At 41.8% G+C, this 115,343-nt stretch carries 86 protein-coding genes (2 of these 86 only partly in view); 48 read left to right on the forward strand and 38 right to left on the reverse strand.

Annotated features, from left to right (window positions below; genetic code table 11):
* From AAG747_RS00925 to AAG747_RS00935, 3 genes are all read right to left on the reverse strand, one after another.
* Window positions 1–360, reverse strand: the start of a protein-coding gene (locus AAG747_RS00925) for a DUF3999 family protein (RefSeq protein ID WP_346819235.1). Its footprint begins 873 nt before the window's first position; only the first 360 of its 1,233 coding nucleotides appear in the window; its start codon is at window positions 358–360; its stop codon lies beyond the left edge, outside the window.
* On the reverse strand, window positions 350–2,665 hold the full coding sequence (locus AAG747_RS00930; protein ID WP_346819236.1) for a DUF2339 domain-containing protein: 2,316 nt from the start codon (window positions 2,663–2,665) through the stop codon (window positions 350–352). Before AAG747_RS00930 ends, AAG747_RS00925 begins: the two co-directional genes overlap by 11 nt.
* 295 nt (window positions 2,666–2,960) lie before the next feature.
* Window positions 2,961–3,641, reverse strand: a complete 681-nt coding sequence (locus AAG747_RS00935; RefSeq protein WP_346819237.1) for a metal-dependent hydrolase — start codon at window positions 3,639–3,641, stop codon at window positions 2,961–2,963.
* A gap of 265 nt (window positions 3,642–3,906) precedes the next feature.
* Here AAG747_RS00935 and AAG747_RS00940 point away from each other — a divergent pair, with 265 nt between their 5' ends.
* Window positions 3,907–5,346, forward strand: a complete 1,440-nt coding sequence (locus AAG747_RS00940; RefSeq protein ID WP_346819238.1) for an MltF family protein — start codon at window positions 3,907–3,909, stop codon at window positions 5,344–5,346.
* A gap of 110 nt (window positions 5,347–5,456) precedes the next feature.
* Here the strand turns inward: AAG747_RS00940 and AAG747_RS00945 are convergent, their stop codons facing one another.
* The 4 genes from AAG747_RS00945 to fbaA form a co-directional block, all read right to left on the reverse strand.
* Window positions 5,457–6,215 carry a mechanosensitive ion channel domain-containing protein gene (locus AAG747_RS00945; protein WP_346819239.1) on the reverse strand — a complete coding sequence of 253 codons (759 nt, stop codon included), beginning with the start codon at window positions 6,213–6,215 and terminating at the stop codon, window positions 5,457–5,459.
* A 62-nt stretch (window positions 6,216–6,277) separates the two neighbouring features.
* Window positions 6,278–11,443, reverse strand: a complete 5,166-nt coding sequence (locus tag AAG747_RS00950) for an AAA family ATPase (protein WP_346819240.1) — start codon at window positions 11,441–11,443, stop codon at window positions 6,278–6,280.
* 657 nt (window positions 11,444–12,100) lie between these two features.
* A complete protein-coding gene (locus AAG747_RS00955) occupies window positions 12,101–12,751 on the reverse strand; it encodes a toxin-antitoxin system YwqK family antitoxin (protein WP_346819241.1) in 651 nt (216 codons plus the stop codon).
* 66 nt (window positions 12,752–12,817) lie between these two features.
* Entirely contained in the window at window positions 12,818–13,903 is a 1,086-nt protein-coding gene (fbaA, locus tag AAG747_RS00960) for a class II fructose-bisphosphate aldolase (RefSeq protein ID WP_346819242.1), read from the reverse strand.
* 650 nt (window positions 13,904–14,553) lie between these two features.
* On the opposite strand from fbaA, the gene accD reads away from it, so the two are divergent.
* The 4 genes from accD to AAG747_RS00980 all read left to right on the forward strand — a co-directional run bounded on the left by accD (window position 14,554) and on the right by AAG747_RS00980 (window position 20,885).
* On the forward strand, window positions 14,554–15,396 hold the full coding sequence (gene accD / locus AAG747_RS00965) for an acetyl-CoA carboxylase, carboxyltransferase subunit beta (protein WP_346819243.1): 843 nt from the start codon (window positions 14,554–14,556) through the stop codon (window positions 15,394–15,396).
* A 275-nt stretch (window positions 15,397–15,671) separates the two neighbouring features.
* Complete coding sequence (rodA, locus tag AAG747_RS00970) at window positions 15,672–16,946, forward strand: rod shape-determining protein RodA (RefSeq protein WP_346819244.1); 1,275 nt, start codon at window positions 15,672–15,674, stop codon at window positions 16,944–16,946.
* Window positions 16,947–17,424: 478 nt separating this feature from the next.
* Window positions 17,425–20,052 carry a TonB-dependent receptor gene (locus AAG747_RS00975; RefSeq protein ID WP_346819245.1) on the forward strand — a complete coding sequence of 876 codons (2,628 nt, stop codon included), beginning with the start codon at window positions 17,425–17,427 and terminating at the stop codon, window positions 20,050–20,052.
* Window positions 20,052–20,885 (forward strand): DUF4249 domain-containing protein, encoded by an 834-nt coding sequence (locus tag AAG747_RS00980; RefSeq protein WP_346819246.1) that lies wholly within the window; start codon window positions 20,052–20,054, stop codon window positions 20,883–20,885. Before AAG747_RS00975 ends, AAG747_RS00980 begins: the two co-directional genes overlap by 1 nt.
* A 116-nt stretch (window positions 20,886–21,001) precedes the next feature.
* Here AAG747_RS00980 and galK read toward each other — a convergent pair whose 3' ends face one another.
* Complete coding sequence (galK, locus tag AAG747_RS00985; RefSeq protein ID WP_346819247.1) at window positions 21,002–22,174, reverse strand: galactokinase; 1,173 nt, start codon at window positions 22,172–22,174, stop codon at window positions 21,002–21,004.
* 233 nt (window positions 22,175–22,407) lie between these two features.
* A complete protein-coding gene (locus AAG747_RS00990) occupies window positions 22,408–24,072 on the reverse strand; it encodes a sodium/sugar symporter (protein WP_346819248.1) in 1,665 nt (554 codons plus the stop codon).
* A gap of 647 nt (window positions 24,073–24,719) precedes the next feature.
* On the opposite strand from AAG747_RS00990, the gene AAG747_RS00995 reads away from it, so the two are divergent.
* Window positions 24,720–25,355, forward strand: a complete 636-nt coding sequence (locus AAG747_RS00995; protein WP_346819249.1) for an HD domain-containing protein — start codon at window positions 24,720–24,722, stop codon at window positions 25,353–25,355.
* Here the strand turns inward: AAG747_RS00995 and AAG747_RS01000 are convergent.
* The 3 genes from AAG747_RS01000 to obgE form a co-directional block, all read right to left on the reverse strand.
* Window positions 25,341–25,895, reverse strand: coding sequence for an RNA methyltransferase (locus tag AAG747_RS01000; RefSeq protein ID WP_346819250.1), 555 nt, complete (start codon window positions 25,893–25,895; stop codon window positions 25,341–25,343). The two genes, AAG747_RS00995 and AAG747_RS01000, sit on opposite strands and share 15 nt — an antisense overlap.
* A gap of 32 nt (window positions 25,896–25,927) precedes the next feature.
* Window positions 25,928–26,320 carry an ArsR/SmtB family transcription factor gene (locus AAG747_RS01005; RefSeq protein WP_346819251.1) on the reverse strand — a complete coding sequence of 131 codons (393 nt, stop codon included), beginning with the start codon at window positions 26,318–26,320 and terminating at the stop codon, window positions 25,928–25,930.
* Window positions 26,321–26,525: 205 nt separating this feature from the next.
* Window positions 26,526–27,521 (reverse strand): GTPase ObgE, encoded by a 996-nt coding sequence (gene obgE, locus AAG747_RS01010; RefSeq protein WP_346819252.1) that lies wholly within the window; start codon window positions 27,519–27,521, stop codon window positions 26,526–26,528.
* Between the two features lie 228 nt (window positions 27,522–27,749).
* Here obgE and AAG747_RS01015 point away from each other — a divergent pair, with 228 nt between their 5' ends.
* The gene (locus AAG747_RS01015) at window positions 27,750–28,520 is read left to right on the forward strand and encodes a YqjF family protein (RefSeq protein ID WP_346819253.1); all 771 of its coding nucleotides are present in this window, start codon (window positions 27,750–27,752) and stop codon (window positions 28,518–28,520) included.
* Here the strand turns inward: AAG747_RS01015 and AAG747_RS01020 are convergent.
* Window positions 28,517–28,798, reverse strand: a complete 282-nt coding sequence (locus AAG747_RS01020; protein ID WP_346819254.1) for a hypothetical protein — start codon at window positions 28,796–28,798, stop codon at window positions 28,517–28,519. The two genes, AAG747_RS01015 and AAG747_RS01020, sit on opposite strands and share 4 nt — an antisense overlap.
* A gap of 370 nt (window positions 28,799–29,168) precedes the next feature.
* Here AAG747_RS01020 and AAG747_RS01025 point away from each other — a divergent pair, with 370 nt between their 5' ends.
* Window positions 29,169–29,966: an SDR family oxidoreductase gene (locus tag AAG747_RS01025; RefSeq protein ID WP_346819255.1), complete on the forward strand. Its 798-nt coding sequence runs from the start codon at window positions 29,169–29,171 to the stop codon at window positions 29,964–29,966.
* 114 nt (window positions 29,967–30,080) lie between these two features.
* On the forward strand, window positions 30,081–30,746 hold the full coding sequence (locus AAG747_RS01030) for a hypothetical protein (protein WP_346819256.1): 666 nt from the start codon (window positions 30,081–30,083) through the stop codon (window positions 30,744–30,746).
* A 29-nt stretch (window positions 30,747–30,775) separates the two neighbouring features.
* Here the strand turns inward: AAG747_RS01030 and AAG747_RS01035 are convergent, their stop codons facing one another.
* Window positions 30,776–31,306, reverse strand: coding sequence for an adenine phosphoribosyltransferase (locus AAG747_RS01035; protein WP_346819257.1), 531 nt, complete (start codon window positions 31,304–31,306; stop codon window positions 30,776–30,778).
* 89 nt (window positions 31,307–31,395) lie between these two features.
* Window positions 31,396–34,023: a WG repeat-containing protein gene (locus AAG747_RS01040; RefSeq protein WP_346819258.1), complete on the reverse strand. Its 2,628-nt coding sequence runs from the start codon at window positions 34,021–34,023 to the stop codon at window positions 31,396–31,398.
* 346 nt (window positions 34,024–34,369) lie between these two features.
* Here AAG747_RS01040 and AAG747_RS01045 point away from each other — a divergent pair, with 346 nt between their 5' ends.
* The gene (locus AAG747_RS01045; RefSeq protein ID WP_346819259.1) at window positions 34,370–35,740 is read left to right on the forward strand and encodes an ABC transporter permease; all 1,371 of its coding nucleotides are present in this window, start codon (window positions 34,370–34,372) and stop codon (window positions 35,738–35,740) included.
* Window position 35,741: 1 nt separating this feature from the next.
* Here AAG747_RS01045 and AAG747_RS01050 read toward each other — a convergent pair whose 3' ends face one another.
* On the reverse strand, window positions 35,742–36,683 hold the full coding sequence (locus AAG747_RS01050; RefSeq protein WP_346819260.1) for a hypothetical protein: 942 nt from the start codon (window positions 36,681–36,683) through the stop codon (window positions 35,742–35,744).
* Between the two features lie 338 nt (window positions 36,684–37,021).
* Here AAG747_RS01050 and AAG747_RS01055 point away from each other — a divergent pair, with 338 nt between their 5' ends.
* Complete coding sequence (locus AAG747_RS01055; RefSeq protein ID WP_346819261.1) at window positions 37,022–37,510, forward strand: hypothetical protein; 489 nt, start codon at window positions 37,022–37,024, stop codon at window positions 37,508–37,510.
* Between the two features lie 52 nt (window positions 37,511–37,562).
* Here AAG747_RS01055 and AAG747_RS01060 read toward each other — a convergent pair whose 3' ends face one another.
* The 8 genes from AAG747_RS01060 to AAG747_RS01095 all read right to left on the reverse strand — a co-directional run bounded on the left by AAG747_RS01060 (window position 37,563) and on the right by AAG747_RS01095 (window position 49,772).
* Complete coding sequence (locus AAG747_RS01060) at window positions 37,563–38,456, reverse strand: helix-hairpin-helix domain-containing protein (protein ID WP_346819262.1); 894 nt, start codon at window positions 38,454–38,456, stop codon at window positions 37,563–37,565.
* Window positions 38,457–38,581: 125 nt separating this feature from the next.
* On the reverse strand, window positions 38,582–40,087 hold the full coding sequence (locus AAG747_RS01065) for an FMN-binding glutamate synthase family protein (RefSeq protein WP_346819263.1): 1,506 nt from the start codon (window positions 40,085–40,087) through the stop codon (window positions 38,582–38,584).
* Window positions 40,088–40,276: 189 nt separating this feature from the next.
* Window positions 40,277–41,515 (reverse strand): thioredoxin family protein, encoded by a 1,239-nt coding sequence (locus tag AAG747_RS01070; RefSeq protein ID WP_346819264.1) that lies wholly within the window; start codon window positions 41,513–41,515, stop codon window positions 40,277–40,279.
* Between the two features lie 17 nt (window positions 41,516–41,532).
* Entirely contained in the window at window positions 41,533–42,663 is a 1,131-nt protein-coding gene (locus AAG747_RS01075; protein ID WP_346819265.1) for a redoxin domain-containing protein, read from the reverse strand.
* 135 nt (window positions 42,664–42,798) lie between these two features.
* Window positions 42,799–44,160, reverse strand: a complete 1,362-nt coding sequence (locus AAG747_RS01080) for a RagB/SusD family nutrient uptake outer membrane protein (RefSeq protein WP_346819266.1) — start codon at window positions 44,158–44,160, stop codon at window positions 42,799–42,801.
* A 26-nt stretch (window positions 44,161–44,186) separates the two neighbouring features.
* A complete protein-coding gene (locus AAG747_RS01085; protein ID WP_346819267.1) occupies window positions 44,187–47,609 on the reverse strand; it encodes a SusC/RagA family TonB-linked outer membrane protein in 3,423 nt (1,140 codons plus the stop codon).
* A gap of 197 nt (window positions 47,610–47,806) precedes the next feature.
* A complete protein-coding gene (locus tag AAG747_RS01090) occupies window positions 47,807–48,865 on the reverse strand; it encodes a FecR family protein (protein WP_346819268.1) in 1,059 nt (352 codons plus the stop codon).
* A 349-nt stretch (window positions 48,866–49,214) separates the two neighbouring features.
* Window positions 49,215–49,772 (reverse strand): RNA polymerase sigma factor, encoded by a 558-nt coding sequence (locus AAG747_RS01095; protein WP_346819269.1) that lies wholly within the window; start codon window positions 49,770–49,772, stop codon window positions 49,215–49,217.
* A gap of 329 nt (window positions 49,773–50,101) precedes the next feature.
* On the opposite strand from AAG747_RS01095, the gene AAG747_RS01100 reads away from it, so the two are divergent.
* Together AAG747_RS01100 and AAG747_RS01105 are read left to right on the forward strand one after the other, a co-directional pair.
* Window positions 50,102–50,947 (forward strand): UDP-2,3-diacylglucosamine diphosphatase, encoded by an 846-nt coding sequence (locus tag AAG747_RS01100; RefSeq protein ID WP_346819270.1) that lies wholly within the window; start codon window positions 50,102–50,104, stop codon window positions 50,945–50,947.
* A 123-nt stretch (window positions 50,948–51,070) separates the two neighbouring features.
* Entirely contained in the window at window positions 51,071–52,156 is a 1,086-nt protein-coding gene (locus AAG747_RS01105) for a glycosyltransferase family protein (RefSeq protein ID WP_346819271.1), read from the forward strand.
* 125 nt (window positions 52,157–52,281) lie between these two features.
* On the opposite strand, the gene AAG747_RS01110 is transcribed toward AAG747_RS01105, so the two are convergent.
* Together AAG747_RS01110 and AAG747_RS01115 are read right to left on the reverse strand one after the other, a co-directional pair.
* A complete protein-coding gene (locus AAG747_RS01110) occupies window positions 52,282–52,881 on the reverse strand; it encodes a YceI family protein (RefSeq protein ID WP_346819272.1) in 600 nt (199 codons plus the stop codon).
* A gap of 317 nt (window positions 52,882–53,198) precedes the next feature.
* Window positions 53,199–54,746 carry a S8 family serine peptidase gene (locus AAG747_RS01115; protein ID WP_346819273.1) on the reverse strand — a complete coding sequence of 516 codons (1,548 nt, stop codon included), beginning with the start codon at window positions 54,744–54,746 and terminating at the stop codon, window positions 53,199–53,201.
* 160 nt (window positions 54,747–54,906) lie between these two features.
* On the opposite strand from AAG747_RS01115, the gene AAG747_RS01120 reads away from it, so the two are divergent.
* Window positions 54,907–56,205 carry an aminopeptidase P N-terminal domain-containing protein gene (locus AAG747_RS01120; RefSeq protein WP_346819274.1) on the forward strand — a complete coding sequence of 433 codons (1,299 nt, stop codon included), beginning with the start codon at window positions 54,907–54,909 and terminating at the stop codon, window positions 56,203–56,205.
* A gap of 75 nt (window positions 56,206–56,280) precedes the next feature.
* Here the strand turns inward: AAG747_RS01120 and AAG747_RS01125 are convergent, their stop codons facing one another.
* Window positions 56,281–58,389, reverse strand: coding sequence for a peptidylprolyl isomerase (locus AAG747_RS01125; protein WP_346819275.1), 2,109 nt, complete (start codon window positions 58,387–58,389; stop codon window positions 56,281–56,283).
* A gap of 477 nt (window positions 58,390–58,866) precedes the next feature.
* On the opposite strand from AAG747_RS01125, the gene AAG747_RS01130 reads away from it, so the two are divergent.
* The 3 genes from AAG747_RS01130 (at window position 58,867) to AAG747_RS01140 (ending at window position 64,903) form a co-directional block, all read left to right on the forward strand.
* Window positions 58,867–59,775 (forward strand): nucleotidyltransferase family protein, encoded by a 909-nt coding sequence (locus AAG747_RS01130; protein ID WP_346819276.1) that lies wholly within the window; start codon window positions 58,867–58,869, stop codon window positions 59,773–59,775.
* A gap of 778 nt (window positions 59,776–60,553) precedes the next feature.
* Window positions 60,554–63,343, forward strand: a complete 2,790-nt coding sequence (polA, locus tag AAG747_RS01135) for a DNA polymerase I (RefSeq protein WP_346819277.1) — start codon at window positions 60,554–60,556, stop codon at window positions 63,341–63,343.
* A 351-nt stretch (window positions 63,344–63,694) separates the two neighbouring features.
* The gene (locus AAG747_RS01140; protein WP_346819278.1) at window positions 63,695–64,903 is read left to right on the forward strand and encodes a hypothetical protein; all 1,209 of its coding nucleotides are present in this window, start codon (window positions 63,695–63,697) and stop codon (window positions 64,901–64,903) included.
* 84 nt (window positions 64,904–64,987) lie between these two features.
* On the opposite strand, the gene AAG747_RS01145 is transcribed toward AAG747_RS01140, so the two are convergent.
* Complete coding sequence (locus AAG747_RS01145; protein WP_346819279.1) at window positions 64,988–67,582, reverse strand: M1 family metallopeptidase; 2,595 nt, start codon at window positions 67,580–67,582, stop codon at window positions 64,988–64,990.
* A 297-nt stretch (window positions 67,583–67,879) separates the two neighbouring features.
* Here AAG747_RS01145 and AAG747_RS01150 point away from each other — a divergent pair, with 297 nt between their 5' ends.
* The 4 genes from AAG747_RS01150 (at window position 67,880) to AAG747_RS01165 (ending at window position 73,475) form a co-directional block, all read left to right on the forward strand.
* Window positions 67,880–69,178, forward strand: coding sequence for a porin family protein (locus AAG747_RS01150; protein WP_346819280.1), 1,299 nt, complete (start codon window positions 67,880–67,882; stop codon window positions 69,176–69,178).
* 177 nt (window positions 69,179–69,355) lie between these two features.
* Window positions 69,356–70,657, forward strand: a complete 1,302-nt coding sequence (locus tag AAG747_RS01155) for a porin family protein (protein ID WP_346819281.1) — start codon at window positions 69,356–69,358, stop codon at window positions 70,655–70,657.
* A gap of 164 nt (window positions 70,658–70,821) precedes the next feature.
* A complete protein-coding gene (eboE, locus tag AAG747_RS01160; protein WP_346819282.1) occupies window positions 70,822–72,045 on the forward strand; it encodes a metabolite traffic protein EboE in 1,224 nt (407 codons plus the stop codon).
* Window positions 72,046–72,098: 53 nt separating this feature from the next.
* Window positions 72,099–73,475 (forward strand): alkaline phosphatase family protein, encoded by a 1,377-nt coding sequence (locus tag AAG747_RS01165; RefSeq protein WP_346819735.1) that lies wholly within the window; start codon window positions 72,099–72,101, stop codon window positions 73,473–73,475.
* Window positions 73,476–73,537: 62 nt separating this feature from the next.
* Here the strand turns inward: AAG747_RS01165 and AAG747_RS01170 are convergent, their stop codons facing one another.
* Window positions 73,538–74,038 carry a hypothetical protein gene (locus tag AAG747_RS01170; protein ID WP_346819283.1) on the reverse strand — a complete coding sequence of 167 codons (501 nt, stop codon included), beginning with the start codon at window positions 74,036–74,038 and terminating at the stop codon, window positions 73,538–73,540.
* A gap of 259 nt (window positions 74,039–74,297) precedes the next feature.
* Here AAG747_RS01170 and AAG747_RS01175 point away from each other — a divergent pair, with 259 nt between their 5' ends.
* A complete protein-coding gene (locus AAG747_RS01175; protein WP_346819284.1) occupies window positions 74,298–75,008 on the forward strand; it encodes a TVP38/TMEM64 family protein in 711 nt (236 codons plus the stop codon).
* A gap of 32 nt (window positions 75,009–75,040) precedes the next feature.
* Here AAG747_RS01175 and AAG747_RS01180 read toward each other — a convergent pair whose 3' ends face one another.
* Window positions 75,041–75,979: a hypothetical protein gene (locus AAG747_RS01180; protein ID WP_346819285.1), complete on the reverse strand. Its 939-nt coding sequence runs from the start codon at window positions 75,977–75,979 to the stop codon at window positions 75,041–75,043.
* Window positions 75,980–75,991: 12 nt separating this feature from the next.
* Window positions 75,992–77,233 carry a CHASE2 domain-containing protein gene (locus tag AAG747_RS01185; RefSeq protein WP_346819286.1) on the reverse strand — a complete coding sequence of 414 codons (1,242 nt, stop codon included), beginning with the start codon at window positions 77,231–77,233 and terminating at the stop codon, window positions 75,992–75,994.
* Window positions 77,234–77,552: 319 nt separating this feature from the next.
* Between AAG747_RS01185 and meaB the strand changes: the two genes are divergently transcribed.
* Both meaB and AAG747_RS01195 read left to right on the forward strand, forming a co-directional pair.
* Window positions 77,553–78,554: a methylmalonyl Co-A mutase-associated GTPase MeaB gene (gene meaB, locus AAG747_RS01190; RefSeq protein ID WP_346819287.1), complete on the forward strand. Its 1,002-nt coding sequence runs from the start codon at window positions 77,553–77,555 to the stop codon at window positions 78,552–78,554.
* A gap of 36 nt (window positions 78,555–78,590) precedes the next feature.
* A complete protein-coding gene (locus tag AAG747_RS01195) occupies window positions 78,591–79,433 on the forward strand; it encodes an N-acetylmuramoyl-L-alanine amidase-like domain-containing protein (protein ID WP_346819288.1) in 843 nt (280 codons plus the stop codon).
* An 8-nt stretch (window positions 79,434–79,441) separates the two neighbouring features.
* On the opposite strand, the gene AAG747_RS01200 is transcribed toward AAG747_RS01195, so the two are convergent.
* From AAG747_RS01200 to porW, 4 genes are all read right to left on the reverse strand, one after another.
* A complete protein-coding gene (locus AAG747_RS01200) occupies window positions 79,442–80,257 on the reverse strand; it encodes a purine-nucleoside phosphorylase (protein ID WP_346819289.1) in 816 nt (271 codons plus the stop codon).
* Between the two features lie 293 nt (window positions 80,258–80,550).
* On the reverse strand, window positions 80,551–83,481 hold the full coding sequence (locus tag AAG747_RS01205) for an AsmA family protein (RefSeq protein WP_346819290.1): 2,931 nt from the start codon (window positions 83,479–83,481) through the stop codon (window positions 80,551–80,553).
* 488 nt (window positions 83,482–83,969) lie between these two features.
* Window positions 83,970–86,288: a penicillin-binding protein 1A gene (locus AAG747_RS01210; protein ID WP_346819291.1), complete on the reverse strand. Its 2,319-nt coding sequence runs from the start codon at window positions 86,286–86,288 to the stop codon at window positions 83,970–83,972.
* A 513-nt stretch (window positions 86,289–86,801) separates the two neighbouring features.
* Window positions 86,802–88,997, reverse strand: coding sequence for a type IX secretion system periplasmic lipoprotein PorW/SprE (porW, locus tag AAG747_RS01215; protein ID WP_346819292.1), 2,196 nt, complete (start codon window positions 88,995–88,997; stop codon window positions 86,802–86,804).
* A 516-nt stretch (window positions 88,998–89,513) separates the two neighbouring features.
* Between porW and AAG747_RS01220 the strand changes: the two genes are divergently transcribed.
* The 10 genes from AAG747_RS01220 (at window position 89,514) to atpG (ending at window position 96,824) form a co-directional block, all read left to right on the forward strand.
* On the forward strand, window positions 89,514–90,371 hold the full coding sequence (locus AAG747_RS01220) for a M23 family metallopeptidase (protein ID WP_346819293.1): 858 nt from the start codon (window positions 89,514–89,516) through the stop codon (window positions 90,369–90,371).
* Window positions 90,372–90,485: 114 nt separating this feature from the next.
* Entirely contained in the window at window positions 90,486–90,917 is a 432-nt protein-coding gene (locus AAG747_RS01225; protein ID WP_346819294.1) for a bactofilin family protein, read from the forward strand.
* The gene (locus AAG747_RS01230) at window positions 90,871–91,107 is read left to right on the forward strand and encodes an AtpZ/AtpI family protein (protein WP_346819295.1); all 237 of its coding nucleotides are present in this window, start codon (window positions 90,871–90,873) and stop codon (window positions 91,105–91,107) included. The genes AAG747_RS01225 and AAG747_RS01230 overlap by 47 nt, the downstream gene beginning before the upstream one ends.
* A gap of 199 nt (window positions 91,108–91,306) precedes the next feature.
* Entirely contained in the window at window positions 91,307–91,708 is a 402-nt protein-coding gene (locus tag AAG747_RS01235; protein ID WP_346819296.1) for a hypothetical protein, read from the forward strand.
* A complete protein-coding gene (atpB, locus tag AAG747_RS01240; RefSeq protein WP_346819297.1) occupies window positions 91,695–92,747 on the forward strand; it encodes a F0F1 ATP synthase subunit A in 1,053 nt (350 codons plus the stop codon). Before AAG747_RS01235 ends, atpB begins: the two co-directional genes overlap by 14 nt.
* A gap of 47 nt (window positions 92,748–92,794) precedes the next feature.
* Complete coding sequence (atpE, locus tag AAG747_RS01245; protein ID WP_346819298.1) at window positions 92,795–93,043, forward strand: ATP synthase F0 subunit C; 249 nt, start codon at window positions 92,795–92,797, stop codon at window positions 93,041–93,043.
* Between the two features lie 112 nt (window positions 93,044–93,155).
* Window positions 93,156–93,650, forward strand: a complete 495-nt coding sequence (gene atpF / locus AAG747_RS01250) for a F0F1 ATP synthase subunit B (RefSeq protein WP_346819299.1) — start codon at window positions 93,156–93,158, stop codon at window positions 93,648–93,650.
* A gap of 12 nt (window positions 93,651–93,662) precedes the next feature.
* Window positions 93,663–94,205, forward strand: coding sequence for an ATP synthase F1 subunit delta (atpH, locus tag AAG747_RS01255; RefSeq protein WP_346819300.1), 543 nt, complete (start codon window positions 93,663–93,665; stop codon window positions 94,203–94,205).
* 73 nt (window positions 94,206–94,278) lie between these two features.
* Window positions 94,279–95,859 (forward strand): F0F1 ATP synthase subunit alpha, encoded by a 1,581-nt coding sequence (atpA, locus tag AAG747_RS01260; RefSeq protein ID WP_346819301.1) that lies wholly within the window; start codon window positions 94,279–94,281, stop codon window positions 95,857–95,859.
* 71 nt (window positions 95,860–95,930) lie between these two features.
* Window positions 95,931–96,824, forward strand: coding sequence for an ATP synthase F1 subunit gamma (atpG, locus tag AAG747_RS01265; protein WP_346819302.1), 894 nt, complete (start codon window positions 95,931–95,933; stop codon window positions 96,822–96,824).
* A gap of 78 nt (window positions 96,825–96,902) precedes the next feature.
* Here the strand turns inward: atpG and AAG747_RS01270 are convergent, their stop codons facing one another.
* On the reverse strand, window positions 96,903–97,421 hold the full coding sequence (locus tag AAG747_RS01270; protein WP_346819303.1) for a hypothetical protein: 519 nt from the start codon (window positions 97,419–97,421) through the stop codon (window positions 96,903–96,905).
* Between the two features lie 75 nt (window positions 97,422–97,496).
* Between AAG747_RS01270 and bshC the strand changes: the two genes are divergently transcribed.
* The 3 genes from bshC to AAG747_RS01285 all read left to right on the forward strand — a co-directional run bounded on the left by bshC (window position 97,497) and on the right by AAG747_RS01285 (window position 101,402).
* Window positions 97,497–99,065, forward strand: a complete 1,569-nt coding sequence (gene bshC, locus AAG747_RS01275; RefSeq protein WP_346819304.1) for a bacillithiol biosynthesis cysteine-adding enzyme BshC — start codon at window positions 97,497–97,499, stop codon at window positions 99,063–99,065.
* A 195-nt stretch (window positions 99,066–99,260) separates the two neighbouring features.
* Window positions 99,261–99,860 (forward strand): sterol desaturase family protein, encoded by a 600-nt coding sequence (locus AAG747_RS01280; protein WP_346819305.1) that lies wholly within the window; start codon window positions 99,261–99,263, stop codon window positions 99,858–99,860.
* 180 nt (window positions 99,861–100,040) lie between these two features.
* Window positions 100,041–101,402 carry a dipeptidase gene (locus AAG747_RS01285; protein ID WP_346819306.1) on the forward strand — a complete coding sequence of 454 codons (1,362 nt, stop codon included), beginning with the start codon at window positions 100,041–100,043 and terminating at the stop codon, window positions 101,400–101,402.
* A gap of 70 nt (window positions 101,403–101,472) precedes the next feature.
* On the opposite strand, the gene AAG747_RS01290 is transcribed toward AAG747_RS01285, so the two are convergent.
* On the reverse strand, window positions 101,473–102,687 hold the full coding sequence (locus AAG747_RS01290; protein ID WP_346819307.1) for an NAD(P)-dependent oxidoreductase: 1,215 nt from the start codon (window positions 102,685–102,687) through the stop codon (window positions 101,473–101,475).
* Between the two features lie 470 nt (window positions 102,688–103,157).
* Between AAG747_RS01290 and AAG747_RS01295 the strand changes: the two genes are divergently transcribed.
* The 3 genes from AAG747_RS01295 (at window position 103,158) to AAG747_RS01305 (ending at window position 106,752) form a co-directional block, all read left to right on the forward strand.
* Window positions 103,158–103,577 carry a nucleoside-diphosphate kinase gene (locus AAG747_RS01295; protein ID WP_346819308.1) on the forward strand — a complete coding sequence of 140 codons (420 nt, stop codon included), beginning with the start codon at window positions 103,158–103,160 and terminating at the stop codon, window positions 103,575–103,577.
* 370 nt (window positions 103,578–103,947) lie between these two features.
* Complete coding sequence (locus AAG747_RS01300; RefSeq protein ID WP_346819309.1) at window positions 103,948–105,378, forward strand: SGNH/GDSL hydrolase family protein; 1,431 nt, start codon at window positions 103,948–103,950, stop codon at window positions 105,376–105,378.
* A gap of 108 nt (window positions 105,379–105,486) precedes the next feature.
* Window positions 105,487–106,752, forward strand: coding sequence for a GDSL-type esterase/lipase family protein (locus AAG747_RS01305; RefSeq protein WP_346819310.1), 1,266 nt, complete (start codon window positions 105,487–105,489; stop codon window positions 106,750–106,752).
* Between the two features lie 9 nt (window positions 106,753–106,761).
* On the opposite strand, the gene AAG747_RS01310 is transcribed toward AAG747_RS01305, so the two are convergent.
* Window positions 106,762–107,259, reverse strand: a complete 498-nt coding sequence (locus tag AAG747_RS01310) for a hypothetical protein (RefSeq protein WP_346819311.1) — start codon at window positions 107,257–107,259, stop codon at window positions 106,762–106,764.
* A 187-nt stretch (window positions 107,260–107,446) separates the two neighbouring features.
* On the opposite strand from AAG747_RS01310, the gene AAG747_RS01315 reads away from it, so the two are divergent.
* From AAG747_RS01315 to rplN, 8 genes are all read left to right on the forward strand, one after another.
* Complete coding sequence (locus AAG747_RS01315; RefSeq protein ID WP_346819312.1) at window positions 107,447–108,205, forward strand: alpha/beta fold hydrolase; 759 nt, start codon at window positions 107,447–107,449, stop codon at window positions 108,203–108,205.
* A gap of 186 nt (window positions 108,206–108,391) precedes the next feature.
* A complete protein-coding gene (locus AAG747_RS01320) occupies window positions 108,392–110,497 on the forward strand; it encodes a ComEC/Rec2 family competence protein (RefSeq protein WP_346819313.1) in 2,106 nt (701 codons plus the stop codon).
* A gap of 611 nt (window positions 110,498–111,108) precedes the next feature.
* On the forward strand, window positions 111,109–112,503 hold the full coding sequence (gene glmM / locus AAG747_RS01325; protein ID WP_346819314.1) for a phosphoglucosamine mutase: 1,395 nt from the start codon (window positions 111,109–111,111) through the stop codon (window positions 112,501–112,503).
* A 101-nt stretch (window positions 112,504–112,604) separates the two neighbouring features.
* The gene (locus AAG747_RS01330; protein ID WP_346819315.1) at window positions 112,605–113,741 is read left to right on the forward strand and encodes a cysteine desulfurase family protein; all 1,137 of its coding nucleotides are present in this window, start codon (window positions 112,605–112,607) and stop codon (window positions 113,739–113,741) included.
* 270 nt (window positions 113,742–114,011) lie between these two features.
* Window positions 114,012–114,431 carry a 50S ribosomal protein L16 gene (gene rplP, locus AAG747_RS01335; protein ID WP_346819316.1) on the forward strand — a complete coding sequence of 140 codons (420 nt, stop codon included), beginning with the start codon at window positions 114,012–114,014 and terminating at the stop codon, window positions 114,429–114,431.
* A gap of 5 nt (window positions 114,432–114,436) precedes the next feature.
* Window positions 114,437–114,757, forward strand: coding sequence for a 50S ribosomal protein L29 (gene rpmC, locus AAG747_RS01340; protein WP_346819317.1), 321 nt, complete (start codon window positions 114,437–114,439; stop codon window positions 114,755–114,757).
* Window positions 114,758–114,774: 17 nt separating this feature from the next.
* Window positions 114,775–115,029, forward strand: coding sequence for a 30S ribosomal protein S17 (rpsQ, locus tag AAG747_RS01345; RefSeq protein ID WP_346819318.1), 255 nt, complete (start codon window positions 114,775–114,777; stop codon window positions 115,027–115,029).
* 45 nt (window positions 115,030–115,074) lie between these two features.
* Window positions 115,075–115,343, forward strand: partial view of a 50S ribosomal protein L14 gene (gene rplN, locus AAG747_RS01350; protein ID WP_346819319.1) — the 5' portion only. The gene runs 100 nt beyond the window's last position; only the first 269 of its 369 coding nucleotides appear in the window; its start codon is at window positions 115,075–115,077; its stop codon lies off the right edge, out of view.

Here is a 115,343-nt window from a genome sequence, read left to right on the forward strand (position 1 = left end):
TTTCAGATGATTTACTGCTTTGTCTTCCGGAAGTTTAAACGTATAATAATAATCCTCCCCTTGTTTTACTTGATTGATTAAGTCAAAGGAAATTTCTTTTCGCTCTGTTTTATCAGCCAGCTCCTGTAGTAAATAAGGGACTTCCAAGGTATCATCCGTAGTGATGCCATAAATTCTGAGATCCGAAAAATCCGGCTGAATTTTTTCAAACAAATCCTCCGGCAGTTCTAATTGATGCCATGTGCTATTGACTCCCGATAAAGACCTTCTGTAAGGGGACTGCTCTATTTGAGCCAGTCCCGGTATCGAGAGTATTCCTGAAAGTAAGCACCATATGATGATACCAATTTTATTTTTCATCGAGGAGAGTGTTTTTGTATTTGTTGTATAAGAATGAAATCACCAAAAGCAAAATTCCTAAGGAAACAAAAACCATGGTTTTGGCCAGTGTATCCAAGTGAGCGATATCGTAAAAGAACAGTTTGAGTAAGGTGACGGAAAAGAGGCAAATCGCTCCAATGCGCAAATGTTTTTTGTTTTGCTTGAAACCAAGCAGAATAACCACTAGAGAAAAGACTCCCCAGAGAATACTGAGCCCTAACTTATCCGACTGAGTCGACTTCATCAAGTCCATCCATTGAACCAATTCATTGCTACAGAAAACCAATAAAGACAGGTAAAACAGCGCATCAATAGCGATTCGAAAGTTGCTGGTTTTGATGATGTGCCGGCTGTATAAGAAGCATGTATACACCACCGATCCGGCAAAACCGAAAGAAAGGTATTTGATGAGAATATTCAAGACACCCCGTTGGTAATATTCCTCGTGCAGTTGGCTCAGGTAGCTCTCCCGTAATTCTCCCAAAGCCAACAGTCCCGTAGTATAGAATAAACATAAAGTGATCACACTGAGCAGTAGTGTGACATAGGTAAGGGTATTATTTTGGAGTTTCCGGATGTTGACCCAACTTACCACAGCAATAAACAACAGGCTAAAATTGAGTAACCAAAGTGTTTTGTAGTGTATTAAATCAAAGTTGTAAAGTACAGTATCACCAAGTTGGATAATAGACGCGTCATATAATTGATCCATGCCATTGGCAATTTCCATGTACCCGGCGATATAGAGGGTAAGCAAAAACATGGCAGGAATGGCAAACATCATAATTTTGCCCAGCCAGTTGAGCGTTGTTGCTTGAACCGGATATTTTTTCTTTTGAAGATAGAGGATTCCGGCAAAAGCACCGGCCACCAACATCGCAGTAAGAAAATGTATATTGAAAACCGGCGTGATGTCTAATTGAGAAAAGCTATAAGCCTTTTCCAGGTCTTCTTGTAAACTGAAAAAGGCCAAAATCATGAGTACATAGGAAAGCCTTTCGTAAAAAGTTACTTTTTTGGCCCGGCCGATCCAGCACATCAATATTGCTTCACCAGCCCATAACAGCGTCACCCAATTGCCGTCCAGTTGCACGGGAATAGCCAGGGTAATAAAGGTTAATACCATTCCAGTGGTTAAATAGAATAAATTCCGGTCTGCCTTTTTTTGTTTGTACAAGTAGTAGCTAACCCCAAAATGTATTACTCCATTTGCCAAGGTATACAGCCCCAAGAGTTCATCTCCCAGAGCATGGCTGTTCAAACTGGAAAAACCGAACCCGTAATGTAAGAAGGCATTGAGTAACATCATGATCACATCACTGGCTACCAGGGCTTCGTTACGGATCAATTTGTACCCTAGGGTTACAGCATAAAAAATGATAAAGTATATAAAACTAAAGGAAAGGGCGATGGCTAAATGGTTTTCCGCAGAGTAATTGAAAGCCAACCAACTGGCAAAAATTATCCATGTGAACCCAAAAGCACTATAGTATAAGGACTTCCAGTATTTTTGAAAGGCCACGGCCAAAATTCCCAAATTCACCAAGGCGACATAGCTGAAGAGCACTACAACTTTCCCGGAACCTTCGCTAAGTAAAAACGGAACCGCGTAAGCGCCTACCAAACCGATATGGGCAATGATTTTTTGATTGTATTGGATTGCGGCAAAGACCGTAAAGCCCGTGAAGATAACCATGATCCCGAAGGTTAAAAGCTGGGGGATTAATGCATAAAAATCATATGCGGCAAAAGTGACAAAATACAGGATGGCCATGGCCCCGCTAAGCAACACTGCGCTGAAATTATGATATTTCTTTTTCAGCTTGGCTGCAAAGCCTAACAAACCGAATCCTGTGAGATAACCCAATACAATCCGGGTGAGCGGGTTAATCAATTCATTATCAATTGCATATTTGATCCCGATAGCAACTCCTATGATCAGAATCAAGATCCCGACTTTGTTGATCAGGTTGCCTCCGATAAACTCCTCCAAATTAGATTTTCCAACTTTTGGAAACTTGATTTTTTGCTCCGGAGAAGATGGTTTGGCTGAGACGGGGGTAACGGTTTTTGCCGAAACGGTTTCTTTTTGAGGCGTGGATTCTTGTCGAACCGGAGGTGGGCTACTGACGGTTTCTTTCTTCTGCTTAATGGTAGATGAAAGTTGTAAAGTGAGTACCTCAGCCTTTAATTGGTTGATTTCTCTTTGAAAATGCTCTTGCCGATTTTGTAGAGAATTTATTCTCGCCAGCAATTCGTTAAGCTTGTTTGGGTCTTCTGCCATTCTTTTGCCGTGTTTGGTTTGGGATCGCTTGTAATTGGATTTTTATTACGTAAAAACCGGTTGGTTGTTGTTAACAATAACAGTCAGGCTGGGGATATGATATACAAAATATAAGTGGAAGGTGAAAGATTAAACTTTTGGTAGGAGTAATCCAACTTTCCTTATCCGGAAGGGGCATCCCTGTTAAGAACTGTTTTTATATAAGAAAGAGAAGTGTATTGATATCTAAAAAACAAAAATGCTCTCACAGGAGAAGAAGTGCTTTCAGGCCAAGCCTGTGAGAGAAAATTCGATTTTAAAGACTTAAAGAAGCTCCGATTTCCAGCAAGGTTAATTCTTTGTTGGCCGCTGAAAATGTCTTTTTTGCCGCTTCATGGTCTATTTTGATAAAGCCAAAGGTATCGTAATGGACACCCAATATCCGGTTGCATTGGATAAAATCCGCAGCTACTACCGCATCTTCCACACCCATCGTAAAATTGTCCCCGATCGGAAGAATAGCCAAGTCCAGTTTGGCAAACTTCGGAATCAGCTGCATATCCATTGTCAGGGCCGTATCTCCTGCAAAATACAGATTTTTCCCCTCAATATTGAGGATAAAACCACCCGGGTTACCACCGTAAGTTCCGTCAGGTAAAACACTGGAATGCACTGCATTGACGTATTTTACTTTTCCGAAGTCAAACGCCCAACTGCCGCCAATATTCATAGGATGGCCTTTTTTGATGCCATGCCGCCCAAACCAGTTGACAATTTCAAAATTAGATACAACGGTAGCATTGGTACGTTTCGCGATACTAATGGCATCAGCTACGTGGTCTTCGTGCCCATGACTTAGCAAAATATAATCTGCCGGAATGGTGTCTGCATTGATGTCTTTTGCCAATTCATTAGGGGTGATAAACGGATCAAATAACAAATGCTTTCCTCCGGTTTCTATGGAAAAGCACGAATGTCCGTAATAGGTGATTTTCATGGTAAGTTAATTTTGTGTTGAAAAAATGATTAGAGAATAAAGTTATAGTTCTTAAGGAAGAATTGAACTTTCTTTTGATAAAAATACGTGGGATTTTGTCAAAAGGATAGGTTATAAGTGCTTTTATCTGTTCATGGGAATGTTTAAAACACGTAAAAAAAACTGCTAAGCTCATGAACTGATTGTTTTTCAGTTGGTTTTGCTTGATTGTTTCCTGTTTTTTTAATAACCTGTAAGGTGAATTGCCCATCAATGCGCCTTGGTAATGAAAGAGACAATCTTGGTTTTACTGTTATGGACATTCCTTTTAGGAGCCTGTTCGCAGGCTGTTGAAGAAAAAAAGGGAAATACTCCGGTACGCTTGATAGAAGTAGCCTTTGACCTTCCGGATATCCGGGAACGGGGCAAACTCATTGCCATCATGCAGTATAACCCTACGAGTTATTTTCTATACAGAGGGCAACCGATGGGTTTTGAATACGAGCTATTACAAAAACTCACCAAACAACTTCAGTTGGAATTGGAAATCCGGATCTCCAATGATTTTTCGGAAGCCTTCCGGATGCTTTCGGAAGGGGAAGGGGATATCATTGCTCATGGCCTTACTGTTACCAAACACCGTAAAGAAAAGTTTGCTTTTACCGAGCACTACACCACAACCCGACAAGTGTTGGTGCAGCGCAAACCGGATCAATGGCGACAAATGCATCCGGTGAAGGTGGAAAAGGCACTGATCCGGAATCAAATAGAACTGATAGGAAAAGAAGTGTATGTGCATGAAAACTCGGCCTATTATTCCCGCTTATTGAACCTCTCCGAAGAAATTGGAGGGGACATTCTGATTAAAACCCTGAGAGGAGAGTTAGAAACCAGTGAGTTGGTGCGAAAGGTGGCCAATAGAGAGATTCCCTACACCGTGGCAGATCAAAACATTGCGGAGATTAACCGTACTTTTTATACCAATTTGGACACGAAAACACCCGTGAGTTTTCCTCAACGACAGGCATGGGCCGTTCGCAAAAGTTCTCCGCAACTATTGGATACGTTGAATTCCTTGATTGTAGGCTTGCGTGGCAAACTGGAATTTAATGTGACATATAATAAGTATTTTAAAAACCGGAGAGCTTTTTCTCAAAGAATACAGAGTGAATACTTTTCAAAATCGGGTAGTAAGGTATCGCCTTATGACCCTTTGCTCAAACAATACGCCCATCAATTGGGTTGGGATTGGCGTTTGTTGGCATCTATGGTGTACCAAGAGTCGCGTTTCGATCCCAAAGCCAACTCTTGGGCCGGGGCTTCCGGGTTGATGCAGTTGATGCCGGAAACAGCCGCTCATTATGGTGTGACGGACTTGACAAACCCTGAAGAAAGTATCAAAGCCGGTGTGAATTATTTAAATGATTTGGAAACGCTTTGGCAAGAAGTTCCCGATTCCGTTGAACGGGTCAAATTTGTATTGGCCAGCTACAATGTAGGACCCGGACATATTCAGGATGCCCGTCGGTTAGCTGAAAAACACGAAAATGATCCCAATACCTGGACAAATGAGGTAGATCAGTGGGTGCGTCAGAAGTCCAAGAAAAAGTATTATCTGGACGAATCGGTGAAGTTTGGGTACTGCCGGGGAGAAGAACCTTTCCGTTATGTCAAAGAAATTTTCAACCGTTATGAGCAATACCAAAACCTGATTGCCAAAGAATAGGTTGGCAGGAACCGGTAATAGCGGTAAGATAAGGCATTTATTCACCAATAAATGAAGGAGGCATCCATTCGGATTCCTACCGAACCTCTCTTGAACCTTTCAATACTTTTTTATACAACAGTGGCATTGCTGAATTTAACCTTGGGCAAATGAGCGTGAATATATTGCTTTACTTTCTGGAAATACTCTACTTGTAAGGTATAAATGATAATTTCAAACCGGTAGAGGTCTTCAGTTTCTGCCAGAATTTTAAGCTGCGGTTCTTTTTTGAGGGAAGACCAAGGAGCACTGTTAACCAAAGTGTTGAGTAAGTCGCGTGTTTCACTGACTGGCATATCTTTAGGGAGCGACAGTTCAAAACGATGGCTTTTGACGGTTTTGCTAGGGTTGGGCTTGATACGCATTTCCCCGGAAATACGACTGTAAGGAATCGTTACGGTCTCACCGTTGTCCGTTTCTAATTCCAGCGAACGGTAGCCCAAGGATAGAATTTTACCGGTGATACCCTTTACATTGATGCGTTCGAATCGCGATAAAGAACCATCGGATTTCAGGATGATCCCGGCAATAAAGTCCCGCACACCGAACCAAGCCAGCCAGATAATCGCTACCAGGCAAATGGCTAATAAAATAATGGAGTTGAGGGTAGGATCACTGATGAGTTGTTGTGATGCATAAACGATAAACAAAAACCAAGTCAGCCCTTCTACGATGCTTAAAGTCCTTACCGTGAAGTCTTTGTATTTTCTACGGAAAGGCAAACTGGCGGCCACTTTGTTCAGCAAGAAAAACGATAGGAATATCAACAAGCCGTAAATCAAGTACTTGATAAAGGCTAAGGTATATATATCAAAATCAAGAAATTTCATATTGAGTAAAGCGATTAAAACAGAACCAAACATTTTGATAAAAGCATTGTTCAATCTTCCTTTTATAAAATATCATTTTCTACAAAAGCATTGAGCAAAAACGGCCGTATGTACGGATCGATGCTCAACACCTGATGGTCTTCCACAAGAATTCCTGAGCGCAACATCGGTACAAGTTGTGTTTCCAGGGTTTCCAAGTCGATATTAAGAATGTTTTGTAATCGGCCGGTGGTTAGGCGTTTGTGTAGGATAAACTGCACCAGCACAATGACCCATTCCGGTTTCATATTTCGCAGTACCTCTATATTCGGGTACGTAGGTGATTTGATTTCCAAAGTCTCTCCGTCAATTTTTTCAATATTGCTGACCCACGTTTGTAAAGCGATCCCGATATTTCCTCCGGAGATATCAAAAATAGAAGAAAACAAACCGGCTAATTTCCAGACAGGTAAGTCTTTTTCCAATTGTCCGTTTAAGCGGAATTTCATCCGGCTGGATTGATGCCTTAGCAAGATGATATTTTTTAAGGCTTCCGCCGGGAAAGGTTCACAGGTCACAATCTTCAAGAAACTATCTTCCAGGTTTTTCAAATGATTGATAAAACGGAAGGCATACGGATTGATCGTAAAGATCATGCAACACTTATGACCGGCTTGGTCGATTAAGTGCTTAATCATATCAATGACAGCGTATCCGTCAGGACTACGGTCCCACCAAAGTTCGATATCGTGAAATACACAGACACTGTTGTCATTCAACCGCTCAAAGGCAGTGTCAAAACCTTCATGAGACTTCAAAGCCCGGGTGACGCTGTTTTTAAACGTGCGTACACTGGCAGAACCTTTGAAAGGCGGATGGATATGAAATACCTTGCCTTTGGAGAAGTTTTGTTGAGCCGCATAGTCTGCCAGAAAGGTTTTTCCCATGCCTTGTTCTCCCACAATTAACAAGGCTCCCGAGCGGGTTTGATGGTAGCGGCCAATGGCTTTGTTGATTTCCTGAAGTTCTTTTTCCCGGCCGTACCAAAGTTCTTTGCCGGAGGTATGAGATTTCAGGAATAACTGCTTGTAGTAAAAAGGTAAATGCTGTAACACGTCTTTTTTCGGAGAAACCTTTTCTTTTAAATGAATGAGGTTCTCCAAATAACTGGTGGAAGAGTAGCCCATATTCTGGAGCTTTTTAGCGGCCAGCACCCCTTCACTTCTGCGGTAGACTAATTTGGTAATGCTATTTTGTACCCCTTCTTTTACCACATTGCTGATCGAAGTAAAGCGCTTTTTCGCTTTGGACTTACTTTTTGAAAATAAGAAGTAGTCAATATTGACTGCTGATTTTACCAAAGAGTATGGGTTGAGGCGATCGTAAAATTCTTTTTCTACCGCCTGGATTTCTTGATAAACCTGATCCTTTTGCTCTTTGATTTTTTGCTGAATGGCACTGACTCTGTCTTTTTCCTCTTCCAAAAGTTTTTTGATATCCCGTAGAGAGTTGTCTTTACCGCTCTTTTCCGAAAAAGCGGTTTCCAGACTGAAAGAGGCCATCCGTACGGCATCTTGTACCAGGTTATTTTCCTTTTCAATATCCGAATACAATTGATCAATGACCTGAACAATCGGTTCGGTGCAATGGGTTTGTAAGGTATAGTGAATCACATTTTTAGGAGAGATGCTCATGGCATCCATTTCTTCAAATACCACGATATTGTTCTCAATGGAGGTATTGTTTTCGGGTACATCCAATGATTCGGGCAAATCATCCGTCAACACATCAATGGTATTTAAGAACTCTTCGCTTAGCTCCCTGTGATACGCGTCAACACTAGGAGTGTAAGCGATTTTCACTTCTTCCATCTGCCCGTTCAGCTTATTGGAAATGCGTGTAAAGTTGGATTTCAGCTTTTTCAAATCGACCAGGATATTGCCTTCCACTGCTTGATCGATATCACTTTTGAGGCTTTTAATCCGGTTTTGGATAAAATGCTGGATATGGTACAACTTCACCTCAAACAAAGAAAAATTGAATAATAACTCCTGGTTTTTTGACCAAGCTTCCGGAAAGGCCTGAATTTCCTGTTGGGCCAGTTTGTCTTCTTTTTGAGTGCGTTTCTTTTCTTTCAAAGTACTTTGCAGAGACAGTTGGTCGCATTTTCCGGCCAAGTGCCTGATGAGAGAATCACTTTCCCGGATTAAAAACTCTCTGTAATTGGTTTTCCGTTGCCGGTTACTGGCAATAAGCAATTTGATTTCCTTCAGATGATCCTCCAGGTTATTCAATAAGTGTTGACGGATGGCCGGTTCCAGGGTTTGACCGGCACTCACATGTTGCAATTGCTCATTAATATTTTGCAAATGTTTTTGTACCTGAAACAAGTAAAATTGAGAGTCTGCGGTGAATTGCCCCATCCATTGATGTATCGCCTTTTGCCAGGTGTGATTCAGGTAAAAATCAATGACCTTTTGCAACTTGACGATATACATGAACTGATCTTTGAAAAGCGTTTTCAGTCGAAATTTACCCGGGCCTATATGTTGGCGCAGTGTATGAAAGTCATGGCGGCTTTTGAGTGCCTGTACATCCAGTTGGGCTTTAACTGTTTCCGGTGTGCGATCGAGTATTTCTTTGGAGTTTTCCAATAAAATTTCGACTCCTTGTGCCAGGGACCCTTCGATTTCTTTGAGGGATTGGTTTTGGAATTCACTTAAGAGTTGGTGTGTCGTATGCAACAATTGAGACGTGATATCCTCCTCCGTACCCTTTTGTGATGGGTTGTCGATTTGATTTTTAATGGAAAGAATTAATGCTTCAAATTGTTGTAAAAACTCATCGTAATACGTGACAATGGGCTGTATATGTTGCTGATTGAGTCGGTATACCAAATGTTCCAGGCTTCTTTGCAGGCCTTGTACCGGGCGTTTAAGCTCTTCCGGTAAGGTAAATTGCTCGACCAAATCTTCACTGCGCACACTGGCAATCTCCGAAAACTGCGGTTGGGGCTGGCTTACTTGACTTTGTGTCAGCCCGATCTCTATAGGTTCAAACTCACTGGAAGCCCGATAAAATACCAACGTCCCAATGTGCTGACAAAGCTCATCGGTTTGTCTATGGAATTCTTCCTCTTTTAAAGGTTCGATTTTGGGAAGTTCCATGAAAATCAAATCCGCCTTACCGGATTCACTCTTGACGATTTCATATAGAGGGCGGGTGTCCAAAGCACTGTTGATGGTTTTGATTTCGGCTGTTAACCTTAATTCCTCCAAAACAGAAGCCATCATTTTATAGGCTTTGGCCGAATCGACATTGGAAGTGCTGGTGTGAATCAAAATGCGTAAGGAAGCATTGATCCATTCGTCTGTAGAAATTAAAAAGCGCAACATGGTAAGAGCCAGGGTGAGGTTGTTGCCCCGGCCATCGTACCAGATATCGATTTGCGATTTTTTGCCAAATTGTACTTTGTGGTCATAATGCATGACCAACAAGTTGTAATCCTGTTCGGTAAAACTGTTGAGTAAGTGAGCAAATTTTTGTGGAGAAGCAGCATTGTGTGCCCAACCCATCAGGATGGTATTGGGCTCCAGCCCCGGAAAGCCATAGGCCTTGGAGATGGTTTCGATGCCGTCCAGAATATTTTCAACATAAAACTTCTGTGAGAATACACCTTGGTACCCGTTTTCCCACTTTTCAGCGGCCTCTACTTTGGAGAGGGTTTTGTGTTTTTGCCCGTTTACGATTAATTCGATGTTTGAGACCAGGCCTAACCTCCCGACCAGGTTGCGCCCAAAGTCGATCAGGTAAGGTCTTTTTTGTCCTCCACCGCTAAACAATAGGATGTTCGGGCGCCAGTTGCGTTTGTCCGCACCTGCTTTATGGCTGATTTTAAACAATCCCGTGCGCACGATTTCCGACCATACGCCTTGCCATATATCACTAAAACCCAAGCTGATTTGTCTTCGGGTAAGGTAAAAGAAGATACCGCCAATAATGACAAAGGACATGATCATCGCTCCGGTGCTAAGCTTGAACATCACTGCAAAAGTGGCAATGGCTCCGGCAATACTGATAAACTTCGGAATTTTAAACTGTGGGCGAAAATCGGAGCTGGCCCAACTTTCCAAGGCACAGGTCAAGTTGATAAAACCATAGGCAGCCAGATAAAACATGGACACAATAGGGGCGATCAAATCCAATTCTCCGATCAAAATCCCTATTTCGGCAATGATAAAGGTTAAAATCAAGGCATTGCGAGGTTCATTGTCTTTGCCTACCCCCTTAGCAAATTGCTTTGGTGTAATTTTATCAATGGACATGGCTTGCAAAATACGGGGGCCTCCCAGGATGCCTCCTAATGCCGAAGAAAGGGTGGCTCCCCAGATGCCGGCCATTAATAATGGAGCGCCATATGCCGCAAACAATGTGATTTTCGATAGAATATTGGTGTCATTTTGTAAGGCGGTGGGATCAATCTTCATGGTAAAGAAGAGCGCCAGTAATATATAAACGATCAAGCCCACGGTAATGGAGGCCATTGTCCCCATAGGAATTGATTTTTTGGGGTCTTTTAAATCTCCGGACATGGCTACCCCTGCCGTAAAGCCCGTTACTGCCGGGAAGAAAATTGCAAACAAATCTTCCATATTGACACCTTCTTTCGGAAACATCATAATGCCACCCGAGTAATAGGAATGATTGGTAAACAAGCCTCCTCCGAAAATGGATACTAGCGATAAGCCAATGGCGATCAGGATGTAAAACTGTGTTTTGAGGGCCAGAGAGGTGCTGATTAAGGCTAGCGTAGTGATGACCAACATGGTCACAGACCCGGTAATCCGGATGTATTGGGTTTTTTCTTCAGGCGTTTGTCCCAATTCCATAAACCCTCTTAAAAAATCGTTAAAACTCTCGCTAAAACCCACCACATACATGGAAATACTCAGGGCGGTAGCGACATATAAGGTGATTCCGATCGCTCCCCCCATGGGCAGCCCCAAGCTTCGGGAAAGCATGTAATAGAGCCCTCCGGCTTTTACTTTCTTATCGGTGGCTACCGAAGAAACCGATAGCCCTGTAGTGACGGAGATGACATGGGCAATCAATATAATTACAATAGATCCTATCAGTCCGGCATGTCCTGTTACCCAGCCGAGCCGCAAGTACATAATTACCCCCAAAATGGTGAGGACAGAGGGGACAAATACCCCCGAAAATGTACCGAATTTTTTTGCTTTTGCCATGTATAATCTTGGTTTAGTCTACTTTATTCCAGGTCGTGTGAAAGTTAGGGAAATAATTTGTAAATACTGAGGGGGATGTGTTGTACTTTTCAAGCTGCAAACATAATGATGTGAATAAATAATAGCTATATAGAATTTTATCATATACCTGAAATATTTCCCACCTAACACATGCTTTGCGTTTTCTTAGTAAAAAAAACACATAATTATAGTGTTGTTTTCCAGGTGTTTATGTATGAATTTTAAAAAAAATAAAAAAAAATGTGTCAGCCTGTAGTTTTCGCTTGTCTTGTAATTTAGATGTGGGATTTTTCATTGTAACTTATTTTTTAGCCATGATTACTTCAACACCCAATCATTTATATTTTAAATTGAAAGACAGTGTGAATTTTAAGACAAGTAAGTCTTATGTACACAAATTTGAAGCTGCAGTTAAGAATTTTGAGAGCTTTGTAAAAGAAGAAAACAAACAACACAGTATAGCAATCAAAACAAAGTTTAGCAGTTTCTGTTAAGCATTCGATTATAGACCATTAGGAGAAAAACTTTCCGGTTCATTTGTGCTGGAAAGTTTTTTGCGTTTTCCTCTCAGGAAAGAGTACTTCAGAGAGCTGTTTTCAGGTGAAGGTTTGATTGTAGGGGAGCAGTCAGGATAGCTTAATAGGTTTTATATACTTTCTTTTTTCCCTTCCGGTTAAAACGGTACCAGGTTCCTACGGGAGTACCCTTGTGGTATTGTCCTTCGTATGCCAGCCGGCCACGGTTATCATAAAATTTCCAGAGTCCGTGTTCCTTGCCTTGTTGGTAACTTCCTTTTTGGATCAAATGCTCTTTTTCATTAAAGATCTCCCAAGTTCCTTCCGGAAACCCTTGGTGATAAGCGCCTACTTGACGGAGTACTCCGTTTTCATGATAAAACTTCCATTTCCCTTCATAGGCACCTTGCTTGTATTCCCCTTCTTTTTTGACTTGTCCATTGGGATAAAATTCTTTTGCCGGCCCTTCTAATAGATCTTGTTGCCAGTGTTCGATGGCAATCACCCGTCCATCGAAGTCAAACAGCCGGGCTTCTCCGTGTAACAGACCCTTTCGAAAATGTTGTACAGCACTGACTTGTCCGTTGGGGTAATAAAATTTCCATTGGCCTTCTTTGTCTTGCTCTATTAGCCGGCCTTGGGCCTTTAGCTGGCCATCGTCATAAAATTCCTGATGCTCTTGCGCTAAACTTTGTGTGGTACAGGCAAAAAACAGGGCAAACCCATAGGCTAAAGCCAAGAGGTATACAAGAGGTTGGCGATCATTTCTCATAGTGGAAAGATAAAAAAAATCGCACAAAATGAGCTTTGTGCGATTTGTAATTCGATGTTGACTGTTTTATGCCAAGGTATCGACATTGTTCAGGTCTTCAAAGGCTTGTTTCAATCGAAGGTTAAAAGCTTGTTCTGCTTTTCTTAACCACACTCTAGGGTCGTAATGTTTTTTGTTAGGAACATCATCGCCATCAGGGTTACCGATTTGCGTTTGCAGATACCCCTCAAACTCTTTGTAGTAATCTCTGATACCCGTCCAGAACGCCCATTGTTGGTCGGTATCGATGTTCATTTTAATTACTCCGTAAGAGATCGCTTCCCGGATTTCCTCCAAGGTTGAGCCAGAGCCTCCGTGGAAAACAAAGTCTACCGGTTTCTCTCCCAATGCGTATTTTTCCTGGATATAATCTTGTGAGTTTTTCAGGATGACAGGTGTCAATTTCACATTACCAGGCTTGTATACACCATGCACATTACCAAAAGCCGCAGCAACGGTAAAACGAGGACTTACTTTGCTTAGCTCTTCGTAAGCATAAGCTACTTCTTCCGGTTGGGTATATAATTTTGAAGAGTCTATATCCGTATTGTCCACACCGTCTTCTTCACCACCGGTTACACCCAATTCAATCTCCAAGGTCATGTCCATCTTGCTCATGCGTTCTAAGTAACGCTTGCAGGTCTCGATATTCTCTTCCAACGATTCTTCTGAAAGGTCGATCATATGAGAACTGAACAACGGTTTTCCATGTACTTTGTAAAACTCTTCACCAGCATCCAACATGCCATCAATCCAAGGGAGTAATTTTTTGGCGGCATGGTCCGTGTGCAAAATTACCGTTGCACCGTATTTTTCGGCCATGAGGTGTACGTGACGAGCGCCTGATACAGCACCGGCAATGGCTGCTTGTTGATTTTCGTTAGACAGGCCTTTTCCCGCAAAAAACTGAGCGCCACCGTTCGAAAACTGAACAATTACCGGTGCATGTAAATCCCTTGCGGTTTCAATGACACCATTAATTGAGTTGGTTCCGATTACATTGACAGCGGGCAGCGCAAAAAGATTTTTCTTTGCATACGCAAATAATTCCTGTACTTTCTCTCCAGTGATTACACCTGATTCAAAGCTGACCTTGTTTTCAATTGAGTTCATTCCTAATAAGTTTTTCGTTCAATGATCTTTACAAAGATAAAATTCTCTGGCGCTTTCAAGAAAGGAAGGTGTTTTTTTGTGAACTTTGTTATTTTTTATGGTCCAGATGCTCTTTTTTGTCAAGATTTACTTTCTCCGGGTCTTAAAAACAGTGGCAAGTTCAATATCGTGTTGCCTTGTAGATACGTGAAAGGAAGCACGTGTATGGGAAGGCATCAAAATCCTTATATGGAATGCCGGGCAGTAGCCATCAAAAGTGTGCTTTTTTTTGGAAAAGCTCTAAAGTTCTATAGGGCTTCTTCATTCCATTTGTGGGGGTTGCAACGGGAGTTTGTGCGGTATTGAACAGAACGTTTCCGCTTGCAATGCTTGTCCCTCATTCCTGTGGGAATTAGGATGAAAATTGAAAATAAAAGATATCTTTGCTATTTGATTGAAAAATGCAAATCTGATAGGGTTTGCGTTGATGAACAAGGTCTGTCCGGAGAAACCCTTGAGATGGAAGGAGGCAATTGTTGATGGAAGTGCCGTGAGCGTGAAGGAAGCGCGTTTTTTGAAAAAAATACTTTTAAAATAGTAGAGTATCGCAGGTAATTCATCAAATTTGCAAGGAGAGGATAGATTTATTTTTGAACAAATGCATTTATCAAATGGCTTGGTTTAAAAGAAAAGAAAAAGGTATAACAACCCCAACAGAAGAGAAAAAAGATTCTCCCAACGGACTGTGGCACAAAACCCCCAGCGGGAAAATTATTCATGTGAAAGAGCTCCAGGAGAATGCCTATGTTTGCCCGGATGATAATTTTCATGAGCGAATAGGTTCTACAGAGTATTTTGAAATTCTCTTCGATCGTAATGAATATACGGAGTTAGATGCAAATATGTCGTTTGCGGATCCCTTGGAGTTTGTCGATTCAAAACCCTATCCTGAACGCATCAAAGCCAGTCAGAAAAAGACGGGTTTGAAAGATGCTGCCCGTTCGGCTTATGGAAAAATAAATGGAAAAGACCTTTGCGTTTGCTGTATGGATTTTAATTTCATCGGTGGCTCTATGGGATCTGTAGTAGGGGAGAAAATTGCCCGGGCAATTGATTACAGTTTAAAAACGAAAACACCTTTCTTAATGATTTCCAAGTCCGGTGGTGCCCGGATGATGGAAGCGGGGTTTTCGTTAATGCAAATGGCAAAGACCTCTGCAAAATTGGCCTTGTTAGAAGAAGCAAAAGTCCCTTATATCTCGTTAATGACGGATCCGACTACCGGGGGGGTAACGGCTTCTTTTGCTATGTTAGGGGATTTTAATATCGCCGAACCCGGTGCCTTGATTGGTTTTGCCGGACCCCGGGTAATTCGTGAAACCATAGGGAAAGATTTACCCAAAGGCTTTCAAAGTGCTGAGTTCTTGTTAGAGCATGGGTTTTTGGATTTTATCGTCAACCGGAGAAAATTAAAAGATACTTTGACCACTCTTTTGAGATTGTTGGAAAATTAAGGTTCTCCACATGTCCCATTCCACCAAAGCAAACAATTAGCCCCAGGGTGAGTTGTTAACATACTGTAGCCTGTTTGTTTGCTTTGGTGTTATATCTTATCTTTAATAAGTGGAGTGGGAGTGTATGACAAAAGCCCTTCAAGGATCTCTTCATTGGGAAAGAGATATCAACCTGCCACCTTACAAGGTGATTTTTCGGAGATCATAAAGAGAAGTTTGTTTGCCTCTATTTTTTTATTCCAAATTCATTACAACTAATTCACAACATCCAAGGAATGAGAGAGCAAAAATTATCTAAGTCACTGGATTGGTTTACCATACTGTTGTACCTGACGATGGTTACATTGGGTTGGTTAAATATCTATGCGGCTGTATATGATGTAGAAATCCACAAAAGCATTGTGAATTTAGACCTGAATTCCGGCAAACAACTGTTTTGGATTTTTTCAGCTTTACTACTGGGAGCTATCATCTTGTTGTTGGATTTTAAGCTATTTGACAGGTTTGCCTTCGGTATTTATGGTGGGTTGGTCTTGATGTTGATAGGCGTATTGTTTTTTGGGAAAGAAATCGCTGGGTCCCGGTCTTGGTTTGATTTTGGCTTTATGCGGCTACAGCCGGCTGAATTTGCGAAAGTAGCAGTATCCCTGGCGGTTGCAGGCTTTTTAAAAGAACCTTCCATGCATGCGGAGAAACCCAAGGTGATGTTCAGCCTTTTCGGGTTTATCTTAGTACCGGCCGCTCTCATCATTTTACAAGGAGATACCGGCTCGGCCATGGTGTTTGCTGCATTGGTGATTGTGTTTTACCGTGAAGGTCTTCCCGCGTATTTGATGGTGTTGGGCTTGTCAGCCATTGCGCTGTTTGTTGCAACTTTGTTTTTGAGGGAAAGCCATCTGGACTATTTTATTGGTGGGATCGTTATTGTCGAATTGCTCTTTTTGTTTCTTTTCCGCAAACAAAAAAAGAAACTTCTGATCACCTTAGTGGGGTTTGCCATGGCGATCGGTTTGGTGTTAAGTGTGGATTATATTATTTCGGATATTTTTAAACCTCACCAACGCGACCGGATTGATATTCTGATCCACCCGGACAAAGATCCTATGGGGGTCGGTTGGCAAGTAACCCAGTCCAAAATTGCCATCGGTTCCGGTGGCATTTGGGGCAAGGGCTTTTTGGAAGGGACCCAAACCAAATTTGACTTTGTGCCCGATCAAAGTACCGACTTCATTTTTTGCACGGTGGGAGAGGAGCATGGCTGGCTGGGAAGTTTGATCGTTATTGGCTTGTTTATGACATTGATCAGCCGGCTGATCACATTAGCCGAACGGCAGAAAGCCCGCTTCAGCAGGGTATATGGCTATTGTGTGGCTTCGATTCTGTTTTTTCACTTTATGATCAATATCGGAATGACTATCGGTCTGTTTCCCGTAGTCGGAATTCCACTTCCCTTCTTTAGTTACGGAGGGTCTTCGCTTTGGTCATTTACGATCCTGGTGTTTATTTTTATCAAATTGGATGCACACCGTTCCCAAATGCTCGTAAGATAGAGGATAACAACGGACGAACGTAACACGTTGCAGGTTAGGGAACGGTCTAAAAAGTCAAAAGCAGATAAAAAATCGCAAAGCTATTAAGACACAAAGAATCACAAGTCTTTGATTGGTAATTAATTATTTCTATATAGGTCTTAGTGTCTGCATATCGTCTTTGTAGACAGTCTCTTCTTTATGCGTTTTTGCTTTTATGTAATAGACCGGAAGCCAACTGTGGAGCTTTGTATTCCTCGCTATTGTATTTCGTCTTTCCCGGGTTATAGATTGAGAAATACCTTCCCTTTTGTCGAAGGTGGAATTAAACCATAAATCCTTCTAAATTTGCCAGCCTTCTTTACTAACTTGTGCCCTTATAAACATGAAAATACTGTCGTTGCAGAACCATTCATGGAGTTTATTCTAATGTTGGAATAAAACTTATTAAAAGTTAGGGTTGTCTTAACTATATAGCTGATATTGGATAACATTTGGTATGGCATTGACCCGGAAAATATTTCTTTCTATTCTTTTTGTACTTTGCTTGCCCATCATCAGTTGGGGACAAGGAGGCATGTTGGATAAAAGCGTAAGTCTCCCTTTTAAAAATGCTTCTTATACACAGGTGTTGGATTTTATCCGTGAGCAAACACAAGCCAATTTAATTTATAATAACCGTCATTTCTCGGAACGGAAAACTCTTCGTTTTCCTAAAAAAGAACTGGCGCTAAGACAAGTATTGGAGTTGGTTTGCCAGGATGCCGGATTGGAATTTCAGATAGAAGGCAATGATATTTTACTTAAAAAAAAGGTGCCTCCCGTACTCTATACCATTAGCGGGAAAATCACTGATAAAGAGTCGGGCGAAGAGTTGATAGGGGCGAGTGTATTTATCGAAGGCGCTAATAAAGGGGCCGTGACGGACCAGTACGGTTTTTATTCACTTACACTCCCGGAAGGCCGTTACCAATTGACGGTGAGTTATTTGGGGTATAAGACACAAAAAAGCTCTTTGCAGCTTACGGAAAACAAGCTGCATTCCATAGAGTTGATCTTAGATAAAGTAGAGCTTCAGGAAGTGGTGGTCACCTCTGACAAAGAGGAAATTGATGCAAACGTGAAAAGCACACAAATGGGGGCATTGGAACTCAATCAGTCAACAGTGCAAAAGATGCCCGCCTTATTCGGTGAAAGTGATATCATCAAGGCCGTTCAGTTGTTGCCGGGGGTTTCTTCTTCCACTGAGGGCGCTTCGGGATTGGTGGTACGGGGAGGCAGTAATGACCAAAACCTGATTTTGATGGATAATACTCCAATCTACAGTGTTTCCCATGTGATGAATTTGTTTTCGGTGTTTAACACTGATATTTTAAAAAATGCGCAGTTGTATAAGGGTTCGATTCCTTCTAAATATGGTGGGCGTTTATCCTCTGTTTTGGATGTGCAACTCAAAGATGGAAATACAAAAAAGACAACTGTATCAGGTGGTATTGGCAGTGTTTCCAGTCGCCTGACTTTGGAAGTCCCTTTGGTGAAAAACAAAAGTTCAATGCTGTTTTCTGCCCGTAGGACTTATCTGGATTTATTGGTTCGTTCTATGCCCAACCAACCGTTTGTGAGCAATACGCTGTATTTCTACGATATGAATTTTAAAGCGCATTATAAGATCAACAACCGGGATAAACTAACGGTAAGTGGTTATTTGGGGCGCGATCAGGTAGGTTGGCAAGATTTGTTTGGGAATTCTTGGGGGAATACAGCGGCTTCTCTTCAGTGGACACATGTTTTCAATCTGAAACTGATTAGCAACCTTACACTATATTCGACCAACTTTAACAATCATTATTCCATTAATTTGGTTGAACCTTTGGGGTATTTACAAAAGTATGATGTCCGAGATTTCGGTGGCAAATACGATATGTCCTATTATATGTCGCCCAATCACCGGCTTGATTTTGGGTTTGAGTTTATCCATCACCGGTATGCACAAGGAAATATGGTTTCTACTGAAGATCCTATCAATATCAAAGCAAAGCAGTTAGATCCTGTATACGGTTTGGAAATGGCGGGGTATGTGAGTTGGGAGCAAAAAGTGAGTCCTTCTCTGAGTTTGAACTATGGTTTTCGACTTTCCCGCTTTGAACATGTAGGTAAAGGAAAACTCTTTATCTATGATAAGGACGAAGTTGTGAGCCCTGAAACCAATGAAGACAATATTACCGATACGGTTTTTTATGCCGGGGGAGACCGGATTCATGCCTATCAAGGGATAGAACCACGTTTATCTGCCAGGTGGTTGTGGAATGATCATCTTTCGTTAAAAGTTTCATTTAACCGCACCATTCAATACAACCACCGGTTGTCAACGGCCAATACCTTGACTCCAACCGATATGTGGACTCCGGTGAATAAATATATCAAACCTCAGGAAGCAGATTTGTATGCCATTGGGCTGTTCGGCAATTTTATGGGAAATCAGTTGGAGAGTTCCGTAGAGTTGTATTATAAAAAAATGCGGAACCTGATTGATTATAAGCCGTTTGCCAATCAGCTATTAAATGACCATTTGGAAACAGAAATTCTATCGGGAGAAGGAAAAGCATATGGGGTAGAGTTGCTGGTAAAACGGAAGATGGGAAAAATTACCGGTTGGCTTTCTTATACCTTTTCTAATTCTACCCGACAGATTAACGGAATTAATAATAATCAATCTTACCCATCCTCTTTTGACCGGAAGCACGATTTTACGTCCCTCTTTTCTTTTAACCTGTCCAAGTGGTTGGTGTTTTCCGCCAATTGGGTGTATGCTTCTGGAGTTGCGTATACGTTTCCGGTAGGGAAATATGTGAAAGACGGCTTTATCGTGCCCTATTATACCGAGCGAAATAAGTACCGTTTGCCTCCTACGCATCGCCTGGACATGTCCGTAACCTTTTACCGGAGGATGACCCCTGAAAAAAAGAATGAGAGCAGTTTTAGTTTTTCGGTCTACAATGCTTATGCGCAGAAGAACCCGTATGCATATGTCTTTAGGCAGAAAGCGGGTAACCCCAATGAAACCGAAGCCGTACAGTTGTATTTGTTCACGGTTGTTCCTTCGTTTACTTATAATTTTAAGTTCTGATGAAAGCATTACTTCGCCTGGGAATGATCATGTTAGTGTGTAGCAGCTGGTGGGCTTGTGAAGGACTCGTAGACCCTGAGTTGGACACGGTCCCTCCGGTTTTGGTGGTGGATGCCTGGTTGATGAATCAGGAGGGAGATACGTATGTAAAATTATCGGAAACCGCCCCGTTTAACTCCCCGGAACCTAATAAAAAAGTATCGGCCCAAACAGTGTATATCCTTGATATGATGAATGACCAAAAACGCATTGATTTTACGGAAGTAGAGCAAGGCCTTTATCAACCGGTGGACGGAGGGTTTTATGGCGAACCAGGGCAAAAATATCAGTTGAAAATAGTCTATCAGGATCAAAGTTATACTGCGGCAGCGCCATTGTTACCTGTGCCAAAGCTGGATTCGGTGACCTATGTGTATAAAGGCGAAGGTGATTCGCAGCAAGCTGGTTATTATATTACTGCGCATTTTCAAGACCCTTCCGGTATCCGGAATTATGCTTGGGGGAGATTATTTGTAAATGGAGAAAACATCAGTCCTAACGCGATTGATTTGTTTGACGACAGCAATGTAGACGGAAGGTACCTCTCTCTGGAATTACCTTTTGCGCTTAACTTTTCGGATTATGGCAATCCGGATAGCATGAAGGTTGAAATTGAAATGAACTCGCTTACCCAAAATGCTTATGAGTATTATCAAGGCTTAGGGGAGTTGATCCGGGGAGTGAGTACGAATAGAGTACCTCAAAATCCGGTAAGTAATATTCATGGTGGAGCCTTGGGGTATTTTACCACATCAGCGGTGACTAAAAATACCATAGTGATCCGGAAGCCTTGAGCTTCTATAAGAAGAAAGAAAAAAGCTACTGAAGTAGTATTAGCGATATATTTCATACATGCTCTAAGGCTACTTCAGCAGTCTTTCCCACAGAGGAGTGCATCAATTGTTTAATCTTAATATACTTGTTCTGTTACCATCTCAATCACCGATGCTCCATCTGCCAATTCACAGACGTGAAGTTGCGGCTCTTCCCGGTATACTTTTTTGTATTCACTGACAATCACATCCGAAAAGTCATCCAAGGCTTCACTATGTACGATGTTGATGGTGCACCCGCCAAAGCCGGCACCCATCATGCGGGAGCCGATTACGCCGGGGCTGCGTTCTGCTACCATCTGTAACAGGTCCAGTTCGTCACAACTCACTTGATACAAATCGCGGAGGCCATAGTGTGACTCTAACATCATATCCCCGAAGGCTTCGAGGTTGCCTTCTTTCAAAAAGCGACAGGCCTGTTTTACCCGTTGGTTTTCCTGGACTACATATTCACAGCGTTTGTAAATTTCATGATCGAAATATTTTTTGTGGGATTTCAGCAAATCCATTTTCACATCCCGCAAGCTCTTGACCTTAAATCCGCGTTTGCGTAGCGTTTCCAATCCTTGAATACACTGCCACTGCCGATGGTTGTATTCGGAAGAGGCCAAGGCATGATGCACCCGGGTATCACAAAGAACGATCCTGAAATTTTGAAGCTGTAAGGGGAAGTATTCATATTCCAGTGTGCGGCAATCCAGCCGGATCACCTGTTCTTTCCGGGCAAATAAGGTAGTAAACTGGTCCATAATACCACAATTGACACCGGCATATTCATGTTCGGCCTGTTGGGTCATCTTGGCTAACTTGAGCTTGTCTATCTCCAGGTTAAATAACCGGCACAGTCCTATGGCGAGGGCACACTCTAAAGCGGCTGAAGAAGACATGCCCGATCCGATGGGGATTTCCCCTCCGAACAGACAGTCAAACCCACCTAATTCGTAACCTGCTTTTTGAAATTGAGCAACCACTCCCATAATGTAATTAGGCCAGGTTTTATCAGACCTTGCAAGCTGGTTCAACTCAAACACAAAGGTTTCCTTTTTGTCTAAGGCATGTACACGGCAAGTATGTAAGTTGTTTTTTGCCAAAGCAAACACCATCTCCTTGTCAATGGCAGCAGGTAAGACAAAACCTTCGTTGTAGTCGGTGTGTTCACCGATAAGATTGATGCGTCCCGGGGCCCTGACGATCACCGGGGTGTTGGCAAACTGGGCAATGAACTTGTCTTGGATTTCTAGATAGTACATAAAAATTTGCTTTATTGAGTTGTACTAATTTTTCCAAAGTAGGAGGGAGAAGGTGAAGAGCTTCCGGAGTTAGTTAAAATGTTGGCAACTGGTTGATCAAACGGTTGGATGGAGATCTGTCAATTCCTCAACCTGCTTAACCTCGTACTTACCTCTTTAAATTAATAAAACCTGACAGGTTTTGAAAACCCATCAGGCTTTAGTTTGAAAATGCGGAAAATTTTCTTGGATCCTTACCAGAATACTGTATATAATACTGCTAAAATTCCACAGATAGCCACCGCTCCGACTTTAAAGCGCGAGCTGGTGGAAAAATATTCCGTATCTACCTCAATGGCATTGGGATTGTTTTTGCTCTTCGGGTCGGCCAAACTAATGACAATCATGACCGCAGCAAGAAGTAAGAAAACGATGCCCATCCGGTCGATAAAAGGTAAATCAGGCAAAACTTGTTTTAAACCGGCAGAAAGCGGTATGGTTAAAATAGCTGCCCACAAGGCTGCATTGGCCGTGGTTCTTTTCCAAAAAATACCAAAGATAAAGATGGCAAATACCCCTGGAGAGACAAAGCCCGTGTACTCTTGAATAAACTGGAAGGCCTGGTCTAATACTTTTAAAGTTGGGGCCATTACAGCGGCCAGTACAAAGGCAATAATGGCTACAATCCGGCCAATGGCTACCAGCCGGTGCTCCGAAGCTCCCTTGTTGATGAAGTTTTTATACAGGTCCATGGTAAAGATGGTGGAGGTACTGTTGGCCATAGATGCCAGGGAGGAAACAATGGCTGCCGCCAAAGCCGCAAAAGCCAAGCCTTTCAGCCCTTGGGGTAATAAGTTCAATAAGGCTGGGTAAGCTTTGTCATTTTTAATCACCTCTATTTCCTGGCCATTGATATCTATCATAGAAGTCATCGCATCGGTGAACATTCCCGTGCCGCCTTCCCTTTGAATAATCACATAAGCGGCAATGCCGGGGATGACTACGATCAAGGGAATTAATAATTTCAAAAATCCGGCAAAGACCATCCCCAATTGTGCTTCATTCAAACTCTTGGCGGCCAAGGCTCTTTGAGTAATGTATTGGTTACAACCCCAATAACTCAGGTTGATTACCCACATCGCACCTACCAGTACACTGATCCCGGGAAGGTCCATATAAGCATCTTTTTCTCCGCCTTGCCCGTCAGGAATGATCATTTGCCCGGGTTCAAAAATCATATGAAAATGATTCGGCACTTCTTTTTTCAAGACCAAGAGGCCCTCTAAAAAGTCACCTTGGCCGACTAAATCCAATGCGAGGTAGGTAGTTACCAAACCACCGGCAATCAAAAAAACCACTTGTACTACGTCTGTCCAGGCTACGGCTTTTAATCCTCCGTACGTAGAATACAACAAGGCAAAAGCTGCAAGTCCGTAAACGGCATACTGGAACTCGATACCCATAATGGTTTCGATACTGAGCGCTCCCAGGTACAATACAGAAGTAAGGTTGACAAAAATGTATACCAAAATCCAGAAAATGGCCATAACCGTACGCACCCGGTGGTCATAGCGTTGCTCCAGGAATTGGGGCATGGTGTAGATTTGCTTTTTCAAGTAAATCGGCAAAAAGAAAACCGCAACAACCAACAAGGTGGCGGCAGCCATCCACTCGTAAGTGGAAATCGCCAGCCCCATCGCAAAACCGGAACCGGACATACCGATAAACTGCTCGGCAGAAATGTTGGAAGCGATGAGCGAAGCTCCTACAGCCCACCAAGGCAGGGCTTTACTGGCCAGAAAGTAATCTTTGGAGTCTTTTTCGTGGCCTTTCTTCTCTCTGGAAACAAAGAGGCCCAGACCAATGATAACCATACAGTATCCGATAAATACAATCAGATCGATAGAATTAAATCCCATAAACTTTTAGCATTAATTTAATTAGTGAATTTTTAGAAATAAGTAATGTACCGCTAACTACCCGGTTTGGGCATAGCGGAATTTGCGATTCCTGCGATAAAAATTATGTATTAAATAGTGGAGGGTAGTTTCTTCTGTTGTGATATTTAATTTGTACGAACTTAAATTTTTCATTTTCATTTTTTTTAACTCTCTTTCTAAAGAGGATGCTCTCTTATCAATAGTTAGTGATCGGATTTGAACGGATAAAGTTATAAAATAAAATGTAATAAAACAGCGATTCAGGTGCTGATCAAAGGTGCTGAATGGATTGTGATGGCCTTCTTGTCAGAGAGTTAATGGCATCCGGAAAATATTTACTTGGTAGGTGGAAATTTCAATTGTTAATTCTTAACATATTGCCAAAAAGAGGCATTGATTACTTCCGGCAACATTGAAATAGAGAATCGAGGAATGATCATTGAAAAATTTTGTGTATTGTTACTATTGCACTTTAGTGTATGTATAAAAGAGGTTCGGCATACCGGAGCACTTAAAATGCTGCACTGAGGTTCCTGAAGTAAGAATTTGCGGGCCAAAAGGTGAAATTTAAACAGGCTCTTATAAGTGAGTGCTAATTTAGGGTTTTAATCGGGAGGCTTTTATTTATGGAAATAGAGAATTTAAAAAAACAATGGTTACGGTTGCAGCAACAGCTTCCGGCCTATACAGTAGTAAAAGAAGATTTCTTTGAAGTATTACTCCGGCATTACTCATCGCCTCAAAGGTACTATCATACTTTGCGGCATATTGCATTTATGTTGGCGCAATGCCAACAGTTCAAATATAAAGTTGAAGATCTTGGAACTCTACAGTGGGCAATCTGGTACCACGATGTGATATACAATCCTCTTCGTTCGGACAACGAAGAGAAAAGTGCCCGCTTGGCAGAAAAGCATTTGGTTGTATTGCAGGCTGACAAGATGATGATAGAAAAAGTCAGTGCTTATATTTTAGCGACTAAAAAACATCAACTGATAGCTCCCTATCAAAACTTTGATGCGCAATTGATGTTGGATTGTGACCTGGCGGTTCTGGGAAGTACCAGGGAGGATTATCTTTCCTATACTCAAGCCATACGGAAAGAGTATGCCATGTATCCTGATTTCCTTTATAAAAAAGGAAGAAGAAAGGCACTGCAAAGCTTTTTGCAAAAAGAGAGGATTTTTCTTACGGAAGAATTTTATCAAGCGCGTGAAGAACAAGCCAGAAAAAACTTGGCATACGAACTAGGTACGCTTTAATGAATCACTTACTGTCAGTTTTTCTTGCAGAAATGACCACAGCACAATGCCTATCGTAACCGAGATGTTCAGGGAGTGTTTGGTGCCAAACTGCGGTATTTCCAATGCCAAATCACAATGAGGTAATACTTCCTCACTAACCCCGAAAGCTTCGTTACCAAAGATTAAGGCATATTTTCCGTCAAGGCTAGCTGGGTAAGCGTTCAGCAGTTGAGAGTGGTCGGTTTGCTCTACTGCGATGATGGTGTATCCCTCTTCTTTGAGTTCTTTTACTGTTTGCACAATGTCTTTTCGGTGTTCCCAATCTACGGATTCTGTTGCCCCCAAAGCTGTTTTATGAATATCCCGGTGAGGAGGGGTGCCCGTGATGCCGCATAAATACAGCTTTTCAATGCAAAAGGCATCGGAAGTGCGAAAGGCGGAGCCTACGTTATTAAGGCTTCGCACACTATCCAACAAGACAACTAATTTATTTTTAGGCGTCTCTTTATATTCTTCTACACTGACTCTGTTTAACTCTTCTACGGCTAGCTTTCTCATAAATTAACAGTATGCTTTACATCAAGGAAGGTTTAGCGGTATTCGTAGGACCACTTTTTGGATTGGAGCTTATTTACGGCCAATTCCCGGTTGTTGAAAAGGGTATTGTACGTTTTTTGGTCGTTGATCAAGACGATATCTTTGTCCAGGTATTGGTATAAGATATTGATAAAATCAGAGACTTCTTCTTTGATGGCGTAAAAGGTCCATTGGTCTACTTTCCGGGAGGTAACCAGCCCTGCATTTTTCAAGTAGATTAAATGACGGGATGTTTTTGTCTGTGTAAAATCCAGCACTAATTCAATATCGGAAATGCACAACTCATTATTTTTATGTAGTAAGTGCATGATGCGAATTCTGGATTCATCGCTAAATGACTTGAGGATTTGTGTCCCCAATTGCAGATTGAAATGCTTTAACTTCATTGAATTCGATTACACAAATAAAGACCTAAACTGCGTATTTGCTTTTTCAAATATTCAACAAAAGTATAAAATTATTACTGGATTAAAAGCATTTTTTAAAAGAATATTTTTGGGGAACCAGGGATTAGCTGCATGTGATTGCCGGGCTAATCCTTGGTTTTTCTGTGTCGTTTGAAGGGCATCAGCACGTTCAAAGGAGGGGTTCCTATTCTTCCTCTGTCAGGGATTTCCAGATCAGGTCTTTCAATTCTTGCAAGCCTTGTTGCACGATGGAAGAGATAAAAACATAAGGCAAATCAGGTAGTTCTTTGCTGATTTCCTCTTTTAATTCCTCATCCAACAGGTCGGATTTGGTGATGGCCAACAGGCGGTTTTTGTCGAGTAGTTCGGGGTTGTATTTTTTTAATTCGTTGACCAGTACTTGATAGTCCTTTTGAATGTCCATACTGTCGGCAGGAATCATGAACAACAAGACCGAATTACGTTCGATATGCCGCAAGAAGCGAGTGCCGAGGCCCTTTCCTTCTGCCGCCCCTTCGATAATCCCCGGAATATCGGCCATGACAAAAGAGCGATCGTTCCGGTAACTGACTACACCCAGGTTGGGGACTAGAGTAGTAAAAGCATAGTCTGCAATTTTAGGCCGGGCGGCTGATACTACGGAAAGCAAGGTGGATTTTCCTGCATTGGGAAAGCCGACCAAGCCTACATCAGCCAACAACTTCAACTCCATGGTAACCCATCCTTCTTGCCCGGGTGTGCCTGGTTGGGCATAACGGGGTGCCTGGTTGGTGGGGGTTTTGAAATGCACATTGCCCAGTCCTCCTTTTCCTCCGGGGAAAAGCGTTTTCTCTTCTCCTTCTTCGGTGATTTCCAAAAGAACTTTATCGGTTTCACTATCTTTTACAACCGTGCCCAAAGGTACTTCCAACGTAATGTCTTCTCCTTGTGCTCCGGTTTTACCAGCCCCCATACCGGCCGTACCGTTAGAAGCATGGATATGTTTGCGGTATTTTAAGTGTAAAAGTGTCCACAAATTTTTGTTTCCTTTGAGGATAATATGTCCACCGCGACCACCATCCCCTCCGTCCGGGCCTCCTTTGGGTACAAATTTTTCTCTTCGGAAGTGTACTGAACCCGCCCCACCATTTCCTGAGCGGCAAAATACCTTTACATGATCTATAAAATTGGAAGATGCCATAACTGCAATTTGATAAAATATTGAAATAACTACTATTCTGCGCTTAGCCGGATAACACCACTTCAGTATTTTTTTGCCGTAATCCGCATTATCCTGTTCATTACAACCCGTAATTTAATAACTTTAGCCTTCAGGAAATGAAACGTTGCAAGCGAAGCGCAAATGCAAAACTAACGAAACCAAGGGAATTCCTCTTTACTTCCGTCACGAATCCAAAACGGTTAATGCATGATGACACCTACAACCCAACTGCAATTACAACTAAGACAAAGACCTCATAAGCAACGAACGGTGATGTTTCAAGAGTGGAAAAAGCTTTTGTTTTTACATTGGAGAGTCCCTGCTGACCAAATTCAAAAAACCTTACCACCCGGTTTGACGGTGGATACCTATCAGGGGGAAGCCTTTGTGGGTGTGGTACCTTTTTATATGCAGAACATCCGGCCGGTATATTGTCCGGCTGTACCGGGTATCTCGAATTTTTTAGAAACCAATGTCCGCACATATGTATATGATGAAAACGGGGTGCCGGGAGTATGGTTTTACTCCTTGGATGCCAACCAATGGCTGGCCTGTTGGCTAGGCAAAAACTGGTTTCAGTTGCCTTACCGGTATAAAAAAATGCAAGCCCAGTTGCGTCCTCCCTTACAAAGCGGCTTTTCGGACAAAGTACATTATCAACTGCATCATTCTTCTGAAAAAACAACCCGTATTATTTATCAGGGCAAGGGAAATGCATACTCAGCCGAACCGGGTACCCTAGAGTTCTTTTTGGTGGAGCGATACGCACTTTATGCTTATGCCAAAAGAAGTGATAAGTTATATCGGGGTAGGGTATATCATCCGCCTTATCAGATAGCGCCAGTGGCCGTGGAATCCTATGAGGGGTTAGGCTATTTGAGCAACTTTGAGCAAGTATTGACTCCTCCCGAGCACCAACTGTATTCACAGGGAGTAAAAGTAGATGTTTATGGTTTAGAAGAGGTATGGAACCCTTAGATATCTTTGTCTTTTTCTTCTTCCAGTTCCTCGATCCGGGCCTTCTTTTCTTTGATTTCCGTTATTTTTTTTGCGATGCGCTCTTCGGTCAAGGAAACCTCCGTAGTACCTTCTTCTGACAGCTCAAAGATCAATTTTCCAATTTGACGGTACAATGAGTTGACATGGCTTTTGAGTTGGCTGATTTCAATTTGCAGCTTTCCTACTTCAATTGCCCGGTTAGTTTTGCCCTTAAGCATCTTGTATGTATTGCCGGCTTTATTCCAGAAATTTGCCATAATCTTATATTTGGTGGTGAATAAGATACTTTTACGTTTTCAGGATGTATACTTTCTCAAAGTATCTAAACTTATTTACTTCTTGCTAAAGGGATAAGTTTCAATATTAACTTATTTTTAAATTTATTACCTCAAAAATATCCAACCTTACTGTATTCAGGCGCAGGCTCCACCAGTGGGTTACCTTCTAAGATAAATCCAAAGATTGGAATTTATGGGTAATCATAGGTATAAGGTTTTAAATTTCACAAATCAATAACAAACTTACTGCTTTTGGTTGACAGATTGGGGAGCAAAATATAGATTTTGAAAGGAAACAGTAGGGCAATTTGTTTGTTTGCCCATGCATATTTTAGCAAAATAGAAAACTATGGATTTAAAAGATAAAGTCATTTGGATTACCGGAGCTTCTTCGGGCATTGGGGAAGCCTTGGCCTACCAACTGGCCAAAGAAGGTTGTCGTTTGGTACTTTCCTCACGAAACAAAGACACTTTGGAAAAGGTAAGGCAATACTCCGGCATCGCAGAGGAACGGGGAATGGTACTACCATTGGATTTGGCCGCTTCTGAAAACTTTCCGGAGTTGGCCTGGCAGGTGATAAAACGTTTCGGACGGATTGATGTATTGGTCAACAACGGAGGTGTGAGCCAACGGGCATTTTTCCGGGAAACGGAAATGGAAGTAGCCCGGCGGATTATGGAAATTAATTTTTTCGGCAATATCGCTCTTACCAAAGCCGTGCTACCTTTTATGGTCAAACAAAAAGGGGGAAGTATTGTCGCAGTGACCAGTGTGGTAGGAAAATACGGGACTCCCAAAAGAAGTATTTATTCGGCTTCCAAGCATGCTTTGCACGGCTTTTACGATGCTTTGAGGGCCGAACACTGGAATGACCACTTGCATGTTTTGTTGGTGGGACCAGGTTACATCAAAACAAGCCTTTCTTACAATGCCTTGAAAGGTGACGGTAGTGAACAAGGAACCCTGGATACCGGGCAGAAGAACGGCATGTCACCGGAAGAATGTGCCCGGAAAATGATCCATGCCTTGAAAAAGAAAAAGAGGGAAATTTATCCCGGAGGCTTGAAAGAAAGGGCCGGAGTATACCTGAAGCGTTTTTTACCCGGTTTATTTTCCAAGATTGTCCGCAAAGTAAATGTGACCTGAAAGGATGTGCCCGGTAATCCTCGTATTTTTATTTTCTTATACGATTGTCATGTATTTGACAGATAATGAGAAAACTGTGTTTTACATTCAACAAAAAGTAAAACACACCCCTTTATGGCATCATTAGCATTGCTGCAACTGGAACTGCCCGGTTGGGAAAAAACGTGGGAGTCATCCTTGCAACACCAGATGATTTATGAAAATAAGCTGGATTTTCTTTCGCTCTCTTTTTTGAACGGACCGCCGGATATACCGGTAAGTATCAATCAACCCGGTAAACTGGTCGATCATTGCCGGAAGATTACTACCTGGCAAAAGGGAGCATTGATTTTAGTAAAGGTGGATGTTTTGCAGGAAGTACCCTTCTTGGAAACGATTTATAAACTTCCGCTGGAAAACCAAGGGCCGGATTACTATGGCTGTTTGCGTTTTTTATTTCAGGACTTTAGCTTTGAAATTTTGTTGAAAAGCCTGAGTCAGGAAGGTTGGGAGCAAAGAGAAAGATGTATTAAAAAGCAACTAATGGAACAATCCGGCCACAAGGCCCGGAAAAGATTAATGGAACATTGGTCACACGACCCTTATGACTTGCACATAACCCAAGGTTTTTTGTTTAATCACTCGGAAAGAGAAGCCTTTGATAAGGCTTTTCCCGAGCATGCGTTGAGCCGTTTGCGTTTGCACCTGCAAATGCTTAAAAAGCACCTTTGGCTGGCTCCTCAACTTAGCGAGTATCCTATATTTTCCGGGGACTACCAACAGGATAGTTCTCGCCAATAGGGATGAAAGCAGGTCGTACACGATTGTTTTTATTCTTTGTCGTAGCGGATCAATGTACGAAGGTCATAGCCCTCAAATTTTTCCCGGGCATTTAAGAAAGCCAATTCGATGATAAAGCTAATTTGCACAATTTCACCGCCGGCCTTTTCAATCAAATCACAGGCGGCCCGGGCTGTTCCTCCGGTAGCGAGTAAGTCATCGTGTAAGAGTATTTTATCTCCGGGAGCAATGGCATCCTTATGGACTTCAATAGTATCAGAGCCGTATTCCAGGGCATAGGTTTGGTGTACGGTTTCGGCAGGCAGCTTTCCTGTTTTCCGGATAGGGACAAAGCCCGCTTGCAATTTCATCGCCAACAAAGGTCCGTAGAAAAAACCCCGCGACTCAATCCCCACCACTTTGTCAATCGGTATTTCTTTGGCAAAATCATATAAGGCATTTCCCGTTTGCAATAATCCCTTAGGATCTTTTAAAAGAGTTGTGATATCTTTAAAATCAATTCCGTCTTTGGGAAAGTTTTTGATACTCCGGATATATTTTTCCAATTCCTGATTCATCATGTCGAATTTGCGTTTTTAACTTCAGAATCCTGAAAGTTATTTTAAAAATTTACCGTTTCCAATCCAATAGATAAAAGCTGCTCAGGTGCTTAGTCCAAACAAACAATCTTTTCATAATCTTCCTCTTTAAGCACTTGTTCTTTGATAATTTTCCCTTCTTGGTTGATATAGAGTACTATGAACAGACCGGCTTGCGATACGGACTTCTCGACAAAATACACAGGTTCTTCAGGGGTGCCCAAATTGAGAATATCGGAATACTCTTCTTGTATAATGCGCCCGTATCGATTACTCAGTACACCATAGCCTGTACTGCGGTAGGTCAAAATCACTACTTCATGAGCATCGTTGCGCAGGTATTCAAAGGAGTCAAAGGTTTCCGGAAGGAAATAGTTGCGCTGGAAGTTATACAGTTTCCACTTGGCTTGTTGTTGTACCAACATGACCGAATCGCTCCAATAATGAATCGCATCAAATTGAAACGGTGTGATCGTTTCGTTGGCGAGATTGATCAAACCAAAATTCCCTTTTTTGGCAATCAATAGGGTGTCTGACGAATTGTAGCGTTTGAGCAAGGCATCGTACCCCGGATTGATCAACTGGTTGAACCGGGCATTGTAAAGACCAAATTTTTTATTTTGAAAGATCGCGTAAAAATGTTCTTCGTAAGGCATGACACCTTGGTATCTAGGGGCAATCATGGTTTTTCCCCGCAAACTGACCAAGCCTTTCTTTCCCCACTGGTCCACCAACAAGGTCGAATCCGTGATAAAGGACATCTCATTGTATTTATTCTGGATCAACACATTTCCTTTTCCTGTCAACAGACCTTCTTTCCGGCTTTTGTCTCTGGCAATGATAAAGGGAACCGTATCCGTTTTGTTTTCATAATGAAAAGTAGACACTTGCACGGTGAGTTTGGAATACTTGGACAGGTCCGTCAGGTTTTCCTGATAGAAGTAACCGAATTTTTTGTGATCCCTTTCCAACAAAATACCATCATCTCCGATGAAATACAAAGTGTCGTAAAGAGGTTGGATAATCATTTGTCCTTTTTGATCAATCACTCCCCATTTATCTTCCGGTTTCACCCCAAACACTTTTTCGGAGGGTAATACATCTTTATAGTGTAACGGGGAGATCAAAAGTCCTTTTTTATTGTACAAAACCTGTCCGGCCTGATAATGTACCAGCCATCCGGCTGTGATTTCCTCCACTGCCAGGGCTTCCGTAGGAACTATTGTACGGCCTTCTACACTTTGAATCCCGTATTGATCTCCTTTTTGTACTTGTAAAAAATTCTCGTGTGTAAGTTCATAGCCGTCCAGTCCAAAGACCGGATCTTTTACTTTGCGCTGCAGTAAATCATGAATAGGTGCAATCGCAATTTTACCCGCTTTGTAGAGGGCGGCCACCTGATCGTTGAGCACTTCGATGCGGTCGTATTGAAAAGGCAGCACCAGGCTATCATAATAGCTTACCAGCCCCCATTTATCGTTTTGCTTTGCCTTGACCAAGTACGAACCGGCCGGCTCCAATGCTTGATAATGAGGTTCGATTAAGGAAAAACCGGCTTTATGGTACAAACCTATACCTTCTTTTTGTTGAATTTTGAGTGCTCCCGGGGCAAAAAATTCTACATGTTGGTACAGGCAATCGGCAATTTTCCGCCCTGCTTTGTCTACGGCTCCGAAGAGCGTGAGCTTTTCGGTAATGATAAAATCCTGGTCTACGTATTCACATAAATGATCTTCCTGAATACCCGATAAGTAGGGTTCGATTTGCTCCTTTCCCTGACTGTCTATAAAGCCTATTTTCCCCTCTTTTACAAAAGGAAACAATTTAGTATGTTGAAGGGTCAGGTGACGGTTGAGAAAATCCTTGTCCGGAAAATCGGGGTATTGGTATTGAAAGCTTATTTTATCCGGGCTCAGAAACCAGAGCCACTTCCAGGCGCGTTCAGCATAAATATTTTCCGGATAGCGTTTGACGAATTCTTGATAGCGATGCAACTGATGTTGGTCTACAAAAAGGAAATACAATTTTTTTTCGGCTTCTTGCCGGTAAGGGTTGTTCGGATACGATTGTATAAATTTTTCCAGTTTTGCAATGCTTACAGGATTGGTTTTCGCCCGGTAAAGCAATAAGTCGTAACGGGCTTGTGCTTTTTCTGCTTGTGCGGCCTGAGGATAAGCATCCAAAAACTTGCGATAACTTTCGTAGCTGTCTTCTTGTTTGGCCTGGGAATAGGCTAAGCTATCCCGTTGGGTAATGGCCTGGTCAAACTGAATTGCAGTTGGGTAGAGGTCAATAAAGAGTTGATAGGCAGCGAGGCTGTGTACACTGTCCGCATGATGAAAGGCCAGTTGCTCGAGTTTTTCTTTGTGTTGGGTAAGTACCTGATGGGTTAACCCGTCTTTTTCTAATTTTTCTTGTTCTTTCGGATCGATGTTCCGAAAAGACTCGATGGCGGCCAAGGCATAGGTATAGGCTGATTCCGATTGATAGTGGGTTTGATTCGCCGTATCTGCATAATACAAAGAAGAAATGTATAAAGCCACTACATTGAAAGAGTCTTTTTCCAGCGTTTTGTCAAGTTTGCTTTTTACCTTTTCGAAATTATGCTCATGGAGTTTTTTTATGAGCGACTTCGCGTTTTGGGCATTTGCGGCAAAGGTGACAAAAAATAACACAAGGAGTAAAAAATGACGTGCCATGCAGTTCACAGTGTTCAGAATTTGAGTTTTACAAAATTAAAATTACACAGATTCTGTCAGAATCCAGACAGGTAGTGGTAAGGTTCAGGAAACTGAAAAATAAAACCACAAATAATACAATTTTTATATTCCTTCCCAAACCTATTGGGGCTAAGTTATCAGCTATTTTAAAAATTGTATGGTAAAGCTTTTAGTTGAAACTCGTGATGCTTTTTTTCTTGCCGGGTTGATACGCGCTATAAAGTAGGCAATAAGTGTATCTTTATCTTTTCAAAGAGTTTTTTCAATCTTTCTCTCAGATTATTATAACTTCGGAAAAAAAATGAATTAACGCCAAAAGTTATAGATGTCAGGCCAACGTACCACATTTTTTATTGCCCGGAGATATTTTGTGTCGCAGCGCAACACAGAGAGGAAACATGGGGCCTTCCGCTCATTTTACGACACGCTGTCAAGTTTGATCGCCTTGTTGTTCACTTGTTTTACCTTTTCCCCACAGAAGATACAAAAGGCCCTTCGAAAAGTTACTGATAATTTTGCTCATCAAAATTTCATCCGTATCCTGACGAATATTTCCATGATCGGAGTGGGAACTTTTACGGCGGCCATGGTGATCGTATTGTCCGTATTCAATGGTCTGGAAGATCTGACCAAAAGCTTGTACAATACCTATAACCCCGAGTTGAAAATTTCTGCGGTAATGGGCAAATCCTTTTCAAGGGACAGTGTACACCTGGAAAAAATTAAAACTATTCCCCAAGTACAAGCCATTACCGAAGTGATTGAAGACAATGCTTTGGTCCGGTATAAAGACCAGCAAATTGTGGTCAATGTAAAAGGCGTCAGTGATAATTTTTTAGAACAATACCGGCTCGATAGTATGATTATCATGGGGGATGCCCGGATAAAAGAGCAAGAGCATAGCCGGGCGGTGGTCGGGCAAGGGGTGTACTATCAGCTTTCGATTAATTTGGGCGATAAATTAGTACCCTTGAATCTGTGGTACCCGAAACGGGATATGAAAACGCGCCTGAACCCGGAAAAAGATTTTAACAGAATGCCGATCCTGCCTGCAGGAGTATTCAGCATAGATCAACAATATGATATGAATAATATCATCGTGCCTATTGATTTTACTGAGAAATTGCTGAAATATGAAAACCGGCGGACCTCATTAGAAGTGAAAATCCAACCCCAAGCGAACCTTGCTCAGGTGCAGCAAATGATCAAGGATATTTTAGGCGATACGTTTGAAGTGAAAAACCGGGAGGAACAACAAGCTACCATATTGCGAGCCGTAAAAATTGAACGCTTGTTTCTGTTTATTGCCTTTTTCTTTATTCTGGTGGTGGCCTCGTTTAATGTTTTTTTCTCCTTGGCCATGTTGGCCATCGAAAAGAAAAAAGATATTGCCATATTTACCGCAATGGGTGCAAACCGAAAATTCATCAAGGAAATCTTTTTGATAGAGGGAAGCATCATCGCTTTTACCGGAGCTGCTGTGGGTTTGTTTATCGGCTTTTTAGTCTGTTACATCCAGCAAGAGTTGGGTATTGTATCCCTGGGAATCACCAGCTCGATTGTGGACGCTTATCCTGTGAAGATCAACCCTTGGGATTTTGTCTTTTCTGCTTTGGCAATTGTAGTAATTACATTAGGGGCTTCCTATATTCCTGCCCGGAATGCTTCCAAATCGGCCGCCATCCAACATATTTGATTTAACTTCCTTCTTGTTCCGGAATCAATTGATTCTTATCCGGGTCCCAACGGTAGTCCAGGTTGCAGGCACCACCCAGATAACAGGCTTCGGGCTTGATCGTGAGAAAATCCAACTTACGGTTGAGAATACTTACTCCCAAATCATTGAGCTTGGTTGGCTCGAAACTTTCAAACAAGGGGTCGATACGCTCCAGGTAGAGGAGATATTGCAAGTCCCCGAAGCCGTACCAATTGTGCCGGTGAAGAGCTTTTTTGATCAATGCATGCCGGTTGGGCAACCGGGCCGTACCCATAAAAAGCAGGTAGTTTTCAATTTCATTCAAACCGTTTTTCGTGCTGGGAAATCTTCGTAAATGCGCTTGCAAAGCATTGGGTAAGTAATGAAACTTGATTTTAGGCTTGTGAATAAAGGGCCACAAAGTATCCGGGGTGGGAGAGGCGTAGGCTTGCCATACACTGGATAGGTATTCGAAATCAACGGCTGTTAATGAAATACGCTTTTGAAAAAGTGCTTGATACTGATCCGGTGCGAATTCACCCAAACCCATGAGTTTCTTTGCCCAATCTACATTGCCCACACATACAAAAGAAAAATTTGTTTGCTCATAGGCTTTTTGCTGATACAACCAGTGGTGGATGGCAAGATAATTCACTTGGCAAAACAAATCGTATTCATACCAAAGGACCACCTCGTGGTAGTTGGGATAGGTGACGATTTTGTCAAATTCATGAATGGTGTATTCTCTGTATAATTGTTCTTTGACTTTAAAGGCTTTTTCGAAAAAATTGACCCGTAATTGCCAAAATCCTTCCGAGGCGACCTCCGCATTCAACGTACCGTCTGACAGTACCTCACGCCATACGATATGGTCACCTGGCAATCCTGATTGCTTAAACAATTGTAGCGTAGCATCACCATTGAGGATGTGAAGTATGTTCATTTTTAGAAAGTGATTGTGAAATTTAGTTTATTATTATTAATAACTAATTTGGTGAGGAAAGTTCTTAATTTCAATTAATTAGAAGTATTTATTTTAGACTTTCTCGATTCTCTTACTCGATTTGAAATGTACTGTGTGGAGAGTGATTACTTGTTGTGGAAAATAAGCGGAAAGCTTCGGAAACGAACATATATCAGGGCCTTAAGGTGAGATCTCTTGATTATTTTTTGCTTCTGCCCGATTTCGTTTCAGACTGTAGTAACTTTGCCGTATTGCGTTGAAGGCGGATTTTGCGCATGTTTTTCTCATTATACCTATCCATTTAAACCTGAAATATTATGCAATTTCCAGATGGAAAAACTTTTCTGGACCGTTTGCGGGTTCTTTATTTTGCCTTAATCAGCGGCCCCTTTCTTTTCTTTATCATTTGCTATTTCGGCTTTCGCGAAGGAAGCATTAAAGCAAGCTACCCCGGGTTAGTCCCAACCTTCCAATATGCAGTGCCTGTAGTATGCCTGGTATTATTCATCTTAGGGCATTGGGTGTATCGAAAGACCTTGCTTCCTTTCCGTACGGAGGGAACTCTCCGGGAAAAATTAATGGGTTTGTTCAGAGCTTCATTACTTAAATATGCCGCTTTGGAAGGTGCTTCCCTTTTCACCGTCATCATTTACTATCTCACAGGACATATTATGTTTGCCGGGATGTATATAGTCGTACTTGTTGTATATTCCATCAATAGCCCTACGGCACCGGGCATAGTTCGTAGTCTACGTATGAAAAAAGAAGATGCGGAGACTTTTATGCAAAATAAATTGATCGAATAAAATTCTTGAAGGCGAATAAGTGAGTTAGGAGAGGGGGGGCGAAGGTTACCGATTAATCAAATTGAAGATAGGCTTGGAGCTTTTGGGCATCTTGTTCTGAAAACAATTCAATTTTTTGCAAATCTTCAAGTGAATGGTAAGGGCCGTGTTGTTGCCGGTAGTTTACAATGACTTTGGCCAGTTTGTAATTGATATAAGGGTGAGCTTTTAAGGTGTTCAAATCAGCCGTATTAATGGCAATTTGGGTAAGGGTTTTAGATTCCAACCGGGCATATTTGAGCAATTCTTCACAAGTTTCGGGGGGTAAGCCGTATACTTCCTTGAGTTGTTCGAGGTTGTGAAACCCTCCTAATTTGTCTCGAAACTTCACAATTCGGGCCGATAGTTTGGTTCCTATGCCTCTGATTTTTTTCAATTGCAGGGTGTCTGCAGTATTGATGTCGAAGGTTGAGCGTTTTTTTTTATGAGAAGCATACATCAGCTTCTCCTTCATTAATTTTTTTTGAGCCGATTTGGGCAGCTTTATATACGGTTTTAATTTGAGAAATAGGGGTTCGGGAAACCCGTATATTTTTGCCAAATCGCCTTGTTGCCGGAATTGCCCTCCTTTGCTACAGTACTTTTTAATCCGGTCAGCCAAAAATTCCGGTACACCCAGGTTCAGCCAACCTTGTTTATCCAAGGTATTAGGGTCGAAATAAAAGAGGGTATCTTTTGAAGTATGTAAAGAGCTTTTGGATAAAAAGGAAGCGTTGAGTTTAGCACTCATGCTGTCCAGAAGGCGTTGATCCCGGGAAGAAATACTTGTTTCGGTTTTTACCGTATATTTCAAGATCAAAGGCCCTACCAATAGCATCAACATCAAGCCCATCAAAACCAGGAAACCATTGATCTCCTTTTGTGAAAAGGCAAAATAACTCCGGAGGTATTGTTTGAGTCGCTTCATAAATTTTGGGTTATCCTAATACCCAAATAACCTCTTTCTGTTGCTTAGGTTTTTGGCAAATGGCCGATTTTCTTACACAGGACCTTCCATCCTTCAAACCTTCAAGCCTTCTATCCTTCTATCCTTCAATCTTGATAAGTGAAACTATCCGGGAAATAGCGGTTTTCCAACTCAATAAATTCATCGCCCCGGATAAACATTTCCATGCCGATTTCTTCCAGGCTTCTTTTACCACAAGCGGCCAACAGTTCCAGTACGGCATCCAAAGTATTTTGGTGGAAGTGGAATACCCGCTCGGCCTTGTCGGTTACAATCAGCCCCCGGGTCAACATATTACTTTGAGTGGCTACCCCGGTCGGGCATTGGTTGGTATTACAACGAAGGGCTTGAATACAGCCCAGTGCAAACATAAATCCGCGGGCACTGTTACAAAGATCGGCCCCCATCGCCAGTAATTTGATCAAGGAACTGGCTGTAAGTACCTTGCCGCTGGCAATCACCCGTATCTCTTGTTTAAGTTGATATTTGGTCAACATTTTCGAAACAAAAATCAAGGCGGGTTCTATAGGCAAACCTACCGAGTCGGAAAACTCCAAAGGGGCAGCTCCGGTGCCTCCTTCGGCACCGTCTATGGTAATGAAATCGGGCCAGATACCTACCGTTTTCATCTGTTCACAGAGCTCGATAAACTCTTCGGTCTTTCCGATACAAAGTTTAAATCCTACCGGTTTTCCCCCGGAGAGTTCCCGCAGTTTTTGAACAAAATTCAATAGGCCTTTGGCATCGGAAAATTCCCGGTGACTGGGCGGGGAAACTACGGTGGTATAGGGTTCAAGTCCTCTGATTTTGGCAATTTCGGGTGTGTTTTTTACTCCGGGCAGTACTCCCCCATGCCCCGGTTTAGCCCCTTGCGACAATTTTATTTCAATCATTTTGACATTGGGCAGCAGGGCTTTCTCTTTAAATTTTTCCGGATCGAACTGGCCTTCAGGAGTCCGGCACCCGAAATAGCCCGTACCAATTTGCCAAACCAGATCCCCTCCTCCTTCCATATGATAATCTGAAATACCACCTTCTCCGGTATTGTGGTAAAAGTGACCTCTGGCCGCTCCTTTGTTGAGTGCCAAGATGGCATTTTTGCTGAGAGCTCCATAACTCATCGCGGAAATATTGAATAGAGAAGCTTTGTAGGGATGCTGACAAAGTGAACTTCCGATATTGACCCGGGGAGGCGTCATCAAAGGGTCTACAGCATAAATCGAATGCCGGAGGCCTTCGTAGTTAAGTGCGTTGAGTTCAAGCTGTGTCCCAAAGGGATGTGTATCGTTTACATTTTTTGCCCTACGGTATGCCAACGCCCGTTGATTGCGGCTGAACGGCCTTCCGTCCGTATTTCGTTCAATAAAGTATTGTTGAATTTCCGGTGAAATAAATTCGAAAAAATAACGGAAATAACCTAATATGGGAAAGTTGCGAAGGATGGTATGTTTGTTCTGGCGTGAGTTGAAAATACCAATCACAGTTAATGGGATCAGTAGCCAATAAGTCATCCATACAGGCGGATAATAATATCCTGTTACACCTATTACAAGGATAAGTAGAATGCTGAGTTTGAAGAATTGGTAACGCATACGTCTACAGAGGTTAGTGATAACTTAAATATATTGAGATTTCTGAAAGGAGCGCTATTTTTTAAAGGTTTCCTGGGTATCATATATGTTAAAAGGGATGATGCCTTGTTTCTTCTTTTGTATGAAGTATCATAAAAAAAGTGCCGGCAAATGACCGGCACTCTTTCTTCTCTGTTGTATAAAACCTGTTTATTTTTTGCGCTTAGGTTTGGGCGCTAATTTGGGTGAACGTAAATTGTACTCTTTTTTTCCATGCTGTGGTTTGGCCAAGACAGCCTCAGGGGCAATCTCTTTGGCACAAGAAGCGGCTTTCATCGCCTTTTCCAACATCCGGGCATAGTTAAAATGAATGGAGACATTGTCCCGTTCGGGGTCGTTATAGGCTACATATTGCGCATATTGTAAGCAACGTTTCACCCACTTCGGGTCATCCATTTGATGTAAAGTCAGGGTGGTAAGCGAATAATAAAAGCTCAATATTTCTTTTTGCTTAACTGCTTCCGTGGTTAACATGGCATCGGCATGGTCGGCCGCCTCCTGATACTTTCCTTTACCTAAGAGATAAAGAACATGTACTCTTTTCAACAAAAAGTGTTTTCCCGGAAAATTTGCCGCTTTTTTGATCTTTTCCATCGTTTTTTGATAGTAGGCTTCATCAAAGTTTTCAGGGCGGTATATTCCCGGATAGACAGCGCCATTGGCATCATAAGAATACTCCGTAGCGATTTTTTTATCCACTTCCTCTTGACCGTACAAACCGGCATATGTATCCCGGTTGTCCAGCAAGTGCTGAAACTGTGGGCTATCCGTCCCCCGGACAAACTCCCGGGTAAAGTACCATGAAAGAGTATCGGTAAGCTCTACATTGGGTTGGGTGAAATATTCTGTGACTATTTCCTGGATTTCCTCTCGCTTATAGCAACTTGCCAAATAGCGGACATATGTGTAAAGGAATTCAGGAGACCGCTCACCTCCGGCAAATTGTTTCTTTAACCTTACCGATTGACGGTTGGGGTCCAGGGCATCTTTGGCCGTTTGAACGAACTGAGGGCCCTCCTGACGGCTGGTACTTACATGTACCGCTTCCTCCGTAGCCGGATCGATGTAAGCATATGTGGGGAATACTTTGACTTCGTATTTTTTACTCAAAGCAACACCAGCTCCTTTCTCCGCATCAATTTTTACACAGACAAAGTTTTCATTATAAAAAGCCCCGACTTCCTCCTGGGGAAACACTTTGTCAGCCATCCATTTACAAGGCCCGCACCAGGTAGTATAAAAATCAACAAAAATAAATTTATTCGAAGCTTTCGCCTTTTGTAGAGCTTTTTCCCAGGTTCCCTCAAAAAAACGGATCCCCTCAGCGTTGGCTCCAATACTCCATGTGATAAAAAATATTCCAAGAATAATTTTCTGTATGAACTTCATCGTTATTTTGTTTCGGGTTAGTTGGATTCCAGTAATTCTTCGATTTTACTTCTCAATTCTTCACCATGAAGGCCATTTGCCGCAATGATGCCGTTCGGGTCGATTACCAAGGTGTGAGGAATTGCTTTGATCCCATAGAGTTTTCCGGCAGCATTCTCCCAGTATTTTAAATCGCTTACATGGGTCCAGTTGAGTTCGTCATCTTCAATGGCTTTAAGCCATTTGGCCTTGTCTTTATCAAAGGAGACTCCCAGAATTTCCAAGCCTTTCGGATGTAATTCATGGTACATTTTAACAATATTGGGATTTTCTTTCCGGCAAGGCCCGCACCAGGATGCCCAGAAGTCTACCAAGAGTACTTTGCCTTTAAAAGAAGAGAGGGAAACCGGATTGCCTTCCGGGTCATTCATGGTAAAATCAAGCGCTTTCTCACCCGCTTTGGTAGCATTAAGCACTTCCAGCCGTTTGTTGAGCCCTTGCATAAAAGTATAATTGGCCATACTGTTATCCACCTGTTCTGTCAATTGCTTTAATTCCTCATAACTCACTCCGTAAGAAAAGTTATTGTAAATCAGGTAAGGGGCTAAAATGGTTTTGCGATGTTGCGCGATTGTTTCCCGGATAAAAGCATTCTGTTTTTGCTCTGCTTTTTCCATCAAGGCATTCAGTTCGTTTATTTTTTCTTGGTCCTTGTCTTCCTGTGCCTTGCGGTATTCTCCGTAATAACTGCGGCCGGCTTTTCGCAAGGTATAAAGAGAGTCATTGTATTGTGAATACTGATCTTGTAAGGCGGAACCGCTAATTTCCGGCAAATGAAGGCGTCCGGTAGAATCCAACAAGGAACTGAACTTCATTTCTTGATTCTCCATAAAAAAGTACATGTATGGGTATTTAAACCCCTTAAACTTGATTCGGACCAATTCGGGATGCTCCAATGTGCCTTTAAACGTAAAGCTCCCTTGATGCAATTGGGTAGAATCAAAAGGAACGGTCTTGTCATGTTGTACTTTGTACAAAGTCACTTGTCCGCTGTCCAGTCCCTCCACTGTGCCTTGTAAGGTGAAGCCTTGAATAGTACCTTCTTGTTTGGGATTTGAACATGCAAAACCCAGTAGAAAAAGGGAAATGATTAAGAAAGAATTTTTCATAGATAAATGTGATGAATTGGTTTTGTGTATCTGTTTTGAAATTTTTTATAGAAAGCTCGGTATATTTTGTCTCGTCTTTTAAAAGAATGGCCTTAGCCCAAAGGGCCAAGACCATCTCGCTAACATGAAACATAATTACTCTTGCTCATACCCCGGGTTTTGGCTTAACAAGTCATTCACTTGTAATTCGCCTAAAGGAATGGGTAAGATATATTGATAGGCTTCGGTAATTTCTTCTTTTAAATCCAAAGCTTTGCCGAAACGGATGGCAGCAAACCACTCATGTCCGTTTTCAAAACCTAACTCAATGACGATCTCTTTATAGATTTCCTCCAACAGCTCCTGTTGGTTAGTGGCTTGAGAGAGAGTGGCTCCTGCACGGTCTCTGATGATATTGAAAGGCGCTTGTGCCTCGCTTAGGCTCGCCCCATTCCGGGCCAATGCTTCGGCTTTGATCAAATACATTTCTGCCAAACGGAAATAATAAACAGGTTGGAGTTCGGTGGCCGCAATCAATTTGGGCAGTTGGGTTCCCCAGTCTGCATCCCCTCCTATAATCATGGCTTTTCGCGGGTCATCGCCAATTACATTTTCAAATGACTCGGAAGCCGACCAATAGCCCTCTCCATAAGCATCAAAGCGGTAATCTTGTTCCTGGGATTGTTGATCGGAACCCTGGCTGAAGAGCAACCCGGGAGCATTATATCCTTGCTCGAAAAAGCTCTGATACGTTTCGGCAAGGGTCAGTCCGCTATTTTGGATTACATCCTCTGCGATACTGGCAGCTTGTGTATAGTCGCCTGTATACAAAGCTATCCGGGCTTTGAGTGCTTTGGCTACCCATTTGGATACCCGGTAAGGCTCGGTAAATTCAGGTGCATGCTTGATGGCATATTCCAATTCTTGCCCGATAAACTCATACGATGCTTTGACGGTACTACGGCCTGTTTTTACCGTATTCAAAGTAGTGGGAGTATCTTTGATGATAATTCCCCGGTCACTGTCCATCTTGTAATACTCTCCAAAATAGCGAAGCAAATCAAAGTGAAACATTGCCCGGAGAAAGTGCGCTTCGGCCAGAATTTCCTCTTTGCGCGCACCTTTAAATTTGTCTTCGGGGAGTTTTCCGACTTCGGCAATGACCGTATTGGCCGCATTAATTGCCTTGTAAAACCCTGTCCAAAAATCAAGGAGATCGAATGTGGTGGAACGGGCATTGTTCTCCTCATAGTTGGCCTCCCAGTTGAGCAAAGCCTTGTTGGCCGTGAGATAACCACTGGAAAAGGCCGGAACCGCCCCTAACTTGATATAGTTCAGGTTTCTTTGAAAATAAGAATACACTCCATTCAAGGCCAATTCGGCTGATGCTTCATCAGTAATGGCATTTTCGGGAACGAGGTCATTGGGAGGTACTTGATCAATTACATTTACCAAACTGCAAGAAGCCAATAAGGTATGGATTAATAAAAGACTATAGAGAATTATTTTTTTCATCATCGGTTTCTATTTCGTGGATTTCAGAATTAAAAACTAAGGTTTACACCCAATGTATAGGTTCTTACCGCAGGGTATAAGCTGTTGTCCGAACCTTGGAATACCGCATCCCGGGGCAATGAAGTGGCTTCGGGGTCCATACCTGGGTAGCCGCTGAAGGTCAGTAAATTGGTTCCGGCTACATATACTTGCGCCGAACGGATAAAGAACTTCTCCATGACTTGTTGAGGAAGGGTGTAGGCCAGGCGCAGATTGTTCATCCGTAAATAGCTGGCATCGTGTAGGTAAAAAGTGGAGGTGCGTCTGTTGGAATTAGGATCTCTGAACACCATTCGGGGATAAGTAGCATTCGGATTTTCCGGGGTCCAATGATGAAGCACATCGGTCAGCATGTTGGAAGGTCTGAAGATTTGTTGATAAGAATTGTTGTAAAACTTCTTATGCCCAACAGCAAAATTGAAATAGGCGGTTAATTCCAGGCCTTTGTACTTTACACTGGTTTGAAAACCTCCTGCAAACTTCGGTTGAGAATTTCCCAGGTACGTCCGGTCATCGGTAGTGATCACACTATCTCCGTTCAAATCCACAAATTTGATATCACCGGGAGCCGCATATTTCTGATAAAGAATCAACTCTCCTGTTTCAGGGTCCCGGGCAGAGAGGCGTTCAATTTCTTCCTGACTTTGAAACAATCCGTCCGCAATGTACCCGAAAAAGGTACCGGTCGGATAACCTTCCGCCAAGACTTCCCTTCCCAAGAAAATTCCCCCATTGGTAGAAGAGGTAGCCTGGCCGTTGTATAGCTTTTTGACTTCGTTGCGGTTGAAAAAGATATTTCCGCTTACCTTCCATTCAATTTTTTGATTGCGTAAGATATCGGCTGAAAGCTCTACTTCCACGCCTTTGTTTGTCATACGGCCGAGGTTAGTGGGAATATTTTTAAAACCGGAACTAGGAGGTAAGGTAACGACCATCAACATATCGTCCGTGTCTTTGTAATAGTATCCGATACTACCGGAAAGGCGATGGTCGAATAGGGAGAAGTCAATTCCTGCATCCACCATAAATGTGGTTTCCCATTTGACTTTATCATTACCCAATGTAGAGGGATAAATAGCGGGTTGTTGCATATAGTCAACAGGAGAGAAGAGGGTTCTCCAGGCATAGTTTCCAAGGCTTTGGGTTCCGGTAAATCCCGCACTGGTACGCAGTTTCAAATCATTGAGAAAGTTCAAACCATCCATAAACGATTCGTTGGAAACCCGCCAGGCCAAAGCTCCTGAAGGAAAGAATCCGTATTTATTACTTTCGGCAAATTTGGAAGAACCGTCATAGCGTGAAGTAAAGGTTGCTAAGTAGCGATCTTTTAATATATAATTAGCCCGAAGGAAGCAGGAACTCAAACCACTGCCACTGGAATAGCCACTGGTACTAATGGGGCGGGAGGCGCTGGAAAGGTTGGTGAGCGTTTGATCAAAGGGATAATCGGCTCCTACCACTGAGGAGTTTTTATTCTTATCTTCCTGAAAAGAAACCCCTGCGACTATATTGACCTTGTGTATGCCGGAAAAGGTTTTGTTATAGGTCAGGGTGTTTTCAAAAATTCGGGTAGTAGTGAGGTTGTTAGCTTCCTGCCCGGTACCCTGATACTTTCCGTAGTTAGTTCCCGCTTGTAAATAACTGGGATTGTAAATGGATTGTTGGAAGTTGCCCAAATTCAACGAAAGGGAAGATTTCAATTGTAAATCTTTAGAAAGATCGAATGTCCCAAAGGCTGTTCCTAAGAACCGGTAGCTTTCAAAGTTGTACTTTGCTGTGGCCAAGGCTACAGGGTTGTCTTCACGGATATCGGTAAAGTAAGTGCCATCTTCGTTGTAAATCGGGGCATCGGGCCGGAAGCGCAATACAGCATCCATCCCTTTATTTAAAGTAGGGTTGTTGGAATATGAGAAATTAAGGTTGGTGCCGAATTTCAGCTTTTTGCTAATGGTAGCGTCCAGGTTCAGGCGGCCACTATAACGCTCCAACTTGTCCCCTTTCATGATTCCTTCCTGGTCAAAATAGGAAAAAGAGGCAAAATAGCGAGTGTTCTCACTGCCACCTCTTACCGAAAGGTCCCAACTGGATACGGTGGCCGTTTGGAAAAGCTCTTTCCCCCAATCGGTATCCCCTTCGTAAAAATACCCGGAGTTAGGATCTACGATCCGCTCAGCTTCCGGATTGTTAAAGCCTTGATCAAGGTAATTTTGAGCAGCTTCCTGCATAATACCTTTAAACTGTTGGGCATTCAGCAGGTTATAGTTATCTACTTTCCGGGTTAAACTGGTATAATGACGAAGATTAAACGAAGGTTTTTGTCCTTTTTTTCCGCGTTTGGTCGTGATGATCACAACGCCATTGGCAGCTCTGGAACCGTAAATGGCCGAAGCAGAAGCATCTTTCAATACATCGATGGATTCGATATCGGCTGCATTCAGATTCAACATAGAGTTGACATCTTTGCTAACCCCGCTTCTCGAATTATACACAAACATATTATCCGCATCGTAGGGGATTCCATCGATCACATACAAAGGCTCACTGGAGCCTACCAAAGAGGCCGTTCCCCGGATTTGTACTTTTACTCTCGCTCCAGGTTGTGCATTGGAATTGGCTACCATCACCCCGGACATTTTTCCCTGTAAGAGTTGGTCTACACTGTTTACTTGTACATTTTCAATTTCTTTACTGGAAATGGAAGTAACAGACCCGGTCAAATCTTTCTTCTCTGTGACACCGTATCCCACGACTACTACATCTTCCAAGGTTTTTACATCCTCGACCAGTCGCACGCTGATTTCCGTATCGTCTTGAATGGTTATTTCTTTCCGCTGATATCCAATGGATGAAAACACCAGTGTTGTGGCATCGTTGGGAGCCGATAGTTTGTATTTTCCTTCGGCATCAGTGATGGTACCCAAGGTGCTGCCTTTTACATAGACATTCACCCCCGGAAGGGGTTGTCCGTTACTATCTGCCACCTGGCCTTTTATAATCACTTCCTGAGTGATTACCTCCAGGCTTTGTGCAAGAGAAGCTTTTTCCCGGTTGAGCATCCCCACGGTAATATGATTGTTGACCTGTTTGAACTTCAGGCCTGCTTTTCGGGAAATATGATACAAGACATCCGCTACCGATTGCTTTTTCTGCAAAAGATTGATCCGTAATTTACTGTCTAAATCTTCCGTGTTGTAAGAAAAATAAAATTTGGATACCTCCTGTAGTTTCGAGAAAGATTCTTGTAAAGAGGCATTTTCCAAACCGATTTCGATATACACCTCTTTAGCACTTTGATAGCGTTGGGCACTGGCCGCTTGCACAAGAAAAAAATGAATGAAGAAACATTGGAGGAGAAAACCCAAAATTGAGTATTTCGTCACCATGATAAATTGTCGTAGAATTTTTTTATTCATATCTTTAAGGTGTTTGGATGAATGAAATGTTCAGGCAAACCACTCCCCCGGAACACTGGATTTCCGTCATTCCCCAATGCGCATCCAGGTTCAAGAGAGGGTATGAAATAGGCCGGTAGTACTCTGTATTACCGGTTTTTGTTTATGAGCTATTTATGGCAAAATCCATTGGCTAATGTTGAGTATTGATGAATGGTTTATTTTGTTGTATTAAATGTTATTTCTACTTGTTTACCTGATATGGTGTATGTGAAATTGCGTGAGTAACTTAGTAGCTTCAGGACGTTTTCTAAACTTTGTCCTTTGAATTCTCCCGAAAAATGGCGGTCATTGGTTTCTTGCCCGTGCACGTCAATTTGCACCCCGTACCATCGCTCCAAGGTTTGTACAATTTCACCCATCCGCGCTTCTTTCAGGTAGATCGTACCCTCTTTCCAAGCCAGGCTTTGCTGAGGGTTGAAGGTGAAGGTTTTAAGTTTTTCTTGTGCCGTTTGCATTTGCACTCCTTGGCCTGGGTTCAAAATGACACTTTCCCGTTGTCCGGCTGGCCTATCCTTTGAAACCTTTACTTTGCCAGTGACCAAGGCTACTTCCAATTCCGCATCTTCCGGGTAGGCCTTAACATTGAAAGATGTTCCTAAGGCGGTGGTGGTAAGTTTTCCACTTTTTACGACAAAGGGGTGAGCAGGGTCTTTTTCGACTTCAAAGAAGGCTTCTCCTTCCAATTCAAGATTCCTGTTCTGCTCAAAGTTTTCCTGTATTTTGAGCGTGCTTTGTGAATTAAGCACCACTTTTGACCCGTCTGGTAACTTGAATGTAGATTTCTGCCCTGCCGGCACAGAGATGGTCTTATACCAGAGGGTTTCTACCTGTTCTTCTCTGTTCTGATAAAAGCGGAAGAGGCCAAACCCAATCCCTACTACCAGAAGTATAGAGGCTGCCCATTGCCAAGGAAAATTTTGTGAAGATTGCTTTACTTCCAAATGCATTTGCTTATTGCTTGGCAAAAGGTTTTGTTGCAGTGCCTTTTTTAGGCCCATTAAATCAGCCTGGTAAGTTTTACGCTCAAGCGTATGGCTTTTAATGGAAAAGCTAGTTAGCAATTTTTGGGCTTCATCGGCCCTGCTTTTTAATTCAGGATTTTGTTCCAGAAGTGTTTGCCAATGATGAATTGCCGTAGTGTTCCAGCCAAATACATAGGCTTGAAAGGATTCATCGGCCATCAATTCACTTACTGTATAGTTTTGCTCGTTCATGTTTATTGGTTGTTTATAGATATATCCGGAGGATATTGATTTTGTACTGATCGATTTTGAAAAAATATTCTTTTTTTTCAAAAGAGCGTATTGGTTCGCCTGTAGTTTTTCCTTTTTTGGATAATGAAGTGAATTAACCTTTTTCTTTTTTTGAAATGTTTCAAAAACGCCTCCTCTGTGTTCCTTTTTTCAACAATAGCTTTGGCTATTCTCTTCAAAAAGTGCCTTGATGAGCCGGTTTTGATTTTATTTTCGGTCAAAACTAAAATTATACGTTTAAATCGCTTTTCAATGTAAGGGATGGTAGAGAGAAGCTTATCCTATTTAAAAGCGAATCTTGGAGTACTGGCTATTGTATGATCAATATCAAAAACAACAACAGGAGTTGCTTGCGGAGGTTTCGAAGAGCTTCGTATAGAAGGTTCCGGATAGATTGGTATTTTAAAGAAGTAATTTCAGCAATATCCTCATAACTCAGCTCGCTGTAAAAACGCAGAAAAATCATTTCCTTCTGCCGGTGGGAAAGGTTGGAAAGAGCCTGTTTGAGTTGTAGGGTTTGTTCGTTGGTATATTCTTCTAAGATCAGAATATCCTCTTGTGAGAGCGTGAACTCCTGTATTTCCCGGAAAGAAGCCTGAAAGGAGAACTTCCCATTTTCTTTTACTACATCGACAATTTTGTTGCGGAGCATTTTATGCAAATAGGCTTTGACATACTCTATGCTTTTGAGTTGTTTGCGCTTGTGCCATAAATCCAGGAACAGCTCTTGTATACAATCCCGGGTGATTTCTTGGTTGGAACTCAAGCGGTAACCATAGTTGTACAATCCTTCGTGGTGCCGTTCGTACAGGTTCACCAAGGCTTGTTCACTTCCCTTTGTTAATGCTGACCAAAGTTCCTTATCCAAGTCGTGTCTTATGAGAGGTTTTATGTTTGCTTCTCCAAAGATATTTCTTTGTGAGCAGAAGTCAATATTTCAGCACTTTACCCTAAATTATAGAAAAGGGGCATTGCTTAACACATTCTTCTTTCCAAGGTAACACTGTCCGGTTTCTTCAAAACAGAATTCAAAAAAGCTTCATCTTCAGGCAACTCTCCCTTTGAATAAAGCGGCTAACTTTATCCCTTGATAATCAAGTTGTTTTTACCCTCAACGATTTCGGTATTGTATACAAACAAATTACTTACAACAGGCCCTATACTACCCCTCATTCATAGGCAAATAACCTTTATAATATGAAAGCTGGAAAAAGAAAAGTGGATGTTGTCATTATTTCAGATGTGCATTTGGGAACGTACGGTTGCCATGCACAGGAACTACTGGAATATCTTAAGAGCATTCAACCGGAAACCTTGATTCTCAATGGAGATATCATTGACATCTGGCAGTTTAGTAAAAAGTATTGGCCCAAAAGCCATATGCAAGTGGTGAAGAAAATTACGGATTTTCTGACCAAAGGCGTCAAAGTATACTACGTAACGGGTAATCATGATGAAATGCTGCGGAAATTTGACGGCTTGCGTATGGGGAGTTTGGAGATTGTAAACAAAGTAGTGCTGAACCTGAATGGCAAAAAAGCCTGGATATTTCATGGGGATGTTTTTGACGTTACCATGCAGCACTCCAAATGGCTGGCGAAGTTGGGGGCCATCGGGTATGATACCTTGATTTTATTGAACCGGTTTGTCAACTTAACTTCGGAAGCTTTGGGCCGGGGCAAAATTTCTTTGTCCAAGCGTATTAAAAACAGTGTGAAATCAGCCGTAAAGTTTATCAATAACTTTGAGCAAACGGCTGCGGAAATAGCGGCTTCCAATGGCTATGATTATGTCATCTGTGGGCATATCCATCAGCCGGAAATGCGAATGATTCATACACAGGAGGGAGCCGTCACTTATTTGAATTCAGGAGATTGGATTGAAAACCTTACGGCTTTGGAGTTTCACCGGGGAAAGTGGTCCATCTATACGTATCAAAGTGATTGTGTGAAACAAGAAGAAACTGTTGAAGCGGAAGCCTACCTGGATAACCATCAATTGTTCAATAACCTGTTACAAGAATTCCAATTACTCAAACACTAGACAACATTATACACTAAACTTATAACCATTAACCTGGAAAGCGGCAGCGAGGACTAAAGTGGAGGGAAGGCCTAATAAATTTTTGCTGTTACTCGATTTCCCGATTCACAAAACATTTTTTCAATGACCAAGATACTTTATGCGATTCAAGGAACGGGTAATGGCCATTTGAGCCGGGCCCGTGACATCATTCCATTATTGCAACAAAAGGCCGAAGTGGATGTATTGATCAGCGGCACGCAAGCAGATGTTTCTCTTCCTTATCCGGTCAAATACCAATTGGAAGGCTTAAGTTTTATCTTTGGAAAAAAAGGAGGGGTTGACCTGCAAAAGACGTTTCAGAAGAGCCGGATTTGGCAATTGATGCAGGAAGTACGTTCCTTGTCTCTTAAAGAATACGACTTGGTGATCAATGATTTTGAACCTGTATCGGCTTGGGCTGCCTTATTGCAAGGGAAAAAATGCATTGGCCTGAGTCATCAAAGTGCCGTAGCGTCCAAACAAGCGCCTAAGCCTTCCAGCCCTGATTTCATTGGCAAACTGGTGTTGAAGTATTACGCTCCTGCTTTCAAGCAATACGGGTTTCACTTTCAGAAATATACCGAACAAATATTTACCCCGGTAATCCGGCAACAGGTGCGCGAGCTTTATCCGGAAGACCATGGACACTACACCGTTTACCTTCCTGCTTATAGTGACGAGCGTATCGAAAAGTATCTGAGTACATTCCCCAACACTCGTTGGGAGGTGTTCTCCAAACACAATACCCGTGAATATTTTATGGGCAATATTCATATGATGCCGATCGACAATGATCGCTTTGTCCGAAGTATGGCCAGTAGCACAGGAGTACTTTGCGGAGCAGGTTTTGAAACGCCTGCGGAAGCGCTGTATTTGGGCAAAAAACTGTTGGCTATTCCGATGAAAAAGCAATACGAACAACAATGTAATGCCGCAGCTTTGGAGGATATGGGAATTCCAATTGTTCCGAGTTTGAAGAAAAAATATTTACCAAAGATTGAGAATTGGTTGGTACAGGAACAACGTGTAGAAGTGCATTATCCTAACCAAACGGAATTTATTTTGGATGAAATTTTGACGCAACATTTGCCTGAATCACGACAGGCCTTAACTTTCCCTAAAGGCATTACGGGTTTTATCACCCGGAAACTGGCCGAGATGCATTTGACCGTTGGCCGGCATCAATAACTTTTTGGTACGAATACCTTTACCTTTACCGATGAAAAACATATAAAAAAAACCTTCCGGAATCAAGAACTCCGGAAGGTTTGGTGTGTATAACTTATTAACAACTTGCTTATTTGCTACGCTACTTATTCGGTGATTAACGTTACGTCCAATTTGAACTCATCATAGATGGTTTTGTCACCCAGATTGTCAAAAAAGCTACCGGAACCATATTTGATGTTGAACTTGGTACGGTCAATAGTGATTTTTGCCAAAGCCGTTACCCTTTCACCTTCTATTTTCACAGTCGCAGGGAATTCAATTTTGTTAGTAATCCCTTTGATTGTCAAATCACCGCTAACTTTATATTTATCTCTTCCTTGAGATACCGCTTTGGTGATGACGAATTTTGCTTTTGAATGGTTGTTTACGCCAAAGAAATCATCGGATTTTAAGTGACCCTCCAATTTTTGTTTATATTCACCCTCTAAGTCGGTTACATTGATAGAGTTCATATCAATTTCAAAGCTTCCGCTAACGATCTTTTTGTTTTTTACTTCTAATTGTCCGTTAGCGATGTTGATTGTCCCTTCGTGCTTTCCGGTTACTTTTTCTCCAACCCACTCAACTTTGCTGTCTTTGGTATCCACTTTCGCTTTGAAAGATTTTTTGTCATTATCAATGGTAGTAAATGAAGACAAAAACGCAATAAACGCTGCGGCAATAAGGATGTTTACTCTTTTCATGTTTTGTAAATTGTTTATAAAACTTTAAATGTTTTTGGAATCTTTTGCTTTGTGATCCACAATCTTTGAATGAATTATGTAACAAAAATATGTATTAACAATATTCGTTGCAACAATTGTTATTGTTTTTAACAGTTGCTTAACAAAAATTAAAGGAATAGGTAGCTGTGATGGGGAAATATAAAGAGAGAAGTAGCTGAATCTAAGCCTTCCAGACAGCTCTGAAGCGAAGATAAGAATTTGTTCCGGATGAATGAGCGATATTGTTCAATTCTTAACAAATAGCCCACAATTCCTTTCTTCCCGCTTATCTATGATTATTGCCAATGGACTTCATAGCTGCTTCCTGGTAGAACAATGGTGCTGTATTTAATTGCCGAAGAACGTGGTTTTTTAATTTTTACTTCTCCTTTCTTTACGGAAATCAGCTCCTGGCGTTGAACAATGCGCTGATCTTTCTTGTGAAAAACCACGGCATGCTGGTCTTTTTTTGTGTCTAATTTAATTTTAACTGTTTTGTTATTGGACATCAAGACCTGTACTGACGAAGCAACTTTGTTCTTTTGCATAAGAGCCAAAGCTTTGGACGCTTTGGGGATGCCAAAGCCAATATAGTTATTTCCGTAAGGATAAAGAGTGGAGGATTGCTGAATAATTTCGTATAATTCATGGCTTTTGATTTCCGGGTTTTGTTGCCAAAGACAAGCCGCAAAACCTGTAATGACCGGAGCCGAAAAGGAAGTGCCTCCTAGCGAATAACAAGAAACATTGGGTTTGATATACGATAAGAAATCGGGACCGATACTGCTGTATCCGGCTTTCATACCCTGGTAATTAGTTGCTCCGACCGCCAGTACGCCTTTGGCATCGGCGGGGGTAGAAATAATCCGCCAATCTGCCGATTCCCCTTCGTTGCCAGCGGATACCACCAACAATATCCCTTTGTCGTTTGCTGCGATGGTTGCAGCTTTGGAAATCGCTGAAGTATTTCCATTCATATCCAAAGGTGAATAGTTTTCGGAAGGGTCGTCAAAACCGAGCGCATACCCCAAGGAGGTATTGATCAGGGAAACACCCAGGCTGTCCATCCATTCCATCGCAGAAATCCAATAGTCTTCTTCCCCCCGGAACTCAGCATATCCATGGTCTGTTCGGGCCAGGTAAAATTGGGCACCGGTAGCCAAGCCTATTTGAATTTCATCTTCCACTTTCCCACTGATAAACTCCAGTACTTGGGTGCCATGGGTATCGTTGCTGGTTTCCGCTTTGTCGAAGTGATCTCCCTTTAAGGGATTGACGAAATCTTTAATACCCAAGATTCGCTGATGTTTAAAAAGCTCTTGAAGGTAGTCATTCTGATTGGCTTTGTAATAACCGGCATCAATCACTCCTATGGTGATGCCAGTGCCATCCAAACCCGCTTTTTTGAGTTGTTTGCCTTCTAGTTGGGCAATGGCTGTGGTATAAATTTCGTCCACAAGGAAGGGTTGTGCGAAGGAAGAAGCAATATGCCAACGGCTATCCAGCCTTTGTACTTTTTGAACAAAGGAAAGCTTTTGTACTTGCTGGAGTTGCTCAGTACTTAAATAGGCAGACACGGCATTCAGCCACTTGGATTGGCTGACCGGAGTGATCCCGTACGTTTCCAAAACTTTGAGATAGCTTGTGTTGACCGGTACATCCGTATATTGTTGTAAACGGATCTCTTGAAGCTGCCTTCTTTGAATGGCTGCTTGACTTAATTGCTCTTGATAGTGGTAATTAGCAGTGTCTTTATCCGTTAAGTAAATCCAATATTTATTTGGTTGTCCCCAAGCTACTGCAGCAAAGCTCCAAAGCCAAACTGCGATGATAATCCCCCTCATAGTAGTTTATACCTAGTTGTTTTTAGTAGTTGATAACAGTTGACCCGTTCAGGATTAACCAGAGGAGATATCCAAGATGCTTTTCTATCCCCTTTTTTTAAAGAAAATCCTCTTAAATTTATAGAAAAAATACGAATCTACAGCTTAAATATACTTGGACATGAGATATACTCCCATAAGCGGGCAATTGTTTGCTAAGAACCGGAAAAAATTAGCAGCAAAACTAAAACCGAATGCTATTGCCATTGTGCATTCTAATGATAATATGCCTATCAGTGCAGATGCCACTCATCCGTTTGTGCAACATTCCGATCTGTACTACCTCACAGGAATAGACCAGGAAGAAAGTATTCTGGTAATGTATCCGGATTGTAGAGATAACCAAGTACGAAGCTTTAAAGAGATTTTATTTATCAAGGAAACGAACAAGGAAATCGCCATTTGGGAAGGGAAAAAACTCACTAAAGAGGAGGCAGAAGAGCGCTCGGGGATTCGCACGGTTATTTGGACTTCCCATTTTAAAGAGGTTCTCAAACCCTTGCTTTTTGAAGCGGAGCATATTTATTTAAATACCAATGAAAATACCCGTGATATTATTACCGTAGAAACCCGGGATGACCGTTTCAGAAAGTGGTGTATGGAGCAGTTTCCGCTTCATAACTATCAGCGTTTGGCCCCATTGATGAATCAATTACGTGTAGTGAAAGAGCCGGAAGAAGTGGAGGCGTTAAAAGAAGCCATTTCCATTACGGATAAAGCTTTCAGAAGGGTTTTGAACTTTGTGAAATCAGGAGTGTGGGAATATGAAATTGAAGCGGAAATTTATCATGAATTTATCCGCAACCGCAGCCGGAGAATGGCCTATCAACCCATTGTAGGTTCCGGGTTCAATGCTTGTGTATTGCATTATATTGATAATGAAAATCAATGCAAAGACGGAGATATGCTTTTGATGGACTTTGGAGCCGAGTATGCAAATTATTGTGCTGACCTAAGTCGTACGATACCGGTCAACGGCCGGTTTACCGAGCGGCAAAAAGCCGTATATAATGCCGTATTGCGTGTGCAAAAGGCAGCTGTTGATTTATTGGTTCCGGGGAATAACCTGATCGATTTAAACCGGGAAGTTGGCAAATTAATGGAAAGCGAGTTAATCGGTTTAGGTTTGTTGGATACTACCGATGTGAAAAACCAGAACCCGGCACAGCCGCTATACAAAAAATACTTTATGCATGGGACTTCGCATCATTTGGGGATTGATGTACACGATTATGGAAAACGCTATCAGGTATTTGAGCCAGGGATGGTCTTAACTTGCGAACCGGGGATTTATATCAGGGAAGAAGCATTGGGCATCCGGCTTGAAAACGACATTCTGATTACGGAAGAGGGACCGGTCGATTTAATGAAAAATATTCCGGTGGAAGTAGAGGAGATCGAAGAGTTAATGCATCGTTAACCGGAAAAATCATTCCTAAAAAGAAAAGCCGTAATGTTTTGATGACATTACGGCTTTTTTATCCTAAACAGGTGTTTAGTAATATTTATAGAGGTCGTTTTTCACTTCGGCAAATTTATCGATGGCTTCTTTGATTTTGGTTGCCACCCGGTTGCCATGTTGCTGTGCCACTTGTTTTTTGTAGATCGTGTAATCCGCAGTTTCCAAGGCTTCTTCCAAACGGTCTACTTTGACGATGATGATGCCATTTTGATCGGCAACGGGTTTGGAGGTGTGGCCTTCTTTTAAGCCAAATGCCGTACCGATAGCTTTAGGAGCAAAACCTACCCGAGGTAGAGAAACGCTGGCTAAAGACAAATCGTTGGTATTGCCTACTACCGCACCGTTTCCATATTGTTCTTTTATTGCTTCCAGTTCGCCTGAAATGCCACTGAGTTTTTCAAGAATCACTTTTTGCTTGGCTTCTTTTAACACTTCACGCTTCACTTGCTCACGAACACTGTTTAAGGTAGAAACACCTTTTTCCGTTGCGCCAATCATTTCGGCAATGACAAAGCGGTCTTCCAGTTCGAAGATTGGAGAAATATCTCCTACTTCTGCTTCATTGTAAGCCCAACGTACGATTTCCCGGATTTGCGAACCGCTCAAGTTATTGATGAACCGGGCATCTTTCGGAATGTTCAAGGCTTGGTACAAGATTAAAGAAGAATCTTGCTCAACAGCTGCTTCAAATTCATCGGCATCTTTGTATTTCGTGAATTTTCCGGCTTTCCGATAAGCGGCATCTACGGTTTCATCACTGGCTAAGATCGCCCTTTCAACACTGGCTACTACAAATTTTTGTTTGGTTTTTACACCTGTAACACCAATGATATGATAGCCGAAGTTGGTTTCTACCAATTGAGGTAATAAGCCTTCTTGGGTGGCTCTCATTACGGCATCGTTAAAAGGCTTCACCATAGTTCCTTCAGTGAACCAACCTAAGTCACCACCGCTTGAACGGGTCGCATCTTGTCCATACTGACGGGCCATTGCTGCGAAGTCCGCACCATTTTGAATTTCCTTCAAAATTTCATTGGCTTGTTGGCGTACTTCCGCTTTCTCTTCGGCAGAAGCATCTTCATTCACTTTGAATAAAATATGGCGGGCTCTGGCAGAGTATACCGTATCTTCGGAATCATCCAATACTTTGTAAATCTTATAGCTGTCACCTGCCAAGAAAGGACCGTATACATCTCCTTTTACCAATTCCGCAGGATTCAATTCCACCGGTAAGTTAGAAGGGTTCGCGACTATAAAGTTTTGATCAGCTTCCGACTTTGCTTCTACAAAAGCGGTATCATTATTTGTATTTTTGAATTCGGTGACCATTCTGCTCAACTCTTCCTTCACATACAGGCTGTCCTCTTTGGAAGGGTTGAAAGGGAAACTGATATATTGGATTTCCCGGTTTGCATTTTTCTTGAAGTCATCTTTATGTGCACTGTAGTACTCCTCCAACATGCTTTCAGAAACCTCTACAGCAGAATCGGCAACGGAGGCATAAGGTACATACAAGTAACTTATGTCTGCCTTTGTATTTTGCTTTTGGTACTCTTTTTTAGCTTCCGTATTCGAAACGTAATACGTCAGCCCCAATAAGTTTTGATATTTGGTTCTGAGGCGGTTTTCGTAGATATTTTGTTCAAAAATGCTAAAAGCAATTTTTTGTTGGGGGATTTGATCCAAATTTTGTAAAAACTGCACGATCAAGTTTTTATCGACTTCGCCGGTTTCGGGATTGGTGAAATTGCTGGCAAAGTTAGGATCGATATTATTTCCTTGGATCATATCACTTAATTCTTCGTCAGTTACCATGATCCCCAACTTGTCAAACTCCTCCTGGTAGGCTTTTTTAAAGACCAGTTGTTCCCAAGCGGTTTCACGCAATATAGGCATTTGTACTTCTGGTGGAGGACTGTTGAATTGCAGAGTGAAATTATCTTTGACCCGGTCAAATTGCCGTGTAAACTCTTTTAAGGAGATTTCTTCTCCGGCAATTTCTCCTACTACTTGTTTGTTGTCGCCCATTAAGAAGGAATTCGAAGAAAGCAAATCTGCTCCTACGATAAACATCCCCATGGAAGCGGCTACAATCCCGATCGCCCAACCGGATTTTTCCCTGATTTTGTTAATTAATGTCATTATTCAAAGTTTAAAGATAAATTTCCAATAGGTTATTTAACTCTTTTTTTGCAAGTGTATATTTTTTTGGTGAAAAAGGTAATGCTTCGACCTAGCAAATTTATAAAGATTCCTTATTAATACACACAATCAGTCAAATTGAAAAATAAGACTGCAAAACTAGGGGAAAAATCATATACAAACAATATATAGTATGGACTGTTCGCTGAGATTGCTGTACAGCGAACTGTTGAGAGTAGTAGTTTGGCTGTTTTCTGAGAAAGAAAGCCCCCTGGAAAAGGAAGGGCTTTTGTTACATTATGTTCATAACAATCAACCAACGATTTGACAAGTACTATCAATTATTGTAATGTTCCTATTGGAGGTGAATTCCTTTACTAAAGTATTGATTATTGGTTAAATATTCGGGGAATTGGGCTCTGCTGTATACCTTTGGAAAATCATTTTTTTAAACTTCAAATTAAAAAACCATATTACATGAAGCCTACACTGTTAATTCTGGCTGCTGGTATGGGCAGCAGGTATGGGAGCTTGAAGCAAATTGATAAGTTCGGACCAAACGGGGAAGCTATTATCGATTATTCCATTTATGATGCGATCCAGGCTGGTTTTGGAAAAGTTGTCTTCATCATCCGCAAGAGCTTGGAAGACGATTTCAGAGAAATTTTTGGTAAAAAACTACAAGGACAGGTAGAGGTAGACTATGTATTCCAAGAGTTGGATGCAGTACCTGAAGGAGTGAGTGTGCCGGCTGATCGTACTAAACCTTGGGGAACAGCCCATGCTGTGATGGTAGCTGCTCCTAAAGTTAATGAACCATGTGCCGTGATCAATGCAGATGATTTTTATGGTGCGGATTCTTTCAAACAAATGGCTGACTACCTTCAGTCAGGCGTTGCTGAAGACCCTAAAAACTACTGTATGGTTGGGTACCAACTGAAAAACACCTTGTCTGACCATGGGTATGTTTCCAGAGGGATTTGTGCAAAATCAGAGGAAGGGTATTTGGAAAGTATTGTAGAGAGAACTCATATTACCAAGTCAGAGGAAGGCATCGCTTACCAAGATGGAGAGGGTCAGAAACACCCGTTGACCGGCGAAGAAGTGGCTTCAATGAATTTCTTTGGTTTTCACCCTTCTATTTTTACACATTGCCAGGAACAATTTACCGACTTTGTAAAGGAAAATCAGACCAATATCAAAGCTGAATTTTTTATTCCTACAGTCGTAAATAACTTGATTAATAGTGGTGAGGCACAACTGAAAGTGTTGAATACCTCGGCAAAATGGTTTGGAGTAACGTACAAAGAAGATAAGGAAATTGCTGTTGAAAGAATTAAAGGCTTAGTGGAAGCCGGGGAATATCCTGAGAAACTTTGGAAGTAATTACTTGGCAAATTCATCAAAAAGGAGGGGACCTGCTACAGGTTCCTTTTTTTGTGCATCTGGGAAAGCTGTAGGATAAGCTCACTGGAGTAGGGCTTATGTATACAGGTAAAGTACAAGAATAATAACAACCCGGAAGAGCCGGTTTTCAAAAGGTAGTGGAGAAATTAAACTTTCATTTTCAAGTGTTTATATCTGCTAAACATTTGTTAACGTATTTGACAGGAAATGGATTTTATTGCTACCTTAGCTTCATATAATTACCCATACATGTAAAGCAAATATTTTGTATTGGGTACTCTTCTTAGAGAATCTGAAAACCCATGTATTTTGATATTCAATATATACTTTGGAGATAACTTTCCTGAAAACGAGTATTTCCTAAGTGATCCAAAACTTTGGAGCTCCTAAGGGAGCCACTTTAATGAGCTGAAAAAACTTACAAACTTCCAAAAAGTTGTTGCATGTTTAACTAGTAAAAAAGAGGTAGGCTTCTAGTCTGCCTTTTTTTATGCCTTGACTCATACACAGGCTGACTGACTATTCATGGATAAGTCCCTTCTTACTTTAAAGCAATCTTTTGCGCAAAAAATTCACTCTTGGGTGTCTGAGTTTTACTCCAGCCACCGGATCAACAAAATAGTAACTGTTTAGCAACCGATTTCCCAGTGATTTTTTTAAGTTTACCTCTCCGAAAAGCCTGCCATTCCTGCTTTGGTGTATTTTATGAGAGAGATGGTTTGGTAGAATCATGTAAGATGGTGTAAAACTATATATAATGCCTGACAAGAAATTATTTTTATTAGATGCGATGGCTTTGATCTATCGCGCCCACTTTGCTTTTAGTAAGAACCCTCGTATCAATTCCAAAGGACTGAATACCGGGGCTCCTTTGGGGTTTACCAATTCTTTGATTGAAATTATCAAAAAGGAAAAGCCGACTCATATAGGGGTGGCTTTTGATACCAAAGCCCCAACCTTCAGGCATATTGAATATAAAGAATACAAAGCGCAAAGGCAAGAACAACCTGAAGACATTACCACTGCCATTCCCATTATAAAGGATATTGTGAAAGGTTTTCAGATCCCGGTATTGGAAAAAGACGGGTTTGAAGCAGATGATATTATCGGAACATTGGCGAAAAGAGCTTCCAAAGAGGGCTTTGAAGTTTATATGATGACTCCGGACAAGGACTATGGACAACTGGTGGAGGAACATATATATTTATACAAGCCTGCTTTTATGGGTAATGGCGTAGAAATATTGGGCGTGGAAGAGGTCTTGGCCAAGTGGAAAGTAGAGCGGATAGAACAAGTTATTGACTGCTTGGGTTTGCAAGGAGACAGTGTGGATAATATTCCGGGAATTCCGGGAATCGGCCCTAAAACCGCTACCAAACTGTTGGCTGAATACGGCACGGTGGAAAATTTGGTAGCCAATACCGATAAGTTAAAAGGAAAACAAAAAGAGCGGGTGATTGAATTTGGCGAACAAGGAATCCTGTCGAAAAAACTGGCTACTATTGATATCAATGTGCCGGTGGATTTTGACGAGGAGGCCTTAAAGTACAGTGGCTTTAATGAACCGGAGTTAAAAAACATTTTTGAAGACCTGGAGTTCAGAACGCTGTCCAAGAGGCTGTTTGGGGAAAGTACTCCGGCTACTGCTAAACAACGAACCAAAACCCAGGGGCAACAGACGTCTTTGTTTGATACGGCCCCGGTAGCTGAAGAATCTGAAGAAGAGGTGCAGGCTGAAAAAAAGACCCTGGAAAATACAAAACACAGCTATCACCTGATCGATACAAAAGACAAAGTCGACTCCTTGATTCATTTTCTCAGCCTTCAGGAGGAATTTTGCTTTGATACCGAAACGACTTCTATTCAGGCATATGAAGCGAAACTGGTAGGAATGTCTTTTTCTTATTATGCCTCTGAAGGCTATTATGTCCCTGTAAATGACGACAATGTTGCCGAAGTGTTAGAGGCCTTCAAGCCGGTATTTGCCAATGAGAAAATTGCTAAAATCGGGCAGAATATTAAATATGATCTCACCGTATTACACTCTTATGGGGTAGAAGTAAAAGGTGATTTGTTTGATACGATGCTGGCCCACTACCTGCTTGAGCCGGATTCCAGGCATAACATGGATGTGCTGGCAGAGAACTACCTGAATTATATTCCTCTTTCGATCGAAACCCTGATCGGTAAAAAAGGGAAAAAGCAAGGGAATATGCAAGATGTGGATCCTGTGAAAGTGGCGGAATATGCTTCGGAAGATGCCGATGTTACCTGGCAACTGAAAGCCGTGTTTGCCCCGAAACTGGCCAAACTTAACCAGGAAAAACTCTTCCGGGAAATTGAGATGCCCTTGGTAAATGTGTTGGCTCAAATTGAGGAGAATGGGGTGAAAGTGGACATTGACTCGTTGAAGAAATACTCAAATGAATTGGAAGAGGAGGTTAAAGCCATCGAACAAAAAATATTTAAGGAGGCTGGGGAAGAGTTTAATATAGGCTCGCCAAAACAATTGGGTGTGATTCTATTTGAAAAACTGAAGTTGATTGAAAAACCGAAAAAGACCAAATCCGGACAATACGCAACCGGGGAAGAGATTTTAATCACTTTGGCAAAAGAGCATCAAATTGTACAGGATATTTTAGATTTCAGGCAGTTGCAAAAGTTGAAATCCACGTATGTAGATGCCTTGCCGGCATTGATCAGCGAAAAGGATGGCTTGATTCATACTTCTTACAACCAAGCCGTGGCAGCCACAGGCCGTTTGAGTTCTACCAATCCCAATTTGCAAAATATTCCGATCCGGACCGAAAGAGGGCGGGAAATACGAAAAGCTTTTGTCGCCCGGGACGAAAATTATGTGATCATGGCCGCGGATTATTCACAAGTAGAACTCCGGATTATGGCAAGCTTTAGCAGGGATGAACACATGATTGAAGCCTTTAAAGAGAAAAAGGATATTCATGCGGCCACCGCAGCACGGATCAATAAAGTGCCCCTGGAAGAGGTGAGCCCGGAAATGCGAAGGAAAGCAAAAACCGCTAACTTCGGAATTATTTATGGCATTTCAGCTTTTGGCTTATCGCAACGTTTGAATATCCCACGAAAAGAAGCCGGTGAATTGATCGATACATACTTTCAGGAGTTTCCTTCTGTAAAAGAGTATATGGATTGGGTCATTAACTTTGCCCGTGAGCAGGAATATGTGGAAACGATCATGGGCCGGAGACGGTACTTGCGGGATATTAACTCTCGAAACTTTACCCAACGGGGCTTTGCCGAACGAAATGCGATTAATGCACCGATTCAGGGGAGTGCAGCGGATGTTATCAAAAAGGCGATGATTGATATCCATCAATGGATGCAAAAAGAAAAGCTCCGCTCCAAAATGATTATGCAAGTACACGATGAATTGGTCTTTGATGTACATAAAGATGAATTGGAGATCATGCAGAGTCAAGTCAAAAAACTGATGGAAAATGCTGTGAAGTTGGGGGTGCCTTTGGAGGTAGAAGTGGGCGTTGGTAATAACTGGCTGGAAGCGCATTAATTCTTTCAGTACAAAGAAAAATAAAAGACGACACTTAAGAAAAGGCAGCTGAAATGGGCTGTCTTTTTTATTGGGTAAAGTTGCTTTCCGAAAGGAGTGTGGAAAGCTGTAAGGTTTTTGCTAATTTTAAACAGGTTCCGCTTTGCTCCCTATTCTTGAAAAAAGACCACGGTGTATAAAACATGCTCTAAGTAAATAGTTGAACTTCATAAAGAGGATTCGTAAGAAGTTTACAAATTGTGGAGACTATTTTGTGAACCTTCGAAGAGTAAATGGCTACCAAAACTGTAAATTCTTTGTTTAATCAAGAAAGGGCTTTTTCTTTCTCCAAATCATTTTAATTAACAAAACATGAATGCTGGGAACGGTAATTTGACAAACAAACTGAAAATTTCTTTTTTACAAAGTAAGTGCAAACCCGCCTTGAAAAAGAAGTTGTGTATGGTGGCAATGACTTGGATGATTCTGCCAGGGCTATTCATACCAGGAACTTCCCTTGCCCAAAATTTAATTCCAAATGGTGGTTTTGAAGAGATTGTAAAAGAAACCGAAGGGCATGCCTTTATGGAGAATGTAGACCATTGGTACAATACCAATCAGAACCGCAATTCTGCATTGTTTGGCACTCCGGATCATATGTTTGATACGGGAAATAAGGAGTTTCAAAAATACCGGACCTCCTTCAAGCCCTATAAAGGACGCTCCTGTGCCGGAGTCATTACCTATATGCAAAGGGTGAACAATTACCGGGAATACCTGTCTGTAAAGTTAACCGAGCCGCTTAAAACCGGTAAGAAATATAAGTTTACGATGTATGTATCCAGCGGTGATCGAAGGGCATTTGGGAATATCGGAACCAATGGCTTTGGGGTATGCTTGACCAGTTATCCGTTAAAACAATGGATTTATGAACCTTTGGGTATAGAAGTGCAAGCTCAGTTTATGTTTCAGGAAATTTTTTACGATTTAAATTGGCAAAAAATAGAATTTACCTTTGAAGCCGAATCCTCACTGGAATATCTCACCCTGGGCAATTTCCTCAACGATTACCAAACCCATATCCGTTATTACAGCTATGACGTAGATCCGCAAGGCTATGTATTTATAGACGAGGTCAGTTTGGTGGAAGTAAACCCCAATCAAAAAGAACCGGAGCCGGAAGCCAAAATATCGGAACCGGTGGCTAGTGCAGAACCTGTATTGCCTACTGCGAATAATGATTTACAAGGGCGGTATGTAAACCAACAAGGGCTTTTTAGAGTGGAAGGAGATGAAATAGAAGTGCGGTTGTGGGATCAACGAAGAGTGGATGGTGATATGATTTCTTTAAAATTCAATGGGGAATGGGTGGTGCGAGAATATACTTTGAAAAAGCGTAAAAAGACGATTCATTTAAAGTTTGACCCGGATAAAGAAAATGAATTAATCTTGTTTGCCCATAACCTGGGGGATGAGCCTCCCAATACGGCCGCTTTGATTATTATGAGTGGAAACAAAGTAAGAAGAATGTCTCTCCGGGCAGATTTGAACTATTGTGGTTCCATTCAATTTGTTCAATAAGTTTGCACGTAAAAGCAAAAAATAACCGGTCCGGTGATAAGCTTATCACCGGACCGGTTATTTTTCAGATAACAAAAGAAATCTTTAATCTGTTATTTCCCCTAACCTTCTCAAGTTTTCTAAAACTTTAGGGTCTTTTTCTTGATCTATGGCTGCTTTTACCCGCTCTTGTACCCCTTCCAGTTCACTTAAAATGATTAACAGTTGATAGGTAATCGTACGCAAATTACTACTGCTGTCATTCAGGTATTCAAACAGCAATTCTACCGCTTTTCTTTGTTCTTCTTCGGGTCTTTCGATAATATATGCCCCAAAGTAGTTTAAAAGTATTTGTAGGCGGTTACCCGAAAGATGATTAAGCTTTTCGACAAACCAATCATATTTCCCAGGTGTTCCCTGATCTGCATAATAGTTGGCGATGGAAATGGTGACCAACAGATCATTATAGGGCTCGAATTGAGCCAGTGTTTCGGGAATGTTTGGTCCGTTATTATCTATATAAGCGAAAATAGCATTGCTTAGTACCGTATAAGAGCTGTCTTGTTGCATAGCTTGATGGAAAATATCGAATTGATTTTCATAAGAACTAAGTACCATGACAGCACTGGCCCGGACCAAAGAATTAGGGTCTTCCAAGGCTAATTTCCTTAATTTGTTTTCAACCTCTTCTTTGCGCGCACCTTGGTAGTTTTTGAAAGCATCTACTGCAATTTGTCGTAAGTCCCAAAAGGGATCGTTGAGGGCTTGTACATAGGTTTCTACTACATTAGCTTCATCGGGTACACCACTTCGTAGTTCTAATAAGGCCTCTCTACGGGCAAGGATTTTTTCGGCATGTTTGTACTGAAAAACAAAGGACTCTGTGGAGCGGATATAATCAATCTTTCCGGGAATGACGGTTTGGGCATCAAACAATACCAAGTCAGGCTTTTGATGTACCGGAAAGGTAAACGATTGTTCTTTTTTGGTAACGGTGATTTGATGTTCGGTTTTTTGACCGTTTACCCAGATGGCTACCGTTACCGGTAACGTGTAAATAGGCGTATATTGAGGATCTTGTAATTGGCGGACACTTAAGGTTACTTCCCCTTCGCTAAATTCGTCTTTTACCATCAATTCAGGGTGACCGGAAGCTAGAAACCATTGGTTGAAAAACCAATTCAAATCCTGCCCGGTTACTTGCTCAAAAGCCAAACGCAGTTCATGTACTTCGGCAGTGCCGTACTCATGTTGTTTGAGATAGACCTGTAAAGCTTTAAAGAAAGCCTCATCTCCCACCACAGATCTTAAATAGTGTAAGATTAACCCTCCTTTGGCATAAGAGTGAGAATCAAACATGTTTTCTTTATCATGATGGTGATAGCGGATTAAAGGAACACGTTTGGACTGAGATTCAAACAAGTATTGTTCTAGTTCACTCACACGATGCAAATCCGCCTCTTCTTCCCCTAATTTATGCTCCATCCACAGGTACTCTCCATAGTTGGCAAAGGATTCGTTAAGGGGTAAATTGGCCCAGGATTCACAAGTTACCAAATCACCGAACCAATGGTGTATTAGCTCATGGGCAATGATATAGTCCCAACTTTCGTCTAGCAAATAGCGATCATCAACTTGCAGTTCTTCCATAAAAATAGATGCAGAGGTATTTTCCATGGCTCCGGATACATAATCCCGCACCACTATCTGAGCGTACTTATCCCAAGGGTAAGGGTAATCAAACAGGGTGGAGAAAAATTCCATCATTTCAGGAGTATTGCCAAAAACATCCTTGGCGTATCGTTGGTATTCCGGCTCTACATAATAGTCTACATCAATACCTTTCCATTGGTCTTGTACTTTGGCAAATTCGCCTACGGTCATCATAAATAGATAGGGAGCATGTACCTTTTCTTGCTTCCAGTAATCCGTGCGAGTGCCGTCATGATTGTGTTTTTGAGAAACTAACCGGCCATTGGACAACGTGGTGAATTTCTTGTCCACAGTGATATACATCTCTTGGGCCGATTTGACATTCGGTGCGTCAAACGTAGGAAACCATTTGGAGTTTGCTTCTGTCTCTCCTTGGGTCCAAATCTGTTGTGGCTTATTTTTTTCCTTGCCCGTAGGATTGATAAAGTACAGGCCTTTGTCTGAGGTGATGGCTGCACTGCCCCCTTCTTTTAATTCGTTGGGTTTGGCAGTATAGTCGATATATACATGAAGCTTTTCGTTTTGTTGGTATTCTTTGTCCAACCGGATGCTCAGTTGTAGACTGTCGTATTCATAGGCTAATTCGGTAGTGTCTTGTAAGTGTACCAAAGCTACCCGGTGGATGTCAAAACCTTTGGCGTCCAACACTACCTTTTTTTGAGGGTAAAAGTAAGGTTGCATACTTAACGTTGCTTTTCCCAAAAGGTGCTGTTTCTCCCAATCAAACCGGACTTCCAATTTTGTGTTGAGTAATCGAAAAAGCCGTGTATATTCCGGGTTGTATTCTCCGGGTTCCCATACCCATGTAGGAGGGGCCTCTTCCTCTTCTTCAATGATAGAAGGGGCATAAGGGTCTACCGGGACACCCCCTTCAGAAGTAATGTCAATAGAAGGTTTGGGTTCGTTGGTACTTTTTTGGGAAGTTTTACAAGAAAAAAGAAAAAGTAAAACGACCACTGGTAATAGGAAGCGCTTTTTTACTTGCATATAAGTTTCGATTACGGGTGTTGTTCATTCAAAAAATCAATCATAGCAAATTTGTATCCTTTCCGAAAGCAATCAGGGGAAAAATAAAATGCATGCTATAAAGTTAGGAGGAAAAGCCCTATTTCCGAAAGGATTTAAAGAATAGGACAAAGGCAAGCATTTTTTATAATAATAACCACTTGCCAAAGTGTGTTTTTATGTTCTTTTCAGAGTTTGGAACAAGTCGATGAACTCTTTATGTTTGCAGCCTTTTTTACATATTATCATTTATATTATTTTAATTTTTTGTGAAATCTTATGACCAAACTATTTACAAGTATTTTAATTCTCTTAGTTATTTCACTACCCTGTCTGGCTCAGAAGCAACTGGAACAAGGTGTACTTTACACTATGGACGGGGACAGCATTAATGGGCAGATTGATTACAAAAATTGGGATCAAAACCCTGAGAAGTTTACTTTTCAGGCAAGCAACGGAGTAAAGACCCAGTATGATCTCAATACTGCGAAAGGGTTTAAGGTAACCCGTTCAGACGGTTTTCCCGAAATCTATGAAAGAGCAATTGTAGAAGTAGAATCCTCTCCTTACCGTTTTCCATTGGCTTCTTCAGCCCAATTGGAATTTAAATTGGATACGGTGTTTTTAAGGGTATTGTCCCGGGGGAAATTGGATTTGTATTATTTGAAAGATAAAATAGGGAAAGAACATTTTTATATTCATAAAGAAGGGGAAACAGAAGGGATTATTGAATTAGTTTTGAAAAATTATTACATCATTGACCCCATTGATAAACGAAGAAAGGTCGCTGCTTTCACTAAATACCGCAATCAATTGACGGCCTTGACCATTGATAGTAAGAAATCATTGGCAAGTTCAATCAATCGCCTACCATACAAGATTGAGCCAATCACCAAACTGGTGGAAAAATATAATCATAGTGATGATGCCGAAGTGCCAAAGACGTATACTTTTCAGAAGCAAAAATTAAAGACCCAAATTTGGTTAAATGCCGGGTTTACTTCTACCAAGTTGAATTTTGAAGGGAGGAGCTCCAACAAGATTGAAAAAGCAGATTTCGGACAGGCGTATTCTTGGGTTGCGGGTATAGGACTCAATGTGTTTATTCCCAGAACCAAACAGCGAATTTCTTTTTATCCGGAGTTGCTTATTCGCTCTTACTCTATAGAAGGTAATTATACCAATACAATCAATGAGGCAGCATATGATCAATATAATTACTCATTTGACCTTTTGTATTTAAAACTAAATGCCTTAGTAAAGTTGCGTTTGAAGCCTCAAGGTTTTTCGCCATTTCTTGTAGGAGGGTTTTCCGGTGCCCATGCTCTCAAGGACAAGAATACTATGGTGAGAAAAAGTGTAACTTATTCTACTACCTATGAATATGAAAGGCCTGCCATCAAAGATTTTCGAACGTTTGATCAAGGCTGGGTAGTTGGCATCGGGGCTGAAAGTGACCGCTTTGGGTTAGAGTTGAGATATGAAAGCTCAAATGGTATGGAAAACTATGCGGAATTAGACTCATCCGTAAAAACTCTATACCTTGTAACCCGGGTAAGGTTAGGGAAAAAAGACTGATTTGCAAAAAGAAGTTCAAGTAATAAAAGACTCCTGGGTTAGACTCAGGAGTCTTTTTGCTTTTTTGAATGATTCTGTATTCCTTTTTTATAGGTATTATTCTCGGATGATGTAATTTTGAGTCCTCAAAAAAATATTGTTGTTGTGAGCATATCAGATTTTTAATTTACTTACTATATGACCAAGTTATCTACAATTATTTTAGTCCTCCTAGGTATTTCGCTTACCAGTTTGGCACAAAAAAAACTGGAAAAAGGGGTTGTTTACACTATAAATGGGGACAGTATTCAAGGGCAAATTGATTACAAAAACTGGGATCAAAACCCTGAAAAGTTTACTTTTCAAACGAGTAACGGAGTAAAAACCAAGTATGACCTTACCACTGCGAAAGGTTTTAAAGTGTTCCGCTCAGACGGTTTTTCCGAAGTATATGAAAGAGCCATTGTGGAAGTGGAGACTTCACCATATCGTATTCCTTATTCTTTTTCTCCTGAATTAGACTATCAATTAGACACCGTCTTTTTACAAGTTCTTGCTTTAGGAAAAGTGAACTTATATTATTTGAAAGATAAAGAAGGGAAGGAACATCTTTTTGCTTCTAAAGTAGAAGAAAGCAGCAAGCCCACCGAATTGATTTTGAAAAAATATTATAACAGTGACCCAAGCGATGGACAAAAAAATATTGCTACCATTAGTAAATACCGTAACCAACTTACTGCTTTAACGATTGACTGTAAGGATATTTCAATGGCTACTATCAATCGGCTACCATACAAAAAAGGGGCAATAACTAAATTAGTTGAAAAATATAATCAATGTGGTAATAAAGAGTCACAAAATGCTTATACTTTTCAAAAGCAAAAGTTAAAACCTCAAATTTGGCTAAATGCAGGGTTAACCTCAACAGAATTGAGCTTTGAAGGGAAAAGCTCAAATAAAATTGAAAAAGCTGATTTTGATCAAAATTACTCATGGGTAGCCGGGATAGGGTTGAACTTTTACATTCCCAGAACTAAACAACGTTTGGCTATCTACCCCGAATTACTTCTTCGTTCCTACTCAACCGAAGGTTTTTATAAGGATCAAATCTATAATGAAGAAAATCATACTAACTATAATTATTCCTTTGATTTATTATATTTAAAATTGAATGCACTGGTTAAATTACGATTAAAACCAGAGGGATTCACCCCCTTTATTATAGGAGGGGTTTCGGGTGCTTATGCCCTAAAAGATGACAATACTTTAGTTAAAGAAAATGTAACTTATAGTACTAAACAAGTATATAATAGTCCTGCCATCAAAGATTTCAGAAGCTTTGAACAAGCATGGGTCGTTGGATTTGGTTTGGAGGGCAATCGTCTCGGGGTGGAATTTAGGTATGAAAACTCTAATGGTATGGTTGACTATGTAGAGTTAGACTCATCCGTAAAAACTCTATACCTTGTAACCCGGGTAAGGTTAGGGAAAAAGAATTGATTTATATGCCAACATAGTAAAATGGAAAACACCCCAAAGGAAGTTTGATGTTCCTTTGGGGTGTTGTTATTTTCAGACATTTCCCAGAGAGAATCCAGACGGGCTTTCTGCATTTTACCGGTAGATATGTAAATTAGCTTGAAATGAAAAAAATATTGTAAGCTATGCTACTTTCTCAATCTCCGTATCATTTAACGTACTGCACGAATATTCATCCGGGGGAAACTTGGGATGAGGTTTTTGCTTCTTTAAAGAAATATTTACCGGAAGTAAAGGCAAAAGCGACTCAACCCGGACAGCGTATGGGGGTGGGCTTGCGGTTATCCCACAAAGCCTCTGAAGAAATTTTGGAAAAAGATCACTTGGCTACTTTTCAACGTTGGTTGGAAAGCCAGGGCATGTATGTTTTTACCATGAATGGCTTTCCTTATGGGGGCTTTCATCATCAACGGGTAAAAGATACTGTTCACCAACCTGACTGGACTACCCTCGAACGGGTCAACTATACGAAACGATTGTTTTCCATTTTGGCAGCCTTACTTCCCGAAGGGCAAACAGGCGGAATTTCTACCTCGCCACTTTCGTATAAATTATGGCTTACCAAAGCTGCCGATAGAAAACAAGGTTTTGAGTTGGCTACCCGGAATCTCTTGCAAGTAGTAGAACATTTATATCAACTGGAACAGGAAACCGGCAAATTTATGCATTTGGATATAGAGCCGGAACCGGATGGGTTGTTGGAAAATACCCAAGAAGTACTGGATTATTATCAGACGTATTTATACCCATTTGCAAAGCAGGTATTACCTGAACGAATAGGGGTAGACTCCGGTCAAGTGGAAGCACTGATCAAAAAGTATGTGCAAATATGCTATGATGTATGCCATTTTGCGGTGGAATACGAAGAGCCCGGTCAGGTATTTCAAGCATTCGAAAATGCAGGAATTCAAATTGGGAAAATCCAAATCAGTGCAGCATTAAAGGCTGATATTCCGGAAGAACCTATTAGCAGAAGTAAAATACACAAGGAGTTTTTACCCTTTGTGGAATCCACTTATTTACACCAGGTGATTGCCCGTAATCAGGATGGCTCGTTAACCAATTTTAGTGATTTGCCAGAAGCTTTGGAAAGCCTCGAATCGTCTCCGGCGGTAGAGTGGCGGACACATTTTCACGTTCCACTCTTTGTAGAAGCTTACCAATGGTTGAAATCTACACAAGCAGATATTGTGAAAGTAGTGAATTTGTTGAAAGAAAAGGCTTATACAGAACACTTGGAAGTGGAAACCTATACCTGGGAAGTATTACCTGAAGATATCCGCTTGCCCTTGGGGGAGTCTATTGCCCGGGAATTGAACTGGGTGAAGGAGCGAATAGAACAAGAATAAAAATGCTTGCCAAGGGAAATACAAACGTACACGATTAAACCTAGTAAATAATGTTGAAAAAAACAGTAGTCATAGATGTAGTGGGCCTTACTCCCGGGCTGTTGGGAGAGCACACTCCTTTCCTTTCGCAATGGTTAAAGTCCGGTAAATATACGTCTATAGCACCTGTACTACCTGCGGTTACTTGTGCCGCGCAAGCTACCTACCTTACGGGCAAGTGGCCTGAAGAGCATGGTATCGTGGCCAATGGTTGGTACTTTAAAGAGGAATGTGAAGTCAAACTTTGGCGACAATCCAATAAGCTGGTGCAGGCGGAAAAAATTTGGGAAGTTGCCCGACAGTTGGACCCTAACTTCACTTGCGCCAATATGTTTTGGTGGTATAATATGTACTCTTCCGTAGATTTTGCAGTGACCCCCCGGCCTATGTACCCAGCCGACGGACGAAAACTGCCCGATGTGTATTCACAACCGATGGATTTGCGGGATCGCCTTAATCAAGAGTTAGGTACGTTTCCTTTGTTTGAGTTCTGGGGACCAAGGACAAGCATTCGCTCCAGCCAATGGATTGCCGAAGCCTCTAAAAAGGTTAATGACTGGCACGATCCGACTCTCACTTTAATTTATTTGCCTCATCTGGATTACAATGTACAGCGATATGGTCAAGACTTTTCGGTTTTGAAAAAGGACTTACAGGAAATTGACGGAGTTTGTCAAGATCTGATTGAGTACTTTGAAAAGCAAGGGGCGCAAGTAGTGCTACTTTCCGAATATGGAATTACCAATGTGGATCACCCCGTACATATCAATCAAATTTTGCGAAAGCATGGATACATCACGGTGAAGGAAGAATTGGGTTTGGAGTTATTGGATGCGGGGATGAGTAAAGCCTTTGCTATGGCCGATCACCAAATTGCTCATGTATATGTAAATGAAAAGGAAGCGCTTCCGAATCTAAAATCCTTGTTGGAAAATACTCCGGGAATCGAATTGGTGTTGGATGAGGATGGCAAGAAGCAGTACCATATAGGCCATGATAGGGCTGGCGATTTAGTGGTAGTTGCCGATAAAAACTCTTGGTTTACCTATTATTATTGGTTGGATGAGCAAAAGGCCCCAGATTTTGCCCGGACTGTGGACATTCACCGCAAACCGGGGTACGATCCTGTGGAAATGTTTGTCGATCCCAACATTGCGATGCCGATGGTCAAAGTAGGCTGGAAGCTGATCAAGAAAAAGCTGGGTTTCAGGACACTGTTGGATATTATTCCGTTGGATGCAACCTTGGTCAAAGGTTCGCATGGCAGGTTGACGGAAGAAGAACAAGACCGCCCGTTGATCATGAGTAAGAATAAAGGCTTGCTCCCCGAAAATACGATTGAAGCAACTCAGGTGTATCAAATTTTATTACAACATTTGAAAGGAGAATAAATGAAAAACCCCCGCCTGAAAGGTCATTCAAGGCGGGGGCAAAGAATACAACTGTAAATGATTTAATTAAATACGTTGCGGTAATCTCCTCCATAGTATCTACCGATAAAGAAGGCTGCCAGACCAATGGCGATGGCGATCAATCCTCCAATGGGAGAAAATAATACGGTGATCAAACCTAAAATCGCGACAATTCCCCCGGTTAGTACCACCACATCTTCAAAAGATGGGTTGCTTTGTTGTTTTTCAATCCGGGTGATGATTTTCTTTTCGATTTTAGCTAATTTTTTATCCGACATCCGCTCAAGCTTTCGCTTTGCTTTTTCTTGTTTTTTAGCCGGTAATTCCTCAATCGCTTCTTCCAAAGCCGAACGGAACGATTTAGGAGCTTCTTTTACTTGGCTGGTAGCAGGAGCAGGAGTGATGTTTACATTTTCTTCTTGTACAGACTGTTGTTGCAATTCTACCCTTGCCGAAGGACTCGTAGCATTGTCCTCATCTTCAGTAGCATGAGCAAAGGCGCTCCATAGCAAAAGCGCAGCGAATAGAAGGTTAAATTTCATAAAAAAGTTAGTTTAATTTTATTTTAAAAACGGTTAGGCTAAGAACAGCAAGGCCAATAAGCCTGCTGGTCATTTGCCTAGTTACTCACAATTAATAGCAAATAATAGGCTATAACTCTCTGCTGTAAAAGTAGTTATTCTTGACCGGAACACCACAGCTCATTTTTCAGCAATTAAGAATTTGTCAAAATACCGTTGAAGATGCCTTGAGCCTCCGTTTTACCTTCTACCTTTGGCAACTCATATTGAATTCTATTATATGAAAATAATTATTCAGATACTTAAAGAAAACCGGGTATCCACATCTGTTCTGTTACTATTGGCAATTATGCCCTTGATAGTAAGCTCAACGATAGGTACGCTCGCCTTGGTGAATGAAAGTCAAGTGAATAATTATCATTGGGGGTATTGGTTGGGCTTTGCCCTAATGACGGCTTTTACAATGGCTTTTGCATTGACGCCTACCACATTTGTTGCAATACTGAGTGGGTATTTGATTGCCTGGCAAGCTGTTTTTACGGTGGTACCTGCATACTGTTTAGCCTTGGTCATCGGGTATTTTTTAGCAAAATGGCTTGACCACGGAAGGTTTTTTCAAAGTTTGATGAAAATTAAAGAAGCAGAGGAAGTAATTGCCCGGTTAGAGGCCGAACAGTTAAAAATTATCGTATTAGCACGGCTTTCTCCTGTTTTACCTTTTGCCGTTACCAGTTTTGTGTTGTCTATGGCTGGTGCAAGACTCCGAACATTTTTGTTAGGAGGTATGATGGGGATGCTACCCCGTACCTTGTTGGCAATCTGGGTAGGTATTCAAACCAAGGAGTTTTTTTCATCCTACAAACAGGAGGAAGAGTATCTTTATTTTCAAGTGTTAACGGTGGTGTTGATCGTAATATCGGTTTGGGGGTTGATCAGTGTTTTTGGCAAGGCGCTCAAAAAAAGCCCCACTCGTCATCACAACATCGAGTAGGGCTTTTTAGAGATGATTAGTTTTATGAGATGTTAAAACTTTTGGGCCAGTTGTTCTCTGGATTTTTTACTTAAATAGTTTCTATCCAAAAAAGCTTGGTAATAGGATTTAAACTCTTCAATCCCGGAAGTGGCAATGGCCTTTTCAAATACATAAATGGAATTGGCATATAATTCTTTGTCCTCAAAGTAAGTTCCCAATATCAATTGTCCTATAGCTGATTCATCATCCGGAAAGGCTTTTAAAGCCTCGTCAATTTCCGCTTTTTCTTTATTGCTCAGGCGTTTGATGACATGATCGTCCGAGCTTAACTTTTCATTGCCCACCACTGTTACCGTATATAAAAGTGCTTTGTTTCCCTTCAACTCGCCATCTTGTAAGTCAAGGTTAAATTGGGACTGTTCGGTTTCGGCTTCCAATAGCACGTCTCTAAAGATGTTTTTTACCGTGATTTTATAACGTACGGTTTCGGAAGTATCCGCTTCTTCTTTCAAGTACCACTTAAGTGTGATGTTGCCGTCAAGTGCTTTGATGGATTCAGGAAGCATCATCTGCACAGGCGATTCGGTTAATGTAGCCCGGGTGACCGAACCTGTTTTTACCCGTTGGTTAAAACGGTTGTTTTTGGCCTTTGCATTGGTGAGCTCGTTGATGACCAGCTTTGCGTACTGACCGGCCAAACTACTGTTGCCCGAGGTTACTTTTTTCTGTAGTTCGCTGACTTTGTATGTGCCAGCTTGTGTAATTTCCAAGGTTTTGCCACTATTGTGCGCAAGGCCTAAGTACGCGGTTCCGGCAATTTTTATCGTTTGCGAGCTGCTTAGGGTGCTTCCAACTTTCAAAGGGGTGCCGTTTGCCGTAACTTCACCCTTGCTCCCTAAAACTTTAAAAGCATAACTTTGGGCACTTGCATGAAGGCTGAGCAAAGTGCAGAGTAGGATCATAAGAGGGGTAAATTGTTTAGCGTTCATAGTATTATTTGGTTAGGAATTTTCTAAAACAATTTCTTTTTTACGTAGCGATTTTTTCAATTTATTAAATGTTGGCAATAGAATATCATTATACATTTCCGTAAGGTCACCTGCCAAAGCAAAGACCACCAAAGCGAGGGTAATGTCGGCCTGGTACTTAAACCAGGCAAATAAAAAGATGTTTAAGGTATAGAAAAACAAGGCTTCAAATAACTGAATAAATTTAGAAATAGCATTGTACCAGGGGCCCCATTTTTCACTTAACATCAAATAGGAAAATAAGGCAACATTCAAAATGCAGACAATCAAGGCAAAAAGGTAACTTAGAGGCTTGGACATTGGCGTGATATAATTACCTTCCAGAATCATGGAAATGATATTGGCATGAACAACTACTCCATACATATCGGGTTCTCCGCGGCCAAGTAGGTTATTGTTTAACGGAGTATAAAAACGGTCTTCATCGAAATGGTAATTCGTGTAACCGCTGCCTAAATATCCCATCAAAACAATTTTGCCTTTGATTAATGCCGGATCGAAATTTTGTTGGAATACATCTTCTACATCTAGCTTGTAGTACTTGTCCAGGTTTCCTTTGAAATAGATTTCCTCCTTTTCATTGTTTCTTTTCAAAAACTTTTGAGTGGCTGTAGAATCATAGAGCTGGGCGATTTTTACGGCCAGGCTTAGCTCCGTATGATTTTTTTTGACTTTTTCTTTGGGCGGGAATTCCCGCCAGGTAGGGAAGTGTGCGGTGGTAATGTTTCCAATGTTGGCAAACCCGGTGTAGGCATGCTCGGCAAACTGAGGAGGAGGCATATATAAGGTATCCCAGGTTTTGGTTTTTTCATGGCCATTGGCCACCCGGCTAGCCATTACAAACTTCTCCGTATTTTTGATGGCTTCACCCAACATAAAATCTCCCACGGGATCTTCCTCTTTGAGTGCATAAAGTTCGGCATCCAATCCGATTACCGCAGGTTCGAATTGATTAAGGATATTGATTTGATCGGCAATGCCTCTTCTTCCCAGTGAACCATCGCCAATGTTGACAAGTACAATGTTTTCTTCAAAGGGAACGTCTTCAGCTTTGCGAACTTGGGAATAGTATACATCTGTCAGTTTAAAATCTTCAAAAATTTTGCTGAAGACATTAAGAAAATCAAATTGAATTCCAATGAATCCCATCAGCCCCATAAAAGCAAACACAAAGGCAGTACCGATGAAGATGTGATAGTTAAAAAATTTTTTCATCACCTAGGTTGAATTTTTTGGATTGTAAAATAACTTTAGAGCATGCTTAAATTTGATCCTTGTTGCATTGAGGGAAAAATTAAACCCTTCTCATGGTGTAAATAGCAGAAAAACGAAAAATATCACCTGAGTTGTACCGGGTGATAATTGATTGGAAATCAAAGTACTATAAATTTATCTGTCTGCTAAAAACAGATTGGGTGTCAGGTCAGACAAAAAATGACAGAAAAGCATTTTCCCCTTTGCTTTTACTAAGGTATTTTTTTTACAACGACTGAGCTGGAAATAGTTGTTATTGGAAAGGAAATAAACTGCCGGAATGAAACTTAAAAAACGAAGATTAACCCTGGAAGAGTATGTAGAAGGAGTGAAAAGAGGTGACCGGTTTGTATTGAGTCGGGCTATTACCCTGGTAGAGAGCAACCTGGAAGCAGATATCCAAATCGCGCAAGGGGTGTTGGAACAGCTCTTACCTTTCACCGGAAGAGCCATTCGAATAGGAATTACCGGGGTGCCGGGGGTGGGGAAGAGTACATTTATCGAAACATTCGGACAGTACCTGCTCCAGAGTGGTAAAAAAATTGCCGTCTTGGCGATTGATCCCAGCAGTCAGAAAACAAAAGGCAGCATTATGGGTGATAAAACCCGGATGGAAGCTCTTTCCAATGATCCCCGGGCCTATATCCGGCCTTCGAGTACGGGAAGCACTGTGGGTGGTGTGGCGCGAAAAACCCGGGAAGCAATGTTGCTCTGTGAGGCCGCCGGATTTGATACAATATTAATTGAAACGGTGGGAGTAGGGCAATCAGAAGTAGCCGTAAAAGGAATGGTGGACTTTTTCCTTTTGTTGATGTTAGCCGGGGCAGGGGATGAGTTACAAGGGATCAAAAAAGGCATTATGGAAATGGCGGATGCGATTGCCATCACCAAAGCGGATGGCAAAAACCTGGAAAAAGCCAAAAGAGCCAAAGTGGAATACCAGAATGCCTTGCATTTGTTTCGCAGAAGCGCTTCCGGATGGAGCCCCCGGGTATTGACCTGTTCGGCATTGGAAAAGACCAATCTGGACAAAACTTGGGAACTGATCTGTAAGTACTGGGAACAGATGCATGAGAAGGGCTGGATAGCACAAAACCGGGCCCAACAAAACTTGTACTGGATGAAAGAGACGATACAGGAAAGCCTGGTAAATCGTTTTTATACACATCCGGGCATTGTAACAAAACTTTCGGAAGTGGAGGCCAAAGTGGCTTCCGGGCACGTTCCTGCGTATGCTGCCGCCAAGGAGTTATTGAATATTTACACCGGAAACAAAGAATAGATTGAATATAGAACAAAGGACTCAAAACGTATTGAAATGAAAAAAAATCTTCTGTTATTTTTCTCTTTCCTCTTTCTTCAAGGAATATTACAGGCTCAACCGGTATGCGAGGCTTTCGATGTGGAAAAATGTGAGGGGCTTTTGCAAAAAGCTAAAAAAGAGCAATGGCACACACTTCCTGATGGTGAATTGGTCTTAAAGGTAGGGAAGGTATTTTTGGGAACACCTTATGTCGCTAAAACGCTGGAAGTAGTAGGAGATAAGGAGAATTTGGTGATCAACCTTCGTGGACTGGATTGTACTACATACCTTGAAAATGTACTTGTATTTACCCGCTTGATTCGTCAACAGAAATACTCTTTCGAAGCCTTTCTGAAAGGGTTGGAACAGTTGCGCTACAGAGAGGGTGATATGCGGGAGTATCCTTCCCGTTTACATTATTTTTCAGAGTGGTTGGTTGATAATGAAGCGGAGGGGATTATTCAAAATATCTCAAAGGAAATAGGAGGAAAGCCGTATCAAAAGACGTTTAGCTTTATGACAGCCCACCGTGACAAGTATGAACAATTGGCCAATGATGCGTATTTCTATGAGTTACAGAAGGTAGAAGAAAGGTTGAATCAGCATGATTTTTACTACCTTCCTAAAAGTGAAATTGCATCCTTGGAAGAAAAAATTCAAAGTGGAGACCTGATTGCAATTACTACCACGATTCCTAACCTGGATATTGTGCATGTGGGCTTTGCCTATCAAAAGAATGGCCGCTTACACTTTATGCATGCTTCTTCCCGCTCCAAGAAAGTGGAAATTACCCAAGTACCTCTGGCAGAATACTTAGGTAAAATCCAGTCGGGTATTATGGTAGCACGCTTGAAATAGCCCCTGGTTTACTGTCGTTGAATAAGCTCTTTAATCAGCCGGGTCATATGGGGCTCGGCTGCTGCCGCTGAAGCCAATACGGATTCAATGGTGATTTTTTGCAGCTTTCCGGGTGCGCAAAGGTCCGTGATGATAGAAATTGCAAATACGGGAAGATTCATGTGTCTGGCCACAATCACTTCCGGAACTGTGGACATACCCACTGCATCGGCCCCGATAATATTGAGGTACCGGTACTCGGCCGGAGTTTCCAGGTTAGGGCCCGGTACACTGGCATAGACGCCTTCTTTCACCTGAGTCATCTTCAACTCTTGGGCGATACTTTTTGCTTGTTGCACCAACTCCAAGTCATAGGGTTCGCTCATGTCCGGAAAGCGGATGCCAAACTCATCTAAATTCGGACCGGTTAGTGGGTTTTCGTAATGCAAATTGATATGATCCTTGATAATCATCAAATCACTCAATTCATGTTCGGGTTTTAGCCCGCCTGCGGCATTGGAAATAAATAACTTTTCGATACCCAAAAGTTTCATGACCCGTACCGGAAAGGTAACCTCTTTCATATTGTATCCCTCGTAGTAATGAAACCGTCCTTTCATTACCACTACTTCTTTGCCTCCTAACGTTCCGAATATTAATTCCCCACTGTGGGATTCCACGGTAGAGACAGGGAAGTGAGGAATGTCCCTGTAAGGTAAAGATATTTTTATGTCAATTTCCTTGACCAAGGCTCCCAATCCGGTACCCAGAATGATCCCGAATTGTGGTTTGGCAGAACATTGTTGTTGAATATAGTCTGTCGCTTCTCTGATCTTGTGTATCATATCTGTGCTTGAGTTCTTAGTGTTTATTTTTTCAGAATGTTTGTGTATTTATTGTCAATTAGGAGCATGTTTAAAATTTGTTTTCGACCCAAAGGATGAAGTTCAGGCAGGCTCATAGATGTAAAGATAAAAAAATATGCCTTCCGAAAGGAGCTTGACAATCAATCTCTCATTCGGTTGATAGAACAAACTGAGTACGGTCTGAAACCCATGACTAATCTTTTTAGATGAACAATGAAAAGCGGCTTGAAGAACCCTCCAAGCCGCTTTGGTTTAATAGAACAGGCTCTGAATTAATTGTCTTTCTTTTTCTTAAAAGGATTTTTTATCAGGTCCTTGAGTTTGTCCGTAGCCTCTTCTACTTTCTCTTTGGGGGTAGTAGAAGTGCTGTCGCCCTCTTTTTTGTCTTTGTTCAACAAGTCTTGTACTAAATCTTTAGCAGCCTCTTTTCCTTTTTCTTTGGCTCCTTCCAGTGCTTTGTTTGCTTCACTTTCTTCACCTTTGTTCCGGCCGATTTTAGGACTGTCATACGAGCCTCCGACATTGAAGCTTAGCAAGACTTCATCTTTTCCGGTAAGGTTGCTGTATTGGGATGCCAATGAACTGCCCAAATATTTGGCCGGTACTTTGGTTTTGACATTGTAGTCCAACTTTCCGTCAAAGGAGGTACTTCCTCCCACGGTTGCATTGATATTGCCCATTTTTACATCAAATGGCTTGGTATGCATTTTACCGTCTTTAAAAGTGACATGCGCCATTACATCTTTCAAGGCTGGGTTGTTCAGTTCTTTGATTTTTGTCAGATCGCTAATTTTATTTAAGATTTTGACATCTTTTAACTGTGCGTTATTAACAAAAATATCTCCGCCACCGGTAAGGGTTTCGTAAATAGGGCTGTAGTCCTTATTTAAAGCTCCCTTGATTTTAATACCTGAAGAGAAAAAGCCATCGATACTTTTGGCAACCGGAGCAAAAGCCTGTATGGTATTGAACGATTCATACGACTTTTTGAATGACAACTGCTCAATATTCATGTCAAACTCAAAGCCTGGCTTTTCGGGGTTAGAGGTGTTGTAAGCTCCATTGATGGCAAACTTCCCTCCCAACATGTCAAATTTTACATTGCTCATGCTCATGATACCGTCTTTCATTGCGATTTTACCCGTCAGGTTGTTTAGCTCCAGGTTGGTATAATCCACTTTATCAATGGTAGCATTAAATACAAAGTCGAGGTTTTTAGGAATCGGTACGACTTCATAAGTTTCTTCTTCGGTAGGAGCGGAGCTGGTTTCTTCTTCCTCTTCCATCCACTCGTTGGTGTCAAAGTACTTGGAGGTCATGGCAAAGTTACCTTTAAGCACTGCATTTTCGGAAAGCATATAACCAATATAATTGGCAATTTTTCCTGTCAGTTGCATATCACTCTTACCAATGCTGCCATTGTAATTTTGCAGTACCATTTCTTTCGGATTGAATACCAAATTGGCGCTGTTGATTTTGAAGGGGTGAGCAAGATATTCTTTTCCTTCAAACAAAAAGTCTGATACTTGTATTTTCCCACTGGTAGGCAGTTTGTCATAGCGCTCGGCTTCGATGTCCGACATTTTGCCGCTAGTCTGTACCTGCCCTACAATTTTTCCGGCCAACTTCATGTCGTCCATCGGGTAGATCTTGTCGATCATATCCAAATTGAAAGTACCGTTGACATCGAAGGTATAGGTGATGTCGTCAAGGTTATACACCTTTCCGGAGCCGGTAAGCGGCTCACCGTCTACCAACATATTGACATTTTCAATCAGCACTTGGGTGTCATTCATTTTACCGGAGGTATTAGAAACCTTAGCGGCAAATTCCATGTTTTCCATCGGAATCGGGTATTCGGTGTATTTAACATATCCGTTTTTTAAGGACATGTTTGCATCGATCTGCGGAATTGTCTTGTTGGCATCACTGTAGACCCCATTGGCTTTCAGGAATAAAGAGTAAATCCCTTTTAATTCATATTCATCCATTGGGAAAGCCGATGAAAGTTCTCCCAAGTTCAAGGTTGCTTTCATGTCTGCTTGGATATCAGAATCAGGATAGCCTTTTACTGTGGCTTTTGCCTCCACCGGATTGCTTCCGATGTCCAGGTGTAAATTCTTAAGATCAAGAAGAATATTTTCCATCACACCGTCCATATTATCCACCAACATGTCTATCTGTACATTTTTGACAGGCGTGGGCAAGTCGGGGTATTGAAACATTCCGTCTTTTACCTGAAGGTTGAGTTTATATCCGGGCATCAGGTTTCTTTCTTCACTATAGGTCCCCTTTACCTGACCGTCAAAGGCCAGAGAACCTTCTGTTTTGATGTCTTCGAATCCTTCCAGGAATACTCCGGGCACCAATGAAAGGATGTTTTTGAAATCATTTTCTTTGGTAGCAAATGAAAGGTCCATTTCATAACCTTCTTCCGGCATTTTAAACCAGCCTTCAAAGCCCAGAGTGAAGTCGTTTACTTTAATATAATTGTCTTTGAAAGTATAAGTAGAGGAAGGCAAATCGGCATTGATGACTAACTCCGCATCGACTCTGCTTTTTTGGAAGTATTGTACGTTCTCGTATTCTACCGTCAGAGAGTCAATGGTGCTTTGGGTGGAAATATCGAAGTTCTTGGCCGAAAAATCACCGGAGCCTTCGTGGTTCAAGCCTTGAATATCCACGTAAGTAGCCAAAGAGCGGTCGTCATAAATGATATGCCCGTTTTCAATAGCCCATCCGTTGATTTTTGCGGAGGCACTGCTTTCACTTTCTTCTTCGGGACTGGTTTCCTCTTCCGAGGAAATGAATATATCGTAATTGGCCTGTCCGCTATCCAAAACGATGACATGGACATAGGGGTTTTCCAAGAGCACTTGTTCTACTTCAATTTGCTCTCCGAAAACCGCTGAGAGCACGTTTACCGCTACACTGAATTCCTCCACATTGGTGAGTGTGTCCCCTTCAAATTCATTCTTTCCTACAATTCCAAAGTCTCCTAAGGAGACACTTAAATGAGGGAAATGCTTAAATAGGGATATGTCGAACTTATCTGCATCGAAATACACATGGGCATCGATGTTTTTGTCGATTTGTTCATCTACAATAGCTTTGATATCGTCTTTAAAAATCACTGGAAGGATAAGGGCCAGTGCAAAAAACACGAGTATGATACTACCGAAGATGATGAAAAACTTCTTCATGGATGAAAAAATGATTTTGATGATGCAATTGAATTAAGTACTGAAGTGGTTTCCACTTATAGTTTTTGACCGAAGATGGAATCAAAACCGGCTCATCAAGGCACTTTTTGAAAAGAATAGCCAAAGCTATTGTTGAAAAAAGTAACACAGAGGAGGCGTTTTTGAAACATTTTTTAGCAAAAAGAAAAAGTTTAATTCACTTCACTGTCAAGTTTAGGAATGCTTCTAACTTAACCAAGTATTTTTTGATATTCCTTAATGTAAAAATATAGTTCTTGTGATAAAAAATAGGCCCTGCGTAATTGTATACAGAAAATTAAAGGAAAAACATTTGTTGAATTAGGTATATAAACCTTTACTGTTAACGAACCCGAATCCGGCAATTTGGGAGTAGGGTCATTGCAATGCCAAATAGTTAGTGTAAAAAGAAAAAGCACTGGCTTCGCTTATACGAAGAGCCAGTGCTGTTAAAATTAGTTGGATTTATTTTATAAAATTCCTTGGTCCTGGACTTTATTGGGAATGACATAATTGTTAGTAGAATCACTTACTAACATCATTTTTTGGTTGTATACGTTACAGTCCAATTCTATACTAAGCGGTTGTGAAGGTTTCGGAAACTCCCCTTTGGTATAGCCCAAGTCCTTATCTGCGTATACTTTCTCCATATATTCCGAAAAGATTGGCATGGCCAAACGGGCACCCTGGCCGTATTGTCCGCTGCGGAAGTGAACGCTTCGTTCCTCTCCTCCAACCCATACTCCGGTCACCAAATCTTTACTGACACCCATGTACCATCCATCGGAGTAATTGGAAGTTGTTCCGGTTTTTCCACCGATTTCATTGCCTTGTTTAAAGTCATATCTCCAAAGCCTTTGAGAGGTTCCGTTTTTTTCTTCGGTAGAGCCTCGCAGCATATAGGTCATAATGTATGCGGTTTCTTCACTCAAGGCCTCAATGGTTTTGGGAACGAAGGTTTGTATGACGTTTCCGTTTTTGTCTTCAATACGGGTCAGATAAATCGGTTCGGTCCAAATTCCATGATTGACAAATGTTCCATAGGCGGCTACCATCTCAAATACCGATACGTCACTGGTCCCCAAGCATAAGGAAGGAACTGCTTCCAGTTGGGCATTCATGTCGTACTTGTCACGGATATATTTAAATCCAAATCGGTTTTCGGCATAATCAACCACTCGTTGTGGGCCTAGCTCTTTCATCAGGTAGGCGGCAATGGTGTTTTTCGATTGGGCCAGTGCCTGTCGCAAGGTGAACGTTTCTCCGGAGTACTTGCCAAAGTTTTTAGGCTTCCACACCTTGCCTGAAGGCAAGGTAAAGGCAATGGGTACATCCACCAACTTGAAACAAGGGTGAAATCCTTTGTCTTCAATAGCTGCCGTATAAATAATCGGTTTGAAAACAGATCCCGGTTGGCGGTATCCTTGTCTTACGTGGTCGTATTTGAAAAAGCGGTTGTTGATCCCGCCTACCCAAGCTTTCACATGACCGTTATACGGGTCGATAGACATCATTCCGGCATGCAGGATATGCTTCATATAACGCACCGAATCAATCGGGCTTAATACAGTGTCTTTTCGATAGCCGGGCACTTCCCATGAAAATACTTTCATAGGCGTTTTCTTATTCATGACAAAGTCAATGGAATCCTGGTTGTTTCCGTATTTTGCCTTTAGCTTCCGGTAACGCTCGGATTGTTTCACCCACCGGTTAAGCAGTCCGGGAATTTCCCTGAACCGTTCGTCCACCCAAGGATTGCGTCCTTTCCAATGTTCAAAAAACAATTCCTGTAAATAGGACATATGCTTTTCCATTGCTTCTTCCGCATATTTCTGCATGCGGGAATCTATTGTGGTGTAGATTTTCAGACCATCGGCATAAATATCAATCCCTTTTTCTTTTTGCCATTTGAGCAGGTCTTTTTTGATTTCGGCACGGAAGTAGGTAGCCAATCCTGTATTATGACTGTCCACACTATATTCACTGACATCAATCTCAAGCTGTTTCAAAGAGTCTGCAGCGGCTGCTTCCAAATAGTTGTACCGGACCATTTGATCTATCACGTCATTGCGTACAATCAAGGAGTTTTCGGGAAAGAACACAGGACTGTAGCGAGAAGGGTTTTGAAGCATTCCTACTAAGGTGGCCGCTTCCTGAAGGTTCAGGCTGTCCGGAGAGGTGTTGAAAAAAGTTTTGGACGCCACTTTGATTCCAAAAGCATTACTTCCGAACTCAAATGTGTTGAGGTACATGGAAATGATTTCCCTTTTGGTATAGGCTTTTTCCAGGCGTATCGCCAGGATCCATTCTTTGATTTTAATAATGACCATTCCCAAGCCCGGTACATCACTTAATGCCCCTTCATATTCTTCGGTTCTCCGGGTTTTAAAAAGGATCTTGGCCAACTGTTGAGTAATCGTACTGGCCCCCCGTTTTTTCCCTTTGATAAACAAATAATAAGGAATGGAAAAAATCCCTTTCAAGTCGATACCTGGGTGGTCGTAAAACCGGATATCTTCACTGGCCATTAAGGCATTTAGCAAATTAGGAGAAAGCTCTTCAAAGGAAACCGGTGTACGGTTCTCCCGGTAGTACTTTCCCAAGAGCACGCCATCGGCGGTATAGACTTCTGAAGCCAACTCACTTTTTGGGTTTTCCAAGACCTTAAAATCCGGCATGGCCCCGTATAAATTAAACCAGTTGTAGTTGACAGAGACGAGTAGTAAAATAAACCCTAGTATCCCGGCTCCAAACACAATCCACAATATCCTCGTGATTTTTGAATACATCAGAACTGATCAGTTAAAAAATGTTTCTAGTAATGTTTTATAATCGGTTAATCCAAAGTCAATATTATATGCAAATTAGGGTAAGCATATGTCATGTGATTTGCTTTTATTAGGACTGTCGTCAGGCCTTGAGCTGTGTACAGGGTTTATCTGCAAACCGAACATGCACAAAAAAACTTGTATAAGGAACTCTTTGTTTAAAGAGTCCACGAAAGTACAAAAATAATCATACTGAAGTACAATCTGAGCAGAACAGACTACAATTCACAGGATTACTATGAATATTCACTCCTGATTACAGGGATTCACCGGGCATACTAAGGCGAATTTTATACCAATTTCAATCATTGGCCATAGAGGAGAATGCTATAATTCACTTTATACAGTATCAAACGCTCTTTACTACGGGACAACTATTTGAAAAATAACCTTTTCCCTGACGCATCTTTTATACACTAACAAAAAAATTGCGGTAACGATTGAAAAGCAAGAATCGTTATTATGGCAAGGCTATTATTCATTCTCCAAGGGCTTTTTGTTGACCCTCCAAGGAAGAGCTCCCTTTTTAAGGTCTTCCTGAGAAATGGATTCTACGAGCTTTTTGGCAAAAGGTACCAGTTCACTTTCCGGGTAGTTCTGAATAAAGAGGTTAAGCGCTGCGTAATATTCGGCCACGTAAGCGGTGGTTTTACCTAATACCAAGGCATTGAGTAAGCTTACTTTGTCCATGTAGCTGTTTTCAGGATACAGTACTTTGATTTCGTTGAGGATGCGGGAAGTTTCTTCATAAAGGCCCTTGTGGTAATGCCGGTAGGCATTTTCATACATTCCTTCCACCTTTTTGTCATTGATATTGGTTTCCTCTACGTAATTGGGGTTTTGCAGTATTTTAGCAAAAAAGGTCTCCGGGTATTCCTCAATGATAATTTTTCTGTATTTCTCCGGGTCGCAGCCTTCGTACTCTTTACATCTCAAATACAGAATATAAAGCGATTCCGGAGTAAATTCGCTTTTGGGGTATTCATTATATAAGCGTTCAAAAGTTTCTAAGGCATTTTCATACTCTTTGAGTTGGTAGTTGTAAATCTTTCCCAAGTGGTAAAGTCCCTCTTGCAAGCGTAATTTGGATGCCTGAATTTCTTCCATTGTGGTAGGGATTTCCTGCATTCTGGACTGCTTGGATTTAACAGAGGCAAACAGATCTTCTTCCGGTTCGCTGGCTGTAGGTTGGCTCAATTCTTCTTCCAACGTTTCCGTACCGGCTGTCAAGGGTTTTTGCGATCTCCGCCAGTCATCTTCCAAGGCACGGCTTCCCCATATCCTTAAGAAGTTGGACTGCCCGTATACCAAAGCATTGCTATTGTAAAAATACCAGCCGGACGATTCTTTGTTCGCATTGCCAATGGTGCTCGCTACCTCCACTCTTTGACGTTTCCGGGCACTTAGCCGCTCATTTTCCTTTTGTTTGATGATGTTTTCTTTTTCTGCTTCGATTTCCTTTTCCAGGAAAAGTTCCACTTTATCCACAGGCATATCCGCCAACATTAATAAGCGCTCTTCTTGCCTTACGGTATTCAATTGCTTGACAAACTCTTGCAAAATCTCAGAGCGCTCTTTGATGGCCTGATAGTTTTTTACGGTTTCGGGCAAGGTTTGTACGGTACTGTCGTAATAAGCAGCTGCTTTTTCAAAGTCCTTAAGTTCTTGATAATATAATTCTCCCAGTTTTAAGTACGAATAGCCCTTTTGAGTGGGGTTGGAGGTACTTACTTGTACCGATTCATTTAAATAACGGACGGTTTGATCCACACTGTCTCTTTGTAATTCGAACAAAGCCAGTTCGTAATAAATTTTATCCCGGTATTCCCAATTCTTTTCGTCCCGTAGTTGGCGTTTGTAAAACTTTTCGGCTTTGGCAATGTCTTTGGGTGTTTTGAGGGGTTCTACCGCTTTTTGATTGAGTTTTGTATGGAAAAAAACTTCGTAATTCGGGTGGCTTTTTAAGGTTTTGTGATAATGTTTAAAAGCCTCATCGTCTTCACCTAACAGTTGGTACACTTGGCCTAGCAAAAAATGCAGCCGGGCCCGCTTCTTCTTGGGTTTAACTAACGGGACCGCTAATTCCAGATGAGCTGCCAGTAATTCAAAATCCTCTTTTTGCCGGTAATAATGAGCCATAGTTAAATGATAGTCCCGTAGGTTGTCATCACTAAACGGCCCTTTTTCTTTCTGAATCGCTTCTTGCACCATTTTGAAGTTGTTCAGCTCTTTTTGTTCCAGAAAGGTTCGCATCAGCCATATCAATGCTTTGTGCCGGGCATATGGATCATCGCTATTGCCATTGACATAACGGAGAGTAGACACCGCGTTGCCATAATCTTCTTGGTACAAACGGGCTTTTGCCACCAAAATATAGCAGTCGTCCACCCATTTGCTTACCGGGTGCCATTGAATGGGAAGCGATGCTTTTTCAATTATATAGTCAAAGCCGGCCTTTTGTGATTTGGTATAATTGGAGTCAATTTCAACCAATACATGTAGTATATCATTAAAATTATCTTGTGGGTGGCCAAACAAAGTTTCTTCTACTTCCAGCATTTTTTCTTTGGCCAAAAAATATCCGTTGTACCTGGATGTGGTGTCATGGTAAACCTGACAACCGGCAAGAATCAAGAGTAATACCCCGCTGAATAAAGTTTGTTTGATCACTACGTTGACGATTGATAATTTGAATAATTTGAAAACTCCGCAATAATGAGGAGGATCCACGCAAAAGCCGAAACCCGGGCAAATGCTTTACAAAGCAAGAGAAAACCACCCCAGTTATGCTCTCTCCATTACACTAAGCTAATGGCTTTTATGTAGTTTTAAAATGAATATAACAGAAATTTCAAGAATGGGGAAATTTTCCTCCGGGAAGAGCGAGGACAAAACGTTTGCTCGCACTTCCTTTTGTGCAAAATTAGATCCTTCTAATAGAATGTAGGATCTTATAGATAAGAGAGGGTATTTTGCGAAGCAATAGATAGTAGTGGTATAAATTTCGTTGGGAATTGCTAAAAGAAACGAGGGGTGGATGAAGAAACCCGGAAGCTAAAGCTTGACGTTGCGGATTGTACGCTTTGAGTGGCTTTCAGTAAAGCGTATTCAGTAAAAGCCTTCCCAGCCTGTGAAGTATCAAGATAAAATATATATTTTTGCTTATTCAACCTAAGAAAAAATGCTTTGAAGCAAAAGAAAACATTATCGAACTGGCTGACTTCGAGGTTTCTGGTCATAGTGAGGGATGAAGAGAATTTTGCGGAAAAAACGACTATTCGCTTTAATTATGCCCGGTTAATCTTGCTAATAGGGACTTTGTTGATCCTTTTTTCAGGAATAAGCTTTTTATTGGTGACCACTGTTTTGGGAAGGTGGTTTGATCCCAGGGTCGAATATATGCAAACCAACCGCTTGTTGATTGAGTTGGAAGAAAAAGTGGATTCGTTGGAATTACAGGCCGCCATAAAGGAGCGCTATATTAAAAATATTAAAAACATAATGAGTGGCAATGTGGGTGAGGAAGAGCTTACCCAGGGTATAGGTGCAGATGTAAAAGTCAGCGAAGTCAACCTGGACGAAGTAAAGCCGATTGATTCGGTGTTCCGGAAAGAATTTGAAGATGTGGATTACGACCGGCTGTCTTATCAAAATACCACTCGAGATGATTTGCAAAGTGTATTCTTTTTCCCTCCTATCAATGGCATCGTGACCCGGGGATATGCCGTGAAAGAAAAACATTATGGGACGGACATCGTGGCAAAAGAAAATGAGCCGATTAAATCCATTGCAGATGGCACCGTAGTCTTGTCTTCCTGGACCCAGGACTCCGGCTACGTAATCGGTGTGCAGCATAAAAATCAACTAATTTCTTTTTATAAGCATAATTCTGTCTTATTAAAACAAGTAGGGGAGATAGTGAAAGCCGGGGATATTGTGGCCATTATCGGAAACTCCGGGGAGTTTACGGATGGTCCTCACTTACACTTGGAATTATGGTATAAAGGGAATCCGGTAGATCCGGAAGATTTTGTTGCTTTTTAGTGGAGACATTTGTTAATTAGCCATTCAAGTTGGATTTTTAGAAAAACCTTACATGCTCCGGCGGGAATTTTACCGGAGTAGAATTAAACTTTTTAATCTAAATCATACTGCAACATGAGTATTTTTGGAAAACAGGCCGAAAAAGAGGAGGAAGTACAAATGAGTAACTCAAGTAATATTATAGGCAAAGGCACTATCATTACCGGAGATATAGAAACATTTGGAAATATTCGTATTGATGGAAAGCTGAACGGCAATGTCAAGTCTAAATCAAAAGTGGCCATTGGCAAAAGCTCTGTAATTGTGGGAAATATTATCTCTCAAAATGCGGAAATTGAAGGGGAAGTAAACGGGAAACTGGAGATTTCGGATGTTTTGGTATTGCACCCTACAGCGCAAATCAACGGAGATATCTATACTGGAAAATTGGTGATCCAATCAGGGGCTAAGTTCAACGGGAACTGTAAGATGGGTGAAAAAAGCGTTAATGACCTGAAAGTTGACAAAAAAGGAGAAACCAAACAAGCCGCCAAAGTCGCCAATTAACAACAAGTTATTACGCTTTACGGGCATAGCCACGGAAATGCTGGGAGCGATTCTGTTAGGGCTATGGATCGGAGGGCTTCTGGATGACTATTGGGCTACAGAAACTCCATACTTTACCGTGCTGTTTATGCTGTTGGGGGTAGCGGCTTCGATCTGGAGTTTGATGCGCAACTTAAAGCACTTTAAATGATGTAGTGTGTGCGGGTAGATTAAAAAAACCTGGCAGATTTTAGCAGGACAATATAAATTGTCAGCAAAATCTGCCAGGTTTTTCTTTTGCCTTGAAGGGAACTTGCTGGTTTTTTTAGAATTAAGCTAGGTATTCTACGGAAAATATATCATCTTTGCGCCCTCAAAATGTGCTTTAATTTAGCCGTTTCACAAGGGATATGGATAGATTCTGGAAAGGACTTATTGGATTGACAATACTGGTAGTAGTAGCCATCATTGTTTTGGCACAATTTACAACTGTATTTATTCATCCTCACACTTGGTACATTTTAGGGTATCAGATTTTCCTGTCTGTTTTTTCTTATGTAATCGTGCTGAGAGGAGCCAAAAAAGGTGGAATAGTTTACATGAACCATGTGATGGGAGCTTCTACCTTCAGGTTGTTGCTAGGGGGGATTGTGTTATGTGTATATTATTTTACAGTTCAAGAATTGAGGATAAGCTTTACAGTCACCTTTTTCGCACTGTATTTCTTATTTACCTTGTTTGAAATTAGTACCCTGTTATCTAAATTGCGGAAAATTTCGGAAAGCGTTGAGAAAACTGATGGAAAAGAGTAAAAAATTATTTTCTAAGTCACTGATTTACGGTTGTTTGTTTCTGTTGTCTGCTTTTGCTCCGGCATGGGCGTTTGCTTCAGAAGATGCTCCTTCCCAAGAAGGGAAAAAGTTTGATCCCAAGTCGATGATCCTGCATCATATCATGGATGATTACGGATGGCACATCGCTGATTATACCGGGGATGACGGTTTGGAGCATCATGTTACCATTCCTTTGCCTATTATTTTGTATACCGAAGGCTCTTTGGATATGTTTCTGTCCAATGCTTTTCACCATGGTGAGCATACCGTAACCAAAGGTGACCGGGAATATAAATTAGACCACGGGCATATTGTGGAAGTGAATGGAAAGTCCGTGTTGGATTTCTCCATCACTAAAAACGTAGCCTCTATGATTGTGTCCGTCATATTGATGGGACTCTTGCTTTTTACGGCTGCTTCCGGATACAAAAAACGTCCCGGACAAGCCCCTAAAGGCTTACAGTCGTTACTGGAGCCTATTATCGTTTACCTGCGCGATGACGTGATCAAGCCGAATATCGGTGAAAAGAAATACGAGAAATACATGGTATTCCTGGTTTGTATGTTCTTTTTTATCTGGATTAATAACCTGGTCGGTTTGGTGCCTACCGGAGCGAATACCAGTGGGAATATCGCCTTTACAGGTACCATGGCTGTGTTTACCTTGTTAATAACCAACTTCTCCGGGAACAAGCACTATTGGGGGCATATTTTCTGGACACCCGGTGTGCCGTTGCCATTGCGGATTATCATGATCCCTATCGAATTTTTAGGAATCTTCACCAAGCCTTTCGCTCTGATGGTCCGTTTGTTTGCTAACATGACTGCAGGACATATTGTATTGTTGAGTTTGTGGAGTTTCGTATTCTTATTCGAAAGCTTTTTTGTAGCACTTCCTGTAGGCTTTCTGGCGTTTGTGATGTTGATTTTGAAGATCTTTGTTGCCTTGTTACAAGCCTACGTGTTCACCATGTTGACGGCCTTATTTATTGGAATGGCTGTGGAAGAACACCATTAATATTGTATTGTTTTGTTTAACTATTCATAATTTATTTTAAAATCAGTATGCTTTTATCAATCTTATTAGAGATGGTAGGTTCTATCGGAGCATTAGGTGCTGCTTTAGGAGCCGGATTGGCGGTAGTTGGAGCCGGATTAGGTATCGGTAAAATCGGTTCTAGTGCGGTAGAATCAATGGCTAGACAGCCAGAGATTGCTGGTAACTTGCAAACTGCTATGATTATCGCTGCGGCCTTGATTGAAGGTGCTGCGCTTTTCGCCATTGCAGTATGTTTCTTGGTAGGATCAGCTTAATTTATCCAACCTACCTGCAAAAGCACAAAAACACTCGCTGGTGTGGGATAGCCACCCGGCGGGTGTTTCTTTAAGTCAAAACAAATCAATAGATCATAAATACAACAAATCCATGGAATTAGTAACACCGGGTATAGGATTAGTATTCTGGACTTCAGTAGTTTTTCTTCTTGTAGTCGTTGTGTTGGGTAAGTTTGCCGTAAAACCTATTGCACAAGCCTTAAAAGAAAGAGAAGATACCATCGCTCAGGCTTTGAATGCTTCGGAAAACGCTAAAGAAGAAGTAGAAAAACTGAATGCCGAAATTGCCGATATGAAAAAAGAGGCCCGTGCCGAGAGAGAAGAGATCCTGAAAGAGGCCAAAGACAATGCCGGTAAAATCCTTAACGAAGCCCAGGCAAAAGCCAAAGAAGAAGCTGACCGATTGGTGAAAGCCGCTCAACAGTCGATCTTGGCAGAGCAACAAAAAGCAATGGCCGAAGTGAAAAAAGAAGTGGCTCGCTTGTCGTTGGAAATTGCTGAAAAAGTAGTGAGAAAAGAGTTGGCTGATAGCCAAGCACACCAATCATTGGTGGGTGAGTTGTTAAAAGAAGTACACGTTAAATAAATTGATTGATTCATGAATTCAGACGCAAGGGTTGCCGCTCGGTACGCAAAATCATTGATTTCATTAGCGCTGGAACAAAATAAGCTGGAAGATGTGAAGCAGGGGATGACATTGGTAAGGGAAAGTTGTGAAGAACATCGCGACTTACGTTTGCTGCTCAGAAACCCCATCGTCTATAGCGATAAGAAATTTGCTATCCTCTCAGCCTTGTTCACCGGAAAAATTGATGACTTGCTCATAAAGTTTTTCCGCCTGCTTTGCAAAAAAGGACGTGAAGGGGTTTTGCAGGAAGTCGCCTCGGAAGTGCTACGGGAGTATAATATACTGAAGGGAATTCAACATTCTGAGTTGGTGACGGCCTTCCCGATTGACGCCAGCCTGAAGGGCGAATTTGAAAACTTGGTGCGCCAAGTTGCCAAAGCGGAAGTCGATTTGCATACAAGTGTAGATGAAGAATTGATCGGTGGTTTTGTCTTGAATATTGGCGACAAGCAGATTGATAGCTCTGTACAAAGCGGACTGAAGCGCATGAAGCAACAATTGATCAAATCATAAAGGAAAAGGCTTTGTGCCCTTTCGCTTAAAGTGAAAAAGTAGTATTTGAATATTAATTATAAATCGTAAAAGAATGTCTCAGGTAAGACCAGATGAGGTTTCTACAATATTAAGAGAGCAGCTGTCTAACTTCAAAAGCGAGGCTGAACTGGAAGAAGTAGGTACTGTACTCCAGGTAGGTGACGGGGTAGCTCGTATCTATGGCCTTTCTAATGCTCAAGCAGGAGAGCTGATCGAATTCGACAATGGCCTGATGGGCTTGGTATTGAACTTGGAAGAAGATAATGTAGGGGCGGTAATTTTCGGTGATTCCAGTGATATCAAAGAAGGCGATACGGTAAAAAGAACAGAGCGTATTTCTTCTGTGAAAGTGGGAGAAGGCTTGTTAGGCCGTGTGGTGGATACCTTAGGGAACCCCATTGACGGAAAAGGTGAGTTTAACAGTGAGTTATACGAGATGCCTTTGGAAAGAAAGGCTCCCGGTGTAATTTATCGTAAGCCTGTAACCGAACCGTTACAAACCGGTATCAAAGCGATTGACTCTATGATCCCGATCGGAAGAGGACAACGGGAGTTGATCATCGGTGACCGTCAAACGGGTAAAACTACCGTAGCGGTAGATACCATTATCAACCAAAAAGAGAATTACGAAAAAGGAGAGCCTGTATACTGTATCTATGTAGCGATCGGGCAAAAAGCTTCTACTGTTGCTCAAGTAGTAAACCAACTGGAAAAAGCCGGTGCTATGGATTACACGGTAGTCGTTGCGGCTTCTGCTGCTGACCCGGCTCCTATGCAATTCTTTGCTCCTTATACCGGAGCGGCTATCGGTGAGTTCTTCCGGGATACCGGCCGTCATGCTTTGGTGATCTTTGATGACCTTTCTAAGCAAGCGGTGGCTTATCGGGAAGTGTCTCTCTTGTTGAGAAGACCTCCTGGACGTGAAGCTTACCCTGGTGACGTATTCTACTTGCACTCTCGTTTGTTAGAGCGGGCGGCAAAAATCAACGATTCTCTGGAAATCGCTCAAAATATGAATGACTTGCCGGATTCTATCCGTCCATTGGTAAAAGGTGGAGGTTCTTTGACCGCCCTGCCTATCATTGAGACACAAGCCGGTGACGTTTCTGCTTATATTCCTACCAACGTTATTTCCATTACAGACGGACAGATCTTCTTGGAATCGAACCTGTTCTTATCAGGTATCCGGCCTGCAATTAACGTAGGTATCTCTGTATCCCGAGTAGGGGGTGCCGCACAAATCAAATCCATGAAAAAAGTATCCGGTACTTTGAAATTGGATCAAGCACAGTTCCGTGAATTACAGGCTTTCGCCAAATTCGGTTCTGACTTGGATGCGGCTACCAAATTGACCATCGAGAGAGGGCTTCGTAACCAGGAAATCCTGAAGCAAAACCAATACTCTCCAGTAGCGGTTGAAAAGCAAGCAGCAATTATTTATGCTTCTACGAACGGCTTGTTAGACAAAGTTCCGGTAGAAAAAGTAAAAGCTTTTGAAGAAGAGTTCTTACAAGTATTGGACGAAAAACAAGCGGATACTTTAGCTGCCTTGAAGCAAGGGAAGTTGGATAACTCTGTGACCGACACCCTGAAAAAAGTAGCGAAAGAAGTAGCCGTAAATTATCAGGCATAAATCAATTAGAAATTATTTAGCAACCTGACCCTGGCCGTCAGGTTGCTTTCACATAGAATAATTTATCATCGATGGCGAGTCTTAAAGAGGTAAAAACGCGGATCAACTCGGTTATTTCCACGCAGCAAATCACAAAAGCGATGAAGATGGTGGCTGCGGCTAAGTTGAGAAGGGCTCAGGATAAAATCATTCAGTTGCGCCCTTATTCTCAAAAACTCGAAGGTATCTTGCACAATGTAGCGAGCGCTGTGGCCGGAGAACAATCCAGCAAGTATACCGAAGAAAGAGAAGTGAAAAAGGTGCTGTTAGTAGTGATTTCTTCTGACCGGGGCTTGTGCGGAAGTTTTAACTCCAACGCTATCAAACAAGCGATTAGCTTGATGGAAGGCAAATATGCTGAGCTGAACCGGCAAGGCAATGTGGAAGTAATGTGTATCGGTTCTAAAGCCCATCAGTTTTTCAGTAAGAGGGGTGATAAAGTCATTGATGAATATGTGGAGCTGTTCCACCACCTGACTTTTGATGAAGTGCGCAAAGCGGCCGAACATGTAATGTATGCATTCCGTACAGGTGAATTCGACAAAGTGGAGTTGATTTATAATGAGTTTAAGAATGTAGCTACTCAAGTGGTAAGAGCGGAAGAGTTCCTGCCATTGAAGCAAAAAGAAAGCTCATTAGATGAGACCGCTTCATCACAAGAATTAGATTATATCTTTGAGCCGAGCAAGGTGCAAATTGTAGAAGAATTGATTCCGAAAACACTGAAGATTTCTTTTTACAAAGCCTTGTTAGAATCAAATGCTTCTGAACACGGTGCTCGGATGACTTCTATGGATAAGGCAACAGACAATGCCAGCGAGCTGTTGAAAGACTTGCGCCTTACCTATAACCGTACCCGTCAGGCGGCCATTACCAAAGAAATTTTGGAAATCGTGGGTGGTGCCGAAGCATTGGCGCAAAGCTAAAATTGACTCATTCCGTAAGGTATATATTCGAGGAGCTTTTGAACAAAGCTCCTTTTTTATTTCCGGCCTTTGGGTTGTTTACTTTATCCTTTTGTACAGTGTGCAACTGTATCCATACCGCTCCGTATTTGACAGAATCGGGATACCTAGAAGGCTGAAGGTGGAAATTTTTTTATTGAACGCGCTTTGAGGTAACTCTAAGCGGGCGATTTCTTCTAACTTTGCATGTTGTAAATAATAATGAATGACCCTTTTATTCCGGGAGAGCATATGATCCGTAATGATGAGGTAATCGTAGTCGAAGAGCTCACGTTGCCGCTGTTCCCGTACTTCCAGGTCTGCGTACCAGTCCATAAACTGAAACTGTGAACCGGCTTGGGTGACAGCATAATAATACATCGGCTCTCCTACTACAAAACTGCCTGCCGGAATATTCTGTCGGATAAAGTCCTGGGAAACATGTGGGTTGCGCTGCTCCCGGCTGCTGTAAATCTGCAAGTTTTTGAGGACGTAATAACTGAAATTAAATAATCCTAATCCGCTGATTAATAGCGTGATATAGAACTTTGGTCCGAGGGTTTTTATTCTGTTAAGCAAGTGTTAAATCATTTGGGTGGCAGAACCAAAAATAGACAGGGCAACTATCTTGCAAAAGCAATCACACGATAAACTATGAAAAACGTCCCAATCTCGTTTGAAACGACCAATCAGTTTTCCAAAATTTTTCTGGATTACATACGGCAAGCAGCGCCTCTTCATGCATTTTATAATTTGCATCCAAAAATACAAAACTTTGGCGAAGTGTTGACCAAGCGTACATTCAGCCCGGAAGCCCGGCAACGTCTGCATCAAAGTTTATTGGCTCAATATGCCTCTTTAGAAGAATCTCCTAAAGAGCAAATTGACAGCTTGCTCCATGAAAACACCTTTACCGTAACTACCGGACACCAATTAAATATCTTTACCGGCCCTTTGTATTTCATCTATAAGGTGGTGACGGTAATTAACCTTGCCAAACAACTTAAAAAAGCATACCCCCAATACAATTTTGTGCCTGTGTATTGGATGGCTTCCGAAGACCATGACTTTGAAGAAATCAAGTATTTTCATTTGTTTGGTCAGCGCCATGAGTGGCAGCATCCCGACCCCAAAGGAGCCGTAGGTCATATGGACCTGCAAGGTTTGGACGAAATCCTGAACGAGGTGGAGAATTTGCCAGCCGTATTCCAAAAAGCTTATACGGAATGTAAAACCCTGGCAGAGGCCAAACGGTATTATGTGAATGCACTTTTTGGCAAACAGGGCCTTGTAGTAGTAGACGGTGACGATAAGGCCTTGAAGAGAGCCTTTGGACCTGTAATCAAAGATGATCTGCTCAACCATTCGGCAAAAGCTTTGGTAGAAAAAACAGATGAAGCCCTCCAAGCCAAAGGGTACAAAAATCAGATATTTGCCCGGGATATTAATTTCTTCTATCTGGATTGTCAATTGAGAGAACGGATCGTCAAAGACAACGGGGGAGAAGGGCATTATTATGAAGTGTTGAACAAAGACGAAAAATTGTCGGAGCAAGAACTCTTGGAGTTATTGGAGACCCACCCTGAGCGTTTCAGCCCGAATGTAGTGATGCGTCCGGTATATCAGGAAACCATCTTGCCTAATATTGCCTATATCGGAGGACCTGCCGAAATTGCCTACTGGCTACAACTAAAAGCCGTATTTGATCATTATCAGGTGGACTATCCTTTATTGGTACCCCGAAATTTTGCTTTGGTGATTAATAAATCAAGTCTGAGCCGTTTGGATAAACTAGGGTTTAAGGAAGGAGAACTTTTTCAAGAAATTCATGAATTGAAAAAACTTTACCTGGACCGCCATTCGGAAAACGCGATTGAATTGACCCGGGAAGTCGAAGCATTTCAACAGTTGTTTCAAAATGTATTAGAGAAAGCTGAACAGGTGGATAAATCTTTAGTGGGGTTTGTCGGGGCAGAAGAGAAAAAAGGCTTGAAAGCGCTGGATAATATTGCTAAACGGATGAAAAAATCCGAAGAGCGTAATCAAGAGACGGCTATGAGTCAAATTGAAAAATTAAAAGAGAAACTGTTTCCAAACGGGGGGCTACAAGAGAGGCACGACAATTTTTTGAATTTCTACCTTAATGATCCTGAGTTTATCGACAAGTTGCTGGCTACATTAGAGCCGCTCGATTTCAGGTTTCATGTACTCCGTTACGAATAAAATACAAAAAAGGGCCTAGGCCCTTTTTTGTATATATACAGTTTGTAAATGAGCAAAAAAGCGCTTGGCTCAATGATTTACTTTCGGTGATGATTAGGCTGGATCACCGCTCCCGGGAATAACTTCCCCCGATTCTCTGTATAATTTTTGGCATTTGTTATTACCTTTGTGGGCAAATTAAATTTTTAAAAAGCCATGGCAAGTACCTCAAACCAGCAAAAAGGTAAAATGTTTGAAAATCCGTTCTTGGATCGGTTGACCAGAACGCATATTTCCATTCCCTTGATCATTTTTTATGGGACTGCAATTGGAGTGATTTCCTATGCCTCGATACATCATATATTGTCTTGGTGGCAAATTGTACTGAGTTTCCTGGTAGGATTCATCTTCTTTACTTGGATAGAGTACATCGCTCACCGTTATCTGTATCATATGGAAACCGATTCGCCTGTAAAAGCGGATTTGCAGCATAAGTTACACGGGTTGCATCACGATTATCCCAATGACAAAGGGCGCTTGGCAATGCCTCCTTTTCTTGCTGCTCTGTTAGCCGTTGGTTTTTTCTATTTGTTTAATTTTATTATGGGCAGTTGGGCGTATGGGTTTTTGCCCGGTTTTATCAGTGGGTATGCAGCGTACCTGAGTGTACACTACATCGTGCATGCATTCCGTCCACCGAATAATGCGCTCAAAATCTTATGGGTGAATCACGGTATTCATCATTACAAAGCTCCGGACAAGGCTTTTGGCGTTTCTTCTCCCCTTTGGGATTACATTTACCGCACGATGCCCTAAGCTTCACTTTTGAGAGAAAAATGGAGAAATTTCTCCATAGAAAATTTGAAATCAATGTTTTACACCATAGATTAAGCCACTTCCTACAGAGTGGCTTTTTTTATAAATTGCAAATCAAATAAGCTAAAAAAAGGACAGGTACAAAGTTTCCTTTTTTTGCTTGATAAACCTAAACAACCTATGGAAAAGTTTATAGCCGAGAACAAGGAGCGCTTTATTGGCGAGTTGATCGACTTGTTAAAGATTCCTTCAGTAAGTACGGATGCCAAACACAAACCGGACGTAATCAAAACGGCAGAGTTTGTAAAAGAAAAACTATTGTCCGCGGGTGCAGATGTGGTCGAAATTTGTGAAACTGCCGGGCTTCCGATTGTCTACGGAGAAAAAATCATCGACCCGAGTTTGCCTACCGTATTGGTATACGGGCATTACGATGTACAACCGGCCGATCCTTTGGAATTGTGGAATTCGCCTCCGTTTGAGCCGGTCATCAAAGATGAAAAGATTTATGCCCGGGGAGCTTGTGACGACAAAGGCCAAATGTACATGCACGTAAAGGCTTTTGAAACGATGATGGCTACCGGTAAGCTGACCTGCAATGTGAAGTTTATGATTGAGGGAGAAGAGGAAATCGGTTCTCCGAATTTGGAAATCTATGTGAGGGAAAATCAGGATAAACTCAAAGCGGATGTGATCCTTATTTCAGATACGGGGATGCTAAGCAACGATACGCCTTCTATCACCACCGGTTTGAGAGGTTTGAGTTATGTAGAGGTAGAAGTAACCGGGCCTAAGCGGGATCTTCACTCCGGGTTATATGGAGGAGGAGTTGCCAACCCGATCAACGTGTTGTGCGAAATGATTGCTTCCCTGAAAGATGAGAACAATAAAATTACGGTGGCTGGTTTCTACGATAAAGTTGTTGAGCTATCAGAAGAAGAGCGTGCCGCCATGAATGCCGCTCCGTTTAACATTGAGGATTTCAAAGCAGATACCGGTGTACCGGAAGTGGCCGGTGAAAAGGGATATACTACTTTGGAGCATACTTCTATCCGTCCGACATTAGATGTTAACGGTATTTGGGGTGGATATATGGAAGAAGGTGCCAAAACGGTAATTGCTTCAAAAGCCTATGCCAAAATCTCTATGCGTTTGGTACCGGATCAAAACCCGGACGAAATCACCGAGCTGTTCCAAAAGCACTTTGAATCCATCGCACCGTCTACCGTAACAGTGAAAGTGAATCCTCACCATGGCGGCCGTCCGGTAGTGACTCCTACGGATTCTGTGGAATACCAAGCGGCCAGTAAGGCCTATGAGGCTACCTTTGGCAAAAAGCCGGTTCCTATGCGTGGAGGAGGAAGCATTCCGATCGTGGCAATGTTTAAAGAATTACTTGGGTTGGATTCTGTATTAATGGGCTTTGGTCTGGATACCGATGCAATCCACTCTCCGAATGAGCATTTTGGTATCTTCAACTTTATGAAAGGTATCGAAACGATTCCGTTGTTCTATCAAAACTATGCGGAATTGAAAAAGTAAAAAAACAGGGGATTGGCAATAAGCCAATCCCCTGTTTTTGCATTTTGCCTGTAATCACTTCTTCTGTTGACTACTCTTCTACAACTTCCACAAAGTCTTGTAAGTAATTATACTTTTGGGTAAGTGAGCCACTCTTGGCAATTGAAGCCCTGGCAATCATTTCTTCGCTGTCTTCTACGAGTAAGCCGTTGAGAACATTGTCGATCAGTTGGCGTCCGAAGCTTTCCGAAGCATCACGGGGCAGCTCGTTGGGCAAGTTATCCACCGCCATGACTGTAATATTACCGGGGTTGGAAAGAGGGGCTTCCACTTTTTCCGTAGCCGGGTTGTAATCATAAAGGGGTTCCTGAATGGTAGAAGGTTGCCGGGTGCTGGCTACCGAACCATCGATGTCACAGGTGATATCCGCAACGACTTTGATCCGGAAGTTTTCTTTTTTCGCCTCCTCCCGGGTAAACAATACCGGGGCATGAGGATCCCAATACGCAGCGGCAATCAACAGATCGGTAACCTCTGCGAAGCGAGCAAAATGAGAGGCATAATTTTCCGGATGTTGATAAAAATCAGCAGTGTCAAAGGGCTTGGACGCATCTTTTACCTGTGCATAATGCTCAGGGTCCAGTTGAGTATACACAGCTTCCTTAAAGGTTTTTTCCAAGTACTCTTCCGGGCTTACTTTTCGTATGCCCATGCCGTCTAAGGTTTCCATAGCTCCTTGCGATACCCGGCCACCTCCGGTCAAAGCAATCTTTACTGAAGGGAGGGATACTTTGTGAAGTTCTTGCCACATCTCTTTCATGTCAAAGCACTGGTGGGCCGGTTTTAACTCAAATAACCCGAATCGCTTACCGTAGGCCATCACCCCGTTGTAAGCCCCTACAAGCCCCGCATAACGGCCAAAAGCAATGACGCGATTTCCTGAGGCTTCTGTCAAGGTTTCGTAATCGATCAGGTGTATTTTTTTTTGAAGGATATTTTGAAGGAGTTTCCGGTTGTAAGTTTGCTTTTTAATAGTATGTGAAAAAAACAGATAAGTTTTATCAGCTATTAAATTATTGATTGGTACTTCTTTGATTCCCAGCAATATATCACAATCCTCCACTTGCTCCGTCAGTTCGATTCCCAGCGCTTCATACTCTTGGTCTTTATAGCAGCGGTTCTCACTTTTCTGGACTTTGATAGCTACAAACGGATACTTCTCCATCACTTCTTTGCACTGTTGAGGAGTGAGTGCCACACGGGTATCCACAGGTACTTTCCCTTCACGAATAATTCCTATTTTCATATTTAAAAAAATAAAATAAATGGTTTATAGTAAATGTTGCTTTGGTTTTCTCTTCTGGCCGGATGTTTCGGACAGACAGGTTTTTAGCCCGATAAAGTTGGAAAAATTAATTCAGTTTTGAAAAAAAGTAGACCGATTTGATCCGTTGCTTTTCTAACAAGTGGAAAAAAAGAAAGGGAAAGTTCTCGAAATGCGGGAAAGAAATGCCAATGTTTTGAGGTTGATTCAAGTACTTTCTATGAGAAATCTCTTTTTATTGGGATACAAGCCGCTTAACAAAATGTGAAACCGGCATGAACTTATCAAAAAATACAAGCAAAATTTCTGTTAGGTACTTTAATTCAAAAATAAACTTTTAATTTTGCGGCTGTTTAACAGGGTGTGACTATGTTTTTTATAGAAAAAAACAGCACTTTGTACAAAGCAGAAAATTGAATATTTATTTTACTTAATAAGTTGTACTGAAAATTATGGCGCAAAACAGAACATTTACCATGATTAAGCCGGATGCTTTTTCGGCTGGTAACACTGGAGCAATCTTGAAAATGATTGAAGAGGCTGGATTTAGAATCGTAGCGGCAAAAGTAACCAAGCTGACAGCAGAAAGAGCAGGGCAATTTTACGAAGTACACAAAGAAAGACCTTTCTATAACGACTTGTGTGAATATATGAGCTCCGGAGCTATTATGGCCTTGATCCTGGAAAAAGACAATGCCGTAGCAGATTTCAGAACGTTGATCGGAGCGACTAACCCGGCTGAAGCAGCTGAGGGAACTGTTCGTAAATTGTTTGCCAAATCTATCGAAGCAAACGCTATCCACGGGTCAGACTCAGATGAGAACGCTCAGCTTGAAGGAAGCTTCTTCTTCTCTAAAGACGAGGAGTTTTAATCCATCCGGATAAACGAAACTTTTGAAAAGGGTCTCGGTCAGAAGCCTAACGGGTTTCGGATCGAGATTTTTTTGTGGAAGCTGTCAACCAGTCCTGAAAATAGCGTTTGCCAAAATTACCAAACCCTCCATCCTTCACTCCCTCCATCCTTCACTCCCTCCATCCTTCACTCCTTCTACCCTTCATTCATACGGGTATAGATTTTGCGCATTGAATAGATGTTTTAATCCGCTGAATTTTCCATAATTTTTTATATAATTTTACAGATTTTTTAGACGTATCGGAGAGTGGATGGCGCCATAAAATTTGGCTGTTCGGGAAATTGACGGAAATTCGGTTTTTAAAAACTACTGAGGTAAACTTCTAACAATGGTAAAACCAAGCAGAATATTAATAATCCTTTTGTATGTGGGGGTAATGGCAGGCATTATCATGCTGGTATCACCTGGGGTTCTGGATGTATCTCCGGAATACAGCCTGAAAGTTTTTACCTGGTCGGATGCATTTGAGAATCAAAAGAAAGCCGATATCGATGCAATCCTGGCGCTTGAAAAATCACTGGACAGCCTGGATGCCGAACAAGCAGAAGACAGTGTAGCTTCTCTAGACAAAAAGCCCGAATTTAAACCTGTGGAGGTCCAGCCGGTCAAAGTGCCGATTGAATATCCCGGAGGCAATTCACAAGCCTTGGATAACTTTTATGCCTCACTCAATACATTGGCTTCTAAGAAAAACCTGATTCGTATCGTACACTATGGCGACTCCCAACTGGAAGGTGACCGGATTACCGAGTTTATCCGCAATCGCTTTCAGGCAACCTTCGGAGGCTGTGGTGTGGGAATTACCCCCATTCTGGAAATCAAAAATGCCCGTTCCACTATCTATCAGGAAGCCAGTGATAATTGGAACAAAAAACTTTGCTACGGGGTAAACCGGGGAAGTACCAAACATTCGAATTACGGGCTGTTGGGAAGTTATTTCCAATTTCCTTCTTCAGCTTGGGTGAAGTTTTCCCGCTCCAAATATTCCTATGAGCGCAATAACACTTTTGACAATATCAAACTCCTATATAAAAACACCGAAGATACGCTGGTGGTCAATTATGAATTCAATAATGCGTCTTTTGGCGGGACGGATTCGTTGACCACTCAAAATGCCTTTATGGTTCATAAAATTCCGTTTAGAGGTTCATTCAAAAACCTGAAGATGAATTTCAAAACCAACAAAGATTCGGAATTGTACGGGCTAGCCTTTGACTGTAATAGCGGAGTAGCTGTAGACAATGTGGCTTTGCGGGGAAGTTCCGGTACGGAGTTTACCAATATCAACCGGGATTATCTGAAAACCCAGTTTAGTAAGTTGAATGTGAAATTGATCATTATTCAATTCGGTGTCAACGTCATTCCTAATGTGTTGACAGACTATACGTACTACGAAAACTCTATGTACCGCCAGTTGAAGTACTTGAAATCGTTACGGCCGGATTTAAACATATTGGTAGTGGGAGTTTCGGACATGGCCCGGAAGCGAGGCCCGAAATACGAATCGTATCCTAATATCCGCTTGGTGCGGGAAGCCCAACGAAACGCGGCCTTCCGTGCAAATTGCGCATATTGGGACTTGTTTACCGCGATGGGTGGGCAAAATTCCATGATCAGCTGGGTGCATGCCAAAGCTCCTTTGGCTAACAAAGACTATACGCACTTTACCCGGAGGGGAGCAAAGTTGGTGGGAGAAATGGTATACAATGCGTTAATGGCGGATTATGCCCAGTTCCAAAAAAGGATGGCTATGAATTAAGAAGAAAAAATAGGTGCTGAAGGAATTTGTAGCTCCAAGCTTCTCATATATTTAGTTTTTTGATAATAGAATCCGGTGATGCCGAATACATTAAACGAGCCTGTTGAGATGAAAAACGTTTTACTTTTTGTCAGTAGTTGGATGCTTTGCTTGGGGGTGCCGTTCACGTTGTGGGGACAGGCGGCCGAGCCGGAGTCATTCTTTACCTCTTCGGGTAACTTCCCTTTTATCAACTATGAACGCAATGAGTTTAAAAGTTTTAGCGATTCGGCCTTGTTTCATATTTTTTCGCAATTATACTTTTTAGAAAAGCGCAATGACCGGCAGGTGCATATCATGCATCTGGGCGATTCTCATATACAGGCAGATATTTTTACCGGAGCGGTACGGGAGCAATTCCGAGCCGACAACCGGTTTCCGGTCACGGCCCGGGGGTTTGTGTTTCCCTACCGGGCGGTTCGAACCACCAACCCTTTTAATTATTATGTATCGTACACCGGAAAGTGGGAGAAAAAATGGATAGCCAGTAGCCGGCATCATAGCCAGTGGGGGCTTTCGGGAATCTCCGGGCACACCCATAGCAACGGGGCGACTATTCAGGTAAATCCCAATACAAAGGAAGAAGGTTTTGAAATCCAAAAGGTAAAAGTATTTTATACGAATGCCGACCCACAGTCATACGATGTGAATATCGAAACGAATCCCGGGAATTTTGTGTCCGGCACGATGGAAGGAGAGGGCTTCAAAGAGTTTGTCTTTCATAAGCCTCAGAATAAGGTGAAGATATTTCTGGACAAAACCGAGGCAATGCAAAATCAATTTGTGATGCAGGGAATGACCTTGGAAAGCAACCTTCCGGGCGTAACCTACAGTGCTTCCGGTGTAAACGGTGCCGATGTAAAGTCGTATTTGCGTTGTGTTGATTTTGAAAAAAATTTACAGGTATTAAATCCCGATCTGATTGTGATTTCTCTCGGAACCAATGATGCCTTTCCTTATCGCTTTGATGCGGGCTTATTTGAAGCGCATTATCGCTCTTTGTTGTCACAAATCAAGCAAGCTTTGCCAAATGTATCCATTTTGTTGACAACACCGGGAGATGGTTTCCGCAGGTCCCGCAGAAGACGTTATCCCTCTAAAAACTTCGGGATTGCTACGGAAATCGTAGTAAAACTTGCCCGGGAAATGGACTTGGCCGTTTGGGATTTTTATACCATTATGGGGGGCTACAAAGCAATTGAAACCTGGTATGAAAACGGCCTGGCCCAACGCGATAAGTTGCACCTTACCCAAAAGGGCTATCAGTTGCAAGGGCGCCTTTTTTACGAAGCTTTCGACCAGGCCTACAAACAGTTTAAAGTCAATCTAAGATAATGAACCTGTTTACAAGGTTTTGATCATCTCTTTTTTATTGATGACGATATTCAAAAGGGTAAAACTTTTGGCAGAGTCATTTTCTAACACAATGGGATGGGAGTATAAATACTCTGCCTCGTTTAATTCTTGAATATTGTCAGACAAATCCATGTCTTCCCGGTAGTTGTGTTGATAAGCCTGCCAAATGGCCGCTTCGGTTTTGTCTTGTGTGTTTTGTTCGGCGCATACCAACCTCACGGTTTGACAAATACTGTCGGCATATTGGGTAAACAGCTCACCACTGTCACAGTAGTGGGAGGTAAAGGTATGTTCGGTTAAAATTTTATTGCTGAGTTTTTTTCCTTGCTCATAGGCCCCGTTCATAATTTGGGCATCCGTTAGCTTTTTAAACTCCCTGCTTTTGATTTCCCTTTTGACCAAATCTGTATCCACATAATCCGATTGTTTGACCTGGCATCCAAACAGTAGGGTAACTGTGCAAATAAATAGGTGTATACGTGTCATTTTCAACTCAGTTAAAAGAACTAAAGCACAAAGTTAGGTATTTCACCGCTAACTGAGTAAGCGAAAGACCGATACCCGTTTTGAAATTCTGTTTGGAAAACCCTCTTCAGGCTCTTTGTCATAAATTCGCAATTATTCCTGTACATTTGGCCAAGTAAAAAAAGATTTGATCAACAAACAGATAATTATGGATTTATTCTATCGGGAACAGGGAACCGGAACGCCAATTATTATCTTGCATGGCTTTCTAGGCTCTTGCGACAATTGGCTGACCCTGGGAAAGCGTTTTGCCGAAGCTCATAAAGTATATCTGGTAGACCAACGCAATCATGGCAGGTCAGGGCATGCCGATGCATTCGATTACGATATTCTGGCAGAGGATTTAAAAGCGTTTATGGCCTTGCATGCTATTGAAAAACCGGTAATTATCGGCCACTCTATGGGAGGGAAAACAGCCATGCAATTTGCAATGAAATACCCTGATCAATTAGAAAAATTGATTGTAGTGGACATTGCGCCAAAACAGTACAAACCTCATCATCAGACAATTCTGAAAGGCTTGAACAGTATCGACCTTCAGACGCTCAAGAGCCGGGGAGAAGCTGACAAGCTGTTGAGCGGTTATATTCCGGAACTACCCGTGAGGCAATTTTTATTGAAGAATCTTTATCGAAATGATGAGGGAGGGTTTAGTTGGAGAATGAACCTGCCGGTTTTGACAGAGAAAGTAGGAAATGTAGTGGCCGTTACAGACACCGGTCAGACAGTTAACCTTCCTACACTTTTTATCAGAGGAGGAAATTCCAACTATATTCTGGATACGGATTTCGCTTTGATCCAACGTTTGTTTGCTCAGGCAACATTAACTACCATCGATGGGGCAGGTCACTGGGTGCATGCCGAAAAGCCCAATGAGTTTGTCGAGGCTGTAAATCAGTTTGTTTAAGCCGGGGATTTTTGCACAATGAAATTCCTACAGCCAATGCAGATCTGTATTGGCTGTATTTTTTTGCTCTGGATCAAGAACTTGTTGCACGTTTCGACTGATAGCCAATCAATCTTATCCTTTCCAAAGTTAGGCTTGGTGTAATGGGCATTTTGGTTTATCATTTAATATAATGCAACGATTAGGATGAAATGGGCTCCGTATGTTTTTGTCAGGTATGTAGGGTATTTGATCATCGGCATTCTCAGTTATATTCATATCCATTCCAAGTTTGCTTATGCATTGGAATTACTTCTGGCATTCGTTCTCATGTATACCTTCTGCAGGATTGTTTTTCCCAGGAGATGGCAACGCAAACAGGCTTGGGTATTTGGCTTACTTGCCGCCATGGCTTTAGTTGCAGGAGGGTACTCACTTACTCATTGGCATACGGCTTGCCATTCGCCCGGACATTTTGCTCATAAGCTTCAGACGATTACTCATTATCAAGCGGTGCTTGACAGTGAAGTGGAAGAAAAAAACAAAAGCTGGAAATGTGTGCTAAAAGTAAAAGCAGTAAAAACCGGAGGCCAATGGCAGAAAGCAAAAGGATCAGTATTGGCCTATATTGCCAAACAAGACTCAAGCAACTCGTGGCAATACGGGGATGTATTACTTGTACAAGGTACCCCTGTGGAAGTTTCTCCTCCTCTCAATCCCCACCAATTCGATTATAAAAAATACTTGGCATACCACTCCATTTATCATCAGCATTTTTTAAAACCCCATGAAACAGTGGTATTGTTGGGAAATACACCTCATCACCGGCTTTTGGCTCATTCTTACAGGCTTAGGACGTACTTTCAGAAAAAATTTGCCCAACAGTTTTCTTCCGAAAGTGCAGCAGGGGTTGCCACGGCATTGGTCTTTGGAATAAAAGAAGGTTTGGATCAGGATACTCAGCAGGCATATGCCAGTGCCGGAGCCATGCATGTATTGGCGGTTTCCGGATTGCATGTGGGAATTATCTTTTTTGTAGTAAACTTTTTATTCGGGAAATGTAAATCTACGCCCTGGGGGGCGGTTTTGTTTGCCTTTATCTCTTTGAGCTTGTTGTGGGGGTATGCCTTTATCACCGGTTTGTCTGCGTCCGTATTGAGGGCGGTCACCATGTTTACCTTTGTCATTGTGGGGCAAAGCCTTCATAGGCGCAGTAATATTTATAACACCTTGGCAGTATCGGCTTTTGTTTTGCTCTGTTTCCAGCCTTATCTGATTGTTCAAGTAGGCTTTCAGCTTTCGTATATAGCCGTAGTCGGTATAGTATATCTTCAGCCAAAGCTTGTCGGTTTATGGAAAACCGAGCGTCCGGTGTGGCGATGGATCTGGGAAATCAGTACGGTGTCTATTGCGGCTCAGATTGCCACAGCTCCTTTGAGTTTATTGTATTTCCACCAGTTTCCCACCTATTTTCTTTTTTCCAATTTAGTGGTGATCCCTGCAGCCATGTTGATTGTATGTTTGGGCTTATTGGCCGTCAGTGTCTCTTTCTTACCTTGGTTGTTTTCAGGAAGTATTTGGGTATTGGAAGCCGTGATTGCTCTACTCAATTTTTTTGTGAAAATAATTCAACAGTTGCCAGGTTCAACCATCAGTGAAATTCATATCAGTGTAGAAGAAACCTGGGTGGTATATGCCAGTATCCTGAGCCTTGTGTTGTTATTCGCTCTGCGCAAATTTAGCTATGTGGTTTGGGGAGCATTGTTGATAACATGTTTGGGGAGTTTTCAAATGTTGGAATGGCATGATCAGTTTTCCCAAAAAGTCTTTACCGTGTATCATACTCCCCGGCAAACTACCCTTTGTTTCATGGCCGGTACGGAGGCTTGGTTAATTGGTGAAGCGGATCTGTTGAAAGATCCGGAGCAATGCAGGTATTTATTTTATCAAGATTGGTATGCCAAAGGAATTCAAAAGAAGCATTATATCTGTTGGAACCAATTGGAAGAGGCCGCATTTCCTTTAGCTGTTCAAACACATGCCCAACAACTCATTAGTTGGGAAGGCAAAACTTTTCTTATCTTGCGCAAACCACTGCAACAACCCATGCAAGAAAAGGTCGATTTTCTGGTCGTCAGCCGGAAGGCTGTCAGAGATTTGACCTGGGTAAACTGTGATACTTTGATATTGGATACTTCCATTTCTCATACCCGGAGAAAATTCCTTTTGGATCAGGCTCAGGAATTGAATATTTTTGTCTACGATATCAATACACAAGGAGCTTTTGTAAAGCATTTCTTACCCGAGAAATAAATTAAGCAATTCATAATATTGAAAAACGGATCAATTGCCCGTGCAAGAGAAAAGCCCCCCTTGCGATACTGGTAAAATACAAAAGTGTGCGTCAGGCATTAAAGTAAATTACCAAATGTAGCAGGGATTCTACCCTGTATTTTTTTATTTTGAACCTTGTCAGGTGCTGAAGTGTGTTGTTAAATAGAAGAATGGGCTTGTGATAGAGCATGTATGGCAGTGAAGTGGTTTACACGTATAGTTTTTGACCGAAGATGGCATCAAAATCGACTCATCAAGGCACTTTTTGAAGAGAATAGGCAAAGCTATTGTTGAAAAAGTAACACAGAGGAGGCGTTTTTGAAACATTTTTTAGGAAAAAGAAAAAGTTTAATCCGCTTCAGCGAGTAAATCAAGTCTTTATTAGAAATTGAGCGCTTATTATCAGTGATTTACTACTTTGTCTGCCAAGTGAAATTGTGTATCTGGATAAAAGAATGAATTCCTTTATTTTAGGACGATTCGATGAGGAACTCAGCCTGTTGCTGTGTATAATTGTAAGGCAAATTCCCATTGAGCAAAAAATATTTTTTACATTTGTTTTAAATGTTTCAATCTAAACTTATAGCGAGTTGACACTAATCAAATCAATTTCAGGAATCAGGGGTACTATTGGAGGTAAATCAGGCGATACATTGTCCCCATATGATGTAGTAAAATTTGCTGCGGCTTATGGAACCTGGCTCAAACAGCAATCCGATAACAAAAAAGTGATTATAGGAAGAGATGCCCGGCAATCAGGAGAAGTGATTTCTCAGATTGTTATTTCCACATTGCGCTCGCTAGGATTGAATGTGGTAAACCTGGGCTTGTCTACTACACCTACAGTAGAGTTGGCGGTGATGCACGAAGGTGCCGCCGGAGGAATTATCCTGACTGCCAGCCATAATCCCGGAAATTGGAATGCCTTGAAATTACTGAATAGCAAGGGGGAATTTGTTTCGGCAGAAGCCAGTAAAGAGATTCTAACCTTGTCAGAATCCAATGATATTGAATTTGTCGCTTCTCAAAACATCGGGAAGCTTACCCATATGGATTATATCGATAAACATATCGAAATGATCCTGGCCATGCCGATTGTCAATGTGGAGGCTATTCGCCAAAAGAACTTCCGGGTCATTGTAGATGCGGTGAATTCTACCGGTGGAATTGCTGTGCCCCGCTTGCTCAAAGCTTTGGGAGTTGCGGAAGTAGAAGAGCTTTATTGTGATCCCAATGGAGCGTTTCCACACAATCCCGAGCCGCTTCCGGAAAATCTGACGGCGATCAGCTCTAAGATTGAGTCTGGCAATTACCACTTGGGAATTGTGGTGGACCCGGACGTAGACCGTTTGGCTTTGATATGTGAAGACGGAACACCTTTTGGCGAAGAATATACATTGGTATCAGTGGCTGATTATGTATTGAGAAAAGAAAAAGGAAATACCGTATCCAACCTTTCTTCCACCCGGGCATTGCGCGATATTACCGAAAAAGCCGGAGCCGAATATTTCGCTTCGGCCGTAGGAGAAGTGAATGTGGTAGAAGTAATGAAGGCGCAAAATGCGGTAATCGGAGGCGAAGGGAATGGGGGGGTGATTTATCCCGCATTGCACTACGGAAGAGATGCCTTGATAGGAATTGCGCTATTCTTATCCAACCTGGCGGAGTTTGAAGGTAGTACCAGCCGCTTGCGTCTGACCTATCCGAATTATACCATCTCCAAGAATAAAATCGAACTTACTCCGGACATCGATGTGGATGGAATCCTTGCAAAGATTCAGGAAAAGTATAAAGACCAACCCATTAACACGGTAGATGGCGTGAAAATCGAATTTGAAAAAGAGTGGGTACATTTAAGAAAATCCAATACCGAGCCCATCATCCGGATTTATTCGGAAGCAGATTCTCCGGCGACTTCTGAGTATTTAGCCAACAAGATTATTAGCGATATCAAGGAAATTATCGCTTTTAAAGCAGAAGAATAGCTGAAATAACCATTAGCACATAACATCAATTATTTATAGAGATGAACCATTTGCATGCACATGTGAATGGTTCATTCTTATTAACTCTTACTAAATAACATATGCGGGTTTATTTTGATAATGCGGCTACTACGCCCATGGATAAAGAGGTAATCGAGACCATTACTTCCTTTATGCAAGAACATTTCGGAAACCCTTCCTCAACACATGGATTTGGCCGGGATGCCAAAGTGCCGTTGGAAAGGGCTCGAAAACAGATTGCCCAGTACTTTCAGGTGTCTCCGTTTGAAATTTATTTCACCTCTGGAGGAACCGAAGCTGACAATATTGCCATTCACGGGGCAGTGAAAAACCTGGGGGTGAAAACTATCATTACAAGCCCCCTGGAGCATCACGCGGTATTACATACGGTAGAGCAAATGCAAAAACAGTATGATGTACAATTGAAATACGTGGACAACGATGCACAGGGAAATCTGGATTATGCACAATTGGAAAAATATCTGACAGAAAGTAAGGACGTATTAGTCTGTTTGATGCATGGCAATAATGAAATTGGCAACCTGAATGATATAGAAAAGATCGGGCAATTGTGCGAACAATACGGGGCGTATTTTCATACCGATGCGGTGCAAACCGTAGGGCATTTTCCCCTGAACTTGCAGAAAGTCAAAGCTCATTTTATGGCGGGTGCCGCTCACAAGTTTCACGGGCCTAAAGGAGCCGGCTTTTTATTTGTCCGGAAAGATGTAAAAATCGAAGCCTTAATTCACGGAGGCGGACAAGAACGGAGCATGCGCAGCGGAACGGAAAACGTACCGGGCATCATCGGGATGGCAAAGGCATTGGAGATCGCCCATACCCATATGGACGCTGACCAGGCTCATATTCAGGCCTTAAAACAACATATGGTCAAACACTTGACCGAAGTCCTGCCGGAGGTGGCCTTTAACGGGTTGTCGGCTTCTGCCGAGGACAGTTTGTATACGGTACTGAATGTTCGTTTGCCCAAAACAGCTGCTGCGGATATGTTGCTATTTAACCTTGATCTGGAAGGAGTAGCGGCATCCGGAGGAAGTGCTTGTTCGAGTGGAGCCAGTGTCGGTTCGCATGTCATCCAGCACTTGGGAGTACCAGAAGGCTCTACTTCCGTACGCTTTTCATTCAGCAAGTTCAACACGCTTGAGGAAGTGGATTATGCGGTGGAGGTTCTGAAAAAAATACTTGGTTCAACCTAGTAAGAGGAACCTGCCAAAGGAGAGCAAGTGCATCTCAGCGTTTTTTTTTAAATATTTAAAGTATAAGTTGCGTATCAATATTTTATCGCTATCTTTGCAGTCCAATTCCTAGGAAACTAGACTTGTTTGTTAGTACACAAGTCCAAGTCCTGACAGAAACCAAGTAATTATTTTTCTAGTTTAGTGGGAATTTAAAATTGCCAAGTATTAATCTTTGGTGTCAAAGAGCTTGTGTAAAGATAGCTGAGTAATATTTTATTGTAAGGAAATATGTTACAGCCAAAAAGAACAAAATTCAGAAAGAGGCAAAAAGGTAGAGTGAAAGGTATTGCTCAAAGAGGGCATACTGTAGCTTTTGGAAGCTTCGGGATTAAAGCCTTAGAACCGGGCTGGATTACTTCTCGTCAAATTGAAGCGGCTCGTATAGCACTGAATAGGTACATGAAGAGGGAGGGGCAAGTTTGGATCCGTATTTTTCCAGATAAGCCTGTAACCAAAAAACCTGCTGAAGTGCGGATGGGTAAAGGAAAGGGTTCGCCTGAGTATTGGGTGGCCACTGTAAGACCTGGTACGATCTTGTTTGAGTCTGACGGGGTCAGCAAGGAGATTGCTATGGAATCTATGCGTCTGGCGGCTCAAAAGCTTCCTATTAAAACGAAATTTGTTGTAAGAAGAGATTATATAGGATAAGCATCATGAAAAATTCTGAAATAAGAGCATTGTCTGTTGAAGAATTGAAAGAGCGAATCGCGACTTCAACCAAGAGCTTGGAGGATTTAAGGTTTGCGAATGCTATCTCGCCTATTGAGAACCCGATGCAAATCCGGGACGCGCGGAAGTTTGTAGCTCAGTTGAAGACCGAGTTGCATACCAGAACCATCGCTCAAGTGCAAGAGGCAGTTAGCAAGGGAGAGTTAACGCGGGAGAATGCCGCTGAATATTTGCAGCAAGCCAAATTACCTTCCTCAGCGAAGTTATCATTATTGAAAAAACTTATTTCCCAAGCCGGTAAATAAAATATATCCCAATCATCATGGAAAGAAATTTTAGGAAAGAAAGAGTCGGAATCGTGGTGAGCAACAAGATGCAGTCTTCGATTGTCGTCTTGGTGGAGCGGAAAGTGAAGCACCCGATCTACGGTAAGTTCATGAAGAAGACAACGAAGTTCATGGCGCATGATGCGGAGAATGCTTGCAATGTTGGGGATCAGGTGAGAATCATGGAGACTCGTCCACTCAGTAAGAACAAGCGTTGGAGATTAGTGGAGATCTTAGAAAGGGCGAAGTAATTATTATTGTAAAAAATATTCAGTCATCTTATTAATTGAATCGGGATGATACAGCAAGAATCCAGACTAAACGTAGCAGATAACAGTGGGGCCAAAGAGGTGTTGTGTATTCGCGTCTTGGGAGGTACTAAGAAGCGTTATGCCTCAGTAGGGGATAAGATTGTAGTCACTGTGAAATCTGCACTTTCTTCTAGCAATATGAAGAAAGGGACTGTTTCGAAAGCCGTCATCGTAAGGACGAAAAAAGAAATACGCAGAAAAGACGGTTCCTATATTCGCTTTGAGGATAATGCCGCCGTATTGTTGAACAACAA

The sequence above is a fragment of the Rapidithrix thailandica genome (assembly GCF_039710355.1).
GTDB classification, from domain to species: Bacteria; Bacteroidota; Bacteroidia; order Cytophagales; family Flammeovirgaceae; genus Rapidithrix; species Rapidithrix thailandica.

What these genes read in the sequence shown, in the direction of transcription:
- AAG747_RS00930 (WP_346819236.1), bottom strand. Translation starts at nt 2,665, where the DNA reads ATGGCAGAAGACCCAAACAAGCTTAACGAATTGCTGGCGAGAATAAAT.
- AAG747_RS00935 (WP_346819237.1), bottom strand. Translation starts at nt 3,641, where the DNA reads ATGAAAATCACCTATTACGGACATTCGTGCTTTTCCATAGAAACCGGA.
- AAG747_RS00940 (WP_346819238.1), top strand. Translation starts at nt 3,907, where the DNA reads ATGAAAGAGACAATCTTGGTTTTACTGTTATGGACATTCCTTTTAGGA.
- AAG747_RS00945 (WP_346819239.1), bottom strand. Translation starts at nt 6,215, where the DNA reads ATGAAATTTCTTGATTTTGATATATATACCTTAGCCTTTATCAAGTAC.
- AAG747_RS00950 (WP_346819240.1), bottom strand. Translation starts at nt 11,443, where the DNA reads ATGGCAAAAGCAAAAAAATTCGGTACATTTTCGGGGGTATTTGTCCCC.
- AAG747_RS00955 (WP_346819241.1), bottom strand. Translation starts at nt 12,751, where the DNA reads ATGAGAAATGATCGCCAACCTCTTGTATACCTCTTGGCTTTAGCCTAT.
- fbaA (WP_346819242.1), bottom strand. Translation starts at nt 13,903, where the DNA reads ATGAACTCAATTGAAAACAAGGTCAGCTTTGAATCAGGTGTAATCACT.
- accD (WP_346819243.1), top strand. Translation starts at nt 14,554, where the DNA reads ATGGCTTGGTTTAAAAGAAAAGAAAAAGGTATAACAACCCCAACAGAA.
- rodA (WP_346819244.1), top strand. Translation starts at nt 15,672, where the DNA reads ATGAGAGAGCAAAAATTATCTAAGTCACTGGATTGGTTTACCATACTG.
- AAG747_RS00975 (WP_346819245.1), top strand. Translation starts at nt 17,425, where the DNA reads ATGGCATTGACCCGGAAAATATTTCTTTCTATTCTTTTTGTACTTTGC.
- AAG747_RS00980 (WP_346819246.1), top strand. Translation starts at nt 20,052, where the DNA reads ATGAAAGCATTACTTCGCCTGGGAATGATCATGTTAGTGTGTAGCAGC.
- galK (WP_346819247.1), bottom strand. Translation starts at nt 22,174, where the DNA reads ATGTACTATCTAGAAATCCAAGACAAGTTCATTGCCCAGTTTGCCAAC.
- AAG747_RS00990 (WP_346819248.1), bottom strand. Translation starts at nt 24,072, where the DNA reads ATGGGATTTAATTCTATCGATCTGATTGTATTTATCGGATACTGTATG.
- AAG747_RS00995 (WP_346819249.1), top strand. Translation starts at nt 24,720, where the DNA reads ATGGAAATAGAGAATTTAAAAAAACAATGGTTACGGTTGCAGCAACAG.
- AAG747_RS01000 (WP_346819250.1), bottom strand. Translation starts at nt 25,895, where the DNA reads ATGAGAAAGCTAGCCGTAGAAGAGTTAAACAGAGTCAGTGTAGAAGAA.
- AAG747_RS01005 (WP_346819251.1), bottom strand. Translation starts at nt 26,320, where the DNA reads ATGAAGTTAAAGCATTTCAATCTGCAATTGGGGACACAAATCCTCAAG.
- obgE (WP_346819252.1), bottom strand. Translation starts at nt 27,521, where the DNA reads ATGGCATCTTCCAATTTTATAGATCATGTAAAGGTATTTTGCCGCTCA.
- AAG747_RS01015 (WP_346819253.1), top strand. Translation starts at nt 27,750, where the DNA reads ATGATGACACCTACAACCCAACTGCAATTACAACTAAGACAAAGACCT.
- AAG747_RS01020 (WP_346819254.1), bottom strand. Translation starts at nt 28,798, where the DNA reads ATGGCAAATTTCTGGAATAAAGCCGGCAATACATACAAGATGCTTAAG.
- AAG747_RS01025 (WP_346819255.1), top strand. Translation starts at nt 29,169, where the DNA reads ATGGATTTAAAAGATAAAGTCATTTGGATTACCGGAGCTTCTTCGGGC.
- AAG747_RS01030 (WP_346819256.1), top strand. Translation starts at nt 30,081, where the DNA reads ATGGCATCATTAGCATTGCTGCAACTGGAACTGCCCGGTTGGGAAAAA.
- AAG747_RS01035 (WP_346819257.1), bottom strand. Translation starts at nt 31,306, where the DNA reads ATGATGAATCAGGAATTGGAAAAATATATCCGGAGTATCAAAAACTTT.
- AAG747_RS01040 (WP_346819258.1), bottom strand. Translation starts at nt 34,023, where the DNA reads ATGGCACGTCATTTTTTACTCCTTGTGTTATTTTTTGTCACCTTTGCC.
- AAG747_RS01045 (WP_346819259.1), top strand. Translation starts at nt 34,370, where the DNA reads ATGTCAGGCCAACGTACCACATTTTTTATTGCCCGGAGATATTTTGTG.
- AAG747_RS01050 (WP_346819260.1), bottom strand. Translation starts at nt 36,683, where the DNA reads ATGAACATACTTCACATCCTCAATGGTGATGCTACGCTACAATTGTTT.
- AAG747_RS01055 (WP_346819261.1), top strand. Translation starts at nt 37,022, where the DNA reads ATGCAATTTCCAGATGGAAAAACTTTTCTGGACCGTTTGCGGGTTCTT.
- AAG747_RS01060 (WP_346819262.1), bottom strand. Translation starts at nt 38,456, where the DNA reads ATGAAGCGACTCAAACAATACCTCCGGAGTTATTTTGCCTTTTCACAA.
- AAG747_RS01065 (WP_346819263.1), bottom strand. Translation starts at nt 40,087, where the DNA reads ATGCGTTACCAATTCTTCAAACTCAGCATTCTACTTATCCTTGTAATA.
- AAG747_RS01070 (WP_346819264.1), bottom strand. Translation starts at nt 41,515, where the DNA reads ATGAAGTTCATACAGAAAATTATTCTTGGAATATTTTTTATCACATGG.
- AAG747_RS01075 (WP_346819265.1), bottom strand. Translation starts at nt 42,663, where the DNA reads ATGAAAAATTCTTTCTTAATCATTTCCCTTTTTCTACTGGGTTTTGCA.
- AAG747_RS01080 (WP_346819266.1), bottom strand. Translation starts at nt 44,160, where the DNA reads ATGATGAAAAAAATAATTCTCTATAGTCTTTTATTAATCCATACCTTA.
- AAG747_RS01085 (WP_346819267.1), bottom strand. Translation starts at nt 47,609, where the DNA reads ATGAATAAAAAAATTCTACGACAATTTATCATGGTGACGAAATACTCA.
- AAG747_RS01090 (WP_346819268.1), bottom strand. Translation starts at nt 48,865, where the DNA reads ATGAACGAGCAAAACTATACAGTAAGTGAATTGATGGCCGATGAATCC.
- AAG747_RS01100 (WP_346819270.1), top strand. Translation starts at nt 50,102, where the DNA reads ATGAAAGCTGGAAAAAGAAAAGTGGATGTTGTCATTATTTCAGATGTG.
- AAG747_RS01105 (WP_346819271.1), top strand. Translation starts at nt 51,071, where the DNA reads ATGACCAAGATACTTTATGCGATTCAAGGAACGGGTAATGGCCATTTG.
- AAG747_RS01110 (WP_346819272.1), bottom strand. Translation starts at nt 52,881, where the DNA reads ATGAAAAGAGTAAACATCCTTATTGCCGCAGCGTTTATTGCGTTTTTG.
- AAG747_RS01115 (WP_346819273.1), bottom strand. Translation starts at nt 54,746, where the DNA reads ATGAGGGGGATTATCATCGCAGTTTGGCTTTGGAGCTTTGCTGCAGTA.
- AAG747_RS01120 (WP_346819274.1), top strand. Translation starts at nt 54,907, where the DNA reads ATGAGATATACTCCCATAAGCGGGCAATTGTTTGCTAAGAACCGGAAA.
- AAG747_RS01125 (WP_346819275.1), bottom strand. Translation starts at nt 58,389, where the DNA reads ATGACATTAATTAACAAAATCAGGGAAAAATCCGGTTGGGCGATCGGG.
- AAG747_RS01130 (WP_346819276.1), top strand. Translation starts at nt 58,867, where the DNA reads ATGAAGCCTACACTGTTAATTCTGGCTGCTGGTATGGGCAGCAGGTAT.
- polA (WP_346819277.1), top strand. Translation starts at nt 60,554, where the DNA reads ATGCCTGACAAGAAATTATTTTTATTAGATGCGATGGCTTTGATCTAT.
- AAG747_RS01140 (WP_346819278.1), top strand. Translation starts at nt 63,695, where the DNA reads ATGAATGCTGGGAACGGTAATTTGACAAACAAACTGAAAATTTCTTTT.
- AAG747_RS01145 (WP_346819279.1), bottom strand. Translation starts at nt 67,582, where the DNA reads ATGCAAGTAAAAAAGCGCTTCCTATTACCAGTGGTCGTTTTACTTTTT.
- AAG747_RS01150 (WP_346819280.1), top strand. Translation starts at nt 67,880, where the DNA reads ATGACCAAACTATTTACAAGTATTTTAATTCTCTTAGTTATTTCACTA.
- AAG747_RS01155 (WP_346819281.1), top strand. Translation starts at nt 69,356, where the DNA reads ATGACCAAGTTATCTACAATTATTTTAGTCCTCCTAGGTATTTCGCTT.
- eboE (WP_346819282.1), top strand. Translation starts at nt 70,822, where the DNA reads ATGCTACTTTCTCAATCTCCGTATCATTTAACGTACTGCACGAATATT.
- AAG747_RS01170 (WP_346819283.1), bottom strand. Translation starts at nt 74,038, where the DNA reads ATGAAATTTAACCTTCTATTCGCTGCGCTTTTGCTATGGAGCGCCTTT.
- AAG747_RS01175 (WP_346819284.1), top strand. Translation starts at nt 74,298, where the DNA reads ATGAAAATAATTATTCAGATACTTAAAGAAAACCGGGTATCCACATCT.
- AAG747_RS01180 (WP_346819285.1), bottom strand. Translation starts at nt 75,979, where the DNA reads ATGAACGCTAAACAATTTACCCCTCTTATGATCCTACTCTGCACTTTG.
- AAG747_RS01185 (WP_346819286.1), bottom strand. Translation starts at nt 77,233, where the DNA reads ATGAAAAAATTTTTTAACTATCACATCTTCATCGGTACTGCCTTTGTG.
- meaB (WP_346819287.1), top strand. Translation starts at nt 77,553, where the DNA reads ATGAAACTTAAAAAACGAAGATTAACCCTGGAAGAGTATGTAGAAGGA.
- AAG747_RS01195 (WP_346819288.1), top strand. Translation starts at nt 78,591, where the DNA reads ATGAAAAAAAATCTTCTGTTATTTTTCTCTTTCCTCTTTCTTCAAGGA.
- AAG747_RS01200 (WP_346819289.1), bottom strand. Translation starts at nt 80,257, where the DNA reads ATGATACACAAGATCAGAGAAGCGACAGACTATATTCAACAACAATGT.
- AAG747_RS01205 (WP_346819290.1), bottom strand. Translation starts at nt 83,481, where the DNA reads ATGAAGAAGTTTTTCATCATCTTCGGTAGTATCATACTCGTGTTTTTT.
- AAG747_RS01210 (WP_346819291.1), bottom strand. Translation starts at nt 86,288, where the DNA reads ATGTATTCAAAAATCACGAGGATATTGTGGATTGTGTTTGGAGCCGGG.
- AAG747_RS01225 (WP_346819294.1), top strand. Translation starts at nt 90,486, where the DNA reads ATGAGTATTTTTGGAAAACAGGCCGAAAAAGAGGAGGAAGTACAAATG.
- AAG747_RS01235 (WP_346819296.1), top strand. Translation starts at nt 91,307, where the DNA reads ATGGATAGATTCTGGAAAGGACTTATTGGATTGACAATACTGGTAGTA.
- atpB (WP_346819297.1), top strand. Translation starts at nt 91,695, where the DNA reads ATGGAAAAGAGTAAAAAATTATTTTCTAAGTCACTGATTTACGGTTGT.
- atpE (WP_346819298.1), top strand. Translation starts at nt 92,795, where the DNA reads ATGCTTTTATCAATCTTATTAGAGATGGTAGGTTCTATCGGAGCATTA.
- atpF (WP_346819299.1), top strand. Translation starts at nt 93,156, where the DNA reads ATGGAATTAGTAACACCGGGTATAGGATTAGTATTCTGGACTTCAGTA.
- atpH (WP_346819300.1), top strand. Translation starts at nt 93,663, where the DNA reads ATGAATTCAGACGCAAGGGTTGCCGCTCGGTACGCAAAATCATTGATT.
- atpA (WP_346819301.1), top strand. Translation starts at nt 94,279, where the DNA reads ATGTCTCAGGTAAGACCAGATGAGGTTTCTACAATATTAAGAGAGCAG.
- atpG (WP_346819302.1), top strand. Translation starts at nt 95,931, where the DNA reads ATGGCGAGTCTTAAAGAGGTAAAAACGCGGATCAACTCGGTTATTTCC.
- bshC (WP_346819304.1), top strand. Translation starts at nt 97,497, where the DNA reads ATGAAAAACGTCCCAATCTCGTTTGAAACGACCAATCAGTTTTCCAAA.
- AAG747_RS01280 (WP_346819305.1), top strand. Translation starts at nt 99,261, where the DNA reads ATGGCAAGTACCTCAAACCAGCAAAAAGGTAAAATGTTTGAAAATCCG.
- AAG747_RS01285 (WP_346819306.1), top strand. Translation starts at nt 100,041, where the DNA reads ATGGAAAAGTTTATAGCCGAGAACAAGGAGCGCTTTATTGGCGAGTTG.
- AAG747_RS01290 (WP_346819307.1), bottom strand. Translation starts at nt 102,687, where the DNA reads ATGAAAATAGGAATTATTCGTGAAGGGAAAGTACCTGTGGATACCCGT.
- AAG747_RS01295 (WP_346819308.1), top strand. Translation starts at nt 103,158, where the DNA reads ATGGCGCAAAACAGAACATTTACCATGATTAAGCCGGATGCTTTTTCG.
- AAG747_RS01300 (WP_346819309.1), top strand. Translation starts at nt 103,948, where the DNA reads ATGGTAAAACCAAGCAGAATATTAATAATCCTTTTGTATGTGGGGGTA.
- AAG747_RS01305 (WP_346819310.1), top strand. Translation starts at nt 105,487, where the DNA reads ATGAAAAACGTTTTACTTTTTGTCAGTAGTTGGATGCTTTGCTTGGGG.
- AAG747_RS01310 (WP_346819311.1), bottom strand. Translation starts at nt 107,259, where the DNA reads ATGACACGTATACACCTATTTATTTGCACAGTTACCCTACTGTTTGGA.
- AAG747_RS01315 (WP_346819312.1), top strand. Translation starts at nt 107,447, where the DNA reads ATGGATTTATTCTATCGGGAACAGGGAACCGGAACGCCAATTATTATC.
- AAG747_RS01320 (WP_346819313.1), top strand. Translation starts at nt 108,392, where the DNA reads ATGAAATGGGCTCCGTATGTTTTTGTCAGGTATGTAGGGTATTTGATC.
- AAG747_RS01330 (WP_346819315.1), top strand. Translation starts at nt 112,605, where the DNA reads ATGCGGGTTTATTTTGATAATGCGGCTACTACGCCCATGGATAAAGAG.
- rplP (WP_346819316.1), top strand. Translation starts at nt 114,012, where the DNA reads ATGTTACAGCCAAAAAGAACAAAATTCAGAAAGAGGCAAAAAGGTAGA.
- rpmC (WP_346819317.1), top strand. Translation starts at nt 114,437, where the DNA reads ATGAAAAATTCTGAAATAAGAGCATTGTCTGTTGAAGAATTGAAAGAG.
- rpsQ (WP_346819318.1), top strand. Translation starts at nt 114,775, where the DNA reads ATGGAAAGAAATTTTAGGAAAGAAAGAGTCGGAATCGTGGTGAGCAAC.